The organism is Mycobacterium paraffinicum, assembly GCF_001907675.1.
In the GTDB taxonomy this organism is placed as follows: Bacteria; Actinomycetota; Actinomycetes; order Mycobacteriales; family Mycobacteriaceae; genus Mycobacterium; species Mycobacterium paraffinicum_A.
In genome coordinates this window covers 1-115,343 of record NZ_MPNT01000004.1, presented here as the reverse complement: position 1 = coordinate 115,343, position 115,343 = coordinate 1, and the positions used below count along the sequence as shown (strand labels likewise).

At 66.9% G+C, this 115,343-nt stretch carries 81 protein-coding genes, 4 pseudogenes and 1 riboswitch (1 of these 86 running past the window's edge); of the genes and pseudogenes, 53 read left to right on the top strand and 32 right to left on the bottom strand.

Features of this window, described 5'->3' with window-relative positions; translation table 11 throughout:
* On the bottom strand, positions 1–206 hold the 5' end (the start) of the coding sequence (locus tag BRW65_RS06525) for an aconitate hydratase (RefSeq protein ID WP_139272900.1). The gene continues 2,611 nt to the left of window position 1, outside the view; only the first 206 of its 2,817 coding nucleotides appear in the window; its start codon is at positions 204–206; its stop codon lies beyond the left edge, outside the window.
* Between the two features lie 377 nt (positions 207–583).
* Between BRW65_RS06525 and BRW65_RS06520 the strand changes: the two genes are divergently transcribed.
* The 9 genes from BRW65_RS06520 (at position 584) to BRW65_RS06480 (ending at position 9,670) form a co-directional block, all read left to right on the top strand.
* Entirely contained in the window at positions 584–1,132 is a 549-nt protein-coding gene (locus BRW65_RS06520; RefSeq protein ID WP_073872516.1) for a DUF6676 family protein, read from the top strand.
* 239 nt (positions 1,133–1,371) lie between these two features.
* Positions 1,372–2,808, top strand: a complete 1,437-nt coding sequence (gene ripA / locus BRW65_RS06515; RefSeq protein ID WP_073872514.1) for an NlpC/P60 family peptidoglycan endopeptidase RipA — start codon at positions 1,372–1,374, stop codon at positions 2,806–2,808.
* 25 nt (positions 2,809–2,833) lie between these two features.
* Positions 2,834–3,568 (top strand): NlpC/P60 family peptidoglycan endopeptidase RipB, encoded by a 735-nt coding sequence (ripB, locus tag BRW65_RS06510; RefSeq protein ID WP_073872512.1) that lies wholly within the window; start codon positions 2,834–2,836, stop codon positions 3,566–3,568.
* A 163-nt stretch (positions 3,569–3,731) separates the two neighbouring features.
* Positions 3,732–4,865 (top strand): AAA family ATPase, encoded by a 1,134-nt coding sequence (locus tag BRW65_RS06505; RefSeq protein ID WP_073872510.1) that lies wholly within the window; start codon positions 3,732–3,734, stop codon positions 4,863–4,865.
* Complete coding sequence (locus tag BRW65_RS06500; protein ID WP_073872508.1) at positions 4,862–5,815, top strand: DUF58 domain-containing protein; 954 nt, start codon at positions 4,862–4,864, stop codon at positions 5,813–5,815. The genes BRW65_RS06505 and BRW65_RS06500 overlap by 4 nt, the downstream gene beginning before the upstream one ends.
* A 46-nt stretch (positions 5,816–5,861) precedes the next feature.
* On the top strand, positions 5,862–6,869 hold the full coding sequence (locus tag BRW65_RS06495) for a VWA domain-containing protein (RefSeq protein ID WP_073872506.1): 1,008 nt from the start codon (positions 5,862–5,864) through the stop codon (positions 6,867–6,869).
* 133 nt (positions 6,870–7,002) lie between these two features.
* Positions 7,003–7,770, top strand: coding sequence for a 3-oxoacyl-ACP reductase FabG1 (gene fabG1 / locus BRW65_RS06490; RefSeq protein ID WP_067754029.1), 768 nt, complete (start codon positions 7,003–7,005; stop codon positions 7,768–7,770).
* Positions 7,771–7,799: 29 nt separating this feature from the next.
* Positions 7,800–8,609, top strand: coding sequence for an NADH-dependent enoyl-ACP reductase InhA (gene inhA, locus BRW65_RS06485; RefSeq protein ID WP_073872504.1), 810 nt, complete (start codon positions 7,800–7,802; stop codon positions 8,607–8,609).
* A 23-nt stretch (positions 8,610–8,632) separates the two neighbouring features.
* Entirely contained in the window at positions 8,633–9,670 is a 1,038-nt protein-coding gene (locus BRW65_RS06480) for a ferrochelatase (protein WP_073872502.1), read from the top strand.
* Here the strand turns inward: BRW65_RS06480 and BRW65_RS06475 are convergent.
* The gene (locus tag BRW65_RS06475; RefSeq protein WP_073872500.1) at positions 9,667–10,593 is read right to left on the bottom strand and encodes a hypothetical protein; all 927 of its coding nucleotides are present in this window, start codon (positions 10,591–10,593) and stop codon (positions 9,667–9,669) included. The genes BRW65_RS06480 and BRW65_RS06475 overlap by 4 nt on opposite strands.
* A 57-nt stretch (positions 10,594–10,650) precedes the next feature.
* Here BRW65_RS06475 and BRW65_RS06470 point away from each other — a divergent pair, with 57 nt between their 5' ends.
* Genes BRW65_RS06470 through BRW65_RS06460 form a run of 3 tightly spaced genes read left to right on the top strand, consistent with a single transcriptional unit; the run spans position 10,651 to position 12,636 of the window.
* Positions 10,651–11,088 carry an NfeD family protein gene (locus BRW65_RS06470; protein ID WP_073872498.1) on the top strand — a complete coding sequence of 146 codons (438 nt, stop codon included), beginning with the start codon at positions 10,651–10,653 and terminating at the stop codon, positions 11,086–11,088.
* Positions 11,089–11,124: 36 nt separating this feature from the next.
* Complete coding sequence (locus BRW65_RS06465) at positions 11,125–12,270, top strand: SPFH domain-containing protein (protein ID WP_073872496.1); 1,146 nt, start codon at positions 11,125–11,127, stop codon at positions 12,268–12,270.
* A gap of 9 nt (positions 12,271–12,279) precedes the next feature.
* Entirely contained in the window at positions 12,280–12,636 is a 357-nt protein-coding gene (locus BRW65_RS06460; RefSeq protein WP_073872494.1) for a DoxX family protein, read from the top strand.
* On the opposite strand, the gene BRW65_RS06455 is transcribed toward BRW65_RS06460, so the two are convergent.
* The 3 genes from BRW65_RS06455 to BRW65_RS31990 form a co-directional block, all read right to left on the bottom strand.
* Positions 12,633–13,049 carry a nitroreductase family deazaflavin-dependent oxidoreductase gene (locus tag BRW65_RS06455; protein ID WP_084187738.1) on the bottom strand — a complete coding sequence of 139 codons (417 nt, stop codon included), beginning with the start codon at positions 13,047–13,049 and terminating at the stop codon, positions 12,633–12,635. The genes BRW65_RS06460 and BRW65_RS06455 overlap by 4 nt on opposite strands.
* Before the next feature lie 53 nt (positions 13,050–13,102).
* Complete coding sequence (locus tag BRW65_RS06450; RefSeq protein WP_073872490.1) at positions 13,103–13,375, bottom strand: hypothetical protein; 273 nt, start codon at positions 13,373–13,375, stop codon at positions 13,103–13,105.
* Between the two features lie 99 nt (positions 13,376–13,474).
* Positions 13,475–13,843, bottom strand: coding sequence for a hypothetical protein (locus tag BRW65_RS31990; protein WP_073872488.1), 369 nt, complete (start codon positions 13,841–13,843; stop codon positions 13,475–13,477).
* 86 nt (positions 13,844–13,929) lie between these two features.
* On the opposite strand from BRW65_RS31990, the gene BRW65_RS06440 reads away from it, so the two are divergent.
* Positions 13,930–14,643 (top strand): response regulator transcription factor, encoded by a 714-nt coding sequence (locus BRW65_RS06440; RefSeq protein WP_073872967.1) that lies wholly within the window; start codon positions 13,930–13,932, stop codon positions 14,641–14,643.
* Positions 14,640–16,172 (top strand): sensor histidine kinase, encoded by a 1,533-nt coding sequence (locus BRW65_RS06435; protein WP_073872486.1) that lies wholly within the window; start codon positions 14,640–14,642, stop codon positions 16,170–16,172. The genes BRW65_RS06440 and BRW65_RS06435 overlap by 4 nt, the downstream gene beginning before the upstream one ends.
* Before the next feature lie 428 nt (positions 16,173–16,600).
* Here the strand turns inward: BRW65_RS06435 and BRW65_RS06425 are convergent, their stop codons facing one another.
* Both BRW65_RS06425 and BRW65_RS06420 read right to left on the bottom strand, forming a co-directional pair.
* Entirely contained in the window at positions 16,601–17,389 is a 789-nt protein-coding gene (locus tag BRW65_RS06425) for an endopeptidase (RefSeq protein ID WP_073872963.1), read from the bottom strand.
* A 135-nt stretch (positions 17,390–17,524) separates the two neighbouring features.
* Positions 17,525–18,292: a TVP38/TMEM64 family protein gene (locus tag BRW65_RS06420; protein ID WP_073872480.1), complete on the bottom strand. Its 768-nt coding sequence runs from the start codon at positions 18,290–18,292 to the stop codon at positions 17,525–17,527.
* 167 nt (positions 18,293–18,459) lie between these two features.
* On the opposite strand from BRW65_RS06420, the gene mutA reads away from it, so the two are divergent.
* From mutA to BRW65_RS06395, 5 genes and pseudogenes are all read left to right on the top strand, one after another.
* On the top strand, positions 18,460–20,337 hold the full coding sequence (gene mutA, locus BRW65_RS06415; RefSeq protein ID WP_073872478.1) for a methylmalonyl-CoA mutase small subunit: 1,878 nt from the start codon (positions 18,460–18,462) through the stop codon (positions 20,335–20,337).
* A 5-nt stretch (positions 20,338–20,342) separates the two neighbouring features.
* Positions 20,343–22,595 carry a methylmalonyl-CoA mutase gene (gene scpA / locus BRW65_RS06410; protein WP_073872476.1) on the top strand — a complete coding sequence of 751 codons (2,253 nt, stop codon included), beginning with the start codon at positions 20,343–20,345 and terminating at the stop codon, positions 22,593–22,595.
* Positions 22,596–23,596: pseudogene (gene meaB / locus BRW65_RS06405) on the top strand (methylmalonyl Co-A mutase-associated GTPase MeaB).
* A 52-nt stretch (positions 23,597–23,648) separates the two neighbouring features.
* Positions 23,649–24,935 (top strand): serine hydrolase domain-containing protein, encoded by a 1,287-nt coding sequence (locus BRW65_RS06400; RefSeq protein ID WP_073872472.1) that lies wholly within the window; start codon positions 23,649–23,651, stop codon positions 24,933–24,935.
* 1,013 nt (positions 24,936–25,948) lie between these two features.
* Positions 25,949–27,223 carry a glycosyltransferase gene (locus BRW65_RS06395; RefSeq protein ID WP_073872470.1) on the top strand — a complete coding sequence of 425 codons (1,275 nt, stop codon included), beginning with the start codon at positions 25,949–25,951 and terminating at the stop codon, positions 27,221–27,223.
* Between the two features lie 52 nt (positions 27,224–27,275).
* On the opposite strand, the pseudogene BRW65_RS06390 reads toward BRW65_RS06395, so the two are convergent.
* A pseudogene (locus tag BRW65_RS06390) lies at positions 27,276–28,385 on the bottom strand (acyltransferase family protein).
* Between the two features lie 232 nt (positions 28,386–28,617).
* On the opposite strand from BRW65_RS06390, the gene BRW65_RS06385 reads away from it, so the two are divergent.
* Positions 28,618–29,616, top strand: a complete 999-nt coding sequence (locus tag BRW65_RS06385; protein WP_073872468.1) for a Gfo/Idh/MocA family protein — start codon at positions 28,618–28,620, stop codon at positions 29,614–29,616.
* Between the two features lie 46 nt (positions 29,617–29,662).
* On the opposite strand, the gene BRW65_RS06380 is transcribed toward BRW65_RS06385, so the two are convergent.
* The 7 genes from BRW65_RS06380 to BRW65_RS06350 form a co-directional block, all read right to left on the bottom strand.
* Complete coding sequence (locus tag BRW65_RS06380) at positions 29,663–31,303, bottom strand: GMC oxidoreductase (protein WP_073872466.1); 1,641 nt, start codon at positions 31,301–31,303, stop codon at positions 29,663–29,665.
* 225 nt (positions 31,304–31,528) lie between these two features.
* Complete coding sequence (locus BRW65_RS06375) at positions 31,529–32,431, bottom strand: class I SAM-dependent methyltransferase (protein ID WP_073872464.1); 903 nt, start codon at positions 32,429–32,431, stop codon at positions 31,529–31,531.
* A 222-nt stretch (positions 32,432–32,653) separates the two neighbouring features.
* Complete coding sequence (locus BRW65_RS06370; protein ID WP_073872462.1) at positions 32,654–33,922, bottom strand: glycosyltransferase; 1,269 nt, start codon at positions 33,920–33,922, stop codon at positions 32,654–32,656.
* A gap of 144 nt (positions 33,923–34,066) precedes the next feature.
* The gene (locus tag BRW65_RS06365; protein WP_067778740.1) at positions 34,067–34,900 is read right to left on the bottom strand and encodes a TylF/MycF/NovP-related O-methyltransferase; all 834 of its coding nucleotides are present in this window, start codon (positions 34,898–34,900) and stop codon (positions 34,067–34,069) included.
* A gap of 244 nt (positions 34,901–35,144) precedes the next feature.
* On the bottom strand, positions 35,145–36,263 hold the full coding sequence (locus tag BRW65_RS06360) for an NAD-dependent epimerase/dehydratase family protein (RefSeq protein ID WP_073872460.1): 1,119 nt from the start codon (positions 36,261–36,263) through the stop codon (positions 35,145–35,147).
* Between the two features lie 152 nt (positions 36,264–36,415).
* The gene (locus BRW65_RS06355; RefSeq protein WP_084187737.1) at positions 36,416–37,618 is read right to left on the bottom strand and encodes a class I SAM-dependent methyltransferase; all 1,203 of its coding nucleotides are present in this window, start codon (positions 37,616–37,618) and stop codon (positions 36,416–36,418) included.
* 503 nt (positions 37,619–38,121) lie between these two features.
* Positions 38,122–39,405: a glycosyltransferase gene (locus BRW65_RS06350; RefSeq protein ID WP_073872456.1), complete on the bottom strand. Its 1,284-nt coding sequence runs from the start codon at positions 39,403–39,405 to the stop codon at positions 38,122–38,124.
* 290 nt (positions 39,406–39,695) lie between these two features.
* On the opposite strand from BRW65_RS06350, the gene BRW65_RS06345 reads away from it, so the two are divergent.
* Positions 39,696–40,349: a hypothetical protein gene (locus tag BRW65_RS06345; protein WP_073872454.1), complete on the top strand. Its 654-nt coding sequence runs from the start codon at positions 39,696–39,698 to the stop codon at positions 40,347–40,349.
* Between the two features lie 16 nt (positions 40,350–40,365).
* Here BRW65_RS06345 and BRW65_RS06340 read toward each other — a convergent pair whose 3' ends face one another.
* The gene (locus BRW65_RS06340; RefSeq protein ID WP_244168003.1) at positions 40,366–41,322 is read right to left on the bottom strand and encodes a methyltransferase type 11; all 957 of its coding nucleotides are present in this window, start codon (positions 41,320–41,322) and stop codon (positions 40,366–40,368) included.
* 133 nt (positions 41,323–41,455) lie between these two features.
* A complete protein-coding gene (locus tag BRW65_RS06335) occupies positions 41,456–42,808 on the bottom strand; it encodes a UDP-glucose dehydrogenase family protein (RefSeq protein WP_139272898.1) in 1,353 nt (450 codons plus the stop codon).
* 258 nt (positions 42,809–43,066) lie between these two features.
* On the opposite strand from BRW65_RS06335, the gene BRW65_RS06330 reads away from it, so the two are divergent.
* The 6 genes from BRW65_RS06330 to BRW65_RS06305 all read left to right on the top strand — a co-directional run bounded on the left by BRW65_RS06330 (position 43,067) and on the right by BRW65_RS06305 (position 49,237).
* Positions 43,067–43,939 carry a glycosyltransferase family 2 protein gene (locus BRW65_RS06330; RefSeq protein ID WP_073872452.1) on the top strand — a complete coding sequence of 291 codons (873 nt, stop codon included), beginning with the start codon at positions 43,067–43,069 and terminating at the stop codon, positions 43,937–43,939.
* A gap of 285 nt (positions 43,940–44,224) precedes the next feature.
* Complete coding sequence (gene gmd, locus BRW65_RS06325; protein WP_073872450.1) at positions 44,225–45,247, top strand: GDP-mannose 4,6-dehydratase; 1,023 nt, start codon at positions 44,225–44,227, stop codon at positions 45,245–45,247.
* 5 nt (positions 45,248–45,252) lie between these two features.
* Positions 45,253–46,215 carry a GDP-L-fucose synthase family protein gene (locus tag BRW65_RS06320; protein WP_073872448.1) on the top strand — a complete coding sequence of 321 codons (963 nt, stop codon included), beginning with the start codon at positions 45,253–45,255 and terminating at the stop codon, positions 46,213–46,215.
* 131 nt (positions 46,216–46,346) lie between these two features.
* Complete coding sequence (locus tag BRW65_RS06315; RefSeq protein WP_073872446.1) at positions 46,347–47,069, top strand: FkbM family methyltransferase; 723 nt, start codon at positions 46,347–46,349, stop codon at positions 47,067–47,069.
* A 125-nt stretch (positions 47,070–47,194) separates the two neighbouring features.
* A complete protein-coding gene (locus BRW65_RS06310) occupies positions 47,195–48,007 on the top strand; it encodes a glycosyltransferase family 2 protein (protein WP_073872444.1) in 813 nt (270 codons plus the stop codon).
* Positions 48,008–48,049: 42 nt separating this feature from the next.
* Complete coding sequence (locus BRW65_RS06305; RefSeq protein ID WP_073872442.1) at positions 48,050–49,237, top strand: acyltransferase family protein; 1,188 nt, start codon at positions 48,050–48,052, stop codon at positions 49,235–49,237.
* A gap of 106 nt (positions 49,238–49,343) precedes the next feature.
* On the opposite strand, the gene BRW65_RS06300 is transcribed toward BRW65_RS06305, so the two are convergent.
* The 6 genes from BRW65_RS06300 to BRW65_RS06275 form a co-directional block, all read right to left on the bottom strand.
* Complete coding sequence (locus tag BRW65_RS06300; RefSeq protein ID WP_073872440.1) at positions 49,344–50,135, bottom strand: ABC transporter permease; 792 nt, start codon at positions 50,133–50,135, stop codon at positions 49,344–49,346.
* Complete coding sequence (locus tag BRW65_RS06295) at positions 50,132–50,875, bottom strand: ABC transporter permease (protein ID WP_073872439.1); 744 nt, start codon at positions 50,873–50,875, stop codon at positions 50,132–50,134. Before BRW65_RS06295 ends, BRW65_RS06300 begins: the two co-directional genes overlap by 4 nt.
* On the bottom strand, positions 50,872–51,819 hold the full coding sequence (locus BRW65_RS06290; protein WP_073872437.1) for an ATP-binding cassette domain-containing protein: 948 nt from the start codon (positions 51,817–51,819) through the stop codon (positions 50,872–50,874). Before BRW65_RS06290 ends, BRW65_RS06295 begins: the two co-directional genes overlap by 4 nt.
* A 128-nt stretch (positions 51,820–51,947) precedes the next feature.
* Positions 51,948–54,860 (bottom strand): RND family transporter, encoded by a 2,913-nt coding sequence (locus BRW65_RS06285; protein ID WP_073872435.1) that lies wholly within the window; start codon positions 54,858–54,860, stop codon positions 51,948–51,950.
* 37 nt (positions 54,861–54,897) lie between these two features.
* Positions 54,898–57,789 carry an RND family transporter gene (locus tag BRW65_RS06280; RefSeq protein WP_073872433.1) on the bottom strand — a complete coding sequence of 964 codons (2,892 nt, stop codon included), beginning with the start codon at positions 57,787–57,789 and terminating at the stop codon, positions 54,898–54,900.
* Positions 57,786–58,298, bottom strand: coding sequence for an MmpS family protein (locus tag BRW65_RS06275; protein WP_084187743.1), 513 nt, complete (start codon positions 58,296–58,298; stop codon positions 57,786–57,788). Before BRW65_RS06275 ends, BRW65_RS06280 begins: the two co-directional genes overlap by 4 nt.
* A gap of 917 nt (positions 58,299–59,215) precedes the next feature.
* On the opposite strand from BRW65_RS06275, the gene BRW65_RS06270 reads away from it, so the two are divergent.
* The 10 genes from BRW65_RS06270 (at position 59,216) to BRW65_RS06225 (ending at position 86,990) form a co-directional block, all read left to right on the top strand.
* The gene (locus BRW65_RS06270) at positions 59,216–59,446 is read left to right on the top strand and encodes an MbtH family protein (protein WP_067778800.1); all 231 of its coding nucleotides are present in this window, start codon (positions 59,216–59,218) and stop codon (positions 59,444–59,446) included.
* Positions 59,447–59,486: 40 nt separating this feature from the next.
* The gene (locus BRW65_RS06265; RefSeq protein WP_073872431.1) at positions 59,487–69,734 is read left to right on the top strand and encodes a non-ribosomal peptide synthetase; all 10,248 of its coding nucleotides are present in this window, start codon (positions 59,487–59,489) and stop codon (positions 69,732–69,734) included.
* Positions 69,731–77,371: an amino acid adenylation domain-containing protein gene (locus tag BRW65_RS06260; protein ID WP_073872429.1), complete on the top strand. Its 7,641-nt coding sequence runs from the start codon at positions 69,731–69,733 to the stop codon at positions 77,369–77,371. The genes BRW65_RS06265 and BRW65_RS06260 overlap by 4 nt, the downstream gene beginning before the upstream one ends.
* Before the next feature lie 139 nt (positions 77,372–77,510).
* Positions 77,511–78,092: a carboxymuconolactone decarboxylase family protein gene (locus tag BRW65_RS06255; RefSeq protein ID WP_073872952.1), complete on the top strand. Its 582-nt coding sequence runs from the start codon at positions 77,511–77,513 to the stop codon at positions 78,090–78,092.
* A 32-nt stretch (positions 78,093–78,124) separates the two neighbouring features.
* On the top strand, positions 78,125–79,246 hold the full coding sequence (locus tag BRW65_RS06250) for an NAD(P)H-dependent flavin oxidoreductase (protein ID WP_073872427.1): 1,122 nt from the start codon (positions 78,125–78,127) through the stop codon (positions 79,244–79,246).
* A gap of 299 nt (positions 79,247–79,545) precedes the next feature.
* A riboswitch (M-box (ykoK) riboswitch) is annotated at positions 79,546–79,715 on the top strand.
* A 287-nt stretch (positions 79,716–80,002) separates the two neighbouring features.
* Positions 80,003–80,242, top strand: coding sequence for an Rv1535 family protein (locus BRW65_RS06245; RefSeq protein WP_073872425.1), 240 nt, complete (start codon positions 80,003–80,005; stop codon positions 80,240–80,242).
* 305 nt (positions 80,243–80,547) lie between these two features.
* On the top strand, positions 80,548–83,673 hold the full coding sequence (gene ileS, locus BRW65_RS06240; RefSeq protein ID WP_073872423.1) for an isoleucine--tRNA ligase: 3,126 nt from the start codon (positions 80,548–80,550) through the stop codon (positions 83,671–83,673).
* Positions 83,674–83,767: 94 nt separating this feature from the next.
* Positions 83,768–84,631, top strand: a complete 864-nt coding sequence (locus BRW65_RS06235; RefSeq protein ID WP_073872421.1) for a DUF559 domain-containing protein — start codon at positions 83,768–83,770, stop codon at positions 84,629–84,631.
* 161 nt (positions 84,632–84,792) lie between these two features.
* Positions 84,793–85,527, top strand: coding sequence for a hypothetical protein (locus BRW65_RS31665; RefSeq protein WP_073872419.1), 735 nt, complete (start codon positions 84,793–84,795; stop codon positions 85,525–85,527).
* Positions 85,528–85,598: 71 nt separating this feature from the next.
* Positions 85,599–86,990 (top strand): DNA polymerase IV, encoded by a 1,392-nt coding sequence (locus BRW65_RS06225; protein ID WP_167374009.1) that lies wholly within the window; start codon positions 85,599–85,601, stop codon positions 86,988–86,990.
* On the opposite strand, the gene BRW65_RS06220 is transcribed toward BRW65_RS06225, so the two are convergent.
* The gene (locus BRW65_RS06220) at positions 86,955–87,881 is read right to left on the bottom strand and encodes an asparaginase (RefSeq protein WP_073872948.1); all 927 of its coding nucleotides are present in this window, start codon (positions 87,879–87,881) and stop codon (positions 86,955–86,957) included. The two genes, BRW65_RS06225 and BRW65_RS06220, sit on opposite strands and share 36 nt — an antisense overlap.
* A 71-nt stretch (positions 87,882–87,952) precedes the next feature.
* On the opposite strand from BRW65_RS06220, the gene lspA reads away from it, so the two are divergent.
* The gene (gene lspA, locus BRW65_RS06215) at positions 87,953–88,531 is read left to right on the top strand and encodes a signal peptidase II (protein WP_073872415.1); all 579 of its coding nucleotides are present in this window, start codon (positions 87,953–87,955) and stop codon (positions 88,529–88,531) included.
* The gene (locus tag BRW65_RS06210; protein ID WP_073872413.1) at positions 88,528–89,454 is read left to right on the top strand and encodes an RluA family pseudouridine synthase; all 927 of its coding nucleotides are present in this window, start codon (positions 88,528–88,530) and stop codon (positions 89,452–89,454) included. The genes lspA and BRW65_RS06210 overlap by 4 nt, the downstream gene beginning before the upstream one ends.
* A gap of 227 nt (positions 89,455–89,681) precedes the next feature.
* Here the strand turns inward: BRW65_RS06210 and BRW65_RS06205 are convergent, their stop codons facing one another.
* Together BRW65_RS06205 and BRW65_RS06200 are read right to left on the bottom strand one after the other, a co-directional pair.
* On the bottom strand, positions 89,682–90,305 hold the full coding sequence (locus BRW65_RS06205) for an MliC family protein (protein WP_073872411.1): 624 nt from the start codon (positions 90,303–90,305) through the stop codon (positions 89,682–89,684).
* A 115-nt stretch (positions 90,306–90,420) separates the two neighbouring features.
* Positions 90,421–90,831, bottom strand: a complete 411-nt coding sequence (locus tag BRW65_RS06200) for a group I truncated hemoglobin (RefSeq protein ID WP_073872408.1) — start codon at positions 90,829–90,831, stop codon at positions 90,421–90,423.
* Between the two features lie 285 nt (positions 90,832–91,116).
* On the opposite strand from BRW65_RS06200, the gene BRW65_RS06195 reads away from it, so the two are divergent.
* The 4 genes from BRW65_RS06195 to dnaE all read left to right on the top strand — a co-directional run bounded on the left by BRW65_RS06195 (position 91,117) and on the right by dnaE (position 97,036).
* Positions 91,117–92,160, top strand: a complete 1,044-nt coding sequence (locus BRW65_RS06195) for an SDR family NAD(P)-dependent oxidoreductase (RefSeq protein ID WP_073872406.1) — start codon at positions 91,117–91,119, stop codon at positions 92,158–92,160.
* A 4-nt stretch (positions 92,161–92,164) separates the two neighbouring features.
* Positions 92,165–92,968, top strand: a complete 804-nt coding sequence (locus BRW65_RS06190; RefSeq protein WP_073872404.1) for an SDR family NAD(P)-dependent oxidoreductase — start codon at positions 92,165–92,167, stop codon at positions 92,966–92,968.
* Between the two features lie 33 nt (positions 92,969–93,001).
* On the top strand, positions 93,002–93,433 hold the full coding sequence (locus tag BRW65_RS06185) for a type II toxin-antitoxin system Rv0910 family toxin (protein ID WP_073872403.1): 432 nt from the start codon (positions 93,002–93,004) through the stop codon (positions 93,431–93,433).
* Positions 93,434–93,499: 66 nt separating this feature from the next.
* Positions 93,500–97,036, top strand: a complete 3,537-nt coding sequence (gene dnaE, locus BRW65_RS06180) for a DNA polymerase III subunit alpha (protein WP_073872401.1) — start codon at positions 93,500–93,502, stop codon at positions 97,034–97,036.
* Between the two features lie 90 nt (positions 97,037–97,126).
* Here dnaE and BRW65_RS06175 read toward each other — a convergent pair whose 3' ends face one another.
* Positions 97,127–98,056 (bottom strand): MBL fold metallo-hydrolase, encoded by a 930-nt coding sequence (locus BRW65_RS06175; protein WP_073872399.1) that lies wholly within the window; start codon positions 98,054–98,056, stop codon positions 97,127–97,129.
* On the bottom strand, positions 98,053–98,499 hold the full coding sequence (locus BRW65_RS06170; RefSeq protein ID WP_073872397.1) for a PPOX class F420-dependent oxidoreductase: 447 nt from the start codon (positions 98,497–98,499) through the stop codon (positions 98,053–98,055). The genes BRW65_RS06175 and BRW65_RS06170 overlap by 4 nt, the downstream gene beginning before the upstream one ends.
* A gap of 54 nt (positions 98,500–98,553) precedes the next feature.
* On the opposite strand from BRW65_RS06170, the gene BRW65_RS06165 reads away from it, so the two are divergent.
* From BRW65_RS06165 to BRW65_RS06130, 8 genes and pseudogenes are all read left to right on the top strand, one after another.
* On the top strand, positions 98,554–98,943 hold the full coding sequence (locus BRW65_RS06165; RefSeq protein ID WP_073872395.1) for a MerR family transcriptional regulator: 390 nt from the start codon (positions 98,554–98,556) through the stop codon (positions 98,941–98,943).
* Positions 98,944–98,987: 44 nt separating this feature from the next.
* Positions 98,988–99,260, top strand: a complete 273-nt coding sequence (locus BRW65_RS06160; protein WP_244168002.1) for a VOC family protein — start codon at positions 98,988–98,990, stop codon at positions 99,258–99,260.
* 60 nt (positions 99,261–99,320) lie between these two features.
* Positions 99,321–101,147, top strand: a complete 1,827-nt coding sequence (fadD11, locus tag BRW65_RS06155) for a fatty acid--CoA ligase FadD11 (RefSeq protein WP_073872392.1) — start codon at positions 99,321–99,323, stop codon at positions 101,145–101,147.
* The gene (locus BRW65_RS06150) at positions 101,144–103,036 is read left to right on the top strand and encodes a lysophospholipid acyltransferase (protein WP_073872390.1); all 1,893 of its coding nucleotides are present in this window, start codon (positions 101,144–101,146) and stop codon (positions 103,034–103,036) included. The genes fadD11 and BRW65_RS06150 overlap by 4 nt, the downstream gene beginning before the upstream one ends.
* 113 nt (positions 103,037–103,149) lie before the next feature.
* Positions 103,150–104,154, top strand: a pseudogene (locus BRW65_RS06145) (HNH endonuclease signature motif containing protein); the annotation flags it as partial.
* 21 nt (positions 104,155–104,175) lie between these two features.
* The gene (locus BRW65_RS06140; protein WP_011725674.1) at positions 104,176–105,615 is read left to right on the top strand and encodes a recombinase family protein; all 1,440 of its coding nucleotides are present in this window, start codon (positions 104,176–104,178) and stop codon (positions 105,613–105,615) included.
* A 243-nt stretch (positions 105,616–105,858) separates the two neighbouring features.
* Positions 105,859–106,857, top strand: a complete 999-nt coding sequence (locus BRW65_RS06135; protein ID WP_011725675.1) for an AAA family ATPase — start codon at positions 105,859–105,861, stop codon at positions 106,855–106,857.
* A 5-nt stretch (positions 106,858–106,862) separates the two neighbouring features.
* Complete coding sequence (locus BRW65_RS06130) at positions 106,863–109,421, top strand: S8 family peptidase (protein ID WP_023882498.1); 2,559 nt, start codon at positions 106,863–106,865, stop codon at positions 109,419–109,421.
* A gap of 546 nt (positions 109,422–109,967) precedes the next feature.
* Here BRW65_RS06130 and BRW65_RS06125 read toward each other — a convergent pair.
* The 3 genes from BRW65_RS06125 to BRW65_RS31660 form a co-directional block, all read right to left on the bottom strand.
* Positions 109,968–111,467 (bottom strand): replication initiator, encoded by a 1,500-nt coding sequence (locus BRW65_RS06125; RefSeq protein WP_011725678.1) that lies wholly within the window; start codon positions 111,465–111,467, stop codon positions 109,968–109,970.
* The gene (locus tag BRW65_RS06120; RefSeq protein ID WP_019732903.1) at positions 111,460–112,902 is read right to left on the bottom strand and encodes an FtsK/SpoIIIE domain-containing protein; all 1,443 of its coding nucleotides are present in this window, start codon (positions 112,900–112,902) and stop codon (positions 111,460–111,462) included. The genes BRW65_RS06125 and BRW65_RS06120 overlap by 8 nt, the downstream gene beginning before the upstream one ends.
* 99 nt (positions 112,903–113,001) lie before the next feature.
* Positions 113,002–113,346: a hypothetical protein gene (locus tag BRW65_RS31660; protein ID WP_019732904.1), complete on the bottom strand. Its 345-nt coding sequence runs from the start codon at positions 113,344–113,346 to the stop codon at positions 113,002–113,004.
* Positions 113,347–113,599: 253 nt separating this feature from the next.
* Between BRW65_RS31660 and BRW65_RS06110 the strand changes: the two genes are divergently transcribed.
* Together BRW65_RS06110 and BRW65_RS06105 are read left to right on the top strand one after the other, a co-directional pair.
* Positions 113,600–114,397, top strand: coding sequence for a hypothetical protein (locus tag BRW65_RS06110; protein ID WP_011725681.1), 798 nt, complete (start codon positions 113,600–113,602; stop codon positions 114,395–114,397).
* A gap of 7 nt (positions 114,398–114,404) precedes the next feature.
* Positions 114,405–114,872: an NUDIX hydrolase gene (locus BRW65_RS06105; protein ID WP_011725682.1), complete on the top strand. Its 468-nt coding sequence runs from the start codon at positions 114,405–114,407 to the stop codon at positions 114,870–114,872.
* A 13-nt stretch (positions 114,873–114,885) separates the two neighbouring features.
* On the opposite strand, the pseudogene BRW65_RS06100 reads toward BRW65_RS06105, so the two are convergent.
* Positions 114,886–115,224, bottom strand: a pseudogene (locus tag BRW65_RS06100) (HD domain-containing protein); the annotation flags it as partial.
* Positions 115,225–115,343: the final 119 nt, after the last annotated feature.

The window sequence follows — 115,343 nt, the reverse complement described above, 5'->3', positions numbered from 1 at the left end:
TCCCAGTTCGCGATGGCCTCGATGTGGTCTTTGGTGATGTTGGCGCCGTCCTCGTTGCGCAGCAGATTCTCGGCGAGGACCTTGAGGCTGTAGGGGAGTTTCTCGGTGTTGGGTACGGCGTCGAGACGATAGATCTGGTAACTGTTGTCGCCGACCTTGAGGGTGTCGCGTGCTCCGAACGAGTTCACCGAATCCTTGCTAGTCACATCAGCTCCCTGAATTAAGTTCTCCCGCCGACGGGCCGTGTCGGCGGCGGTGCCACTTTAACAGTACGCTTGTCCTGCATTCTGGCGGGGCACTCGTACTGTCCAGTCTTGTCGCGTTCCGCGGTGGTTTAAACCCCCCGGAGTGCACTCTCTCGGGAGCGCATCGTCCGGGTGCTCGGGCGTGGCGCCGGGGGCACGCTCTCGAGCCATAAACCTCGCATACCCGCGTCGGCGTGTCGTGTGCGAGGTTTACGTGTCGTGAGGGCAAGGGCAAAGCCCATCGCGAGCCCGCCGGGCGGCTCGCGGCTCGCCCGCCGCGCGGCCCATCGCGAGCCCGCCTCGCGTACGGTGCCTGTAGCACTAGTCAGGGAGGCGAAATGACCGGGCACGACTCCTTCGTCCTGCCGCTCTACATACCCCAAGACGTGGACATGGCCGCGATCAAGGCGCAGGTCGCCGCCGACGGCGTCAGCGCGCCGCCCGCGGCCCTGCCCGAGCTGCTCGACGTGGTGAACCAGGCGCGCGCGCACGGCATCAACCTCAAGATCGTGCTCCTCGATCACAACCCCCCCAACGACACCCCGCTGCGCGACATCTCCACCGTGGTCGGCGCCGACTACCACGACTCGACCGTCCTGACGCTCAGCCCGAGCTACGTCGGCAGCTACAGCACGCAATTCCCGCGCGTCACGCTGGAGGCCGGCGAGGACATCGCCAAGACCGGCAACCCGGTGGTCTCGGCGCAGCATTTCGTGGGCGAGCTGGAGGGCCACGAATTCCCGTGGACGGGGCTCACCATTTTCCTGCTGATCGCGGTCCTCGCGGCCGCCGTCGGTACCCGCCTCCTGCAGCTGCGGGCCAGACGGTCAGCAACTCCGTCCGATTCGGCCGGGGCTCAGGAAGTGACGCCGACGAATACGGCCTAGCCACGCTTTCCGGCGCGGCGTATCCCGCCCGGCGTTCGCACATCGGCCGTCCCGGCAAACCCGGCAGGTCACCGTTCGGTCACATTAAACGCACGTAGAGAGTGCGATTTCTGTGGAGCGTTTGCGCGCCCAAGAGTGTGACGTACGGTGCAAATGATGCTGGTGTTGTCTTTGGCGCCTCTTGAGAGCCCCGTGGCCGGCGCCGCCCGTCGCGTTGAGCCGTAGGAGACCTGAGTCGAATGAGACGCACACGCCGGGGCTCCGCTGCGCAGCCGGTCGCGAGGCTGGTCCGGCCGCTCGTGCCATCAGTCGTGAGCATCGCGCTGCTGCTTTGTACGCCGGGGCTTGCGCAGGGTGACCCCTCCGCCGACAGCCTGGCCGGTCTGATCGCCAACGTCGCCAAGGCCAACCAGCGCCTGGAGAATCTGAGCGCCGAAATCCAGACGGAACAGGAGAGCGTCAACAAGGCCCTGGTCGACGTCGAGACCAGCCGCGACAACGCCGTCGCGGCCGAACACGACCTTGAGGCCAGCCAGCAGGCGGTCAAGGACGCCAACGCCGCGATCGCCGCGGCGCAACAACGGTTCGACACGTTCGCCGCGGCCACCTATATGAACGGCCCGTCGAGCAGTTACCTGACCGCCAGCAGCCCCGAGGACATCATCGCCACCGAGGCCGCCGCCAAGACCCTGTCCGCGAGCTCGCAAACGGTGATGGCCAAGCTGCAGCGGGCGCGGACCGAACAGGTGAACAAGGAGTCGGCGGCGCGGCTGGCCAAGCAGAAGGCCGACAAGGCCGCCGCCGACGCCAAGGGCAGCCAGGACGCCGCGGTGGCGGCGCTGACCGATTCCAAGCGCAAGTTCGACGAACAGCGCGAACAGGTCACCCGGCTGGCCGCCGAACGCGACGAGGCGCAGGCGAAGCTCGAAGCCGCCCAACGGCAGTGGTCGGCCGGCCCGGGCGGGCCCGCCGCCCCGGCATCGGGCGACCGGTGGGAGACCGGCTCGCCGGGCGCGCCGGCGCCGCAGGCCGGGGCCCGCCGCTGGGACGGCGCCTGGGACCCCACCCTGCCGATGATCCCGAGCGCCAACGTCCCCGGTGACCCGATCGCGGTCATCAACCAGGTGCTGGGCATCTCGGCGACCTCGACGCAGGTCACCGCCGGGCTGGGCCGCAACTTCCTGCAGCAGCTCGGCATCCTCAAGCCCGATGACACCGGCATCACCAACGCGAGCCCCGGCGGGACTTCCGGGCGGATCCCGCGGGTGTACGGCCGGCAGGCCACCGAATACGTGATCCGGCGCGGCATGTCGCAGATCGGGGTGCCGTACTCCTGGGGCGGAGGCAACGCCGCCGGGCCCAGCAAGGGCATCGACTCCGGCGCCGGCATCACCGGCTTCGACTGCTCGGGCCTGGTCCTGTACTCGTTCGCCGGGGTCGGCATCAAGCTGCCGCACTACTCGGGCTCGCAGTACAACCTGGGCCGCAAGATCCCGTCCTCGCAGATGCGCCGCGGCGACGTCATCTTCTACGGCCCCGGCGGCAGCCAGCACGTGACGATCTACCTCGGTGACGGGCAGATGCTCGAGGCCCCCGACATCGGGCTGAAGGTCCGGGTGGCGCCGGTGCGCACCAGCGGTATGACGCCCTACGTGGTCCGCTACATCGAGTGGTGAACGAATGAGAATCGAACGGGGAACCATGCGCCGCAAGCGGATTCGCCTGATCAACTTCGCCTGGATCACCACCGTGGTGGCCGGGCTGTTGTTGTCTGTGGCCGCCCCGACGCCCGTCGCCGTGGCCGACCCCGGCGGGTGGGACCCCACCCTGCCGGCGACGATCAGCGCCGGCGCCCCGGGTGATCCGCTTGCCGTCGCCAACGCATCGCTGCAGGCCACCGCGCAGGCCACCCAGACGACGATGGACCTGGGCAGGCAGTTCCTGGGCGGCCTCGGAATCAACATCCTGGGGGATCCCGCTCCCACCGCTGCCAGCCCAACGAACCCGGGCGGCAAGATCCCGCGGGTCTACGGCCGGCAGGCCATCGAGTACGTGATCAAGCGGATGGGGTCGCAGATGGGCGTGCCCTACTCGTGGGGCGGTGGCTCGCTGGACGGCCCCAGCAAGGGCGTCGGCGACGGCGCGAACATCACCGGCTTCGACTGCTCGGGCCTGATGCGGTACGGCTTCGCCGGCGTCGGCGTCCTGATTCCGCGGTTCTCCGGTGACCAGTACAACGCCGGCCGGCACATCCCGCCGGACCAGGCCCGGCGCGGCGACCTGATTTTCTACGGTCCGAACGGCGGCCAGCACGTGACGATGTATCTGGGCAACGGCCAGATGCTGGAGGCGTCCAGCCTCGCCGGTCACGTGACCGTCAGCCCGGTTCGCACGCCCGGCATGACGCCGTTCCTGACTAGGATCATCGAGTACTGATCCAGGTTCGTTGCTGGGCGGGTCGTTCGGCCGGATGCCGGGGGCGAACCACCAGCGTCGACGGAATCCGGCGGGCCTGGAATAGTTGGACGCGGGCACGTCGCGGCCCCACGACAGTGGTGGTGCAAGCAGTCGTGTCCGAATGAGCTGTGGAGGGTAATTGATGACAGCAGCAGGTGGGCCGCCCCAGGGCGCCAGCGGTTACTCCGGCCCGGGTGGTCCTTCCGGCTCGCCGGCCCACGAGGCGCCGTCCGGCGGCGGTAATGGCCTGGCCGCCGAGGTGCACACCCTGGAGCGGGCCATCTTCGAGGTTAAGCGGATCATCGTCGGCCAGGACCAGCTCGTGGAGCGGATGCTGGTCGGCCTGCTCTCCAAGGGCCACGTGTTGCTCGAAGGTGTCCCCGGCGTGGCCAAGACGCTGGCCGTCGAGACCTTCGCCAAGGTGGTGGGCGGAACGTTCGCCCGCATCCAGTTCACGCCCGACCTGGTACCCACCGACATCATCGGTACCCGCATCTACCGGCAGGGCAAGGAAGAGTTCGACACCGAGCTCGGTCCCGTGGTGGTGAACTTCCTGCTCGCCGACGAGATCAACCGTGCACCTGCCAAGGTGCAGTCGGCGTTGCTGGAAGTCATGCAGGAACGCCAAGTGTCGATCGGCGGCAAGCGGTTCCCGCTGCCCAACCCGTTCCTGGTGATGGCCACCCAGAACCCGATCGAGCACGAGGGTGTGTACCCGCTCCCCGAGGCCCAGCGGGACCGCTTCCTGTTCAAGATCAACGTCGGCTACCCGTCGCCCGAAGAAGAGCGGGAGATCATCTACCGGATGGGTGTGCGGCCGCCCGAGCCCAAGCAGATCCTCAACACCGGCGACCTGTTGCGGCTGCAGGACATCGCGGCCAACGGCTTCGTGCACCACGCGCTGGTCGACTACGTGGTGCGCGTCGTGACCGCCACCCGCCATCCCGAGCAGCTCGGCATGAACGACGTCAAGACGTGGATCTCGTTCGGCGCGTCCCCGCGCGCCTCGCTGGGCATCATCGCCGCGTCCCGCTCGCTGGCGCTGGTGCGGGGCCGCGACTACGTGATTCCGCAGGATGTCGTCGACGTCATTCCCGACGTGCTGCGGCACCGCCTGGTGCTCACCTACGACGCGCTCGCCGACGAGATCTCGTCGGAGATCGTCATCAACCGGATCCTGCAGACGGTCGCCCTGCCGCAGGTCAACGCCGTTCCGCAGCAGGGGCAGTCGGTGCCCCCGGTGATGCAGCCCGCCGGCGCGGCTAGCGGTCGGTGACCGACCCCAAGCAGCCGGCGGTGCCACACCCGCCCTCGATGCAGCGCGGGCAGATCGTCGACCCGAAGCTGGCGGCGGCGCTGCGGCAACTCGAGCTGACGGTCAAGCGCAAGCTCGACGGGGTCCTGCACGGCGACCATCTCGGGCTGATCCCGGGACCGGGCTCCGAGCCGGGCGAATCGCGCGAGTACCAGCCCGGTGACGACGTCCGGCGGATGGACTGGGCGGTTACCGCGCGCACCACACACCCCCACGTCCGGCAGATGATCGCCGACCGCGAGCTCGAGACGTGGCTGGTGGTCGACATGTCGGCCAGCCTGGATTTCGGCACCGTGGGGTGCGAGAAGCGGGACCTGGCGGTGGCGGCCGCGGCCGCGATCACGTTCCTCAACAGCGGCGGCGGTAACCGGCTCGGCGCCCTGATCTCCAACGGCCAGACGACGATCCGGGTTCCGGCGCGCTCCGGGCGGCAGCACGAGCAGACGCTGCTGCGCACCATCGCCACCACCCCGAGGGCGCCGCTCGGGGTCCGGGGGGATCTGGCGACGACCATCGACGCTCTGCGCCGGCCGGAACGCCGCCGCGGGATGGCGGTGATCATCAGCGACTTCCTGGGTCCGATCAACTGGATGCGTCCGCTGCGGGCCATCGCGGCCCGCCATGAGGTGCTGGCCGTCGAGGTGCTCGACCCCCGCGACGTCGAGCTGCCCGACATCGGCGACGTCGTGCTGCAGGACGCCGAATCCGGGGTGACCCGCGAGTTCACCATCGACGCCCAGCTGCGCGACGATTTCGCCAAGGCGGCCGCCGCGCACCGCGCCGAGGTGGCGCGCACCGTGCGCAGCTGCGGGGCGCCGATACTGACGCTGCGCACCGACCGCGATTGGATCGCCGACATCGTCCGTTTCGTCGAGTCCCGCCGGCGCGGGGCAATGGCGGGACGGCAGTGACGGCCATTTTGACCGAGGCGCACAGACACACCAAGACGGTTTCGTTATGACATTGCCATTGCTCGGCGCGATCTCGCTGTCCGGGTTCGAACACTCCTGGTTCTTCCTTTTCCTCCTGGTCGTGTTCGCGCTGGCCGCGATGTACATCCTCATGCAGCTGGCCCGGCAGCGGCGGATGCTGCGCTTCGCCAACATGGAGCTGCTGGAAAGCGTTGCGCCCCAACGGCCTTCGCGTTGGCGCCACGTGCCGGCGATCCTGCTGGTCGCGTCGCTGGTGCTGTTCACCATCGCGATGGCCGGGCCGACCAACGACGTCCGCATTCCCCGCAACCGGGCGGTGGTGATGCTGGTGATCGACGTGTCGCAGTCGATGCGCGCCACCGACGTGCAGCCGAACCGGATGGCGGCCGCGCAGGAGGCGGCCAAGCAGTTCGCCGACGAGCTGACCCCGGGCATCAACCTGGGGCTGATCGAGTATGCGGGCACGGCCACGGTGCTGGTGTCGCCGACGACGAACCGCGACGCGACCAAGAACGCGCTGGACAGGCTGCAGTTCGCCGACCGGACCGCCACCGGAGAGGGCATCTTCACCGCGCTGCAGGCGATCGCGACGGTCGGCGCGGTGATCGGCGGCGGGGACAAGCCGCCGCCGGCGCGCATCGTGCTGTTCTCCGACGGCAAGGAGACGATGCCGACCAATCCGGACAATCCGAAGGGCGCCTTCACCGCCGCGCGCACCGCCAAGGACCAGGGCGTGCCCATCTCGACCATCTCGTTCGGCACCCCGTACGGCTTCGTCGAGATCAACGACCAGCGCCAGCCGGTGCCCGTCGACGACACGACGATGAAGAAGGTCGCCGAGCTCTCCGGCGGGAGTTGGTACAACGCCGCGAGCCTCGCCGAGCTGAAGGCGGTCTACGCGACGCTGCAGCAGCAGATCGGCTACGAGACCATCAAGGGCGACGCCAGCGTGGGCTGGGTTCGGCTCGGGGCGTTGGTGTTGGCGCTCGCCGCGCTCGCGGCGCTGCTCATCAACCGCCGCCTGCCGACGTAGCTTGGGTCTTGGCCCGCTCCGTCGAGCGTGGGGGATACGGACGTTTTGCGGCCCGATCTCGTACTTAGGGCCCACACTCGGCGCGGCCCGGGGCGATTTCGGGGCGACCAAACCGAGGCGCTAGGTTGACGGGGTGACTGATACGGCCACTGAGAACACCACCGAAAGTGCTGCCACCGGCGGCAAACCCGCATTCGTATCCCGCTCGGTCCTGGTGACGGGCGGAAACCGGGGCATCGGACTGGCGATCGCGCAGCGGCTGGCCGCCGACGGCCACAAGGTGGCCGTCACCCACCGCGGATCCGGGGCGCCCGAGGGGCTGTTCGGCGTGGTGTGCGACGTCACCGACAACGAGGCCGTCGACCGCGCCTTCAAAGAGGTCGAGGAGCACCAGGGGCCGGTCGAGGTGCTGGTATCCAATGCCGGCATCTCCAAAGACGCCTTTCTGATCCGGATGACCGAGGAACGGTTCACCGAGGTCATCAACGCCAACCTCACCGGGGCGTTCCGGGTGGCCCAGCGGGCGTCACGCAGCATGCAGCGCAAGCGGTTCGGCCGCATCATCTTCATCGGGTCGGTCTCGGGCATGTGGGGCATCGGCAACCAGGCCAACTACGCGGCCGCCAAGGCCGGCCTGATCGGCATGGCACGCTCGATCTCCCGCGAGCTGTCCAAGGCCGGGGTGACCGCCAACGTGGTCGCCCCCGGCTACATCGACACCGAGATGACTCGCGCGTTGGATGAGCGGATCCAGGCGGGCGCACTGGAATTCATCCCGGCAAAGCGGGTCGGCACCGCCGAGGACGTCGCGGGGGCGGTCAGCTTCCTGGCCTCCGAGGACGCGGGTTACATCGCCGGCGCGGTGATCCCCGTCGACGGCGGCATGGGCATGGGCCACTGAATTCATTCACGAAGACATTAAGGACGGACATGGCAGGACTGCTCGAGGGCAAACGGGTTCTGGTCAGCGGCATCATCACCGACTCGTCGATCGCGTTTCATATCGCCAAGGTGGCCCAGGAGGCCGGGGCGCAGCTGGTGCTCACCGGGTTCGACCGGCTGCGGCTGATCCAGCGCATCGCCGACCGGCTGCCGGAGAAGGCCCCGCTGATCGAGCTCGACGTGCAGAACGAAAAGCACCTCGACACCCTGGCCGAGCGGGTGACGGCCGAGATCGGTGAGGGCAACAAGCTCGACGGTGTGGTGCACTCGATCGGCTTCATGCCGCAGACCGGGATGGGCATCAACCCGTTCTTCGATGCGCCCTACGAGGACGTGTCCAAGGGCATCCATATCTCCGCGTATTCGTATGCGTCGCTGGCCAAGGCGCTGCTGCCGATCATGAACCCGGGCGGGTCCATCGTCGGCATGGACTTCGACCCCAGCCGGGCCATGCCGGCCTACAACTGGATGACGGTGGCCAAGAGCGCGCTCGAATCGGTCAACCGGTTCGTCGCCCGCGAGGCCGGCAAGTTCGGTGTGCGCTCCAATTTGGTTGCGGCGGGGCCGATCCGGACGCTGGCGATGTCCGCCATCGTCGGCGGTGCGCTCGGCGAGGAGGCCGGCGCCCAGATGCAGCTACTGGAAGAGGGCTGGGACCAGCGGGCGCCGATCGGCTGGAACATGAAGGATCCCACACCCGTGGCAAAGACGGTGTGCGCCGTGCTCTCGGACTGGCTGCCGGCCACGACGGGGACCATCATCTTCGCCGACGGCGGCGCCAGCACCCAATTGCTCTAAAAGCGGAATTGCTCCAGCCCATAATGGAATTCGACGCCGTCCTGCTGCTGTCCTTCGGCGGCCCGGAGGGGCCCGAGCAGGTGCGGCCGTTCCTGGAGAACGTCACCCGGGGGCGCAACGTGCCGCCCGAACGCCTGGACGACGTCGCCGAGCACTACCTGCATTTCGGCGGGGTGTCACCGATCAACAGGATCAACCGCGCCCTGGTCGCGCAGCTGGAAGCCGAGTTGCATAATCGCGGACTGAACCTGCCGGTGTATTTCGGCAACCGCAACTGGGAACCTTACGTCGAAAACATCGTTTCGACCATGCGGGACAACGGGGTTCGCCGCGCCGCGGTATTCACTACGTCGGCATGGAGTGGCTACTCCAGCTGCACGCAATACGTCGAAGACATCGCCCGCGCCCGTCGGGCAGCCGGCCCCGAGGCGCCCCAATTGGTAAAGATCAGGCCTTATTTCGACCATCCGCGATTCGTGCAGATTTTCGCCGACACGATCGGAGCGGCCGCGGGTGCCTTGACCGCCGAGCAGCAGGCCGACGCCAGGCTGGTGTTCACCGCGCATTCGATTCCCGTCGCCGCCGACGAGCGGTTGGGCCCGCGGCTGTACAGCCGCCAAGTCGCCTACGCTGCAAGCCTGGTCGCGGCAGCAGCCGGATACGCCGAATACGACCTGGCGTGGCAGTCGCGGTCCGGGCCGCCCCAGGTTGCGTGGCTGGAGCCCGACATCGCCGACCGGCTGGCGGCCCTGGCGGCGGCCGGCACCAAGGCCGTGATCGTCTGCCCCATCGGATTCGTGGCCGACCACATCGAGGTGGTCTGGGATCTCGACGAAGAACTCCGATCACTGGCGGAGTCGGCAGGCGTGGCGCTGGTGCGCGCCGCCACGCCCAACGCTCACCCGCGTTTCGCGCAAATGGCGGCGGACCTGATCGACGAACTGCGGTACGGCTACCCGGCCCAGCGGGTGGCCGGCCCGGATCCGGTGCCCGGTTGTCTCGCGAGCGTCGACGGCGAGCCGTGCCGCCCGCCGCACTGTGTTGCGGCCGAAAAGCGTTAGTCAGCCCACGCCGAGTGCAGGATCGCGGTGACGGCGGCCATCCGCGCCGAACGCACGACGGCGGTCAGCGGCCGCAACGCGTCGCTGGCGATGCGTGCCTCCGAAGAAGATTGCGTGCCGAACGGTTCCGGAACGGCAACGACGGGCGCGGTGAAGCGATCCGGCGAGTCGGGGGAGCGGCTGAGTCCGGCGCTGACCGCGATGATCGCGTCGACGTGCGCGGCGTTCTCCAGCACGCGCAGCGCGCGGGACGGCGCATGATCCGGAATCCTGTGCTGCCGTGCGGATTCCAGTAACTGCTCGACGAGTCCGCGCGGATCCTCGACGTCGGCCGCGGCCGATCCCAGGCCCACGGCGCCGAGCGCGTCGGCGGCCGACCGGACCGCGGACCGCAGCGTGTATTCGGCGTCCCCGAGCTCGTAGTGGTCGAGCACCGGCGCGCCCGGCAGGGAGTACACCGTCCAGGACAGCGCGCACAATTCCGGGAAGTCCGCCGCCTCTTCGTCGTAGGAGAACTCGGGGACCAGGCCGACGGCGGCGCTTGGATCGTTCGGGTTGGCGATGATGATCGCCTCGCCCGCGGCCAGGGCGTCGTGCTCGAACTGCGTCCCCGGGGCCAGCCCGCGCACATCCCCGGGCACGGGCAAAAGCACATTGATGGTTCCGAGCAGCGGCCCCGGACCGTTCGCGGTGGGCGCCGACCGGCCGACCGCGGCGCGCAGCGTCTGCAGCAGCGTCACGGTCCCGGCGTCGTTCACATCCGGCCACGGCAGCCCGGTGTGGCCTGCGGCGACCGCATCATACGCGGTGACCGATTGCTTTGCAGCCCATACCGATAACGCGTCCAAGACGTCGTCGGGCGCGGCCTTGCCCGCGAGCCAGGCATTGGCCCACAGGGACAGCGAGACACTGGGACACCACACGATTCCGCAGTGTAGTTGTTTTGCCCGGCAAAGGCCGATCACGCGTATTCTGACCGCATGCACGCTGCGGTGCTTTGGCTAATATTCGCGCTGGTGCTTGCCGGTGCGGAGGCGCTCACCGGCCATCTGTTTTTGGTGATGCTCGGCGGCGGGGCGCTGGCGGCGGCAATCACCAGCTGGCTGACGGACTGGCCAGGCTGGGCGGACGGGACGGTGTTCCTCATCGTCTCCGTGCTGCTCTTGGTGCTGGTTCGCCCGGCGCTGCGGCGGCGACTGACGCCCGCGCACGCGCCGCGACTGGGTATCGAGGCGTTGGAAGGCAAGAAGGCGCTGGTGCTCGAGCGGATTGGCCGCGACGAGGGCCAGGTGAAGCTCGACGGCGAGGTGTGGACGGCGCGTCCGCTCAACGAGGGCGATGTCTACGAACCGGGGGAGTCGGTCACCGTCTTGCAGATCGACGGCGCCACGGCGGTGGTCTTCAAGAGCAGTCCATAACGGATGCGAGAGACGCTGTGAGAGAGAGGAACTCCCGTGCAAGGTGCGGTTGCTGGTTTGGTGTTGTTGGCCGTCCTGGTGATATTCGCCATAGTCGTGGTGGCCAAGTCGGTCGCCCTGATACCGCAGGCCGAGGCCGCGGTGATCGAGCGGCTGGGGCGGTATAGCCGGACGGTCAGTGGTCAGCTGACGTTGTTGGTGCCGTTCATCGACCGGGTGCGCGCCCGGGTGGACCTGCGTGAGCGGGTGGTGTCGTTCCCGCCGCAGCCGGTGATCACCGAGGACAACCTGACGCTGAACATCGACACCGTGGTCTACTTCCAGGTCACCGTCCCGCAGGCCGCCGTCTACGAGATCAGCAACTACATCGTCGGCGTCGAGCAGCTCACCACCACCACCCTGCGCAACGTGGTCGGCGGAATGACGCTCGAGCAAACCCTGACCTCCCGCGACATGATCAACGGGCAGCTGCGCGGCGTCCTCGACGAGGCGACCGGCCGCTGGGGCCTACGGGTCGCGCGGGTCGAGCTGCGCAGCATCGACCCGCCGCCGTCGATTCAGGCCTCGATGGAAAAGCAGATGAAGGCCGACCGTGAGAAGCGGGCGATGATCCTGACCGCCGAAGGGAACCGGCAGGCCGCGATCACACAGGCCGAGGGCGCCAAGCAGGCGCAGATCCTGGCCGCCGAGGGCGCCAAGCAGGCCGCCATCCTGGCCGCCGAGGCCGACCGGCAGTCCCGGATGCTGCGCGCCCAGGGTGAGCGCGCCGCCGCCTACCTGCGGGCGCAGGGGCAGGCCAAGGCCATCGAGAAGACCTTCGCCGCGATCAAGGCCGGCAGGCCCACCCCGGAGATGCTGGCCTACCAGTACCTGCAGACGCTGCCCGAAATGGCCCGCGGTGACGCCAACAAGGTCTGGGTGGTGCCCAGCGACTTCGGCGCGGCGTTGCAGGGATTCACCAAACTGCTGGGCACTCCCGGCGAGGACGGCGTGTTCAGGTTCCAACCGTCACCGGTCGAGGACGCACCCAAGCACAGCGCCGACGACGACGCGGAGATCGCCGACTGGTTCTCCACCGAGACCGATCCCGCGATCGCGCAGGCGGTGGCCAAGGCCGAGGCGAGCGCCCGCCAGCCGCTGGATGGCACGCCGCCCGGGGCGCCGCCGCAGTTGGCTCAATAGGATTGCTCCATGAGCGTTTTCACTTCGCCGAAGACCTACGTCGCGCTCGGCGCGTTCCATGCCGTGGACGCGGTGCTGTGCGGCGTGCAGGTGGCTCCCATCAAGAAGGTTCTGGATGACGTCGGCCTGCCGGAAAACGTCCGGCCCGTGCTGCCGGTGGTGAAGGCGGCCGCGGCGGTGGGCTTGCTGTCGGTGACCCGCTTCCCCGCCCTGGCGAGGCTGACGACGGCGATGCTGACGCTCTATTTCGTCTTGGCGCTCGGTGCGCACATCCGGGTGCGGGACAAGGTCGCCAACGCCCTCCCGGCGGCCATGTTCCTGGCGACCTTCGCCGTTATGACGGCCAAGGGTCCCGACCGCACCTAGTCGAGGCGCAGCTCGACCAACGGCAGCGGGGCGCCGGTGGCGGTGATCGAAGCGCCGAGCGTGCCCTCCAACACGGGCCGCATCCGCTCCCACGCCTTCGGGTGACGGCTGCGATAGGCGGCCAGGACGCGATCCGCCTCATCTTGTGTCATCACCCGCGCCGTGGCTCGTCGGGGCGCACGGCTGCCCGCGTCGACGCGCACCCGCGGGTCGGCCTCAATGTTGCGGAACCACTGGGCTTTGCGGCCGAAGCCGGAGGCCACGACGTAGGTGGCCGGGTCGGGGTGGTCGACCACCTCGAGGACGGCATGGCGCCGCGCGCCCGAGTTGCGACCGGTGTGCTCGAGCATCAGCATGCGCGATCCGAACAGCGCGCCCGCGCGGGCCTTGAAGAGCCAGATCGGCGCGCGCATGAGTCGGCGCGACCGGAGCAATCGTCCGGCGAGCTCGGGGAGAGACGACACCGTTACGCGTGCGGCGCCGGCGGCAACGGTGGCGCGGGCACGACGCCCGGCGCGGACGTCGGTGCGGGCGGCGCGGTGTAAATGCAGCCGCCCCCGCCCACCGGCTGCGAGGACAGCGGCGGCGGGTATGGCGGCGGGGGGAGTTGAACGCGGACCGTCCACACCAGCCCCGTGATCGCGAAGGTGGCCAACGCGCCGAGTATCAGGCCGGCCAGACCGGCGACGATGGCGACGCCGGTGGGGAAGCGGCGGGTTCCGATGTTGTCCGAGGTCATGCGGCTCTCCCGGTGGTCGGATGTCGTTGACTTCAGACGCTACTGGCGAGACGGCCCGCCGCCGTCACGATTCGGCGGATCGTGACGGCGGCGGGCCGGTCAGCTGTGCGGCGCGGGGGAGGGCGGCGGCTGCAATGCCTCGCCGGGCGGCGGCGGGACGTAGCCCCGCGGCGGCCCGGGCGGCGGCGCGAACCCGAAGCCTCCGGGCATGGGACCACCCATCGGCGGGGGCGGTGGGCCCGGATGCAGTGCCATCATCGGCGGCGGACCCGGCAGCGGCGGCAGACCGGGCGAGCCCGCGCTGATGATCCAGGCGAAGGCGATCGCCGCGATGGTGCCGACGGCGCCGATGAGCGCGCCCGCCACCCCGGCGCCGACCACGACGCCGGTGGAGTGGCGGCGGGGCTGAGGTGGTTGATGGCCCGCCGGTGGCGGGGAACTGGTGTCGATTTCGTCGTTTGTGGTCATGGCACCGGACGGTAGGAGCCGGAACTGAGGTGGACCTGAAGATGCGGGCTTCAGGTTCGTTTCAGGACCGGCGCGACAATGGAGTCATGACGAACTGCCCGCGTGTGGCGGCCGGCCGCTTCAGCGTCGGCACGCCGCGGGTTCTGGTGGTCGAAGACTCCGAGACGATTCGCGAAATGGTGGGCGAGGCGCTCACCGACGTCGGCTATCACACCGTCGGCCGTTGTGACGGCGACGGGTTGGAGGAAGTGCTCGACGGGCTGCGCCCAGACCTGGTGGTGCTCGACGTCATGCTGCCGGGACGCGACGGCTTCGACCTCATCGATGTCATCCGCGACTGGGGCGACGTCGGGATCGTCTTGATTACGGCGCGCGACGGCCTGCAGGATCGGCTGCGGGGCTTGGACGGTGGCGCGGACGACTACGTGATCAAGCCGTTCGAGCTGGCCGAATTGGTGTCGCGGGTCGGGGCGGTGTTGCGCCGACGCGGACGGCTGCCGCAGGTGGTCCAGGTCGGCGACCTGATGCTGGACGCCGACGCCGGCGTGGCCGCGCGCGGCGGTAGTCGCCTCGATCTGACGGCAACCGAGCTGCGGCTGCTGGCCTTTCTGGTGGAGCAGCGCGGCCGCATCGTCAGCGCCGGCCAGATCCTGAACGCGGTGTGGGGGTACGACGCCTACGACCCCAACCTGGTCCAGGTGCACATCAGCGGCTTGCGGCGCAAGCTCGAAGCCCACGGGCCGCGGATACTGCACACCGTCCGCGGCATCGGCTACCGGCTGCAGCCCCGGCGATCATGACGGCCGCGCCCACGACTCGAACCCCGTCCCTGCAGCGCCGGGTGACGCTGGTGGTGGTGGCGTTGCTCGCCCTGCTGTTGGTGGTGCTCGGCGTCACCGTCGACGTCAGCCTGGGCGTTCTGGCTCGCCGAAACCTGCACGACCGGCTGCTCGCGGCCGCGTCGCGGGCCGAGGCGCTGGACGCGGCACACACCTCGCCCGATCTGCTGGCCGCCGAACTCAACGGCGGCGGTGTGCGGGCACTGCTGGTCACCGCCGACGGCGCAACGTACGGCGACCGCGGCATCAGTCCCGACACCGTTGCCGGTCCCGTTGCCCCGCCGCCCTTTCCGCCCTTGCCGCCCCCGCCGCCCTTCGCGCCGCCGCCACCGTGGGCGCCCGACCCGAACTTTGCGCCGCCCGGCGTTCCGCCCTGGCCGCCGCCGCCCCCGCCGCCCGGCATTCCGCCCTGGCCGCCCCCGCCGCCGGACGCCACCGCGACGGCCGTGGTGCGTCCGCTGCCGGATGGCTCCCGGGTGATCCTGGTCGCCGACACGACGCAAACCACGCAGGTGACGCACCAGCTGCGCCTGCTGATGCTCGGGGCCGGCGCGGTGACCCTCCTCACCGCCGCCCTGTTGTTGGTGGCAGTCAGCCGGGTGGCGTTGCGCCCGTTGGACCGGCTGACGGCGCTGGCCAACGACATCCGGACGGGCGATCGCGGTCGACGGCTGCGCCCGGACCGGGCCAACACCGAGCTTGGCCGTGCCGCAAGCGCTTTCGACGGGATGTTGGACGCGTTGGAGGCGTCCGAGCGACGGGCCCAGCGGGCGGCGGATGCCGCCCAGCGCGCCGAGACCGCCACCCGGCGCTTCCTCGTCGACGCCGCCCACGAGCTGCGCACCCCGATCGCCGGGATTCAGGTCGCCGCCGAGCAGCTCGCCAACAACGCCACCCCGGATCGGGGCGATGACGTGGCGCAGGGCCAATATCGCCGGGCCAACCTGTTGTTGTCCGACGCCCGCCGCGCCGGGCGGCTCGTCTCGGACATGCTGGATCTGAGTCGCATCGATGCCGGGCTGCCGTTGGAGACCCGCGACGTCGACCTGGCCGCGGTCGCGGACGTCGAAGCCGACCGGGCCGCCATGCTCGCGCCGCAACTCACCGTCAGTCGCACGGGCGCGGCAGATCTCAAGGTCAACGCGGACCCCACACGGCTCGCGCAGGTCCTGTCCAATCTCCTCGACAACGCCCGCCGCTACACGCCGACCGGAGGCACCATCGGGATCGACGTCCGGCGGCACGATGGTGCCGCCGAGGTGACCGTCACCGACAGCGGCCCCGGGATTCCCGACGACGAGCGTGAGCGGATCTTCGAGCGCCTGGTGCGCCTCGACGCGGGGCGCGGCCGCGACCACGGCGGCGCCGGTTTGGGCCTGCCGATCGCCCGGGCGCTGGCGCGGGCCCACGGCGGGGAGCTGGTGTGTGTGCCGCACGACGGCGGTGCCGCGTTCCGGCTCACCCTGCCGGTCGCCGAGGGTGAGCGGTGACCGCCCCAGCTGAGGCGGCCACCGCTCGGTAGGGCTAGCGCACAGCCGGCGTCAGAACCCCGGCGGCGGCGGGCGGAACGGACCCCCCGGGGCCCCAGGCGGCGGCGGTCCACCCGGTCCCCCCGGCGGTGGCGGCGGTCCACCCGGTCCACCGGGCCCACCCGGACCCGGCCCCCAGGGTTGTCCCGGCGGTTGGGGCGGGGGCGGATCGGCACTGGCCGCCGCGGCACCGAAGCCGGCCACGGCCGCCCCAAGGGCACCCGCAAGCAACGAACCGGCGATGAGTTGTTTGATCTTCACTCGGCCCAGCTCTCCTCTCAGTCGGCAATCAATCACCCGTTGGGTGTGCCACGCGACGCACCGCAACGGCAGCGACAGTAGGAAGTGAGCCTGAAGCCGACCTGAAGAAGCTTGTGAGGCAAGAAGGTTCAGCCGACCGGGGACCCCGCGGTCACGGTGGTCAGCCGCCACTTGTCCAGCCAGGGTTGGATGAGCTCGGCCACCGAGAATCTCGCCGGGGCCGAGCATCCCGGCTTGGGGGTGTTGGGGATACCCCCGCGGATGAGGATGCCGACGGCGCGAACGGTGCCGTCGCCTTCATTGAGATACACCGGGCCGCCGGAGTCGCCGCACTGGCCGGGCGCCAAGAACACGACCTTGCTCTTGGTGATTTCCGTGATCGTGCCGCAGGTGGCCTCGCCGGAGCCCATGCCGAATTTGCAGAGTTCCTGGCCGATCTGCAGGTTGGTGGCGACGCCCGAGACCGGCAGGGAGGCCCCGACCGCCGCACTCCGCGGGATGTCGTCGCCGCCCAGCACGATTAGGCCGATGTCGTGCTGTTCGTTGTGGACACCCTCGCTGACCGTCTGGCTGAACGTGCCGACCGTCGCGTAGGGGAGGACGCCGCCCAGGTTCATCGTCACCTTGCCGGGCCCACCCGGGCGGTTGCAGTGGCCGGCGGTGAGGACTCCGGGCTCGCCCGTGGCGGTGTGCACCAAAAAGCCTGCGGTGCAACCCATTCCGCCCGAGCCGTCGGCGTACTCGACGAAGATGCCGGCGCCGGGGCCGATGGCGCTCGATGCGGGCAGGTCGATCGGCGCCAGAGCCGGCGGTGGGGTGAGTTCGCGGGCCGAATCGTTCCTCGACAGCTGGGAGACCGCGGCGACGAAGGCCATGGCGCACAACAACGCCGCGATCGCCAGCAACGCGGAATGCATCCTGGAGCGTTGTGGCAGCGGGTACTGCACGTGGGTTCCGGCCAACACCCCCCCTTGAGCGCGCGATGCCGGTAGATCTCTTAGCGCCAGCTTGCCAGCTTTCGCCCTGCCAGCCGTCGTGATTGGCGAGATTTTCTAGCGGATGGTGGCCGGCTCCGGGGAGGGCTCGTCGTCGACGGGGCTATGTGCGAGGCGGTGGTGCCGGCGGAAGTGGCGGATCTCGATGACCAAGCCCGTCAAACCCACCGCGGCCGTGCACAGCGACACCAGGTAGAGCAGCGAGTTAGGGTGACCGGCGAGGGCGTCGCCGAGGATCACCACGGCGGCGGTGCCGGGCAGCAGGCCGCCCAGCGTCGCCAGCGTGTACGGCAGCAGACGCACCGTCGACGCACCGGCGGCGTAGTTGATCGCCGAGAACGGCACGGCGGGAATCAGCCGCAGCGACAGGATGGCCAGCCAGCCCCGCTGGCGCAGGCGCTCGTCGACCGTGTCGATCGACCGGTGGCGCACCAGACGCTTCAGTCGCCACCCGGCCGCCCGCACCAGCAGCATCGCGATCACCGCGCTCGCGGTGCTGGCACCGACGGCGAGCGCCACGCCGAGCAGCGGGCCGAACAGCAGGCCGGCGGCCAGGGTGAACGCCGTGCGCGGGACCGGGACCACGGTCGCCACGATGTGCGCGGCCAGGAACGCCAGCGGGAACCAGGGGCCAACCGACTCGGCCCAGTCCCGCATCTGCACGGGCGTGGGCAGGGGAAGCCACGACGCGGCGGCGATCAGGAGTGTGATCCCGACCACTGTGGCGATCGCCCGGGGCCGCGACAGCAGACGCGCGGTCGCGCCCAGCGCGCCGCCGAGCTCGCGCAGCGCCCGGTCGATTCTGCAGGTGGCGGAAGCCGTCACGCCTGTAAAGGTTACGGGGCGCAGGTGAATAACTCGTATCCCCAGGCTGGCGTTTCATCGCCGTGCCGCCGCGCTCGCCGCGCCTCGCGGTTTTCTGCCGACAGGCCCGATCAATTAGCCTCATTAGTAAGTCGCAGGCCCCATTTGCTGGGAAAAGGGAGCAATCGGTGTCCATTGATGTACCCGAGCTCGCCGAACTGGAACAGGTTCGCGGGCGTTGGCGCAGTGCGGTCGCCGGCGTGCTGTCGAAAAGCACCCGGAAAGACCCCGAGGAACTCGGGGACCAGCCCGAGCGGCTGCTGGAGACCCCTACCTATGACGGCATCGCCATCCGGGCGCTGTACACCGCGCTGGACGAGCTGCCGGAACCGCCGCTGCCGGGCGACTGGCCGTACGTGCGGGGCGCCGACGCGCTGCGCGACGTCAAGTCCGGCTGGAAGGTGGCCGAAGCGTTCCCGGCCGACCGCGTCGCCGGGGTGACGGCCAAGGACGTGAACGCGGCGGTCCTCGAGGCGCTCGGCAACGGGGCGAACGCGCTGCTACTGCGGGTCGGCCAGTCCGGCGTGACCGCCGATCAGCTCGAGGAAAGCCTGGCCGGGGTGTACCTGAGCATGGCGCCGGTCATCATCGATGCGGGTGCCGACTACTCCACGGCCGCCGACGTGATGCTGGCGATGGCGGCGGGTGTGGAGGCGGATCAGCGCGAACTCCTGTCGATCGACCTGGGCGGTGACCCGCTCACCGCGGCGCTCAGTGGCCGTCCCGCGCCGGCGCTCGACGAGGTGGTCACGGTCGCCAAGCGCGCGGCCCGTGAACGCGGCGTGCGTGCGATCACCGTCGACGGGCCGGCGTTCCACAACCTGGGCGCCAACGCGACTTGGGAGCTGGCCGGCACGGTGGCCGCCGGAGTGGATTATCTGCGGCGTCTCACCGCATCGGATGTGCCGGTCGGGAAGGCGTTGCGGCAGATCAGTTTCCGGCTCGCCGCCGACGACGACCAATTCGTGACCCTCGCCAAGATGCGGGCCGTGCGCCGCCTGTGGGCGCGGGTCGCCGAGGTCGTCGGCGACCCGGACGGCGGCGCCGTCACCGTGCACGCCGAGACGTCGCTGCCGATGATGACCCAACGCGACCCATGGGTGAACATGCTGCGCTGCACCCTGGCCGCGTTCGGTGCGGGCGTCGGCGGCGCCGACACCGTGCTGGTGCTGCCGTTCGACGTGGCGATCCCGGGCGGCTTCCCGGGCACCGCCAGAAGCTTCGCGCGCCGGATCGCCCGCAACACCCAGTTGCTGCTCCTGGAGGAGTCGCACGTCGGCCGGGTGCTGGACCCGGCCGGCGGGTCATGGTTCGTCGAGGACCTCACCACGCGGCTCGCCGAGCAGGCCTGGGCACACTTCCAGGCCATCGAGGCCCGCGGCGGTTTCAGCGAGGCGCGCGACTACGTCGCCGGCCAGATCGCCGAAGTGGCCGCGCGACGCGCCGACGACATCGCGCATCGGCGCACCGCGATCACCGGTGTCAACGAGTTCCCGAACCTGACGGAACCGGCTCTGCCGCAGGATGATTCGTCAGGTTCGCCGCTGCCCGCGGGCCACCTGCAGCGCTATGCCGCGGCGTTCGAGGCGCTACGCGATCGCTCCGACGCTTTCCTGGTCAAAACCGGTGCGCGACCCCAAGCGCTGCTGCTACCGCTGGGACCGCTGGCCGAGCACAACATCCGGGCCACCTTCGCCGCCAACCTGCTGGCGTCTGGGGGCATCGAAGCCGTCAACCCCGGCACCGTCGACGCCGCGGGCGTCGCGAGGGCCGTCGCCGACGCCGGGTCGCCCGGCGCGGCGGTCATCTGCGGCACCGACAAGCGCTACGGGGAGGAGGCCGCGGCGATCGTCGAGGCGGCCCGGGCCGCCGGGGTGGCGCGGGTATACCTGGCCGGGCCGGAGAAGGCCCTGGGCGACGCCGAGCATCGGCCCGACGAGTTCCTGACCGCGAAAATCAATGCGGTCGAAGCCCTTTCGAACCTGCTCACTCGACTGGGAGCGTAGCCGCAATGACCACAACCGCACCTGTGATCGGTAACTTCGCCGAGGTCCCGCTGGACGGCGACCGGCCGCTGCCGCCGCCCACCGAGGCAGCCGTGCAAAAGCACGTCGCCGCCGCGGCGGCGGCGCACTGGTACACGCCCGATCAGCTCGAATGGCATACGCCCGAGGACATCGCCGTCAAACCGGTGTACATCGGCGCCGACCGGGCCGCCGCCGTCGCGGCCGGTTACCCGCTGAACAGCTTCCCGGGCGAACCGCCGTTCCTGCGCGGCCCGTACCCCACGATGTACGTCAACCAGCCGTGGACCATCCGCCAGTACGCGGGGTTCTCCACCGCGGCGGAGTCGAACGCGTTCTACCGTCGCAACCTGGCGGCCGGTCAGAAGGGCCTGTCGGTGGCGTTCGATCTGGCCACCCACCGCGGATACGACTCCGACCACCCCCGCGTCCAGGGCGACGTCGGAATGGCAGGCGTGGCAATCGATTCCATTCTCGACATGCGGCAGCTGTTCGACGGCATCGACCTGTCGACGGTCTCGGTGTCGATGACGATGAACGGTGCCGTGCTGCCGATTCTGGCGCTGTATGTGGTGGCCGCCGAGGAGCAGGGCGTGCCCCCGGAGAAGCTGGCCGGCACCATTCAGAACGATATTCTCAAAGAATTCATGGTGCGCAACACCTACATCTACCCGCCCAAGCCGTCGATGCGCATCATCTCCGACATCTTCGGTTACACCAGCGCCAAGATGCCGAAGTTCAACTCCATCTCGATCTCCGGCTATCACATCCAAGAGGCCGGCGCCACAGCCGATTTGGAACTCGCGTACACCCTGGCCGACGGCGTCGACTACATCAAGGCGGGCCTGGACGCCGACCTGGACATCGACAAGTTCGCACCGCGCCTGTCGTTCTTCTGGGGCATCGGCATGAACTTCTTCATGGAGATCGCCAAGCTGCGCGCGGGCCGGTTGCTGTGGAGCGAGCTGGTTGCACAGTTCAACCCGAAAAGCTCGAAATCGCTTTCGCTGCGTACCCATTCGCAGACCTCGGGTTGGTCGCTGACCGCGCAGGACGCGTTCAACAACGTGGCGCGCACCTGCATCGAGGCGATGGCCGCCACCCAGGGACACACCCAGTCCCTGCACACCAACGCCCTCGACGAGGCGCTGGCGCTGCCCACCGACTTCTCGGCGCGGATCGCGCGTAACACCCAGCTGCTGCTACAGCAGGAGTCGGGCACCACGCGGCCCATCGACCCCTGGGGCGGTTCGTATTACGTGGAGTGGCTGACCCATCAGCTCGCGCAGAAGGCCCGCGCCCACATCGCCGAGGTCGCCGAACACGGCGGCATGGCTCAGGCCATCAGCGACGGCATTCCCAAGCTGCGCATCGAGGAGGCGGCCGCGCGCACCCAGGCCCGCATCGACTCCGGGATGCAGCCGGTGATCGGCGTCAACAAGTATCAGGTCGAGGAGGATCAAGAGGTCGAGGTCCTCAAGGTCGAGAACAGCCGCGTGCGCGCCGAACAGCTGGCCAAACTCAAAGAGCTGCGGGCCAGCCGCGACCAGTCCGCCGTCGAGGCCGCCCTGGCTGACCTGTCCCGAGCGGCGGCGGCACACGGCCGCGCCGGCGAGGACGGGCTGGGTAATAATCTGCTGGCGCTGGCGATCAACGCCGCCCGGGCCAAGGCGACGGTCGGCGAGATCTCCGACGCGCTGGAAAAGGTATACGGCCGGCACCAGGCGGAGATCCGCACGATCGCCGGCGTGTACCGCGACGAAGCCGGAAAGGCCGCCAACATCGCAACCGCCACGGAACTGGTCGAGAAGTTCGCCGAGGCCGACGGCCGACGGCCGAGAATTCTGGTGGCGAAGATGGGTCAGGACGGTCACGACCGGGGCCAGAAGGTGATCGCAACCGCCTTCGCCGACCTGGGCTTCGACGTCGACGTCGGCTCGCTGTTCTCCACGCCCGACGAAGTGGCCCGGCAGGCCGCCGACAACGATGTGCACGTCGTCGGCGTCTCCTCGCTGGCCGCCGGCCACCTGACGCTGGTGCCGGCGTTGCGGGACGCGCTCGCCGAGGTGGGACGGCCCGACATCATGATCGTGGTCGGCGGGGTCATCCCGCCCGGCGACTTCGACGAGCTGTACGGGGCCGGGGCCGCCGCCATCTTCCCGCCCGGGACGGTGATCGCCGACGCCGCGATCGGCTTGCTGCACAAGCTGGCCGAGCGGCTGGGTTACACGCTCGACTAGATGGCCGGCCCGAAGAGCGATTCCGTCGAGGAGTTGGCCGACGCCGTTCGCCGCGGCGACCGGGCGGCGCTGCCGCGGGCGATCACGCTGCTGGAGTCGACCCGCGCCGACCATCACGAGAAGGCGCAGCGGCTGCTGCTCGAGCTGACGCCCGACGCGGGCAGCGCCCATCGCGTCGGCATCACCGGGACGCCCGGGGTGGGGAAGTCGACCACCATCGAGGCCCTCGGGATGCACCTGATCGAAGACGGCCACCGGGTGGCGGTGTTGGCCGTCGACCCGTCGTCGACTCGCAGCGGCGGATCGATCCTCGGCGACAAGACCCGGATGGCGCGCCTGGCGGTGCACCCGGATGCGTACATCCGCCCGTCGCCGACCTCGGGCACATTGGGCGGCGTAGCAAAGGCCACGCGCGAGACGGTGGTGCTGTTGGAGGCCGCCGGTTTCGACGTCATCATCATCGAGACCGTCGGCGTCGGTCAGTCCGAGGTGACGGTGGCCAACATGGTCGACACGTTCGTCCTGCTGACGCTGGCGCGCGGTGGCGATCAGTTGCAAGGCATCAAGAAGGGCGTCCTGGAGCTGGCCGACATCGTGGTGGTGAACAAGGCCGACGGCGAACACCTCGCCGAGGCACGGGTGGCCGCCCGAGAACTGTCCTCGGCCATCAGGCTGATACACCCGCGTGAAACGCTGTGGCGGCCGCCCGTTCTCACCATGAGCGCGATGGAGGGGACCGGTCTGAAGGAGTTGCGGGAGACCATCGAACGCCATCGGCAGGTGCTCACCGAGGCCGGCGAGTTCGAGGCGCGCCGGCGGGCCCAGCAAGTCGATTGGACGTGGCAGATGGTGCGCGACGCCGTCTTGGACCGGGTGCTGGCCAACCCCAAAGTGCGCAAGATGCGCGCCGACGTCGAGCGCCAGGTCAAGGCGGGGGAGCTGACCCCCGCGCTGGCCGCTCAGCAAATATTGACGGCTGCGTCAGACTAACGGATAGGTAAACAATCTAGATTTCGCTCCGGGAAGGTGTGAAATCCAAGTAAATTTGAGACTGTGACGGTGGAAACCCGAGTCGATCGCCGCGCGGTCCCTGTCCACGATGACCTTGACGCAGGTCACCGTGTGTCCGGCGCGGCGGACTCACACTTCGGATGCGTCGTTCGCAGCTTTTCCACGATGTTTCCCGCCCGCCGGTTCGGCGGCGGTGCGCTGGCCGTGTATCTCGACGGCCAACCGGTCGTCGACGTGTGGTCGGGCTGGTCCGACCGCGCCGGCCACCGGCCATGGTCGGCCGACAGCGCACCGATGGTGTTCTCGGCGACCAAAGGCATGGCCGCCACGGTCATTCACCGGCTCGCCGACCGCCGGCTGATCGACTACGAGGCGCCCGTTGCCGAGTACTGGCCCGAGTTCGGGGCCAACGGCAAGGCCGACCTCACCGTGCGCGACGTGATGAGGCACGCCGCCGGCCTGTCGGGTCTGCGCGGCGCCAGCAGCGAAGACTTGCTGGACCACGTCGTGATGGAAGAGCGGCTGGCCGCGGCGTCGCCGGGCCGGCTGCTGGGCAAGTCGGCGTACCACGCGCTGACCTTCGGCTGGCTGATGTCCGGCCTCGCCCGCGGTGTGACCGGAAAAGGCATGCGCGCGTTGATCCGCGAGGAGCTCGCCGAGCCGCTGGGCACCGACGGGCTGTACCTCGGTCGCCCGCCGGCCGGGGCGCCGACGCGAGTGGCCGAGATCATCGCGCCGCAGAACATGGTGAGGAACCCGGTCCTCAGCTTTGTGACGCGCAAGGTCGCCAACGAGCTGTCCGGCGGGTTCCGGTCCATGTACTTCCCGGGTATGGTCGCCGCGGTCCAGGGCGATACCCCCTTGCTGGACGCGGAGATCCCCGCGGCCAACGGCGTGGCGACGGCCCGCGGGCTGGCACGGATGTACGGCGCCATCGCCAACGGCGGCGAGGTCGACGGCATCCGGTTCCTGTCCCGCGAGATGGTCGCCGGCCTGACCGGTCGGCGGAGCCTGCGCCCGGACCGAAACCTGTTCGTGCCGCTGGCCTTCCACCTGGGCTACCACAGCCTGCCCATCGGGAACGTGATGCCCGGCTTCGGCCACGTCGGACTGGGCGGCTCGCTCGGCTGGACCGACCCGTCGAGCGGCGTGGCCTTCTCGCTGGTGCACAACCGGCTGCTGACCCCGTTCGTGGCGACCGACCACGCCGCGTTCGTCGGCATTTATGCGCTGATTCGCAAGGCCGCCGAGAAGGCCCGCAAACGCGGATTCACGCCGGTGACCGAATACGGCGCACCATTCTTCGAGCCCGGAGCCGTCGCGGGCTGAGGAAAAGACGCGCGAAACAATTGCCAGCAAGCTGACGACCGATATGTCGAAGCGATTTCCTGCGGGCGCTTTGCCGTAAAGCGCTCCTTCGTTTGGACGCCGGAATTCGCCGGTCGGCATCGCCTCGCGAAACGCGCCGTCATCTAATGGTGATCCCGTGTTGGTCAACGGACCGATGCGCAAAGTGCAGAGCCGTTAATCCGGTAATGAAACCCGCGCAAGCTGGGCCCGTTTTAATCGACATCAACGCAGCCATCCCTACGGCCGCGAAGACGCAATCTTCACGCCGGTGTCGATCGTCGACGCGCTCGGGGTGACAGCCGTTTCGAGCGGTCTGCGATGCGGACAAACGCCAACCGGATTCGCTCAGGCAGGCCATTTCACCGAACGGTACCCGCGCGAGACCCCGGACCGGGACCAAAATCCGGTTGCGCCGCGGGCGTAAGGGCTTCGGCGTGTAACGCCGGGCGTTGCCGCAGCGATACGTCAGCGAAAGCTACACGACTTCCCGGGAAGTGAGGCGCATCACAAAAACTTCACACTTCAGCGTTTGATTGGCCCGGCCGGCTGGGTAGTAGCGGCACTAGGGGGTCGCCCGGTTGGGTCGAAGAGCCAAACCACCTTCGTGTATGACCGGTGGTCGTAACGATCTGGCTCGAGAAACGCAAAAAGGGGGTGAGGGCAACGACAGCCGTCTAGACTCACTTCCGGCGGTACTGACACGCGGGAGAGGGGGAGTTGGCCTTGGCCCGCGGCAGACTACTCCCGATGATTTCATCGTCCTCATGAGGCTCGCCGGTGAGTTTCACAGATCCACAACTCAATTGCTTGGCGCGCGGTCCGTGCCATTGCGTCACGAGCAATCCATGCGGGCCCTTCGAATAGACAGTTAGGGGGATATTCCCGAATCGTCTGATTGCCGCAGAAGTTGCCGCCGAGTCGAGGAATCGGAGACAATAACCGATGCCCCAGACATCACCTAGCCCAACAGAACTGAAAGGCTATGATCCGTCGTGAAATTTGTGCTGGCGAGCTATGGAACTCGGGGCGATGTCGAGCCGACCGTGGCTATGGGTCGAGAACTGCAGCGCAGAGGACACGACGTGCTCATGGCCGTCCCATGCAACCTGACGGCCTTCGCCGAGGCGGCGGGGCTTCCGGCGGCCGCCTACGGGCCGGACATGCACGACTTCCTGAGCGATGACTTCCTCCGTGACTTCTGGACGAACTTCCGCCGCAGCTTCTGGACGATCAAAGAGCCGATCAGGTTGTTGCGTGAGCTGTGGCAGCCATGCCTCACGCACTGGGCGGAAATGAGCCGCACGCTGGCATCGCTGGCCGCCGGCGCCGACGTGCTGTTCAGCGGACTGGTTTACCAGGAACTCGCCGCAAGCATCGCCGAGGCGTACGACATCCCGTTCGGGACGCTGCATTATTTCCCGATACGCCCCAACGGCCAGCTTTATCCCGTTGCGCCGGCGCCTTTAGTCCGTACCGGGATGACCGTCTACGACTGGTTGTGCTGGCGCATGAGCAAGAACGCGGAGGACGCGCAACGCCGTGAACTGGGTCTGCCCCCCGCGACGTCTCCCTCGCCACGTCGAATCGAACGCACCGCGTTGGAGATTCAGGCGTACGACGAAGCGTGCTTCCCCGGCCTGGCCGACGAATGGCAAAAATGGGGTGACCGACGACCTTTCGTCGGGGCGCTCACAATGGGATTGACGACCGATGCCGACGAAGAGGTGGCCTCGTGGATTGCCGCGGGAACACCACCGATTTGCTTTGGTTTTGGCAGTATGCCGGTGGCCGCGTCCCCGGCCGACACCGTGAAAATGATCGGCGCCGCCTGCGCGGAATTGGGCGAGCGGGCATTGGTTTGCGCCGGGTGGGCCGATTTCAGTGACGTGCCCGATTTCGAGCACGTGAAGGTGGTCAGCGCGGTGAATTACGCAGCAACCTTCCCTAAGTGCCGCGCGGTGGTCCACCACGGCGGTTCGGGCACCACGGCTGCGGCTCTGCGCGCGGGCGTTCCGTCGATGATCCTTTGGACGGCCGGCGACCAACCGCATTGGGGGGCCCAGCTCAAACGGTTGAAAACCGGCACCACCCGGCGCTTTTCGACCACGACCACCGAAACGTTGGTCACCGACCTGCGTCAGATCCTGGAACCCGACTATGCGGTGCGAGCCCGCGACCTCGCGGCCCGGATGACAGACCCAGCGGAAAGCGTTGCCAAAGCCGTCGATGTGCTCGAAAAGTTCGCCAGCGCAAGGCGGTTGGTCTGACCTTTTGCGGCGTGCTCGGATGCTCGGCGCCGCAGCGTTCCGGATGGGAAGGCTATCGGCCGGACGCGTCTCTGCCGTCGTCCGAGCTGACCTCGACCTGGGTGGTCGAGTCCGTCGTGGCAGGGGTGTTCTGCCGCTTGAAGCGGGATTTGAGCGATAGCGCGCGCTTTTCCACCAGGAACCAACTCAGCGCGGCCACCGGCAGGGTGGCGGCCATCGCGACCACGAAAAAGACCATCGGATGCAGCCGCGCGAGGCCGCATACCGCCAGCAACTGCTGCATCGGGAACGCATAGATGTACATGCCATAGGACAGGTCCGTGCGTAGTTGGAGTCGCTTGTGCTGAAGCAGCGCCCCAGAGACGACGACGGCGTAGGCCAGCGGAAGGCCGGCCACCACCCGATAGTCGGGCAGCTGGCTGGACGCGAGGACGATGACCACGCAGACCGCGACGAGTGATCAGCGAGCGGGGATCACGTCTCGCCACTGGTAAAGGAGCGCTCCGGAGGCGAACATGATGGCCGAGCGGCAAAGCAGCTGCGGGATGGTCCACACGCCGGGGAAGGTCAAAGGTGGCAACAACACCGCCCCGACCACGGCAAGTGCCAGCAGAACCGGGGAAACCCACCTGCGATTGGCGAGGCCGATGACGCCGATGAACGCAACCGCCAGGTAGCACATCACTTCCCAGATGAGGGACCACAGCGAGGCGTTCCAATTTGCTCCGCCCGGCGTTCCGTGCGGCGTCGGGCCGACGTTCGGGTGCAGGTATGCCAACGCGGCGTTTTGCACGACGTAATCGATCGGATCGCGGGAGGCCAGCAGCCTCCCGGCCGAACCGCCCTGGATCGCCAGGCTCAGTGGTGCGAACAGGTATGCCGTGACGATCAGGCAGACGTAGAAACCGGGAAGGATACGCAGAGCCCGGGCCAAGAGGTAGTCACGAAGTTGAGGGTCGTTCAGCCAGCTTCGGGAGATGAGGAATCCTGAGATTGCGAAGAACCCGTCAACACCCACCGCGAAAAGCAGCTTATTGGCCGCCGCCGGCGGCATGTGGCCGGTGATAGGCCATGAGTGGAACAACATCACTTCGGTTGCCAGGGCTAGCCGGAACGCGTTCAGCGCGTTATTTCGCGGGCTGAACACTTCCCCCAGCTTCATGTGACTCCGTCCATCGTCCCCGTGCGCGTTGTCGGCGCCATCGTATATCGCGACGGTGTTGATCACCGCTGCTTTGAGCGCTCTTGGCGAGTCGGTCGGGCGAAGATGCGACACGGCAGCGGGCATGCTCGCTTGACTGGCGAACTAGGGCTTGACCGGGCCGCTCGCAACGGGGCGGGCGCGGCGGCGTTCGACGCTCCGGGTCGAGAACGGAGGTGCTAGCATCCCGGTCGTGTCTGAAGATGGTGCACGGCTGCGAATCGGTGTCCTCGGTGCAGCCCGCATCGCGCCACTGGCGCTTATCAATCCGGCACGGGAAAACGACGAGGTCGTGGTCGCGGCGGTGGCCGCTCGCGAGACATCTCGCGCCCAAGACTTTGCCGCCGAACACGGCATTTCCCGAGTGCACGACAGCTATGAAGCGCTGGTCGCCGACCCGGATCTGGACGCCGTCTACAACCCACTCCCAAATGGGTTGCACGGCAGGTGGACCCGAGCCGCGATTGCCGCGGGCAAGCATGTGCTGTGCGAGAAACCGTTCAGCGCCAACGCCGCTGAGGCACGCGAAGTCGCCGAACTGGCCGCTCAGTCAGACCGAGTCGTGATGGAGGCCTTTCACTATCGCTACCATCCTTTGACGCTGCGCGTTGAGGAGATAATCGCTTCCGGGGAACTGGGACAGCTGAGGCGGGTAGAGGCGGCCATATGCTTCCCGTTGCCGAAGTTTTCCGATATCCGCTACAACTACTCCCTTGCCGGTGGCGCGACGATGGACGCCGGATGCTATGCGGTCGACATCATCCGCACGTTCGGTGGTGCGACACCGGAAGTTGTTTCGGCACAGGCGAAACTGCGCGACCCCCGGGTGGACCGCGCCATGACCGCCCGGCTTCGCTTTCCAAACGGGATCGAGGGGCGAATCCGTTGCTCGATGTGGTCGTGGGATCTGTTTCAGTTGAGCGCCAAGGTCGTTGGCGATCGCGGGGAAGTGCGCGTGCTCAATCCCGTAATGCCGCAGGCTTTCCATCGGCTCTCGGTCAAATCGGCGGATGGCAAACGAGTGGAACGCTTCTCGCGCCGTCCCTCATATGCGTATCAACTCGACGCGTTTGCCGCGGCGGCGCTGCGCGGGGAGCCCATCAAGACGACACCGCAAGGCGCGGTCGAGAACATGAGCGTCATCGACGCGATCTATCGCGCCGCCGGCCTCCCGCTCCGCGAGCCCGCCTGAGCTCAACCGCCCATCCGGTGGAGCCGGGCAAGAAACACCTCTGCACTCAGCTGGCGAAGTGCGCCTGATTCAGGTGTTCGGCCACCCGCAGGGCGTTGGCGGCGATGGTCAAGCTGGGATTCAGACCGGCGCTGCTGGGGAAAAACGAGCTATCGACCACGTATAGGTTTTCGACTTCGTGCGCCCGGTTGTACGGATCCAGCACGCTCGTCTTGGGATCGGCACCGAAGCGGCACGTGCCGCAAACGTGGGCCACGGCTTTGTTGTCCTCGGCGCCTCGCAACGTGATCTTGCGGAAGGGTTCCAACACGCCTTTCAACTGTTCCAAAAAGATGGCGCGGCGCTCGAGTTCGTTCTCGTGAAGGCGGTACTGGAGTTTCAGTCGCTGACGCCCGTCGGCGGTGGGTCCGTCGTGGGGCACGACACGGTTGTCCAGATACGGGAGGTCCTCCATGATCGTTGCGAGGACCAGCCCGCCATTGAAAAACCGCTCGTAGACTTGACGCACTGCCGGTTTCATGAGCCGAAGTGCCGCCGGCCGCCATCCGGGAACATTGGTCAAAACCTCCATGGGCGCCATGGAACCGAAAGATTGCACGGTGCCGTACTTTTGCCCCTCCCAGAAGTAGAAGTCGTTCAGCCCGATTTCCTTGTTCGCGGCTGTGGTCCTGGAACCGCGCTGCGGCCAGATCTCGACCAAGTCAACGAGGTGACGCATCAGGTTGCGGCCCACCCAGTCCGAGCCGTTGGCCAGGCCGCGCGGCCAATCGGCAGAACGGGAATTGAGTAACAGCACCGGGGTAACCAGGGCGCCGGCGGCGAGCACCACCAGTTTGGCCTTCAGGGACACCGTGCCGGAGCGATGCTCGCAGATCACTCGCCGGACTTGCGTGCGGTCCGCGTCGAGACGCAACACCCGACATTCCGGTAGGAGCTTCGCTCCGTGCTCGGAGACGGCCGGCAAGACGCAATTGCGTGCGCTGTCGTTCTTGCATGACTGGTTACACAGATAGCTTTGGCACGTCGCGCAATCGGAGGTGTAGTCACAGGCCATCGGCAGGTGATACGGGTGCAGGCCACGGCTCGTGAGGTAGTCGACAAGCGGCTGGTTGTCCGCCGAAAATGGCGGCGCCGCAGGCAGATCAGGGTCGGCGGCACCCGGCCGCAGGGGATCGGGCTGGCCCCGAACACCGAACAACCGCTCGGCCGCCGAGTACCACGGACGCATCTCGTCGTATGTGATCGGCCAGGCTTCGGGCACGGTCGAATCGCCAGGGCTTCGGAAGTGCTGTCTAGGGGTGAAATCCTGAGCGAAAAACCGCTCACACACCATGCCGTAGAGGGCCGACGAGCCACCCGTGCCGGCGCCCAGAAAGGGGACGAATCGTTGTGGGGAGCGCCCGCTGATGTCCTCGATCTCGTCGGTTGAGCGTCCGGATCTGGTCAACACGTCAAAGTAGGTTTCCGCGGAGCGGCACTCCTGCGGATGGGACACTTCGGGCATCGATGAGCGGACCGTCCCGGATGCCCCCGGAAGGGTCGAGCGCCCCTTCTCGACGAATAGCACCTTCCGACCCGCACGGGCGAGCGAGTAGCCCAGGGTACCGCCGCCCATGCCGGTCCCAACGATGATCGCGTCCCACTCGACGCGTTCCGCCTCGCGCGCGTCTAGCTCGCCGTCGGCCAAAATTGAGTCCTCAGTGCGTAATTGCCCAAATTTTGCCCCCGTGTGGGCGAATCACGACAGTATCATCCCTGTGGCGGACAGAGGGCCGTTCGCCCCATCGGGCCGCGACGCACGCCCACCGTGCGAGCACGATGAGGGCGAGCCGCGCCGGCGACCCATCGATGGCCCAATGTCATTCGAACGCAAGCACACCCGATGGTTGTGGTTGCACGAGGCGCGCCTCACCTAGCCAACCGAGTGCTGATGCGTCTGCTCCGGCTCGTGGGAATTAGTTGCCGATTGCGTGACCGCCACAGCGGCGGCGGGGTGGTTGGTCCAGTCTGCGAGGCTATCGTCGAATGCCGCTTTCTTCTGCAGAATGATCTGATACTGGGCGTGCAGAACTTTGTATTCTCCGGCGTGGTATTTCAGGAATTGGTGGACCGCCCATGCGGTGTTTGCCCGTGGCCGCGGGTAGGCCGGCCACATAACATCGTCGAAAATCATCATTCCGCCCTGCTTCAACAGGCGCCACGAGTGGAGTGAATCAACTATCGCGTCATCGGCGAAGTGTGACCCGTCGACGTAAATCAGATCGAATTCCTGCTTTTCATCGATGAGCTGCGGCAAAACGGACAGTGATGAGCCCTTCCGCTTTATTACCCGACCGGCGGCCGAGGACACGTTGTGATCGAAGCGTGCCTCGAGGTCTCGCAAGTCCGACGTGGCGTGGTAGTGCCATTCGTCGCTGCCCGCCCAGGTATCCACGGCGGTCATGTGCCCTTGCGTGAAGTACGTCAGGAAAAAGAGCGTCGAGCGCCCCTCCCAGGATCCGATTTCAAGAATGCGTATCGGGTCGGCACGCTTGAAGACTTTCGGGAAGGTGACCGACCACGGCACGATGTTCATGTCGAACCATCGCTCTTGGAATTGGCCCTTCGCCGCCTGCTCTTCGAAAGCCGCGCGAACTTCGGCCAGGTGTTTTGCCGTGCCGGATAGAACGCCCAGGTTTACCAGGCGGTAGTGAATGGCGTCTGTCAGGTAGTGCCAGACCACACCCGGACGCATTCCCCCGATCCACCAGAAAAACAGAAATGTGAGGGTTCGGGCGGTCCAACGAAACTTCGGTTCGGTCGTCTGGCTGGTCATGTTTCCCTTGGTCTTGTTGCTGGAAAGGCCGATGCAGGCTTGTTTCAGGGCTCGAAACGAGCAGCTAACCCCCCGGAAGGTTCGGCGAGCTCGTAGAGCGCGGTCGTTGGATACTAACAGCAGCCGCTCAGGGGGCGGGGCGGTTTGGCCCGGCCCATTAGCCCTCACCGACGCAGGCGCCGTCCCGCGCACCTGGCAAAACACTGGTCACGCGCACCGCCGTCAAGCTGACTGCCTTGACCGGGCGAAGCTCTCCACCAAATCTGCGGCTTTCTTGACGCTTTCAGCAGGCGTTGTCATCCTGGTGGCCAGCTCGCGGGCTCTGGCGGCATATTCGGGGTCGAGGATTCGCCGCAGGTCCTTGACCAGAGATTGGCGGGTGGTCTTCGAGAAGCGGCGGGTGGTGCCCACCTTCAGTCGTTTCACCCGGGCCCCCCACAGCGTCTGATTCACATCCATCGAGAGGATCAGGGTGGGAACCCCGGCACGCATGCTTGCGGCTGTGGTGCCCGAACCGCCGTGGTGGACGACGGCCCGGCATGCGGGGAAGACGGCCGCATAATTCACACCACCCACCACCTTGACGTGGTCGGCGGGGGAGACCTCGCTGAAGTCGCTCCAACCGGCGCAAATCAACGCGCGCTCGCCCAACTCGGCGCAGGCGGCGCTGATCATCTCGATGGCGTCGACCGGCGATTCCACCGGCATACTGCCGAAGCCGAAACAAATCGGCGGAGTTCCGGCCGCGATCCACGACGCCACGTCGTCATCGGCCTCGGTGGTCAATGCCATCGTCAGTGCACCGACGAAGGGCCGCTGACCGTCCCACTTCCGCCATTCCGCCGCCAGGCCGGGGAAGCAGACCTCGTCGTAGGCCTGGATTTCCAGTGATCCACTTTCGGCGATGCGCCGCGCCGATGCGCCCCGGACCTTCGGCAGCCCCAATTCCCGACGCTGCGCGTCCTCCACCTTCTTGTTGAGGCGCCAGCCGAACCAATCGAACGCGGTCATCGACGCGCGCGCCAGGGGAGGCGGCAGCAGCGGAACGAGGTGGCCGTTGGCCCGCACCGGAACATGGTGCAACGTGGCCAATGGGACGTTCAGATATTCGGCGACGTTGACCACGGCCTCTTGGTAACTCTGGCCCGTGAGCAGCAGGTCTGCCCCCTCGGCCAGCGATGTCAAGGTCTTGCTCATCTGAGTCCAGCACTGGTCGCTGAGGTCCCACATCTCGCGCCAGAGCTCCCGCATCTCGCGCAGCTTCCAGAAGCCCCCGAAGAACGACGTCCAGAAGTTGCGGTACACGTCGAGCCAGGTCTGCGTGTTCAACCCGAAGGCGGCCGTCGGGAGGCCCGCAGCCTCGGTGAAGCCGACCAGGTCGGGCGGGACCGCCATGTGCACCTCGTGCCCCCGGTGCATCAGTTCACGGCCGACTACGAGCGAAGGCTCGATATCGCCTCGCGTTCCATAGCTTGCCAGCACAAACTTCATCTAGGGTTCTAGCCTTCGAGTGGGGCGTAATGGCGCGGTGATCGTGTGCAGAGGACTTGTGCCGACGTCACGTCCACCGTGTTGGAATACCGGCGCCGATGATAGCCAAGGCGCGGGCGATGACGAACGTCGTGCAGGCCGTCACTACTTTCGCCACAGGACACCGCATTGGTCGATCGTGACGATCTCCGCGGATATGTTGTGCTTGGCCCGGTAGTCGGCGACGGCTTTGCGGCATCCCTCGAGGTTGTAGTCGTCGATGATGCAGAAGCCGCCCGGTGACAATTTCGGGTACAGCCCGTCGAGCGCTTGGATCGTCGATTCGTAGAGGTCGCCATCGAGCCTCAATACCGAGATCTGATCGATGGGAGCCTTGTGCAGCGTGTCCTTGAACCAGCCTGGAAGGAAGCGAACCTGGTCGTCCAACAGCCCGTAGCGCTCGAAGTTCGCTTTGACCTCTTCTTGCGACACCGCCAGGACCGGCGCAGCATGATGCAAACCCAGCGTGAACCGGGGCAGCTTGTCCTCTTTGTAGTTCGCGGTGTCCGGGGGCGGGACGCCCTCGAACGAGTCGGCCAGCCACACGTTTCGAGTCTTGTCGCCGTATGCGGCCAGGACCGCGCGCATCAGGATGGAGGCCCCGCCGCGCCACACGCCGCATTCGACCAGATCACCCGGGATGTCCTCCTGCAGCACCGTCTCGACGCAGTGCTGCAGACTCGTAAGTCGCTGCATCCCGATCATCGTCTCCGCGTCGGCCGGCCAGTCCATGCCGAAGTCGCGGGCGTGCTTGTCGAACGGGCGTTTGCGGACCAGCATCAAGTTGCGGTTCTTGAGGAGGGGAAGCCACGTCAACCACCCGACGCTGGCCCGCATTTGCAGCGGCCAGCCCACAGGCACTAGCTGGTCCATGCCATACCTGGTGAGATCACGCCGGATCTGGTCCAGATAGAGTGATCGGACGTCGCTTTCGGTCACGGTCAAAACCGTCCCCCTGTGTCTCGGATGCCAGTACTGCCGGTGGTGAGCCTAGACGCCCAATCGGCGCCTCATTGCGCGTTTGGATTTTTCTAGAATCTGGTTGCCAGGGGTAGATTATCCACCCTCGCTATCCGATGGCGATGAGGAGGCGGATCGCACGCACTCCCTGAGTCTTCGGGGATTGCCCGGATTAGGCATGAATGAGTTTCGGCCGCTTGAGGTTCGAGTGCCCACGCGCCCGTTAGTTGCGCCCAGCGTGTTCCGCGTGATGCCCCGACGCGCCGGCGCGGTCGCTTTGCTGGCGGGGCTCCTCGGATTGCTCGTCAATCCATTGCAGTAGCGCATGCAGTCCCTCGTCGAGCGCCCATTTGGGTTGCCAGTCGAGGTCCTTTTTCGCGGGCTCAATATCGCAGCTGGCCGCGCGGATGTCACCGTCGCGAAATTTCGGTACGACGATCGGTTCGGGGGCGTCGAAGACGGCGGCGATCTTTTGGGCAAGCTCATGAATGCTGGTCGCGACGCCCGACCCGATGTCGAGGCAGCGTGATCCGTCGGCGGGTTGCTGCACCGTCGCGAACACCGCATCAATGACGTCATCGATGTAGACGAGATCGCGGAGGATCCGCCCATCCTCGTAGACCTCGGACGGTTGCTGTTCGCGCGACAGGCGTGCGAAGAAAGGAACCACTCCGGTGTATGGATTGGTCAGCGACTGACCTGGCCCATAGGCGTTCTGCAAACGCAGCACGCTGAGGTTGGTGTCGTGCGCGGCCGCCCAGGCGGCCAACAAATGTTCCTGGGCGAGCTTCGTCGCGCCGTAGATGTTGGTGGGGCGGGGCTCTGTGAGCCCCGCGCGGCTGGGAAGCGGCACGGCGCGTTCGCCGTTGGGCCCTTGCGGATCCCAGTTACCCGCGGCCAGCTGCGCGTGGCTGCGGGGCCCCGGGTAGAAGATTTGTGTGCCAGCGCGCCAAGGGCCCTCGCCGTAGACGGCCCTGGACGACGCCACCACCAGCTGCTCGGGAACGATGCCCGCGCGCGTCAGGGCGTCGAGAAGCTGGGTGGTGCCCACCACGTTCACGGCGCCATGTCGCGTCGCCTCGGACAGCGACTGCGCTGTTCCCGTCTCGGCCGCCAGATGAACGACCTGAGTAGGGCGAAACAGCCGGAGCACAGCGTCCCAGTCGGGGGAGTGGGTGACGTCACCGGTGAAGAACCGCACGGCTGGCGGCAGGTCAACCGTTGCGCGTTGACCGTGGACCTGAGGCAGCAGTACATCCATGACAGCCACGTCGTGCCCGGCTTCGATGAGTCGGCGTGACAGCCGGCACCCAATGAATCCTGCTCCACCGGTGATGAGCACGGATGTTGACAAGAGCCGATCCCTCCCGTTCGAGCGCAGAAAATCTAACCGAGACGCCTTTGCGGGTGCGGCCCGCGGTTGATCATATCGGTGAACGACCTACCGTCGGCCCAGTTGAAGGAGATAGCTCGACGACCCGTCGCCGGGACCCGTCAAACGAGGTGGACGTCCGGCGCGTAGAGGATCCACCGCCCACCGTGCTCTTGGAAGGCACGTTCTTTGGCCATGATCTCGTCGGCGTGGTTCCACGCGAACAGCAGCGCGTAGTCGGGATAGGGGTGGGAGAAGACCTCCGGCGGGTACACCGGAATCTGGGAGCCCGGCGTGAGACGCCCCTGCTTCTCGGGGGTCGAATCACACACCATAGGAAGCAGATCCGGGCCGATATCGCAATAGTTCATCACCGTCGCGCTCCGCGAGGTGGCCCCGTACCCGACGACACGTCGGCCGTCGGAACGCAAGTCGCGCAGGAGTTTGACCAGGTCCGCCCGGATGCGATCGATGTTGGCGGCGAACCGAACGAAAGTCTCTTCCTCGGCGACCCCTTCGGCTTCCTCACGCGCCAGGAACTCCGCGACGGTCGCGGTCGGCGCCGAAGTGCCCGGCCGAGCGACGGTGTAACGGATCGAACCACCGTGCAGCGGGAGGTGTTCGACGTCGACCAGTTCAAAGCCGAACCGGGCGGCCGTCGCCTGCACCGAGCGGACCGAGAAAAGATAGATGTGCTCGTCGTAGATCTGGTCGAAGTAGACCTGCTTCAGTATGTCGCCGAGATACCGGTCCTCGAATACGAATAGGCCGTCCGGCGAAAGCAGGGTGTCGGCACCTTGGAAGATCGAGTCCAGATAGGAGATGTGGCTGATCGTGTTCGCCGAATAGATCAGGTGGGCGGGTCCGTGCTCTTCGCGAATCTCGCCGGCCGTCGGCGCGTTGAAGAAATCGGTGCGCACGTTGATGCCTTGTTGCCGGGCCACCTCGCCGGCCCCGGCGGCCGGATCCACCCCCAAGTGCCGTATTCCCGCCTGGCTCAGGGTCTTCAGCATCACCCCGTCGTTACTGCCGATCTCGACGACAAACCTGTCCCCATGACCGGGACAGGCTCGCATGATGTGCCGGGCCACTTCCTCGCCGTGTCTGCGGATGAGCGCGGATCCGGACGCGCGGTAGGGGTAGTCGGCGCGATACATTTCGTTCGGTGGCACCTCGTCGAGCTGTTGCACCATTGTGCAAGACGTGCAGAGTCCGACCGCGAGTTGGAAAAAGGGCACTTTGCCGCTCTCTTCGGGCTTGACGAAGGCATTTGAGACGGGCTGACGCCCGAGGTCAAGGACCTGCCGAAGATCACCGCCGCACACACGGCAACTGCGCTCGGACAATACCGCCCCCTATCTCACATCTATCTCACATCGCGACCACCGTGTGATGAGCATAGACCGGAACGGACGCCGTCAATAGGCTCCTGAGTTTCTCGAACATTAATTCGGCGGAGTCCCGTCGTAGGCGGCTTTCAGCAGCAGGCAAGCCCATCCGATGCGTCTGCGCAGGTCCGGCCGCTCCGGGCTGGTCATTGCGGCGCCGCGGGTCGGCGACGTCTTGGCCAGCGGCATCCCTGCGGCGTCGCGCCACCACTACAAGAAATGGTCACGATGGAATGGCTGCAATTGATAGCACCGGCGTGGCCTTCATTAGAACGACCCGATGACCGCGGGATATGGATTCAAATTGAGGTCAGCAGGCGGAATGTGCAATCAGTTATGGCCGCCAATGAATGCATCAGGACGCCGATGCGCTGGCGGCGAGAGCCTGGGTTGGGCCCGCAACTCGCATAAAACCGCCCGTGTCGCCATTCGAGGCGCAATTAAGCGCCGGATCGATTGACTTCCCGGCGAGCGGCACCTTCCAGCAGGTCGGCGGCTTTGGCGACGCTGGCGGCGGGTTCGGTCATCCGCGCGGCGAGCTCGCGGGCCCGAACCGCGTATTCGGGGGCAAGGATCTGGCGTAAGTCCGCTACCAGCGACTCCGGGGTGGTGAGTGAAAATTGGCGAGCGGTACCGACTTTGAGTTGTTTCACTTGGTTCCCCCAGTACGGCTGGTCGGCCGAGCTCCACAAGATCAACGTCGGGACGCCGGCGCGCATGCTTGCCGCTGTGGTTCCCGAGCCACCGTGGTGGACGACGGCGCGACAGGCAGGGAAGACCGAAGCGTAGTTGACGACGCCCACCACCTTGACGTGGTCGAACTGGGGGACATCGCTGAAATCGGTTCCGCCGAAACAGATTAATGCCCGCTCGCCCAGTTGTGCGCATGCCTTCGCGATCATTTCGACCGTCTCGGTCGGCGACTCGACCGGTATGCTGCCCGAGCCGAAGCAGATCGGCGGTGGACCCGCCGCGATCCACGAGGCGACATCCTCATCGGCGTCGGTCGTCAGCTCCATCGTCAACGCACCGACAAAGGGCCGCCTATCACCCCATTTCGCCCACTCGGCCGCCAGGCCGGGAAAGCACGCCTCGTCGTACGCCTGGATTTCCAGCGAACCGCGCTGGCCGATCCGCCGCGGCGATCGACGCTTGGCCTTGGGCAGCTGCAGTTCCCGGCGCTGCGCGTTCTCCGTCTTCTTCGTCGAGCGCCAGAACAGCCACTCGACGGCCGTCATCGTCGTGCGGACGACCGGGGCGGGGGCGCTCGGGACGAGCTGGCCGTTGGCCCGCATCGGAAAATGATGCAGCGTGGCCAGCGGAATGTCGTAATACTCCGCCACGTTGGCGGCGGCTTGCTCGAAATTCAAGCCGGTGGACAGCAGGTCCGCTCCATCGGCCACCGACCTGAGCGTCTTGCTCACGTCGTTCCAGTAGCGGATGATCGGCTCCCACACCCTGCGGACCACCTTGACCGGGCCGCGGATCGTCCAGGCGCTGCGAAAGAAATCTCGCCACATGTTGCGAAGAAATTCCTCGTTCAGGAAGTCCTGCACCTGCGGCCCATAGGGCACCGCCGCCAGCCCGGCCGACTCGGCGAAGCTCACGAGCTCGGGTGGCACGGCCATCTGGATCTCGTGGCCCCGGCGCAGCAGTTCCCGCCCGACAGCGACGGAGGGCTCGACGTCGCCGCGAGTTCCGTAGCTGGCCAGGGCAAATCTCATCGCGAATCCTCGCCGTGTTGCGGTGCTTCACCGACTTGCGGGGTCTCGGTCATTGTCCCTGGTTCTTCGACTGCGGGCTGCCGTTTCGCGTTGGCGCCGTGGGGTGTTGGTTCTGATTCAACCTATCTTCTCCGACGTCTACGGTACGCAGCACTCGGTCGGAGGCGCTCGCGTCGCGCCGCCCTCCTGTCGCGATGGCTGGTGATCCGGCCAGATGCATCGGGCGGCCCGGAATGAAACTGTGCCGTTCTGCTGGAATCACAACGAGCGACCCGTTAGGGTTCTGCGGTATGTCGAGGATCACGCGCGGCCTGGTCGGCATTGCGCTGAACTCAGTTCGTAACAGGAAGTCCCTAGAGCCTTCGCGCCTAGCCGCCGCATACGGCTGGTTCAACGGCGAACATCTCGTCTCGCCGCCCGCGATCTCAAAACAGCGGCACCTGCTTCACACGTTGCAGTCGCGTAAGCACCGCATCTTTGTCGAGGCCGGCACGTACAAGGGGGAAACGACCGCTTTCTTCGTGCCCTATGTGGACCAAGTGATCTCGGTCGAGCTGCACGATGGTCTTTTCGCTGCGGCCGAGCGACGGTTCGCGCGCGAGCCCAAAGTCACTCTCGTTCACGGCGACTCGCTCATCGAGATACCTAAGATCGTCGCGAATTGTTCGTCTCCGCCCCTGGTGTTTCTCGACGGACACTTCTCCGGCGAGGGCACTGCCGAAGGTCAGGAGATGGAGCCCGCGGAATCCACGCTTTCCCGGCTCGCGGACGTGACACCTGCGGGCACGACGATCGTGATCGACGATCTGCGACTCTTCGGTTCTGGGCTTTCGGGTTTTCCGCAGCTTGACGCAATCACCTCAGCCGCGCGAACGGCTTTCCCCGACGCGATCATTCGGGCTGGCCTCGACTCGATCGTCGTCGAAACCCCCGAAAGTGGTTAACCGCCGCCCGTGATTGCTAGCGGTTCTTGACGGACCTGATCGTCCGCGCGCCCAGCACCCTCAACTCCAGCAATTTGTTGGTCACCCACAGTAGGCCTTTCGAATGATAGGTGGCCCTGAGTCTTGCCTCGAGCTCGTCCAGGTCCGAGCTCGCGATGACGGCCGCAGGGTGAATTAGCGGCAGGTCCAGTTCTTCTGCCGCCAGTGCCGCATAAATCCTGTCCCATTTCGCGTGCGTATGCGTCGCGTCAGCGTCGAAGCCGACATTTCGCACCAAGTTGCGAGCCGGGGTGGCGCAAAGGCCCGCGTTGGCCCATATGCTGTAGAACCACCGCCATGCCCAGGTATCGACCCTGCCCCGGTACACGATGTATTCGAAGATGCCCTCCCAGTGGTAGCGCTCGGTCACCTTCGGGAAGTACTGGTCGAACAATCTCCTGTCTCTGATTTCCGGCCAGCGCGTCATTTCGACGTCGTAATGCGCCCAGGCTCGCCTCCACGTGGCCCATCCCCAAATATGGGGATACCTGGAGAAGTAATAGCTGTCAGTCGTCTCGGCGTGGCCGAACAAGTGGTTCCCGCCGGAAATCATCATGACGCGCTCGTCGTTCTCATAGCGGTCAAGAAGTTCTTCGCAATATTGGTAAAACGAAGGAGAGGCGACGCAGTCGTCCTCTAATATTATCGCTTTCTCGACCAGTTCGAACGCCCAGCTAATGCCCGAGGAGACACGCGGGCAGGTGCCCATGTTGGTTTCCGAGAAATTCTTCTGGACGTCACAGTCCCAGTCGACTTCGTCGATGATCGCGCGCGCCGCCGCGCACTTCTCAGCTTCGCCAGGCTTGTTCGGGCGGGGGCCGTCAGCGATCACCAGCAGCTTCCCCGGCTTCGCGGCGCGGATGGTCTCGAAAACCTGTCGGGTGGTGTCCGGCCGGTTGAAAATCATGAGAATCACCGGTGGTGTCGTTGTCACAGTTCCATCCTTGCGACCACTCGGAGGTGAGGCGGATCGTATGGTCTGTCCGAGAAGACTTCGCCCACGAAATGCGTTCTGACCCTATAGAAATCGTTGCGGAGCCGTCAAGCCGCGTTCCGCCCCCTTTCCGCTAATGCCGGCCCATGCCGTAATACTCGAACCCCTCGGCTCGCATGCTTTCAGGTTCGTAGATGTTGCGGCCATCGAAAACGACATTGCCCCGCATAGCCGACTTGACGCGTTGCCACGACGGCCGCTGAAACTGTTTCCATTCGGTGAGCAAGAGCAACGCGTCGGCCCCCTCGACAGCCTCGTACATATTTCCGGCGTACTCGACCGAATCTCCCAGTGTCTCTTTCGCCTGCGCTGTGGCCTCGGGGTCGAAGACCCGTACTGCCGCTCCGGACTCCACCAGCTTTTTCGCGATGACCAGCGAAGGGGCGGCGCGTACATCGTCCGTCTGCGGCTTGAAACTGAGCCCCCAGAGCCCGATGCGCAAGCCTTGCAAGTTCCTCTGCGGTGACTCGCCGCCGAAGCGGGCGAAGATTTTTGCCACGAGGGCGGCCTTCTGCTCATCGTTGACATGCTCGACGGCGCGCAACAGGTGCATATCAGAGCCGACGCAGTCGGCCGTGTGCAGCAGTGCCCGAACGTCTTTCGGCAAGCACGAACCACCGTATCCTATTCCAGGAAACAGGAATTCATAGCCGATGCGCTTGTCCGCTCCGATAGCCTCCCGGACCGCCGAAATGTCGGCGCCGGCCTTTTCGCATAAGTTGGACATTTCGTTGATGAACGAAATCTTGGTGGCCAGGAAGCAGTTCGCCGCATACTTAGCCATCTCCGCGCTCCTGACGTCGATGGCAAGCAGGGGGTGGAAGGTGCGCAGGAACGGCTCGTAAAGCTCGCGCATGATGTTGAGGGCGCGCTCCGAATCGGTGCCGATCACCACGCGGTCGGGCTGCATGAAATCCGCAATTGCCTTGCCCTGCTTCAGGAATTCGGGATTCGAGACAACGTCGAAATCATGATCGGTCTTCTTGCGGATGATCTCTCGAACCTCGTCAGCGGTGCCGATGGGAACGGTGGACTTGTCGACGATGACTTTGTACCCGTTGATGTGCGAGCCGATGGCTTCGGCGGCGGAGTAGACATGAGTGAGATCGGCCGCCCCGCTCTCGCCCATCGGTGTCGGCACGGCGATGAAGATGACGTCCCCGTGCTCGATCCCACGTCGGGCGTCGGTCGTGAAGTCGATCAGTCCGCTCTCCCGGCTCCTCGCGAGCAGCTCCGCCAGGCCCGGCTCGAAGATGGGAACCTCCCCGGCCAGCAGCCGGTCTATCTTCGCTCGGTCGATGTCCACGCAGACGACGTCGTTGCCGCTGTCCGCCAGGCAGGCGCCGGTGACCAGGCCGACGTAGCCGGATCCGATAACCGAAATTTTCAAGGCAACCCCTTTACCGCCTGACTGATCGCCGCCCATATTGCCTCACGCGCGGCCGGTTCATGCACCGATTCGTATGTCGCGTCTGCCGACCGCGAGCGTGGAGCTCGTTCTGAGGTGGTGCCGGCTGGGCCCGTTATCGCGCGATGGGCGGGAATGGGGAGCGGGGGAGCCGGCCAGCCTTAATCGATCGCCCTCCGCCCGAGCCAGGGGCGTTGTAGCGTTGGTCGACCACAGGTTCCGTGCGACGATGACCACACATCAGCGAGAGCGGTCACTAGCGGAAGGACGACAACGGTGGCATCTGCTCCGACCGTTTCGGTGATAACTATTTCGTTCAACGACCTCGACGGGCTGAAACGCACTGTGGAAAGTGTGCGGTCACAGCGCTACCGGGGACAGATCGAGCACATCATTATCGACGGTGGGTCCGGCGACGCGGTGGTCGAATATCTGTCCGGGTGTGAGCCTGGGTTTGCATACTGGCAGTCTCAGCCCGACAAGGGCAGATATGACGCTATGAACCAGGGCATCGCCCACGCCTCTGGCGACTTGTTGTGGTTCATGCATTCCACCGACTGCTTTTCCGATCCGGACGCGGTGGCCTCGGTCATCGAGGCGATCTCGGGCCAAGGATCGGTGCGCGACGTGTGGGGCTACGGCAAAAACAACCTGGTTGGCCCCGACGGCAGCGTTCTCTTCCCGCGCCCATATGGCTATATGCCCTTCAAAATTCGGAAATTCCTGCTGGGAGCGACCGTTGCGCACCAGGCGACGTTTTTCGGGGCGGCGCTGGTGGAAAAGTTGGGTGGCTACGACCTCGACTTTGGACTCGAGGCCGACCAATTGTTCATCTACCGAGCCGCGATGCTGCGAGCCCCGGTTACGATCGACCGGGTGGTCTGCGATTTCGACATGACAGGACCGGGTTCGACGCAACCCATCCGCGAGCACTACCGAACTCTTCGCCGCATGTGGGACATGTACGGCTACTACCCTCTGGGGGGACGGCGCAGATCGTGGGCTTACCTACGCGTGAAGGAATATGCGATTAGGGCGGATCTTGCCGCGTTCAACGCCGTGAAGGCGCTGCGCGGGAAGTTGGCCAACCGGAGGCGGGCGGGGGCGACCTCCACGCAGAGTGAGACGAGTGTCGTCCAAGCCGGGTGAATGGCATGTCGGTGCTCTGGCCAGGGCTGGTTCACTGGCCAGGAAGTAGCCGCCTTTTGCGCCCGCTCGTCACGACGTGCAATCGCGACGGGAAGTCGGCGAGATGACCTCGTCGGGCGAGCGTGTCCTGTACCTTGATACGCGGCAGCGAGGCGGTTTTTGCGCCACGCGCAGCGTGGCTCTTGCGACTACACCCCGCCCTGCAGTACCACGAGGAGTGAACCGCCAGATGATGCGATGCCGGACCTGCGGTGATCAGCACGCACCGACGAGAGCCGGGATCCGGTGAAGAGAGCAGTCATAACCGGAATCACCGGACAGGACGGGTCATATCTCACCGAACTTTTGCTGAGCAAAGGGTACGAGGTCCATGGGCTGATCCGTCGAGCCTCGACGTTCAACACTTCGCGGATCGATCATCTCTACGTAGATCCACACCAACCGGGCGCACGGCTGTTCCTGCACTACGGCGACCTGACGGACGGCACCCGCCTGGTCACCTTGCTCAGCACCATTGACCCCGATGAGGTCTATAACCTTGCGGCGCAGTCACATGTGCGCGTCAGCTTCGACGAGCCGGTGCACACCGGCGACACCACGGGCATGGGGTCGATCCGACTGCTTGAAGCCGTCCGCCTTTCGCGCGTGAATTGTCGTTTTTACCAAGCGTCTTCGTCGGAGATGTTTGGCGCTTCGCCACCACCGCAGAACGAGGAGACGCCATTCTATCCGCGGTCTCCGTACGGCGCGGCGAAGGTTTACTCCTATTGGGCGACGCGGAACTATCGAGAGGCCTACGGCCTATTCGCGGTGAACGGCATCTTGTTCAATCACGAATCACCAAGGCGTGGTGAGACTTTCGTTACTCGAAAGATCACGAGAGCCGTGGCGCCGATAAAGGCCGGTGTCCAGTCGGACCTCTACCTCGGCAATCTCGACGCGGTGCGCGATTGGGGATACGCGCCAGAATACGTCGAAGGGATGTGGCGCATGCTGCAGTCGCCTGAGGCAGACGACTTCGTTCTGGCGACGGGACGCGGCTACACCGTGCGCGAGTTCGTGCAGACCGCATTCGATCATGCCGGACTCGACTGGCAGAAGTACGTGAAGTTCGACGACCGCTATCTGCGGCCCACCGAAGTGGATTCGCTGATCGGCGACTCGACCAAGGCCGCTCAGTCACTCGGGTGGAAGGCGTCGGTGCACACCGGCGAACTGGCACGGATCATGGTCGATGCCGATATCGCCGCGCTGGAGTGCGACGGCAGGCCGTGGATCGACAAGCCAACCCTGCCCGGCTGGATCTGACGGCGATGAACACACCGATCGGGCTGCCCGACCGCGCATCGCCTGTATATATCGCCGGGCACCGTGGACTGGTCGGGTCCGCACTAATACGAAGGTTTCGAGCCGAGGGATTCACGAATCTTCTCACCCGGTCACACTCCGAACTTGACCTCACAGATCGCTCCGCAACCTTTGAGTTCGTTCTGGAATCGAGGCCGCAGCTCATCGTCGATGCCGCGGCCCGGGTCGGCGGCATTATGGCCAATAACACCTACCCGGCCGATTTTCTTTCCGAGAACCTGCAGATTCAGGTCAATCTGCTCGATGCCGCCGTCGCCGCTCGGGTACCCCGGCTGCTATTTCTGGGGTCATCGTGCATCTATCCGAAGTACGCTCCGCAGCCTATTCCCGAAAATGCGTTGTTGACCGGCCCTCTGGAACCCACCAACGACGCGTACGCGATCGCCAAGATTGCCGGCATTCTTCAGGTCCAGGCGGTCAGACGCCAATACGGCCTGGCGTGGATTTCGGCGATGCCGACAAACCTTTACGGGCCGGGCGACAACTTCTCTCCCGCCGGCTCTCATCTACTCCCGGCGCTCATCCGCAGGTATGAAGAGGCTAAAGCCAGTGGCGCGCCCGAGGTGACGAACTGGGGGACTGGTACGCCGCGGCGTGAACTGCTGCACGTTGACGATCTGGCCAGCGCGTGCCTATACCTCTTGGAACACTTTGATGGTCCCAGCCACGTCAACGTGGGCACCGGCATCGACCATTCCATCAACGAGATAGCCGAGATGGTCGCCGCGGCGGTGGGGTATACCGGCGAAACCCGCTGGGATACAACGAAACCGGATGGCACCCCGCGCAAGCTGCTTGATGTCTCACTCTTGCGGGGGATGGGATGGCTGCCTAGCATCAGGCTGCAGAGCGGAATCGAGGCAACGGTGTCCTGGTACCGCGCGAACGCGGATGCGGTGAGGCAGTGAACGCGCAACGTCCTGCGCCTTGACGCATCGCTCCGACTGCGAGCGGCTGGCACATCCACATCCCGCATCGCACGCAGATTCACCACGGCCAAGCGTCTCCTCGGCGCATATTCGCGTGCTAATGTGGCGCGGTGGAATTCTTTCGCAATGTTCGCTTGATCGCTCGCAACGTCAGTATGGAGACGCTGCGTCACTTCGATCGCAAACGCCTGCTAATCAATCAACTCGAGGCGCTCAAGGTAAATGTTGTTATTGACGTCGGCGCCAACTCGGGGCAATTCGGTACGTCATTGCGGCGGGCGGGATACAAGGGTCGCATTGTCTCGTTCGAGCCTCTGCCGGAGCCCTTTTCTCAATTGCAACGCAAGGCCGCTAACGATCCATTATGGGAGTGCAGGCAATGCGCGCTGGGTGACGCCGAACAGACAATTACGATCAACGTCGCGGGGAACGCAGGCGCAAGCAGTTCCGTCTTGCCCATGCTCAAGAGTCACCAGGATGCTTTTCCACCTGCGAATTACATCGGCACGGAAGAAGTGCCGATACATAGGCTGGACTCCCTGGCGCCAGAATTTTTGAAACCCGACGACGTGATGTTTCTCAAGATCGACGTCCAGGGGTTCGAGAAGCAGGTGCTCGCGGGCGCGAAACAAACGGTGAACGACCGCTGCGTCGGCATGCAACTCGAGCTGTCCTTCCTGCCGTTGTACCAGGGAGACATGCTCATTCACGAATCGCTCGAACGTGTGTATTCGTTGGGCTTCATACTCACGGGCTTGCTGCCGGGATTCACCGATCCGCGCAACGGGCGGATGCTGCAGGCCGACGGCATTTTCTTCCGTGGCGACGATTGACCGCGCCGCGCGACCGTCACTCCGTGACGCAATGGCACGCGTGACCAGGCGGGCGGATCCCCGGGGCGGAGATTGTTCGGAAGAAGGCGAACACCAGGCGGTCCGCTGCTAACGTGACAGGGGCCATGACCGCGCCACTGTTCTCGATCATCGTGCCCACCTTCAACGCAGCGGCGACAGTTCGAGCCTGTCTGGACAGTGTCGTCCACCAGAGCTGCGACGAATTCGAACTGGTTCTCGTCGACGGCGGATCGACGGACCAAACTCTTGACGTCGCGCGCGGCTTCGGCCCGGAACTCGGCGCCCGTCTGGTCATTCACAGTGGCCCCGACGACGGCCCTTATGACGCCATGAACCGAGGTGTCGAGATCGCCAGGGGAGAGTGGCTACTTTTCCTGGGGGCCGACGACACTCTTTACGAGTCGGACACCCTGGCCCGCGTGGCAGCCTTCATTCGCGGCCACGAACCCAGTGATCTCGTGTATGGCGACGTCATCATGCGCTCGACCGAGACGCGCCACGCCGGCGCCTTCGACCTCGACCGCCTGCTGTTCGAAACCAATCTGTGCCATCAATCGATCTTTTACCGCCGCAAGCTTTTCGACGGGATCGGCCCGTACAACCTGCGCTACCCGGTGTGGGCCGACTGGGACTTCAACATCCGATGCTTCTCCAATCCCGCGCTGGTCACCCGGTACATGGATATCGTCGTCGCACGCTACAACGATTTGACGGGCCTCAGCATGCGGGAGGGGGTCGACAGGGAGTTCAGAAAACGGCTCCCCATGTACTTCTGGGTGGCGGCGTGGGAGACCTGCAGCAGAATGCTGGCTTTCTTGAAGGACAAGGAAAATCGCAAACTGGCGGTCCGCTCGCGCCTGATCAGGTACCGGGCGGCATCCAATGCTCGACAAGCATCTGGAGTCACCGGTGAGTGAGTCGGGACAAACCTTGCTCGTCGGGAGGGGGAGATGGCGCGTATGACGCTCGGGGAAGTCTTCGACCCACGCAAGAATGCCCTCAATGCGTGGCGCTTGGCGTTGGCGACCGGTGTGATCCTGTGGCATTCCTTCCCGCTCACGGGACGCATGCCGTTCGCGCCTTTCGTCCAGCTTCTCGGCCTTGGATGTGTTGACGGCTTTTTCGCGATCTCCGGTTACCTCATCGTCTCGAGCTGGCTCCGGAATCCGCAGCTTGGCCAGTACTTCATCGCTCGATCGCTGCGCATCCTGCCTGGGTTATGGGTGTGCCTTGCCGTCACCGCCTTCGTCATCGCTCCGGTCGGCGTGGCACTTCAGGGTGGTTCGGCGGCAAAGCTATTGCTGTCCCGAGCGCCGGTCGAATATGTGTTGAAGAACAGCGCGGTGTGGATGTTCCAGTTCGATATCGGCGGCACGCCTAGCGGTATTCCGGTTTCGGGAATGTGGAACGGTTCCCTCTGGACTTTGGGCTGGGAGGTGCTGTGCTACATCGGTGTTGCGGTATTCGGCGTCACCGGGTTACTTGGCCGAAAATGGGCCATCCCTTTGGCGTTGACGGTGGCTCTGGCCTGGTCGGTGGTGCTGCCGGGGTGGGGTGGGGTGCACGCGATCGCCTCCAACGCAGCGCGATTCGCCCTCATGTTCTTGGCCGGGGCTCTTTTGCATCAGCTAAGAAACGCAATTCCCGCTAAGTGGTCGCTCGTCGCGGTGTGCTCCGTCGTCGTCCTCGCGTCATCGGCTGTATTGCCCAACTATCGACTGATCGCCGCGCTTCCCATGGCCTACGCCATCATCGTCTCGGGTTCCCTCATCAAAAACAGGCGGATGAGGTTTCCCACCGACCTGTCCTACGGCGTGTACATTTACGCGTTTGCGATCCAACAGTCGCTGGTGCTCGGAGGACTTCTTCGCCTCAATTCAATCTTGTTCTGCTTCATATCCATTGCAGTGACTGTGCCAACCGCAGCGATGAGCTGGTTCCTGATCGAGAAACCCGCGTTGTCCCTGAAGCGCCGGCTGAGGGGGCGCGCCGCTCGCCAAGGGCCGGCATCCGATCAGCTTGTCGAACTGGAGTCAGACCCGAGCCGCTATTCGGCTCGCGGCGAGACCGGAACGCGCACAAGCAATCTCCCAACCGACGAGGACGCCCCGGAACCGCCCTCGGCGAGTCCGGAACCAGCGGTGTAGTTGCACTTCGATGCCTCCGCCCCAAAGGCGGAGGCGGGACGTCCGCGATCCCATGAGTACAGCCGGGCCACTCGCCCTGCCCAGCATCTCGGAGAGCGGCAGCGTCTTACGCGTTGGACTCCGCAGCGATCCGGTACCCGCGGACGGCCAGAGGAAAGAAGACGGCGAGGAATGCGACCGCCCACATCAGAGTCATGGCAACGGGCCACAGGATCGGGCCGCCGTGGGCTAGTGATCTCATCGCCTCGATGGGAGGGGAGATGGGTTGTAGACGGACGAACGCTTGAAGCCAACTCGGATACTGACCGACCGGGGTGGTGCCAGGGTTCAGAAAGGCGAGCGCGACGGTGCCGCCCGCCAACCAAGTGGTCATGGCGCGGCCGTTGGTGCGAATGACGAGCGCCATTGCGAGCGTTGCGAATTCGACAACCACGACCGACGGGATCAGTACGTACAACAACGCCGAGACCCACCCATGTGAGAAGCGCAGCCCCATGGCGATTCCGAGCGCGGTGATGAGGATCGTGCCGATGAGCACCCGCGTGGCCTCCGCCGTGAGCCGCCCGGTGAGCGCACTGGCGCGGTGTACCGGCAGCATCCACATTCTGCTGATCAACCCCGTCTGGCGGTCATCTGTAATCCCAACGGAATTGGCCAAGCCGCCGAACAGCGCAGACAGCACCGCACATGTCGGAACCAGCCCGTAGATACTCTCGACGCCGGTAATCCGACGCACCTGGTCGCCCAACACCGCTTGATAGAGCAGCAGAAGCCCGATAGGCAAGAGCAGCGACCCCATCAGCACGGCTCGGTCCCGCCGCCACCTGGTAAGCAGCCGACCGGCTTGTACCCAGCTCTGGGCCACCAGCGAGCCCTGCACCCCTGTTCCCGCTGTCATCCGGCTCGCCGTTGCATTCGTAGTGCGATGCCTCCGAAGATAACGATCATGCCGATACACCAGGCAAGGCTGGCCGCCAAGTTGCTGGCTGACAGGTGCCCGGCGCCCAGCCCGCGCAGCGTCTCGGCGACCTGTGACACCGGTTGATTGCGGACGTAGGGCCGCAAGTAGCCGGGAAATGCCTTCTCGGGGGCAATTCCGGTGGACAGCATGAACAACAGCAGCTGGGGGACGAAGAGCAGATAGCTTGCGCCCTGCAGGCTCTTAGAGCGCGAACCCAGTGCGTCGGCGCCCAACGCGACTGCCAGGCAAAGCAGCAATGCGATGAGCATGAAGGCGACGGCGGAGCTGATCCCGCCCGTCATCCGGAATCCGAACGCGTAGCCGGCCGCCATCGACACCGAGAGGGCCAGGATGCCGCGCATCATGGTGGCTGCCACGCGGGCGCTCACGGGCGTTGCCGCGGCGATCGGCAGCGTCCGCAACCGCTCGCCGAATGACGACAAGTGGTCACGTGCGGCGCGGTCGGCGGTCATCAGCGCGACGAAGATCATCGACTGGACGACCACGGCGGGCAGCAGGTATTGCGCGTAGCTGACGTGGCCGGTGTCGACCAGGCCGTGCAGCGCCACAGTGAAGCCGGCCAAGTACACGACCGGTGACACCAGTTCGAAGATCAGGCCGCCGTCGCGTGCTGAGGACATCAGCGAACGCTCGGTGAGGGCAGCGAGGCCGCTCATGGCCGAGCCACGGTCCGTTCGGTGAGATGCAGGAAAGCCTCATCCAGTGAGGGCTTGCGCAGCGAGATGTCGGCGAGTTCGATACCCAGCGCATCGACCCGCCGGAACACATCGGCCAGTGTCGCCACCCCGTCGGGGGCGAACACCGAAACCGAGTTGGTGTCGCTGTCGACGTCCAACCCTTCGAACCCGGCCAACGTCGTCGCGACGCGCGGCAGGTCGGCGGGATCGGCCGGGCTCACCTGGCAATAGCTGGAACCTACCCGGCGCTTGAGGTCCTCGGCGGTGCCGCTCGCGATCACCTGTCCGTGGTCGATGACGACGATCGAGTCGCTCAGCTGGTCGGCTTCTTCCAGGTACTGAGTGGTCAGCAGTACGGTCACTCCTTGGCCGGCCAACGAGCTCACGAGGGACCACACGTCACGCCGGCTGCGTGGGTCGAGCCCGGTGGTCGGTTCGTCGAGAAAGAGCACTTTCGGCCGTACCATCAGCGCGCACGCGACGTCAGTGCGCCGCCACATGCCTCCGGAATAGGTGGAGATCAGCCGATCGGCGACCGCGCCCAGGTCGAACTGCTCGATCAGCTCGTCGGCGCGAGCCTTGGCCTGTCGGCGACGTAGGCCTCGCAGCCTGCCGAACAAGATGAGATTCTCCCTGCCAGTGAGCAAGGTATCCATCGCACTCTTCTGCCCGGTCGTTGAGATGCTGGCCCGCACTTGCGCCGGCTGGCGGGTGATGTCGTAGCCGGCGACGGTGGCACGACCCGAGGTAGGGCGAATCAGTGTCGACAGGATGTTGATGGTGGTGGTCTTGCCGGCACCGTTATGGCCGAGCAGACCACAGACCGTTCCGGCCGGAACGGAGAAGTTCACGCCGCGCAGGGCATGTGTGTCGCGCCCGAAAGTCTTTGCTAGGTCGACAACCTCGATTGCCAGTTGGCTCACGGTAGAAAGTATTTCATGGTGCTGTCATCACGTTGGCCATATTGGTCGTCCATGCTCCTCCGTGAAATCTTCGGCAAGCAACAAATAGCGCATGGCCGCCGCGGCGGAATGGGTGAATGAAGCGCCATCTAGACGGTAGTCCTCGGGATTTCCGCCGTTGGCGCATCCTCGCCGAACTCTCGATGCAGCAGGAGGGAACGCACCAGCGGACGCGGCCCCTCGGAGCGAAGCATCAGGCTGGCCGGCCGAGGCCGAACCACCTGCGGCCACCAGAACCACCGTCCGAGGATCGTGGCGATTGTGGGCGTCATGAAGGAACGCACGATCAAGGTGTCGAACAAGAGACCGAGGCCGATCGTGGTACCGACCTGCCCGATGATCCGCAGATCGCTGACCACCATGGAGGCCATGGTGAAGGCGAACACCAGCCCGGCGTTGGTGACGACTTTGCCGGTACCGCCCATGGCGCGGATGATGCCCGTCTTTATGCCGCCCGCCAGTTCCTCTTTCATCCGGGACACCAGCAACAGGTTGTAGTCGGACCCGACCGCCAAGAGCACGATCACGGACATCGGCAGCACCATCCAGTGCAATTTGATCCCAAGGATGTACTGCCAGATCAGCACCGAAAGCCCGAACGAGGCGCCCAATGAAAGGGCGACGGTGCCCACAATCACCAGTGCCGCCACAAAGCTTCGCGTCAGGATGAGCATGATGATGAAAATCAAGCAGAGCGCTCCGACGCCTGCGATGAAGAGGTCATAAGTGGATCCGTCTCGGAAGTCTTTGTACGTCGACGCGGTCCCGGCGATGAATATCTTGGAATTCTCCAGCGGCGTGTTCTTGAGCGCTTCCTCCGCGGCCGTCCTGATCTTGTCGATACGCGCCACCCCCTCGGGCGTCGCGGGGTCGCCCAGGTGGGAGATGATGAACCGAGCCGCTTTTCCGTCCGGAGACAGGAACTGGCTCATCGCCTTCTTGAAATCCGCGTTCTCGAAAATGTCCTGGGGCAGGTAGAAGGAGTCGTCATTCTTGGAGGCGTCGAACGCCTCGCCCATCGCGACGGTGTCCTTATCCTCGCTGTCCATCTGGCCGATGATTCCGGACATGGTGCTGTGATTCGTCAGCATCATCTGCCGCATGTCCTCGGACATCGCGATCATCGGCGGAAACTGCTCGAGCAGCTGCGGCATGATCGCGTCCATGTGGTCGAGATGGACGAGCAGCTCTTTCATCTTGTCGCTCAGCGTGTCGACACCGTCGAGCGTGTCGAAGATGCTGCGGAGCGAGAAGCAGATGGGAATGTCGTAGCAATGCCGTTCCCAGTAGAAGTAGCTCCTGATCGGGCGGAAGAAATCCTCGAAATTCGACAGGTCGTCCCGAAGGTCACTAATTACCTCAAACATCTCGTGCGTCTTGGCAATCGAGTCATGAGTCAGGGCGGTCATCTGCTTTTGCAGCTCGTACATCCGCTTCATGTGCTTGATCTGCTCGGCCAACATGTCGGCCTGGACCACCAGGTCGTCCATCCGGGCCTGCATGTATTTCACGTCTTGGTGAATGATCGCCTGTTGCATGCTGAGCAGGAAGGGGATCGAGGTGTGTTGAATCGGCGTGCCCTCGGGCCGGGTTACGCCCTGCACGCGTGAGATGCCGCGAACCTGGAAGATTCCCTTGGCCAGCCGGTGCAACACGAGGAAATCCGCGGGGTTGCGCATGTCGTGATCGGCTTCGATCATCAAGATTTCCGGCATCATTCGCGCTTGCGAGAAGTGACGGTCGGCTGCGGCATAACCGACATTCGCCGGGATGTCCTTGGGGATGTAGGCCCGGTCGTTGTAGCTCGTCTTATAACCGGGGAGGGTCACCAGGCCCACCAGGGCGACCGCGATGGTCGCGACCAGGATCGGCACCGGCCAGCGGACGATCGCTGTCCCGACCCGGCGCCACCGGCCGAAGCCGATGTAATGCCTGGGGTCGAATAGACCGACTCCGCCGCCGACGGTGATGACCGCGGGAACCAAGGTCAGAGCGATCAGGACCGAAACAAGCATGCCTACGGCACACGGCACGCCGATGGTCTGGAAGATGGGCATCCTGGTGAAGCTCAGGCAGAGCATCGCCCCGGAGATTGTCAGACCGGAACCCAGGACGACGGGCGCTACGCCGCGATAGGTGGTGTAATAGGCCGTTTCTCGGTCCTCGCCCGCCTGGCGCGCCTCCTGATACCGGCCGAAGAAGAAGATGCCGTAGTCGGTGCCGGCCGCCATGGCGAGGGCTACCAGCAGGTTGATGGCGAACGTGGAGAGCGCGACGACGCCGTTGTCGCCGAGGAATGCGATAACCCCCCGTGCCGCAAATACTTCAATGCCCACCGTGAGCAGTAGCAAAATCACGGTGAAGACCGACCGGTAGACGAACATCAACACCGTGAAGATGATCACCGCGCCGATCAGGGTCATCTTCAGGATGGAACTATCACCGGCGTGTTGCATGTCCGAAACAAGCGCCGCGGGCCCGGTGACATAGGCGTGCAGCCCCGGGGGCGGAGGCGTCCGCGCGATGATATGGCGGACGGATGCAATCGAGTCCTGGCCCAAGGTGGTGCCCTGGTTACCGGCCAGATTCATCTGGACGTAGACGGCTTTACTGTCCGGGCTTTGCGCGCCCGCCGCGGTGAGCCGATCGCCCCACAGGTCCTGCACGTGCTCGACGTGCTTGGTGTCCGCCCGCAACTCGCGGACCAGTCGGTCGTAGTACGCGTGCGCATCGTCGCCGAGTGGCTGCTGGCCCTCCAGCACGAGCATCGCGAAACTGTCCGAGTCGGACTCCTTGAAGTCCCTGCCCATGCGCTGCATCGCCTGCACCGCCGGCGCATCCTGCGGAGCCATCGGGACGGAGTGCTCGCGTCCGACCGTCTCCAGCCACGGAACACCGAAGGAAACCAGCAGTGTGAACGCCACCCAGCCCAGGATGATGAGCAGCGCGAGCCGGCGAATCATTCGCGGTGCGGAGAAGGCGTGCGCGCGCGGGCTACTCATGCGGACCCGTCCCCGACCACACGTGGAAGCCCGCCACTTATCGCGAATCTTTCAGCAGCAAGGAACGCACCAACGGGCGCGGTCCCGTGGGCCGGAGCAGGGCGCTCGCCGGGCGTGGCCGCACACGCTGCGGCCACCAGAACCAGCGTCCCAGCAAAGCGGCAACCGACGGCGTCATGAATGCCCGGACGACCAACGTGTCGAACAGCAGGCCCATGCCGATGGTCGTGCCCACTTGCCCGATGCTGCGCAGGTCGCTGACCACCATCGAACCCATGGTGAACGCAAACACCAGGCCCGCGTTGGTGACGACCTTGCCGGTGCCGCCCATGGCGCGGATGATGCCGGTGTTGATGCCGGCGGCCAGTTCCTCTTTCATGCGGGACACCAACAACAGGTTGTAGTCAGACCCCACCGCCAAGAGGACGATCACCGAAGTCGATAGCACGGTCCAGTGCAGCGGTGCGTGCAGCAAGTTCTGCCAGACCAATATGGACAAGCCGAATGACGCCCCCAAGGAGAGCAAGACCGTTCCCACGATCACCATGGCGGCAATGAAACTGCGCGTCATGATCAGCATGATGATGAAAATGAGGCAGAGCGCGGAGACACCGGCGATCAACAGGTCGAACTTGGAGCCGTCCACCAGGTCTTTGGTGATCGCTGCGGTGCCGGTGAGATAGATTTTGGCGTTTTCCAACGGCGTGCCCTTCAGCGACTCTTCGGCTGCCGTCTTGATGGCCTCCACCCGCGAAAGACCCTCGGGCGTCGCCGGGTCGCCCCGCTGCGAAATCAGCAGCCGGAAGTCCTTGCCGTCCGGCGACATGAACACCTTCTCGACCCGCTTGAAGGCGTCCGAGCCGTCGATGATTCCGGGCGGCAGATAGAAGGAGTCGTCGTTTCGGGAAGCGTCGAAAGCCTGCCCCATTGCGCTCGGATCTTTGACGCTCGAATCCATCTGACCCATGACGCCGGACATGGTGCTGTGCATCGTCAGCATCATGCTGCGCATGCCCTTCATGATCTCGATCATCGGAGGGATTTCCATGACCATTTGCGGCAGCACAAGATCCAGCTGATCGAGGTTGCCGACCAAGGCTTTCAACTTGTCGTTGACCTCGTCGACACCGTCAAGCGCGTCGAAAATGGACCTCAGCGAAAAGCAGATGGGGATGTCGTAGCAGTGCCGTTCCCAGTAGAAGTAGCTGCGAATCGGCCGCCAGAAATCCTCGAAATCCGAGATGTGGTCGCGCAATTCGGAAGTGATGTCCTGCATTTCATGCGTCGTGCCGACCATCTGATGAGTCGTGTTCACCAGCTCGCGCATGAGACCCACCATGTGCTCCATGATGGCGATCATTTTGCCCATCTCTTCGGCCTGCTTGAGCATGTCATCCATCCGGTCTTTCTGGAATGCCATGTTCTGCAGTTGGCTCGCCTGGGACATGCTCATGATCCACGGAATGGTCGTGTGCTGAAGCGGGACCCCTTCTGGCCGGGTTACGGTCTGCACTGTCGAAATCCCCGGGACCGCAAGAACTCCCTTCGCCAGTTTGTTGATGACCAACATGTCCGTTGGGTTGCGCAAATCATGATCCGTCTCGACCAGCAGAATTTCCGGCATCATCATTCGCGAGCCCGGGAAGTGTCGTTCGGCAGCCGCGTATCCCACATTGGCCGGAATGTTCGGCGGTATGAATTTCTGATCGTCGTAGCTAGGTTTGTAATTCGGCAGGGTCAACAGCCCGATCAGCGCGATGGCCAACGATGCGATCAGGATCGGCGCCGGCCACCGCACAATCGCCGTGCCGAACCGTCGCCATCGGTGCGTCGAGATAGGCCGCTTCGCCTCGAACAGACCGAAGCGACCGCCGGCGGCAAGCAGCGCGGGCCCCAGCGTCAGCGCGACGAGCACCGCTATCGCGATGCCGACGGCGCAGGGGATGCCGAGTGGCTGGAAGTACGGGAGCCGGGTGAAGCTGAGGCACAGAACGGCCCCGGCAATGGTCAGACCCGACGCCAACACGACCTTGGCGACGCTGCCGAAGGTCGTATAGAAAGCCATCTCCCGGCTCTCGCCAACCGACCGCGCTTCTTGGTACCGGCCGACGAAAAATATCCCGTAGTCGGTTCCCGTCGCAATTACCGCTGCGACCAATAGATTGACGGCAAAAGTGGTGAGGCCAACGATCCCTAAATGACCGAGCAACGCGACCATTCCCCGGGCGATCTGCAATTCGAGCCCGACGATCAATAGCAGCAGAATTACCGTCACGACTGACCGATAGACGAGGAGCAGGGTAATAAAGATGACCGCGAGGCTCGCCACGGTGACCAACATGACCGTCTTCTGGCCGGCAATGTTCATATCGGCGACGATCGGCGCAGGGCCCGTGACGTAGACCTTGAGACCCTGCGGGGGGTCGGCGCGCTGCACGATCTTGCGGACGGCCGCGACGGATTCGTCACCCTGGCTGCCACCCTGGGTGCCATTGAGATTGACCTGCACATAGGCGGCCTTGCCGTCTTGGCTTTGCGCCGCACCCCGGGTTATCGGGTCGCCCCAGAAGTTTTGGACGTGCTGCACATGCTTGTGGTCGTCTTCGAGAAGGCGAACGAGACGGTCGTAGTAATGGTGTGCATCGTCGCCCAGTGGCTGCTGACTTTCCAGCAGGATCATTGCCAACGCGCCGGAGTTGGTTTCCTTGAAGTCCTGACCGAGGCGCTCCATCGCTTTGAATGAGGGCGCGCCTATCGGGCTCAGCGACACCGCATGCTCTGCCTCAACTTGTTCCAGCGATGGAACGCCGATGCTGATCAGCACCGCGAGACCCAACCAAGCCAAGATGATCGGCACCGAGAATCGGTGGATCATCCGCGCGAAGAATGGCTGCGAGGCGCGGTCCGTCGCCAACTCTTGATTGCTCATGTGGCCGTCAACACACAGTAGGTGAACGCGTTCAACTCGTGTGAGATCCTCTCGGCTTTGACCACACCATCCACCACGATGCGGCACCCGAGGGTGTCGCTATCACCTTGCGCGACAACATTTCCCACGATCGAAGGCAGGGTAGTCGCGATGTCGAACGACCAAGGAAGATGGATGCCGTTGATGTGATTCGGCTCGCCGTTCGCGTCGAAGTAACTGATGTCGGCCGTCGCCCCGGGCGGTCCGAAGACCTCGTATTTGACGTGCTTGGGGTTGAAGGGCTTAGTGTCCTGCTGCCGAGTGTCGGCGTAAGAAGGGCGTTTTTCGGATCCGAATATCCCGTGCAAGCGGGAAACGGTCAGGCCTCCAGCGGCGACGACGGCAATTATGACCAGCGGGATCCATAAGTGCTTGAGAGCTCTGAACAATCCGGCTCGCCGAGTCCGCCGGTTTTCCCGAGGCGCGCGGACCGCGCCGACCTCTTCGGACGATCGACGCGAAAAGGGCATAAAACGGCGTCGGCGGTCAGACTGTTGGCTGATGTCGCGGCCTTTCGTGATGGCGATATCGGGCCGGGCCCGCACGTCGGGTTCGACCACCGCACCCCCTTTTACCCGTTTCTGACGTCTCTTGCCATATCCGCCGGAACGAACAATCTGTTACATGCGGATTGCGAGCCCAGACTGCAGCACATCGATCGCGGTGTACGTCGCAGACTAGTCGTGCTCCGGCACCTCTTACGAGCCCCGCCCCCCGGGGAGCGCGACCAGGTCTTCATGAGTAAACCACGCCAGCGGTCTCCGTATCAGCCCTTCGACAAGGAGATACGGGATCGTAATGCATACCGCATGCGTAACGGCACTTTTCGGTTGTCGCCCCGGCCGGTTCAGCGGGCCGGCGCCCGCTTGCCCAGTTGGGCTCGGAACGGCGCGCCCCCACCCTCGGTCCGCCCGGCGGCCAAGGCCTGCTCTGGATCGGCAGACCCAGCCAGCTAACGACGATCGGCGCCGGTAGTCAATCGGTTTCGCCGCCGCGCTTCGGTGGCGGGCCGTGGCGGCCGGGCGCTTGCGCGGGGGTGGCTTTTGCGCCCGTTTTCGTGGCCCAGTTGCCCACCGAAAGGGGCTCGCCTCGTGGTGATTTTCCCGGGGGCTCCAGCCCCGGTATCCTGACTAACGACAAGCACCCAAAAATCCATCGTCCTTGAAGGCCGACCTTGCCCAATTGCGAGCCGCACCGGTGAGCCATTACCGCAGGTCACAGCAGCCAACGGCGGCCGCTGCGCAGCCCTGTACCAGCCGAATCTTTAGGGCACGTTAAGAGCCTGGCGGGTCACCCCGGGAACTTTGTCCAAACCTCGGACGCGCGCTAGTGGCTCCAGTATGGTTTGGAACCGTTCCACTCATGTCAACTAGCAGCTTGGAGAACTGTGAGCATCAATCCGTTCGACGACGACAACGGCAGTTTTTTCGTCTTGGTGAACGACGAGGAACAACACAGCCTCTGGCCTGCCTTCGCCGACGTTCCAGCCGGCTGGAAAGTGGTCTACGGCGAGGCGGATCGCGCCGCATGTTTGGAGTACATCGAACAAAATTGGCCCGACATTAGGCCAAAGAGCCTGCGAGACAGACTCGCAACGGGCCGGGGTTTTGACCAGTAACGAGTCGGGGTATGGGGCGGGTGAAGCTTTGGGGGAGTCGATGGAAGTTGGTGATCACACACTTCCGCTGACGCGGGGCCAGCTTGACATCTGGCTGTCGCAAGAAACGGGCTATGTCGGCACGGAGTGGCAGCTCGGCCTGCTGATCAAGATCGAGGGTTCGCTCGATCGTGACGCCCTCCAGCGAGCGATCACCCAAGCGGTCGCGGAGGCCGAACCGGGCCGGGTTTCGTTCTTCGAGGTCGACGGTCACGTCGTCCAGAAGCCGATCGATTACCCCAACGTAGAGCTGACGTTCCACGACTTGACGTCGCTGCCCGACCCTGTCGCAGAAGCGCGGGCGATGGCGTCGTCGATCCAGCGCACCCCGATGGCGTTGAACGGTCAGCTGTTCCAGTTCGTGTTATTCAAAACGGGGGCCACCGAATTCTATTTGTTCGGTTGCTGCCACCACATCGCAATCGATGGATTGGGTATGGCGCTGGTATGCCGTCGAGTGTCGACGATATATTCGGCGATGATGGCCGGGAAACCCATTCCCGATGCCTATTTCGGCTCGGCGCAAGATTTGGTCGACATCGAATCCGAATATGAAGCGTCGGCCGATTATCAAGAAGACCAGGCGTATTGGAGCAACAACCTTCCGCCCGAGAGCGCCTGGGTCGATCGCCCGGCCGAGGCCGCGGGCGGCAAAGACCACTACTCGCCGTCCGCGTCCGTCCAGCTGGACCCGTCCGTCACCACCCGGATCAAACAGCTGTCCAAGAAGCTGGGCATCCGACGGTTTTCCGTCACCACCGCGGCCTGCGCGCTCTTGGTGCGGGCGTGGTCGGGCAGCGGTTCGCAGGTGGCGCTTGACTTTCCGGTGAGCCGGCGGGTGAGCCAAGAGTCGAAGACGCTTCCCGGGATGTTCGCCGGGGTGGTGCCGCTGGTCTTGGACACGTCGCCCACCGCCACGGTTGCCGACTTCTGCAAACACGTCGACACCCGAATTCGGGAGCTGTTGCACCACCAGCGATTCCCCGTGCACACCCTCGAGACTGACGGCCTGCGGCAGGCGGCGAATCGGGTCGGCATCAACTTCCTGCCCATGCGGCTCACCCTCGACCTCGCCGGTTCGCCGGCGACGGCGAGTTACACCAACCACGGGCCCGTCGGGCATTTCAGCCTGTTTTTCCTCGGCGCCGGTGACCAGCTTTTCCTCAGCACCGCGGGGCCGGGCCAACCGTTCGCGGACTTCGGCGTGGCCGACCTGGCGGCGCGGATGCAGCAGGTGCTGGAGGAGATGACGGCCGACCCGGAGCGGTGGCTGTGCTCGATCGACCTGCTGGCCGCCGACGAACCGGCCCAGCTCGACGAGTGGAGCAATCGGGCGGCCCTGACCCAGCCGGTACCCGAGCCGGTGTCGATCCCGGCGGCATTCACCGAACACGTGCAGCAGGCGCCCGACGCCTTCGCGGTCACGTGTGCCGCCACGTCGTTGACGTACGCCGAGCTCGACGAGGCCTCCAACCGGCTGGCGCACCTGCTGGCCGGACACGGCGCGGGACCCGGCGAGTGTGTGGCGGTGATGTTCCCCCGCTGCGCCGACGCGATCGTGGCGATGCTTGCCGTCCTCAAGACGGGTGCGGCCTACGTACCGATCGATCCGGCGCACTCCGCGGCGCGCATGGAGTTCGTGCTGTCCGATGCGGCACCCAGCGCGGTGATCACCACCGCGGACCTGCGTTCGCGGCTGAACGGGCGCGACGACCTGTTGGTCGTCGACGTTCACGACCCCGCCGTCGAAACCCAGCCCAGCACGGCGCTGCCCGACCCGGCGCCGGAGAACATCGCCTACATGATCTACACGTCGGGCACCACCGGAACGCCCAAAGGCGTTGCCATTCCTCATCTCAACGTCACGTGGCTGATCGAGTCGCTCGACGAGGGCCTGCCCAAGGGGCAGGTGTGGACCCAATGCCATTCCGCGGCCTTCGACTTCTCCGTGTGGGAGATCTTCGGTGCGTTGCTGCGCGGTCGCCGGCTGCTGGTCGTCCCCGAGTCGGTGGCGAGCTCCCCGGAGGAGCTCCATGACCTGCTGGTCGCCGAGAAGGTCAGCGTGCTCACCCAGACCCCATCCTCGGTGGCGATGCTGCCGGCAGACGGGCTGGAGTCCACCGCCCTCGTCGTGGCCGGCGAGGCCTGCCCGGCCGACGTGGTCGACCGGTGGGCGGCGCCCGGCCGGGTGATGCTCGACGCCTACGGCCCGACGGAGACCACGGTCTGCGCGTCGATCAGCAAGCCGCTGACCCCCGGAACCGGTGTGGTGCCGATCGGTTCACCGATATCCGGCGCGGCGATGTTCGTCCTCGACAAGTGGCTGCAGCCGGTGCCGGCCGGTGTGGTCGGTGAGCTGTACCTGGCGGGCCGCGGCGTGGGAATCGGCTACATCCGCCGCGCCGGCCTGACGGCTTCCCGGTTCGTGGCCAACCCCTTTGGCGGTCCCGGCGCGCGGATGTACCGCACCGGCGACCTTGTCTGCTGGGGCGAGGACGGGCAGCTGCAGTACTTCGGCCGCTCGGACGAGCAGGTCAAGATCCGCGGCTACCGCATCGAGCTCGGCGAGATCCAGTCGGTGCTGACAGGCCTCGACGGGGTCGACCAGGCGGCCGTGATCGCCCGCGAGGACCGCCCCGGCGACAAGCGCCTGGTCGGATACATCACCGGCACCGCCGACCCGGCGGCGATCCGGGCGGCGCTGGCCGACCGACTCCCGCCGTACATGGTGCCGGCCGCGGTGGTGGTGTTGGAGACGCTGCCGCTGACCGGCAACGGCAAGCTGGACAAGCGCGCCCTGCCCGCACCCGAATACGCCACCGCCGAATACCGCGCCCCGGGTGACGCGGTCGAGGAGATCCTGGCCGACATCTACGCCCAGGTGCTCGGGCTCGAGCGGGTCGGCGTCGACGCCTCGTTCTTCGATCTGGGTGGCGACAGCATCCTGTCGATGCAGGTCGTGGCCCGGGCCCGGGCGGCCGGCATCCTGTTCCGGCCGCGTGACGTGTTCGTCGAGCAGTCGGTGGCCCGGTTGGCCCGGGTGGCCGAGGTGGCGCCCGACGGTGCGGCCGGGGCCGGCGACGACGGCGTCGGGCCGGTGGTGGCCACCCCGATCATGCGGTGGCTGCACAGCATCGACGGGCCGATCGAGCAGTTCAACCAGACGATGGTGGTGCGGGCCCCGGCGGGGGCGGGCGAGGACGACGTGGTGGCGGTGCTGCAGGCGCTGCTGGATCGCCACGCCGCCCTGCGGCTGCGCGCCGACGACGACGGCACCGGCGGGTGGTCGTTGCACGTGCCCGAGGTCGGCGCCGTGGACGCGCGCGGCTGCGTGCACGCCGTCGAGTCGCTGTCCGAAGAGGCGTTGGCGGAGGCCCGGTCGCGGCTGAACCCGGCCGCCGGGGTCATGGTCAGCGCGGCGTGGGCGCCGTCCACGGGCCAGCTGGCGCTGATCATCCACCACCTGGCCGTCGACGGGGTGTCGTGGCGAATCCTGTTGGAAGACTTCAACATCGCGTGGGCCCAGCATCACAACGGACAGCCCATCGCCCTGCTGGCACCCGGGACGTCGTTCGCCCGGTGGTCGTCGCTGCTGCAGGAGCACGCGTACCGGCCCGACGTGGTGGCCCGGGCCGACGAGTGGCGGCAGGTCGCGGCCACCCCGGCCGCCTTGCCGGCGGTGCAACCAGACACGGACACCTACGTGAATGCCGGTCAGCTGTCCGTCTCGCTGGACGTCGAGACGACCCGGCTCCTGCTCGGCGAGGTGCCGGCCGCCTTCCACGCCGGCGTCGGCGACATCCTGTTGATCGCCTTCGGGCTGGCCTTCGCGGAGTTCCTCGGCACCGGTGCGGCGCCGATCGGCGTCGACGTGGAGGGCCACGGCCGTCAGGAAGAACTGTTTCCCCGGGTGGACTTGTCGCGCACGGTCGGCTGGTTCACCACCAAATACCCGGTGGCGTTGAACGGCGGCAGGCTCAACTGGTCGCAGGTGGCCGCCGGCGAGCCCGCGCTGGGGCCGGTGATCAAGGCCGCCAAGGAACAGCTGCGCGCCCTGCCCGACGGCCTGACCTACGGCCTGCTGCGCTACCTGAACGACGACGTCGACCTGGACGGGGCGGACCCGGTGATCGGGTTCAACTATCTGGGACGGCTCGGCGCGGGCGCCGATCTCTCCGACGAGTTGTGGCGGGTCAGCCACGACAGCCTGGCGGTGGCGGCGGTGGCCACGGCGGTACCCATGCCGCTCGCGCACACGGTCGAGCTCAACGCCGGCACCATGGACACCGAGGCCGGTCCGCACCTGCAGGCCAACTGGACGTGGGCCCCGTCGGCGCTGGACGAGGAGCGGGTAAACCGGTTGAGCCGGTTGTGGTTTGAGGCCCTGGCCGGGATCTGCGCGCACGTTCGGGCCGGCGGCGGAGGACTGACCCCGTCGGACATCGCCCCCGCTCAGCTCAGCCAGCAGCAAATCGACAGCTTGTGCCGGCAAGGCGACGTCGCCGACGTGCTCCCGCTGACCCCGGTGCAACAGGGACTGCTGTTCCACACCGCGTTCGCGCCGGACATGGACGACCTGTACGCGGTGCAGCTCGGCATCACCGTCAGCGGTGCGCTCGACGCGGCGCGCCTGCGCGAGGCGGTCCACACCGCCGTCAAGCGGCACCCTAACCTGGTCGCCCGGTTCTCCGAAGACTTCGGCGAGCCCGTGCAGGTCATCCCGGCCGACCCTCAGATGGCGTGGCGGTACGTCGAGCTGGACGGCGACAACGTCGACGAACAGGTCGAGCAGCTGTGCGCCGACGAGCGCGCCGCGGTGTGCGACCTTGCGGACAAGCCGTCGTTCCGCGGCGCGCTGATCCGCACGGCGGCCGACCGGCACCGATTTGTGCTGACCATCCACCACATCGTTGTCGACGGCTGGTCGCTGCCGGTTCTGCTGCAGGAAGTGTTCGCCAGCTACTACGGCGAGCGGCTGCCCGCCGCGCCGTCGTACCGCAGCTTCGTCACCTGGCTGACCAACCAGGACCGCGCCGCCGCGCAAGCGGCGTGGGCCCAGGCGCTGGCCGGCTTCGAGACGCCCACCCTGGTCGGCCCCCTCGGGCAGATCGGGAAGCGCGGCGTCGCCGCCTTCCACGTGCCCGCCGAAACCACGCACGCGCTGGGCGAGCTGGCGCGCTCCTGCCGCACCACCATCAGCACCGTGCTGCAGGGCGCGTGGACGCAGCTGCTCACGTGGCTGACCGGCCAGCATGACATCGCCTTCGGTACGGCGGTCTCGGGACGGCCCACCGAGCTGCCCGGCGCGGACGCGATGGTCGGCCTGCTGATCAACACGGTGCCCGTGCGGGCGACCATCACCGCGACCACCACCGTCGCGGACCTGCTCGAGCAGCTGCAACGGCTACACAACGACACCGTCGACTACGAGCACCTGGCGCTGCCCGAGATCCACCGCGTCACCGGTCACGACCAGTTGTTCGACACCTTGTTCCTCTACGAGAACTACCCCATCGACGCGGGTGCCCTGTTGGGCGTCCACGAGCTGGCCATCACCGACTTCAGCAGCCGCGAATACAACCACTACCCGCTGTCCGTGGTGGCCTCGCCGGGGCACGAGCTGAGCCTGCGCGTCGAATTCGACACCGAGGTGTTCACCGCCGCGGCCATCAAGACGCTCATCGAGCGGTTGCAGCAGGTGATGGTCGCCATGACGGCCGATCCCGCCCGGCGCCTGTCCTCGATCGACCTGCTTGACGCCGCCGAGCACGACCGGCTCGACGACTGGGGCAACCGGCCGGTGCTGGCGGAGTCGGCGCCCAAACTGGCGTCGATTCCGGAGCTGTTCGCCGCGCAGGCGGCCCGCGCCCCGGAAGCGGTGGCGATCACGCACGGCGACCGGTCCTGGACCTACGGCGAGGTCGAGGAACACGCGAACCGCCTGGCTCACCTGCTGGTGAGCCGGGGCGCCGGCCCGGGGGAGCGCGTCGCCGTGCTGTTCCCGAGGACGGCCGAGGCCGTCGTGGCGATCCTGGCGGTGCTCAAGACCGGGGCGGCCTACCTGCCCGTCGACCCGACGGTGCCGCCGGCCCGCATCGAGTTCGTGCTCGGCGACGCCGCCCCGATCGCCGCCGTGACCACCGCGGAGGTGCGGTCGCGGCTCGACGGACAGCACCTGGACGTCATCGATTTCGACGATCCCGCCGTCGCCGCCCAGTCCGGCGCGGGGCTGCCCGCGCCGTCGGCGGACAACATCGCCTACATCATCTACACGTCCGGAACCACCGGCACGCCCAAGGGTGTCGCCGTGCCGCACCGCAACGTCACCCAGCTGCTGGAGTCCTTGGACGCGCAGCTGGCGCTGGGGCAGGTGTGGACGCAGTGCCACTCGCTGGCCTTCGACTTCTCGGTGTGGGAGATCTTCGGATCGCTGCTGTACGGCGGCCGGCTCGTGATCGTGCCGGACGCGGTGGTCCGCTCGCCCGAAGAGCTGCACGCCATGCTGGTCCGGGAACAGGTCAGCGTGCTCAGCCAGACGCCATCGGCGTTCTACGCGCTGCAGACCGCCGATTCGCTGGCGCCCGAGCTGGGACAGCAACTGAAGCTGCAGACGGTGGTGTTCGGCGGCGAGGCGCTCGAACCGCATCGGCTGGGCAAGTGGCTGCACAACCACCCCGGGTTGCCGCGCCTGATCAATATGTATGGCATCACCGAGACCACGGTGCACGCCTCATTCCGGGAGATCGTCGACGGGGACGTCGACAGCAACGCCAGCCCGATCGGCGTGCCGCTGGCGCACCTGGGTTTCTTCGTGCTGGACGGATGGCTGCGGCCGGTGCCCGAAGGCGTGGTCGGCGAGTTGTACGTGGCCGGCCGGGGCCTGGCGTACGGGTACGTGGGACGGTCCGGGCTGTCCGCCACGCGGTTTGTGGCGTGCCCGTTCGGCGGGTCCGGTGCGCGCATGTACCGCACCGGCGACCTGGTGCGCTGGGGGGCCGACGGGCAGCTGCAGTACATGGGCCGCGCCGACGAGCAGGTCAAGATCCGCGGCTATCGCATCGAGCTCGGCGAGGTGCACGCCGCCCTGGCCGCGCTGGACGGCGTCAACGAAGCGGCGGTGATCGCCCGCGAGGACCGGCCGGGCGACAAGCGGCTGGTGGGCTACGTGACCGGAACCGCCGACCCGGCCGAGATCCGCAACCGGCTGGGCGAGCGGCTGCCGACCTACATGGTGCCCACCGCGGTGGTGGTGCTCGAGGCGCTGCCGCTGACCGTCAACGGCAAGCTCGACACCCGCGCGCTGCCGGCGCCGGAATACTCCGACGCCGATCACTACCGCGCCCCGAGCACGGCCATCGAGGAGATCCTGGCCGGCATCTACGCCCAGGTCCTGGGTGTGGAACGCGTCGGCGTCGACGACTCGTTCTTCGACCTCGGTGGCGACAGCATCCTGTCGATGCAGGTCGTCGCCCGCGCCCGGGCGGCCGGCGTCGTCTGCCGGCCGCGCGACATCTTCGTCGAGCAGACCGTGGCCCGGCTGGCGCGGGTGGCCGCGCTGGCCACCGACGACGACGTGGTCGACGAGGGCGTCGGACCGGTGGTCGCGACCCCGATCATGCGCTGGCTGCACAGCGTCGACGGTCCGATCGAGCAGTTCAACCAGACGATGGTGGTGCAGGCCCCGGCCGGGGTGAGCGAAGCCGACGTCGTGCTGGCCCTGCAGGCTTTGCTGGACCGGCACGCGATGCTGCGGTTGCGGGTCGACGACGACGGCGCCGGAGGGTGGTCGCTACGGGTGCCCGAGGTCGGCGAGGTGGACGCCGCCGGCTGCGTGCACACCGCGGAGGCGTTGTCCGACGCGGCGTTGTCGACGGCCGTCTCGCAGCTCAACCCGGCCAGCGGCACAATGCTGCGCGCGGTGTGGGTGCCCGGCACCGGCCAGCTCGCCCTGATCATTCACCACCTGGCCGTCGACGGCGTCTCGTGGCGAATCCTGTTGGAAGACTTGAATATTGCCTGGGCCCAGCACCACAGTGGGCAGCCGGTGGCGCTGCCCGCGGGCGGCATGTCGTTCGCACGGTGGTCCTCGCTGCTGGCTGAGCACGCGCGCCGACCGGAGGTCGTCGACACCGCCGAGGCGTGGCGGCAGATCTCGTCGACGCCGGCCCCGCTGCCGTCGGTGCGGCCCGACATCGACACCTACGTCAGCGCGGGACAGCTGTCGGTGTCGCTCGATGCCGACACCACCCGGTTGTTGCTGGGCGAGGTGCCCGCGGCCTTCCACGCCGGCGTGCAAGACATCCTGTTGGTCGCGTTCGGGTTGGCCTGGGCGCAGTTCCTGGGGACCGGCGCCCCGATCGGGATCGACGTCGAGGGCCACGGGCGCCAAGAGGAGTTGGGTCCGCACGTGGACCTGTCCCGCACGGTGGGCTGGTTCACCACCAAGTACCCGGTCGCGTTGCAGGTCGGTGGGCTGTCCTGGGGGCAGGTCATCGCCGGCGAGTCCGGGCTGGGCGCGCTGGTCAAGGACGCCAAGGAACAGCTGCGCGGCCTGCCCGACGGCCTGACCTACGGGCTGCTGCGCTACCTGAACCCCGACGTCGAACTGGACGTGTCGGACCCGGTGATCGGGTTCAACTACCTCGGGCGGCTGGGCGGTGCCGGCGACCTGTCCAGCGAGCTGTGGCGGCTCGACCAGGACAGCCTGGCGTCGGCCGGCGCGGCGACCGCGGTGCCGATGCCGCTGCCACACACCGTCGAGCTCAACGCCGGCACCCTGGACACCGCCGGCGGTCCGCTCCTGCAGGCCAACTGGACCTGGGCGCGCTCGGCGCTCGACGAGGCCCAGGTGGCCCGGCTGAGCGAATTGTGGTTCGACGCCCTGAGCGGCATCTGCAGCCACGTCCGCAGCGGTGGCGGTGGCCTGACGCCGTCGGATCTGGCCCCCGCGCGGTTGACCCAGCGGGACATCGACGAGCTGTGCCAGCGCTATCCGGTCGCCGACGTGTTGCCGTTGACCCCGCTGCAGCAGGGCCTGCTCTTCCACACCGGCAGCGAGCACGGCAGCGACGACCTGTACGCGGTGCAGCTCGACATCAGCGTGAGTGGCGCCCTCGACCCGCACCGGCTGCGCGACGCCGTGCACACGATGATCAAGCGCCACCCCAACGTGGTGGCGCACTTCATCGAGGATTTCGGCGAGCCCGTGCAGGTCCTCTCGGCCGAGCCGGGTCTGTCGTGGCACTACGTCGAACTCGACACCGAAGACGTCGAACCGGAAGCGCAGATCCAACAGCTCTGCGCCGCCGAACGCGCCGCGGTCTGCGACCTGGCGGAGCGCCCGCCGTTCCGGGCCGCGCTGATCCGCACCGCGGACAACCGGCACCGGTTCGTGCTGACCAACCACCACATCGTGCTCGATGGCTGGTCGAAGCCGATCCTGCTGCAGGAGATCTTCGCCGCCTACTACGGGGTGCAGTTGCCCGGCCCGGTGCCCTACCGCAAGTTCGTCGCCTGGCTGGCGGCGCAGGACCGCGGCGCGGCCCAGGCGGCGTGGCGGCGGGTGCTGGCGGGCTTCGACACGCCGACCCTGGTGGGTCCGCCCGGCCGCGTCAGCCTGGGTCCGCGGGGTGTGTCCTCCTTCCAGGTGTCCGCGGAGACCACGCGTGCGCTGGGTGAACTGGCGCGGTCGTGCCACACCACCGTGAGCACCGTGCTGCAGGCCGCGTGGGCGCAGCTGCTGATGTGGCTGACCGGTCAGCACGATGTGACATTCGGCACAGCTGTGTCGGGCCGGCCGACCGATCTCGCCGGCGCCGAACAAATGGTCGGGCTGCTGATCAACACCGTGCCGGTGCGGGCGACGATCGGCGCCGAAACCACCATCGCCGACCTGCTCGACCAGCTACAAAGCGCCTACAACGACACGCTCGAGCACCAGCATCTGGCGCTCAACGAGATCCATCGTGTAACGGGACACGACCAATTGTTCGACACCATGTTCGTGTACGAGAACTATCCGATCGACACCGCAGCGTTGTCTGCCGTCGATGAGCTGGCTATTAGCGGTTTCACGAATCGGGAATACAACCATTACCCGCTGTCGGTCCAGGCTGTGCCGGGTCACGAATTAGGTCTTCGCGTCGAATTCGATACAGAAGTCTTCGACACGGGCAGAATCGAGAGGTTGGTCGAGCGGTTCAGGCGCGTGCTGGAAGCTATGACCGCAGATGTGGAGGAGCAGTCATGACCGTCGGCGCGGGGCGGCGATTGTTGTCGATCGACTTGCTTGATGGCGGCGAGCACGACCGCCTCGATGAGTGGGGCAACCGGGAGGTGCTGACCGCTCCGATCACGGGGGCGGTGTCGATTCCGGCGCTGTTCGCCAAGCAGGTCGCGCGCGTGCCCGAGGCCCCGGCGCTGACGTTCGAGGGCCGCTCGCTGACGTACCAGGAACTCGACGAGGCCGCGAACCGGCTCGCGCAGCTGCTGGCCGATCACGGTGCGCGCCCCGGCGCGTGCGTGGCGCTGCTGCTGCCGCGGTCGGCCGAGGCGATCGTGTCCATCCTGGCGGTGCTCAAGACCGGTGCGGCGTACCTGCCGATCGACCCGGCGGTCCCGGCGGCCCGCATGGAATTCATGCTCGGCGACGCGACACCGGTCGCCGCGGTCACCACGGGCGAACTGCGCTCACGGCTGGACGGCTTCGACCTGCCGGTCGTCGACGTCGCCGACCCGGCCGTCGAAGACCAGCCGAGCTCGGGACTGCCCGGGCCGGCTCCCGAGGACATCGCGTACATGATCTACACCTCGGGCACGACCGGTACCCCCAAGGGTGTGGCGGTCACGCACCAGAACGTCACCCAGTTGCTGAACAAGCTGCCGGCCGATCTGCCGAAGGCCGGTGTCTGGTCGCAGTGGCATTCGTTGGTCTTCGACGTGTCGGTCTGGGAGATCTGGGGCCCGCTGTTGCACGGCGGCCGGCTGGTCGTGGTGCCCGAGTCGGTGGCCGGATCGCCCGACGAGCTGCACGCGCTGCTGGTGGCGGAGAAGGTCACCGTGTTGTGCCAGACGCCGTCGGCGGTGGGCATGCTGTCGCCCGACGGGCTGGATTCGACCGCGCTGATCGTGGCCGGCGAGGCGTGCCCATCCGAGGTGGTGGATCGCTGGGCCCCGCGCCGGGTGATGATCAACGCCTACGGCCCGACCGAGGGCACGGTGTACGCGTCGATGAGCGCGCCGCTGAAGGCCGAGTCCGGGGCGCCGCCGATCGGTTCGCCCGTGCCCGGGGCGGCGCTGTTCGTGCTCGACAAGTGGTTGCGCCCCGCGCCCGAGGGTGTCGTCGGCGAGCTGTACATCGCCGGTCGCGGCGTGGCCTCCGGATACGTGCGCCGGCCGGGCCTGACGGCCTCGCGCTTCATCGCGTGCCCGTTCGGGGCGCCCGGCGCCCGGATGTATCGCACCGGCGACCTGGTGCGCTGGGGCGCCGACGGGCAGCTGCAGTACCTGGGCCGCGCCGACGAACAGGTCAAGATCCGCGGCTACCGCATCGAGCTCGGCGAAATCCAATCGGCGCTCGCGGCGCTGGACGGCGTGGAGCAGGCGGCGGTGATCGCCCGCGAGGACCGGCCCGGCGACAAGCGCCTCGTCGGCTACGTGACGGGGACCGCCGACCCGGCCGAGCTCCGCACCCAGCTGGGCGAGCGGCTGCCCAGCTACATGGTGCCCGCGGCCGTCGTCGTGCTGGATGCGCTGCCGCTGACCGTCAACGGCAAGCTCGACAAGCGCGCCCTGCCCGCCCCCGAATACCACAAGACCAGCGGCGAGTACCGCGCGCCGACCACGGCCGTCGAAGAGACGCTGACCGCCATCTACGCGCAGGTCCTCGGGCTCGAGCGGGTGGGTGTGGACGACTCGTTCTTCGACCTCGGCGGCGACAGCATCCTATCCATGCAGGTGGTGGCCCGCGCCCGGGCCGCCGGCGTGGTCTGCCGGCCGCGCGACGTTTTCGTCGAGCAGACGGTCGCCAAGCTGGCCCGGGTGGCCCGCGTGGCCACCGACGACGAGGAAGTCGACGAGGGCATCGGCCCGGTGGCCGCGACCCCGATCATGCGCTGGCTGCAGCAGGTCGATGGCCCGACCGACCAGTTCAACCAGACCATGGTGGTGCAAGCCCCCGCGGGTGTCACCCGCGACGACGTCCAGGTGGTGCTGCAGTCGCTGCTGGACCGGCACGCCACGCTGCGGCTGCGGGTCGACGACGACGGCGCCGGCGGCTGGTCGATGCACGTGCCCGACGTCGGCTCGGTCGATGCCGGCACCTGCATGGACACCGTCGACGCGCTCTCCGACGCCGCGCTGGTGGCGGCGCGCTCGCAGCTCAACCCCGCCGCGGGCATCATGTTCCGCGCGGTGTGGGCGGAATCCACGGCCCAGTTGGCGTTGATGATTCACCACCTGGCCGTTGACGGCGTGTCGTGGCGAATCCTGTTGGAAGACTTGAACATCGCCTGGGCCCAGCACCACAGCGGGCAGCCTGTGGCGTTGCCGACGGGCGGAACCTCGTTCGCCCGCTGGTCGGCGATGCTGGCTGAGCACGCCCAGCGGCCCGAGGTCGTCGAGACGGCCGAGGCGTGGCGGCAGGTCGCGGCGACCCCGGCGTTGCTGCCGGCGGTGCGTCCCGACGTCGACACCTACGAGACCGCCAAGCAGCTCTCGGTGTCGCTGGACGTGGAGACCACCCGGTCGCTGCTGGGTGAGGTGCCCGCGGCGTTCCACGCGGGCGTGCAGGACATCCTGCTGATCGCGTTCGGGCTGGCGTGGGCGCGGTTCGTCGGCACCGGCGCACCGATCGGCATCGACGTCGAGGGCCACGGCCGCCACGAGGAGCTCGGCCCGCACGTCGACCTGTCCCGGACCGTCGGATGGTTCACCACCAAGTACCCCGTCGCGCTGATCGTCGGCGAACTGGACTGGGCGCAGGTGATGGCCGGCGACCGGGCACTGGGAGCGCTGGTCAAGAAGGCCAAGGAACAACTGCGTGCCCTGCCCGACCCGCTGACTTACGGGCTGCTGCGCTACCTGAACACCGACGTCGACCTGGACGGCTCGGACCCGGTCATCGGGTTCAACTACCTGGGACGGCTGGGGGCGGCGGCGGATCTCCCCGGCGAGATGTGGCGGATCAGCCAAGACAGCCTGTCGTTCACCGGCGCCGCCAGCGCGGCGTTGCCCATGCCGTTGATGCACACCGTCGACCTCAACGCCGGGACCATGGACACCGAGGCGGGCCCGCACCTGCAGGCCAACTGGACGTGGGCGCCCTCGGCGCTGGACCACGAGCAGGTCAGCCGGTTGAGCCAGTTGTGGTTCGAGGCCCTGGCCGGCATCTGCGCGCACGTGCGCAGCGGCGGCGGCGGGCTCACCCCGTCGGACATCGCGCCCGCTCGGCTGACCCAGCAGCAGCTCGACGACCTCTGCCAGCAGTACGCGGTCGCCGACGTGTTGCCGTTGACCCCGCTGCAGCAGGGGCTGCTGTTCCACGCCAGCTTCGCGCACGACCTCGGCGACGACGTGTACGCGGTGCAGCTCGGCATCACCGTCACCGGCGCCCTCGACGCGCACCGGCTACGCGAGGCCGTGCACGCCGTCGTCGACCGGCATCCCAACCTGGCGGCCCGATTCTGCCCCCAGTTCGGTGAGCCGGTGCAGGTCCTCCCGGCCGACCCGGTGATGGCGTGGCGGTACATCCAGCTCGGCGCGGACGACCTGGATCCCGACGAGAAGATCGAACAGCTCTGCGCCGCCGAGCGCGCGGCGGTCAGCGACCTCGCCAACCGGCCGGCCTTCCGCGCCGCGCTGATCCGCACCGCCGACAACCGGCACCGGTTCGTGCTGACCAACCACCACATCGTGATGGACGGCTGGTCGCTGCCGATCATGCTGCGGGAGATCCTCACCAGCTACTACGGCGAGCGGTTGCCCGCGCCCGCGTCCTACCGCAGCTACCTGACGTGGCTGGCGGCCCAGGACCGCACGGCGGCCCGCGCGGCCTGGGCCGAGGTGATGGCCGGATTCGACGCCCCCACCTTGGTCGGCCCGCCGGCCCGGCTCGGCCTCGGCCGGCGGGGCGTCGAGTCGTACCGGCTGCCCGCCGAGACCACGCGCGCGCTGGGCGAGCTCGCCCGCTCCTGCCACACCACCATCAACACCGTGTTGCAGGGCGCCTGGGCGCAGCTGCTGATGTGGCTGACCGGCCAGCACGACGTCGCCTTCGGCACCGCGGTGTCCGGGCGGCCGGCCGACCTGGCCGGCGCCGAGTCGATGGTGGGTTTGTTGATCAACACCGTGCCGGTGCGCGCCAACATCACCGCGGCCACCACCGTCGTCGAACTGCTGCAGCAGCTGCAGACCGCCCACAACAACACAATCGAGCACGAGCACCTGGCGCTGAACGAGATTCACCGCGTCACCGGGCACGACGCTCTGTTCGACACGCTGTTCCTGTACGAGAACTACCCGATCGACACCAGCGTGCCGTTGGGCTTCCACGAGCTGGCGATCACCGACGTCACCAACCGCGAGTACAACCACTACCCGCTGTCGGTGATGGCGCTTCCTGGCCGTGAGCTGGGCCTGCGCGTCGAGTTCGACACGAGCGTGTTCGACGCCGCGGGGATCGAGTCGCTGATCGAGCGGTTCCAGCGGGTGTTGGCCGGCATGACCGCCGACTCCAGCCAGCGGCTGTCCTCGATGGACGTCCTGGACGGCGGCGAGCGCGCCCGCCTCGACGAGTGGGGCAACCGATCGGTGTTGACCGCGCCCGTGCGCGGCAAGGCGTCGATCCCGTCGCTGTTCGCCAGGCAGGTGGCCCGGACGCCGGACGCGCTGGCGCTGACATTCGCCGGCCACTCGATGACCTATCGGGAACTCGACGAGGCCTCGAACCGGATGGCCCACCTCCTGGCCGAGCACGGCGCACGGCCGGGCGAAAGCGTGGCGCTGCTGCTGCCCCGGTCGGCCGAGGCGATCGTGTCGATCATGGCTGTGCTCAAGACCGGCGCGGCGTATCTGCCGATCGACCCGGCGGTCCCGGCGGCGCGGATCGAGTTCGTGCTCGCCGACGCCACGCCGGTCGCCGTCGTCACGACCGCCGAGTTGCGGTCGCGGCTGGAGGGCTCCGACCTGCTGGTGATCGACGTCAACGACCCGTCGGTGGACGACCGGCCCGCCACGGCGTTGCCCGGCCCGGCGCCCGAGGACATCGCGTACCTGATCTACACGTCCGGCACCACGGGTGTCCCGAAGGGCGTGGCGGTCACGCACCTCAACGCCACCCAGTTGCTCGAGAAGCTGCACGCCGACCTGCCCGACCCGGGCGTCTGGGCGCAGTGGCATTCGCTGGTCTTCGACGTCTCGGTCCACGAGATCTTCGGTGCCCTGTTGCACGGCGGGCGGCTGGTCGTGGTGCCCGAGTCGGTGGCCGGTTCCCCGAAAGACCTGCACGCGCTGCTGGTCGCCGAGCAGGTGACCGTGCTCAGCCAGACCCCGTCGGCGGTGGGAATGCTCTCCCCGGAGGGGCTGGACTCGATGGCCCTGGTAGTCGCCGGCGAGGCTTGCCCGCCCGAGGTGGTGGAGCGCTGGGCGCCGGGCCGGGTGATGATCAACGCCTACGGCCCGACCGAGGGCACGGTGTACGCGGCGATGAGCGCGCCGCTGAGCGCGGACGGGGGAGCGCCGATCGGCGCACCGGTTCCCGGGGCGGCCCTGTTCGTCCTGGACAAGTGGCTGCGGCCGGCGCCAGCGGGCGTCGTCGGCGAGCTCTACATCGCCGGTCGGGGCGTCGCGTCGGGCTATGCGCGGCGCTCGGGCCTGACGGCCTCGCGGTTCGTGGCCTGCCCGTTCGGGGCACCGGGCGCACGGATGTATCGCACCGGGGACCTGGTGCGTTGGGGCGCCGATGGTCAGCTGCAGTACCTCGGCCGTGTCGACGAGCAGGTCAAGATCCGCGGCTACCGCATCGAGCTCGGCGAGATCCAGGCCGCCCTGGCCGGTCTGGACGGGGTCGAGCAGGCGGCGGTCATCGCCCGCGAGGACCGTCCCGGCGACAAGCGGCTGGTCGGCTACATCACCGGCACCGCCGACCCCGCCCGGTTGCGGGCCCAGCTGGGCGAGCGGCTGCCCGGCTACATGGTGCCGGTCGCGGTGGTCGTGCTCGACGCGCTGCCGCTGACGGTCAACGGCAAGCTCGACAAGCGCGCCCTGCCCGCCCCCGAGTACCAGAAGACCGGTGGCGAGTACCGGGCCCCGGCCACTCCGGTGGAGGAGACCCTGGCCGACATCTACGGCCGCGTGCTCGGGTTGCAGCGGGTGTCGGTCGAAGACTCGTTCTTCGACCTCGGCGGCGATTCGCTTTCCGCGATGCGGGTGATCGCCGAGATCAACACGGCCCTCGACGCCAACCTCTCGGTGCGCACCTTGTTCGAGGCGCCGTCGGTGCGGGGCCTGGCCGACCGGGCCGAACGCGATGCCGGCGATGCGGGCCAAGCCGAGGCCGGCGGCCCCAGCTTTGCGTCCGTCCACGGTCCCGAGGCCACCCAGGTCTACGCCGGCGATCTCACCCTGGATAAGTTCATCGACGATGCGACGCTGAGCGCCGCGCCCGCGTTGCCGGGCCCGAGCTCGGAGGTGCGGACGGTTCTACTGACCGGGGCGACCGGCTTCCTGGGCCGTTACCTGGCGCTGCAGTGGCTCGAGCAGCTCGAGCTGGTGGGCGGCACGTTGATCTGCTTGGTGCGGGGCGGCTCCGACGAGGAGGCGCGCCAGCGGCTGGAGAAGACGTTCGACAGCGGTGACCCGAAGCTGCTGCGTTACTTCCAGGAGCTCGCGGCCGACCACCTCGAGGTGATCGCCGGTGACAAGGGTCAGCCCGGATTGGGCCTCGACGAGCAGACGTGGCAGCGGCTGGCCGACACCGTCGACCTGATCGTCGACTCGGCCGCCCTGGTCAACGGCGTGCTGCCCTACAGCGAGCTGTTCGGCCCCAACGTCGCGGGCACCGCCGAGCTGATCCGGGTGGCGCTGACCACCAGGCTGAAGCCGTACGCGTACGTGTCGACCTCGGATGTGGGCCGCCAGATCGATCCGGCGGCGTTCACCGAAGACGCCGACATCCGGGTCATCAGCCCGATCCGCAAGATCGACGGCAGCTACGCCAACGGCTACGGGAACAGCAAGTGGGCCGGCGAGGTGTTGCTGCGCGAGGCCAACGACCTGTGCGGGCTGCCCGTCTCGGTGTTCCGCTCCGACATGATCCTGTCCGACACCAGCTACGCCGGCCAGTTCAACCTGTCGGACATGTTCACGCGGATGGTGCTGAGCTTGGTTGCGACCGGCATCGCTCCGCGGTCGTTCTACCAGTTGGACGCCGAGGGCAACCGGCAGCGTTCACACTTCGATGCGCTGCCGGTGGAGTTCGTCGCCGAGGCGGTCACCACGCTCGGCTCCCAGGTGGTCGAAGGGTTCGAGACGTATCACGTGATGAACCCGCACGACGACGGGATCGGGATCGACGAGTACGTCGACTGGCTGATCGAGGCCGGCTACCGTATCGAACGCATCGACGACTTCGGCGAGTGGCTGCGACGGTTCGAGGCCGCGCTGCGCGAGTTGCCGCAGCGGCAACGCCAATACTCGGTGCTGCCGCTGCTGCACATGCCGAGCGGCCAGCAGGTCGAACCCGGGGAGCCGGGCCGCGGTGCGCTCGCCCCGACCGACCGGTTCCGCGCCGCGGTGCGAGAGGCCAAGATCGGCCCGGACATCCCAAGCGTGTCCGCGCCCGTCATCGTCAAGTACGTGACCGACCTCCAACTGCTCGGGCTGCTCTAGCCCAATGTAAGCCGCAGCGCGCCAACGGATTTCGCGGCGTGTCCGCGCCATCGCGGTTTTCGGGCAACGGGGCGGCGGTTGGTGACTAACATGGCCGATGATCGTGACGGTGTCCCGCCAGTACACGAAAGTGTTGACCATGACAACAGCTCGCGTGCCCAAACTGCCGCTCGACGAAGCCACGGCCGCAGCCGACGAAGCGGCCGTGCCCAACTACATGGCCGAACTGAGCATCTTCCAGGTGCTGCTGAACCACCCGCCGCTGGCGCGCGCGATCAACGATCTGCTCGCCACCATGCTCTGGCACGGTGCGCTCGACCCGCGGTTGCGCGAATTGGCGATCATGCGGATCGGCTGGCTCACCGCGTGCGACTACGAATGGACACAGCACTGGCGGGTCGCGTCCAGGCTGGGCGTGGCCCCCGACGACCTGCTCGGCGTGCGCGACTGGCAGGCGCACGACGGGTTCGGGCCCGCCGAGCGCGCCGTGCTGGCCGCCACCGACGACGTGGTGCGCGACGGAGCGGTGAGCGCCGCGAGCTGGGCGGCCTGTGAGCGTGAATTAGCCGGCGACACAACGGTTCTCATCGAGCTCGTCACGGCGATCGGCGCATGGCGGATGGTCTCGTCGATCCTGCGGAGCCTTCAGGTTCCGCTCGAAGAGGGCGTGTCCAGCTGGCCGCCGGACGGCCGGGCGCCCGCGGGAGCGGTCGTCGATTGACATATCGATCGGTGGCTCCTTAGCGTCGGGCAATGCGTACCAGAGTCGCCGAAATGCTCGGCGTCGAGTTCCCCATTTGCGCGTTCAGCCACTGCCGCGATGTGGTGGCCGCGGTGACCAACGCCGGCGGGTTCGGCGTCCTCGGCGCGGTGGCGCACAGCCCCCAGCGGCTGGAGAGCGAACTGACCTGGATCTCCGAGCAGACCGGCGGCAAGCCCTTCGGGGTGGACCTGCTGTTGCCGCCGAAGTACGTCGGCGCGGACGAGGGTGGCATCGACGCCGCTCAGGTGCGGGCGCGGCTGCCCGAGGAGCACCGCGCGTTCGTCGACGACATCCTCGCCCGCTACGGGATCACCGCGCCGCCCCAGGAGGCGCGCGGTTCCGGCGGCGGCCTCAACATCTCGCCGAAAGGCTACGAGCCGCTGCTCGAGGTGGCGTTCGCCCACCGCATCCGGCTGATCGCCAGCGCGCTCGGGCCGCCGCCCGCGGACCTGGTCGAACGCGCCCACGATCGCGACGTGCTGGTGGCCGCGCTGGCCGGCACCACGCGCCACGCGCAACGGCACGCGGCCGCCGGGGTCGACCTGATCGTGGCGCAGGGCACCGAGGCCGGGGGACACACCGGCGAGGTCGCCACCATGGTCCTGGTGCCCGAGGTGGTGGACGCCGTGGCGCCGGTCCCCGTCCTCGCCGCGGGCGGGATCGCCCGCGGCCGCCAGATCGCGGCGGCCCTGGCCCTCGGCGCCGAGGGGGTCTGGTGCGGATCGGTGTGGCTGACCACCGAAGAGGCCGAGACGCCGCCGGTGGTCAAGGACAAGTTCCTGGCGGCCAGCTCATCGGACACGGTGCGGTCGCGATCGATGACGGGCAAGCCGGCGCGCATGCTGCGCACGGCCTGGACCGACGAATGGGAGCGGCCGGAGAAGCCCGACCCGCTCGGCATGCCGCTGCAGACCGCGCTGGTCACCGAGCCGCAGGTGCGCATCAACTCCGCGGCCGCGCACCCCGGCGCCAAGGCGCGCGAGCTGGCCACCTACTTCGTCGGCCAGGTGGTCGGTTCGCTCGACCGGGTTCGCCCCGCGCGAACGGTGGTGCTCGACATGGTCGAAGAGTTCATCGACACCATCGGGCGCCTCGACGGCCTGGTCGAGTAGCCGCGGGGGCGCCAATTCGCTTGTGCGCCCACGGCTTTCGCTGCGCCCGCGGCGGCGACGCGCCGACGACCCGCGCCCCGGACGCACGCGCGCCTGCACCCACGGGTTCAGCCGGCCGCCGCGACCGGACCGGCAAACTCGAGATGAACAGAAGGTGTCCAGCTACCGAGTCATACCCGCAGGTCAGGGGACTCGTCCTGGCAGAATCCTGCGGGACCGCCACACAGAACCGTAAAGATTGCGAAACCTCGCGCCGATAAGTTTGACCCCGTCGGACCCGTCGTGCATTATCGACCGGGTAAGCACCTCGTTAGGTGAGGCGTCTACACGAATACAGGCCACTGACCCCGAACGTCGAAAGACGCCCCGGGTCAGGACAGCTCCTCCCGGCTTAAGGGTTGAGCCCAGGTGGCTTCCGGACAACCGGACACGTCGTGTGGTGCCAAAGCTCTGACGAGAGGGGTGCGGATCACCGACGGTCGTCGGGTTTCTGCTCCTCATGCTGCGCGCAAATCGTGCGCGGAAAACCGCACGCGTCGTGACCGCGAGGAGGTGAGGGACACATGAGTTCCAGCGATAGTCCGGATCGAAGTCCGAGCTCCGTCTCGTCCCGATCCGGTCTCCGGCACGGCGTTTTCAGCTGAGGCGTCGTAAACGCTAACTGGCTTACCGCCAAGCGTTCTGGGATCGGAACCGCTACGGGACGGGGCACGTCCATCCAATCAGTCCCCCGTTCGAACCCGTCAGGAGACGACCATGACCGCAGCCCTGTCCGACGAAGTGGTAACCGCAGCGCCCGCCCGCAAGTTGAAGGTGGTGCGCGACGTTGAGACGGCTCAGGCCCCCGCGCCCAAGAAGGCCACCCGCCGGGCCAACCCGCAGCACGTTGTCGTGGGTGACCCGTTGGTGGAGGGCGCCACCCGCCTGTTGAGCATCCCGCTGCGCCACCTCTACGCGGCGCTGCTGCGGGCCGGTGTGCTCGAAATCCAGGCCTGATCCGATGGACGGCGACCAACGAAGGCTCCGAGGGGCTACCCGGCCGCAGGTGTTTCCTGAGGCCAGGTAGCCCCTTGGGGTGCTCCGCCTGAGTAGAATCGGGCCATCGGCGTCGATCCGGCATCACCGGGGAGCCTTCGGAAGAACAGCCGGCCGGCTCAGTAGAACCGAACGGGTGGGCCCGTCACAGCCTTGAACGAGCGGCCACGCGACGGCGTGGCAAGCGGGGTGGTACCGCGGCGCTCGCGCAGACAGCGCGTCGTCGTCCCCGGCCTGACCATAGGCACGCAGGAGACGACGCCACCGTGACAGAAAACGCTGAAGCCAGGGCCTATCCCAAGCTGGCGAGCGGCGCACCCGATTTCCCGGCGCTGGAACTGGAAGTCCTCGACTACTGGGCCCGAGACGACACCTTCCGCGCCAGCATCGCCCGCCGCGACGGCGCCGACGAGTACGTCTTCTACGACGGCCCGCCGTTCGCCAACGGGCTGCCGCACTACGGGCACCTGCTCACCGGCTACGTCAAGGACATCGTCCCGCGGTACCGCACCATGCGCGGCTACAAGGTGGAGCGGCGGTTCGGCTGGGACACGCACGGATTGCCCGCGGAACTCGAGGTCGAGCGCCAACTCGGCATCAACGACAAGTCGCAGATCGACGACATGGGGATCGCCGCGTTCAACGACGCGTGCCGCGCGTCGGTGTTGCGGTACACCGACGAGTGGCGGGCGTATGTCACCCGCCAGGCCCGCTGGGTCGACTTCGACAACGACTACAAGACGCTCGACCTGCCCTACATGGAATCGGTCATCTGGGCGTTCAAGCAGCTCTGGGACAAGGGCCTGGCCTACGAGGGTTACCGCGTCCTGCCGTACTGCTGGCGCGACGAGACCCCGTTGTCCAACCACGAATTGCGCATGGACGACGACGTCTACCAAAGCCGGCAAGACCCCGCGCTGACGGTCGGATTCAAGGTGGTCGGCGGTGCGCTGGACGGCGCGCACCTGCTGGTGTGGACGACGACACCGTGGACGCTGCCGTCGAACCTGGCGGTCGCCGTCAACCCCGAAGTGACGTATGTGCAAGTGCGGGTAGAAGATCGGCGCTACGTGCTGGCCCAGCCGCGGCTGGCGGCCTATGCCCGCGAGCTGGGTGAAGAACCCGTAGTGCTGGGCACCTACAGCGGCACCGACCTGCTGGGCACCCGCTACCTGCCGCCCTTCCCGTATTTCCTGGACAGCCCCAAGGCTTTTCAGGTGCTGCCCGGGGAGTTCGTCACCACCGAAGACGGCACCGGCATCGTGCACATGGCGCCGGCCTACGGCGAGGACGACATGGCCACCACCGACAAGGTGGGCATCGTGCCGGTGACGCCCGTCGACTCCAAGGGCCGGTTCGACGCCACGGTGCCGGACTACCAGGGGCAGCACGTCTTTGACGCCAACCCGCACATCATCCGCGACCTCAAGAACGGCAGCGGCCCGGCCGCGGCGAACGGCGCGGTGCTGCTGCGCCACGAGACCTACGAGCACCCCTACCCGCACTGCTGGCGCTGCCGCAACCCGCTGATCTACCGGGCGGTGTCGTCGTGGTTCGTCGCGGTCACCGCGTTCCGTGACCGCATGGTGGAGCTCAACCAGCAGATCACCTGGTATCCCGAACACGTCAAGGACGGCCAGTTCGGCAAATGGCTGCAGGGCGCCCGCGACTGGTCGATCTCGCGAAACCGCTACTGGGGCAGCCCGATTCCGGTGTGGAAGTCCGACGACCCGGCCTACCCGCGCATCGATGTATACGGCAGCCTCGACGAGCTGGAGCGCGACTTCGGGGTGCGGCCCACCAACCTGCACCGGCCCTACATCGACGAGCTGACCCGGCCCAATCCCGACGACCCGACCGGCCGCAGCACCATGCGGCGCATCCCCGACGTGCTCGACGTGTGGTTCGACTCCGGGTCCATGCCGTACGCCCAGGTGCACTACCCGTTCGAGAATCGCGACTGGTTCGACAGCCACTATCCCGGCGACTTCATCGTCGAGTACATCGGGCAGACCCGCGGCTGGTTCTACACGCTGCACGTGCTGGCCACCGCGCTGTTCGACCGGCCGTCGTTCAAAACCTGTGTGGCGCACGGGATCGTGCTGGGCTCTGACGGCCAGAAGATGAGCAAGTCGCTGCGCAACTACCCCGACGTGTCCGAGGTGTTCGACCGCGACGGCTCCGACGCCATGCGGTGGTTCCTGATGGCGTCGCCGATCCTGCGGGGCGGCAACCTGATCGTCACCGAGCAGGGCATCCGCGAGGGCGTGCGCCAGGTCCTGCTGCCGCTGTGGAACGCCTACAGTTTCCTGGCCCTCTACGCGCCCAAAGTCGGTACCTGGCGCACCGATTCGCGGCAGGTGCTGGACCGCTACATCCTGGCCAAACTCGCCGAACTGCGCGACAACCTCACCCGCGAAATGGACACCTGCGACATCTCCCGGGCCTGCGAGCACCTGCGCCAGTTCACCGAGGCGCTCACGAACTGGTATGTGCGACGGTCGCGTTCGCGGTTCTGGGAGGAGGACACCGACGCGATCGACACCCTGCACACCGTGCTCGAGGTGACGGCCAGGCTGGCCGCGCCGCTGCTCCCGTCGGTCACCGAGATCATCTGGCGCGGCCTCACCGAGGGGCGCTCGGTGCATCTCACCGACTGGCCGGATGAGGCGCTACCCGCCGACCCCGACCTGGTCGCCGCGATGGACCAGGTGCGCGAGGTGTGCTCGGCCGCGTCGTCCCTGCGCAAGGCCAAGAAGCTGCGGGTGCGGCTGCCGCTGCCGAAACTGACTGTGGCCGTGGAGAACCCGCGAAGCTTGGAGCCGTTCACCGACCTGATCGCCGACGAGCTGAACGTCAAGAGGGTCGAGCTGACCGACGCGATCGACACCTACGGCCGGTTCGAGCTCACCGTCAACGCCCGCGTGGCGGGACCGCGACTGGGCAAGGACGTGCAGGCCGCCATCAAGGCCGTCAAGGCGGGGGAGGGCGTCGTCAACCCCGACGGCACCCTGACCGCCGGGCCCGCGGTGCTCATGCCCGAGGAGTACAGCTCCCGGCTGGTCGCCGCCGACCCGGAATTCACCGCCGCGCTGCCCGACGGGGCCGGCCTGGTGGTGCTGGACGGCACCGTGACCCCGGAGCTGGAGGCCGAGGGCTGGGCCAAGGACCGCATCCGCGAACTGCAGGAGCTGCGCAAGTCGACCGGGCTGGACGTGTCCGACCGGATCTCGGTCGTCATGTCGGTGCCGGCCGAGCGGGCCGACTGGGCGCGCACCCACGCCGAACTCATTGCGAGGGAGATACTCGCGACTAGTTTCCAGTTCGCCGAGCCAACACCGGACGCCGTCGACATCGGCGACGGCGTTCGCGTGGCGATCACTAAAGCCTGACCGCGAAAGTGCAACCAGCGACACGTTTTCCGAGTGGATACGTCGGTAATTGCACTTTCGGGCCAGTGTCAGACCGTCCTGGCATTCTTCGGCCATGGCGCAGGGGACACCGTTCGTCGGTACGCACGCGATTGAGGCGGGCATGTTCACGGAGCGCGAGCTGCGGGGGTCGTGTACGCGGATCTATCGCAATGTCTACCAACGGCGCGGGAGCGCGCTGACCGCGAGAGATCGGGCCGTCGCCGCCTGGCTCTGGTCTGGCAAGAAGGCTGTCGTCGCGGGGAATTCGGTGGCCGCACTGCTCGGCGTCCAGTGGGTCGATCCGCAAGCGCCGGCCGAGCTCATCAGCGATCGCAAACGCCCGCCGCGCCTGATCATCACCCGGAACGAGTCGCTGTTGGCCGGGGAATTCACGGCGGTCAGCGGTGTGGCGATCACGTCGCCTGCGCGGACTGCGTTCGACCTGGGGCGCCGTCCCGGGCTGGTTCCCGCCGTCGTAGCTGTCGATTCGTTGGCGAGGGCTACCGGACTTGCGGTCGACGAGGTGCATCCGCTGGTTGCGGCCCGCCGCGGCGCTCGCGGCGTGCGGCAGCTGCGCCAGGTATTGGATCTGGTCGATGCCGGAGCAGAATCGCCGCAGGAGACCCGGACCAGGCTCGCGATCGTCTTCGCCGGCTTACCCAGGCCGCTGACCCAAATCGCGGTGCGTAACCAGTGGGGCGCCGTGACCGCGCGCATAGACATGGGGTGGGAGCAGTGGCGTGTCGGTGTCGAGTACGACGGCGCTCAGCACTGGACCGACGCGCGCATTCGCGCGCAGGACATCGATCGCGCGGCCGAACTGGAGCGACGGGGCTGGCGCATCATTCGGGTGAGCGCCGACCTGTTGCGGAATCGACCTGACATCGTCCTAGCCCGGATCCGCGATGCTCTGCGTGCCGCCGGCTGCCCCTGCTGAGCGCCAAAGTGCGGTTGGCGACGCATCGCGCGAGTAAGGGCGTCGGTGTTTGCACTCTCGCGAAAAAAGTTCCCAAAAATGTGTCCGCGCCACCCGGGTTGGCCGCTCTTACCTGTGACGGCGGCTCAACGGGGGCCGCGACCACAGTCAAGGAACACGCCATGAGCATCATCGAAGACTCGCAGTCGACAACCTTCGCCGCCCTTCCGCACGACGACCTGACGGTTGCCGCCACCCCGCATGAGGACCTCACCGTCGCCGAGGCGTGGGCATCGAGCCCGCTGGGCGACCCCAGGGTCGAGGACGGATCCCTCTCCGAGCCCGCGAAATTCGAGGTGTGTCCGGCCGCGACCGTGACGGCGAGGCCGCGCTCGAGGGGAACGAATGCCCTGGCGGCGGGCGCCGTGGTAGCGGCGCTCGGGGCGGTCGCCGGGCTCGGGCTCCTCCTCATCGACGGGTCGGGCCCCAAGGAGCACAAGCCTGTGGTGGTTCCCAATTCCAGTGTCGGGTCGGTGACGCCGCAGGCCCCCAGCGCGGTGGCGCCGCCGCCCGTGGCGCCGGCTGCGCCGACCACCCCTCCCGACGCCGGGCACGTATCGCCCGGACCAGCCGGTGGTGCCGAGGCACCCGTCGTGATCGCGCCGGCGCCGGCGCCCGCGGCCGCCCCGGCCGACCCGGGCAGCCCGCCGCCCCCGCCCAACGTGACCGTCAACGTCCCGCCGGTGATCGTGCCCGTGCCCGTTCCGATACCGGTGCCGCCCCAGCACGACGGCAATCCGCCGGCGCCGAGCGGCCACGGGCCGATCCAGTGTTACGCCTGCCACCCCCCGCAGCCGCCGGTCCACCCACTGCCGGTCCACCCGCTGCCGGTGCAACAACAGCCCGGCAAGAACTGAGCCGGACCGCGCCACGGCGACCGCGCCGGGAGTTCAGACCAATAGCATTCCGAAGTGTGGAGTCCCGTTGGGTGCTGCACCTGGACATGGATGCGTTCTTCGCCTCGGTCGAACAGCTCACCCGGCCGACGCTGCGGGGGCGGCCGGTGTTGGTCGGCGGCCTGGGCGGGCGCGGCGTGGTGGCCGGGGCCAGCTACGAGGCCAGGGTGTTCGGCGCCCGCTCGGCGATGCCGATGCACCAGGCCCGCCGCCTGATCGGGGTGACCGCGGTGGTGTTGCCGCCGCGCGGCGTCGTGTACGGGGTGGCCAGCCGGCGCGTCTTCGACACTGTGCGCGCCGTGGTGCCGGTCGTCGAGCAGCTGTCCTTCGACGAGGGCTTCGGCGAACCGTCCGGCCTCGCGGGCGCCTCGGCCGAGGACGTCGAGGCGTTCTGCGAAGGCCTGCGGCACCGGGTGCGCGAGGAGACCGGCCTGATCGCGTCGGTGGGCGCCGGCTCGGGCAAGCAGATCGCCAAGATCGCCTCCGGGCTGGCCAAACCCGACGGCATCCGGGTGGTCCGGCGCGCCGAAGAGCGGTCGCTGCTCGGCGGTTTGCCGGTGCGGCGGCTGTGGGGCATCGGTCCGGTCGCCGAGGAGAAGCTCAACCGGCTCGGCATCGAGACGATCGGCCAGCTGGCCGCGCTGACGGACGCCGAGGCCGCCAACATCCTGGGCGCGACGGTCGGCCCGGCGCTGCACCGCCTGGCCCGCGGCATCGACGACCGGCCGGTCGCCGAGCGCGCCGAGGCCAAGCAGATCAGCTCCGAATCCACGTTCGCCGTCGACCTGACCAGCGTCGAGCAGCTGCGTGAGGCGATCGACCCGATCGCCGAGCACGCGCATCAGCGCCTGCTGCGCGACGGCCGCGGCGCCCGCACCGTCACCGTGAAGCTCAAGAAGTCCGACATGAGCACGCTGACCCGCTCGGCGACGCTGCCATACGCCACAACCGAGGCCGGCGCGCTGGTCGCCCTGGCCCGCCGGCTGCTGCTCGACCCCCGCGAGATCGGACCGATTCGCCTACTGGGCGTGGGGTTTTCGGGATTGAGCGACGTGCGGCAGGAGTCGCTGTTCCCGGACCTGGACCTGGCGGGGGAGGATCACCCGGCCGAAACCGTGGCGACCGCCGCCGAGGCGATGTTCGCCCCGGTGCCCGACGAGGGCTGGCGGGTCGGAGACGACGTCACGCACCCAGAGCTCGGGCACGGCTGGGTGCAGGGCGCGGGCCACGGCGTGGTCACCGCGCGGTTCGAGACCCGCAGTTCCGGTCCGGGCCCGGCCCGCACGTTCGCCGCGGACACCGCCGAGCTGACCAAGGCCAACCCGGTGGATTCCCTGGACTGGCCGGACTACGTGGGCGCGTTGCAGGCCCGGGAAGCCGACCACCCTTCAGCCCCAGCGGGTGATGACGTCGGCGACCGGTAGCTGCGCGGCCAGCGCGGCCATCAAAAGCACCCGCGCCTGCGGGGGGCGCAACCGGGGCACCATCACCGCTCCGGCCGCCGCCATCTGGTGGCCGGGCCCGTAGCTGGCACCCACGCGCCCGCCGGGGACGCGGGTGGACACCGCGACGGCCACGCCGGCGCGGCAGTGCCGGGCCACCGCGTCGACCACCGCGTCGCCGGCATTGCCCGAACCCAGCGCCTCGAGCACCACGCCCCTCGCCCCGGCGGCCACGCAGGCGTCCAGGGCCACCCCGTCACTGCCCAGGTAGGCGGCGACGATGTCCACGCGCGGCGCCTCCGCCGCGGTCAGGTCGCCGAGCTGGGGCCGCGTCTTGGTGCCGGCCAGCGTGACACCGCCGTTCACCGTGCCGATCAGCTCACCGGCGAAACCGGTCAGGTCGTTGGTCGCCACCTTGGTCAGCCCCAGCGGCTGCAACACCCGGCCGGCGAAGCACACCAGCACGCCGAGGCCGCGCGCGGCGGGGCTGCCCGCCACCCCGAGGGCCGCACGCAGGTTGGCCGGGCCGTCGGCGTCGGGGGCGTCGGCGCTGCGCATCGCGCCGGTCAACACCACCGGAACGTCGCCCGCGTGGGTGAGTTCGAGCCACAACGCGCTCTCCTCCATGGTGTCGGTGCCGTGGGTGACCACCACACCCTCGGCGCCGCCGTCGATCGCCGCCCGCACGGCGCCGCGGATCCGATCCCAATCGGCCGGCACCAGCTGCGAGCTGTCCAACGCCAGCACGTCGACGACGTCGACGTCGAGGCCGGCGGCCAGGTCCGCCGCGCCGTAAGCGGGCCGGTGCACGCCGTCCGGGCCGGTGCCCGTCGATATCGTGCCTCCGGTGGCGATGACGGTGAGCCGGCCCATGGGGAAATCATCGCGCACGCCAACCGCGAACACCGGGCCAGCCCGCGTCGGCATTGGGGGATGATGTGAGAGTGCCCGAGGAACCATCGACTGAGCCAGTGACCTCAACCGACCAAGCCGGCGACGCCGCGGCCGGCGAGCCGCAGCGGCCGCCGAGGCGGCTGCGCCTGCTGCTGTCGGTGGCGGCGATCGTCCTGGCCCTGGACATCGTCACCAAGGTGCTCGCCGTCAAGCTGCTGCCCCCCGGTCAGCCGGTGCCCATCATCGGCGACACGGTGACCTGGACGCTGGTGCGCAACTCCGGCGCCGCGTTCTCGATGGCGACCGGCTACACCTGGGTGCTGACGCTGATCGCGACCGGCGTGGTGGCCGGCATCTTCTGGATGGGGCGGCGGCTGGTGTCGCCCTGGTGGGCGGTCGGGCTGGGGATGATCCTCGGCGGCGCGATGGGCAACCTGGTCGACCGCTTCTTCCGCGCGCCCGGGCCGCTGCGCGGCCACGTCGTGGACTTCTTGTCGGTCGGCTGGTGGCCGGTGTTCAACGTCGCCGATCCCTCGGTGGTGGGCGGCGCGATCCTCTTGGTGGTGCTGTCGGTGTTCGGCTACGACTTCGACACCGTAGGCCGACGCAGCAAGGCCGACCCGAGTTGACCGACCGTTCGATGCCGGTCCCCGAGGGGCTGGCGGGCATGCGCGTGGACGCCGGACTGGCACGCCTGCTGGGCCTGTCCCGCAGCGCCGCCGCGGCCCTGGCCGAAGGCGGCGGCGTCGAACTGGACGGCGTGCAGGCGGGCAAGTCCGACCGGTTGACCGGCGGCGCGTGGCTTCAGGTCCGGTTGCCCGAGGCGCCGCCACCGGTGGTGAACACGCCCGTCGAGATCGAGGGCATGACGATCCTGTATTCCGACGACGACATCGTCGCGGTCGACAAGCCCGCCGCGGTGGCCGCGCACGCGTCGGTCGGCTGGACCGGGCCGACGGTGCTCGGCGGGCTGGCCGCGGCCGGTTACCGGATCACCACGTCCGGGGTGCCGGAGCGGCAGGGCATCGTGCATCGCCTCGACGTCGGCACCTCCGGGGTGATGGTGGTGGCGCTCTCCGAGCGCGCCTACACCGTGCTCAAGCGCGCGTTCAAACAGCGCACGGTCGACAAGCGCTATCACGCGCTGGTGCAGGGGCATCCGGACCCGTCGAGCGGCACGATCGACGCACCGATCGGGCGGCACCGCGGCGGCGAGTGGAAGTTCGCGGTCACGACGAACGGCCGGCACAGCCTGACCCACTACGACACCATCGAGGCCTTCGTCGCGGCCAGCCTGCTCGACGTGCACCTGGAAACCGGTCGCACGCACCAGATCCGGGTGCACTTCTCCGCGCTGCACCACCCCTGCTGCGGCGACCTCGTCTACGGTGCCGATCCGAAACTCGCGAAAAGGCTTGGGCTGGAACGGCAATGGCTGCATGCCCGGTCGCTGTCGTTCGCCCACCCGGCGGACGGCAGGCGGATGGAGATCGTCAGCCCCTACCCGGCCGATCTGCAGCACGCGCTGGACGTGCTGCGCGCCGAGGGCTGATCCACGGTCAACGCTTACGCAATTCGTCGACCCTGTAATTTTGCAGGCCGTCTCTCGCACATCTTCTGCAGATTTACCGGCTCGGCAATATCGGCGACGGATCACCGGGATCAGCCCGGCTTGCGGGCCTCGACGAGCAGCCGCGTGGAGTGCGCGACGAACGGCCCGTCGGCCTCGGCCACCAGGTCGTCGAAGGTGCGGCCCATGTCGAGCATGCTAGGCACGAATCACGGCGCGTGGCAGACGAATTTCGTGCCGTTGAGGTCGAGCGTGACCTCGCCCTGGTGCTCCCAGTATTCCGAGCCCTGCCGGCCGTATCGGGCGCCGCTGCCGGACGGCTCCTGGAACAGGATCTGCTGGTTGCCCTTCCAGTCGAGCACCGCCGCGGGCGGATCGAACTCGTTGTAGAACTGCGCGGTCAACGGCCCGGCGTCCGCGGGGCACTGGTAGGTGACCACGGGCGGGCTCAGGGTTCCGGGGTCGGCGATGGCCAGCTGGACCAGCCGCGTCTGATACGCCTCGGTCAGGCAGGTGCGCAGCTCGGGGTTGTGGGCGCAGCCGTCGCGGTCGGTCGCCCAGCGCTGCTGTGCGGTGCTCAGCGCGGCTTGGTCCGCGCCGGGCCGGGCGAGCGCCTCCGAGTATGCGGCCTGCACCCGGTGGTCGAGGTCGGTCAGGTGGGGATCGGCGCACACCTGCCGCTGGGCCGCGTTGGCCGGGGCGGCGCAGTCGAGGGGTGCCGCGGTCGGCGGGGCGGTGGTGGTCGCCGGCGTGGTGGTGGCCGGCGGCGGCGTCGATTTCGCGCCGCAGGCGCTCAACAGCAGGGCCGCGACGATGACGGCGAGCAGTCGCATACGTGCTGACTACCGCCTGCCGGGCGCGCGGCCGGCGCGACACGCCGAGGTTGCCGCCACGGTCGTGGTGGCGCCCACGACCGCAACCGCCGCGGTCGTCCCGGCGGGGGGACCGTCAGACCGTGGCCGTGTTGGCCTCGCCCGTCGCGATCTCGGGAGCCAGCGGCGCGATCGCGCCGATGATGTCGGTGACGGTCTCGGGCGGCACCCCGGCCGCTGCCAGCGCGTCCGACAGGTGCCCGGCCACCAGGTTGAAGTGGTACATGGTGATCCCACGCCCCTGGTGCACCTGCTTCATCGGCGCGCCGGTGTAGGGCTCGGGGCCGCCGAGCGCGGCGGCGAAGAACTCGACCTGCTTGCCTTTGAGGCGGTTCATGTTGGTCCCGGTGAAAAAGCGCGCGAGTTGGTCATCGGCAAGCACACGAACGTAGAAGTCCTCGACCACGACTTCGAGCGCCTCGTGCCCGCCGATCCGGTCGTAGACGGTGACCGGCTGTGGCTTGCGGAAGCGTGCCAGAATTTTCATAACAACGATTGGAACATTTCGGCGTTGCCCACCAGTTAGTGCACAATCACGCTCGGATGTCATTGCGTAACAACCGCATTGCCCACAAATGACGTCCGGGGCGGCCGCGGCGTGAGATGTGCGGCACGCTTTACATGGTGGAAATCTGCATCGAGTGGGGGTGCTGATGTCCTAGGTTGGCTTTATGACTCACGTCACAACATTCACACAGCCCCGCAAGGCGGTCGTGGTCAACGGGCAGGCCAGTCGCGGTCGGGGGGCCGACATCATCAGGAGCGAAAGCCAATGAATCTCGGCGACATCACCAACTTGGTCGAAAAGCCGCTCGCGAGCTTGGTGGAGAAGCCGCTGGCGGCGGTGTCCCACATCGTCAACACCCCCAACTCCGCGGGCCGCTACCGGCCGTTCTATCTGAGGAATCTGCTCGACGCCGTGCAGGGCCGCACGCTCGACGAGGCGGTTGACGGCAAGACCGTTCTGATCACCGGGGGATCGTCGGGCATCGGCGAGGCCGCCGCGAAGCGGATCGCGGAAGCGGGCGGCGTGGTGGTGCTGGTCGCGCGCACCCGGGAGAACCTCGAGAAGGTGGCCTCTGATATCGAAGCGATCCGCGGCGGGACCGCCCACGTCTACCCGTGCGACCTGTCCGACATGGACGCGATCGCCGCGATGGCCGACCAGGTGCTCAGCGACCTGGGGGGCGTCGACATCCTGATCAACAACGCGGGGCGGTCCATCCGGCGCTCGCTCGAGCTGTCCTACGACCGGATCCACGACTATCAGCGCACCATGCAGCTGAACTATCTGGGCGCCGTCCAGCTCATTCTCAAGTTCATCCCGGGGATGCGGGAGCGCGGCTTCGGGCACATCGTCAACGTCTCCTCGGTCGGGGTGCAGACCCGCGCGCCGCGCTTCGGCGCCTACATCGCCAGCAAGTCCGCGCTGGACAGCCTGTGTGATTCGCTGCAGGCCGAAACCGTCAACGACGGCGTGAAGTTCACCACCGTGCACATGGCCCTGGTGCGTACCCCGATGATCAGCCCGACCACGCTCTACGACAAGTTCCCGGCGCTGACGCCGGATCAGGCGGCCGGGGTGATCGCGGACGCGATCGTGCACCGGCCCCGGCGGGCCAGCTCGCCGTTCGGCCAATTCGCCGCCGTCGCCGACGCGGTGAACCCGGCGGTGATGGACCGGGTGCGCAACCGCGCCTTCGCCATGTTCGGCGACTCCCATGCCGCGAAGGGTGACGAATCGTCAAGCGATTCACCGCAATTCGACAAACGCAGCGAGACGTTTGTGCGCGCGACCCGCGGGATACATTGGTGACATCATGAGCCTTCCGAAACCCGACATTCAGACCACCGTCGTCATCACCGGCGCCTCGTCCGGCATCGGCTCCGAACTGGCTCGCGGGCTGGCCCGGCGGGGCTTCCCGCTGTTGCTGGTCGCGAGGCGCCGGGAGCGCCTCGACGAGCTCGCCAACGAGGTGGGCCAGAAATACTCGGTGGGGGTCGAGGTGCTGCCGCTGGACCTCGGCGATGCCGAGGGCCGGGGGAAGCTGGCCGACCGGCTGCGCGCGGAGCCCATCGCCGGGCTGTGCAACAGCGCCGGGTTCGGCACCAGCGGCGTCTTCCACGAGCTGCCCGTCGACCGCGAAAGCGAGGAGGTGACCCTCAACGCGCTGGCGCTGATGGAACTGACCCACGCGGCCCTGCCCGGGATGGTCGAGCGTGGGGCCGGCGCGGTGATGAACATCGCGTCGATCGCCGGCTTCCAGCCAGTGCCCTACATGGCGGTCTATTCGGCGACGAAGGCGTTCGTGCAGACGTTCTCCGAGGCCGTGCACGAGGAGCTGCACGGAACGGGCGTGTCGGTCACGTGCCTGTGCCCCGGGCCCGTGCCGACCGAGTGGGCCGAGATCGCCAACGCCGAGCGGTTCAGCATCCCCATCGCGCAGGTCTCGCCCCGCGACGTCGCCGAGGCGGCGATCGGCGGCATGTTGACCGGCCGGCGGACGGTGGTGCCGGGCGTCGTGCCGAAGGTGGTCAGCACCGGCGGCCGGTTCGCGCCGCGCAGCCTGCTGCTGCCCGGGATCCGGATCGGTAACCGCTTCCGTGGGGGCCCCAACCGCTGAGCCGGCGTCGCGGTCGGGGCTAGGCTCCGGGTCATGGCCGCCGTTGACCTGACCGCCGATATGCCGATGAGCCCGCAGGAGATGTGGGATCACGTCTCCGACCTGTCGGACCTGGGCGACTGGCTGGTGATGCATGAGGGGTGGCGCAGTGATCTGCCCGAGGAACTCGGCGAGGGCGTCCAGGTGGTGGGCGTGGCCCGGGCGAAGGGCTTCCGCAACCGGGTGACGTGGACGGTGACTACGTGGGATCCGCCGCATGAGGTGGCGCTCTCCGGGTCGGGCAAGGGCGGCGCCAAGTACGCCGTCACGCTCACCGTGCGGGCCGCCGACCAGGGGTCGACGCTGGGTCTGCGCCTGGAGCTGGGCGGGCGCGCGTTGTTCGGGCCGGTCGGTTCGGCGGCGGCGCGCGCCGTCAAGGGGGACGTGCAGAAGTCGTTGAAGAACTTCGTGGAGTTGTACGGATAACCGTTCAAGACACGCTTTGCGACACGCCCAACTCGTGTCGGCAACCGGTCATAGACTGGCCTCCCTATGAGTCAGTCGTCGTTCGTGCACCTGCATAACCACACCGAGTACTCGATGCTGGACGGCGCCGCGAAGATCACGCCGATGCTGGCCGAGGTGGAGCGGCTGGGAATGCCCGCGGTCGGGATGACCGACCACGGAAACATGTTCGGCGCCAGCGAGTTCTACAACGTGGCGACCAAGGCCGGGATCAAGCCGATCATCGGGGTCGAGGCCTACATCGCGCCGGGCTCGCGCTTCGACACCCGCCGGATCACGTGGGGCGACCCCGGCCAGAAGTCCGACGACGTCTCCGGCAGCGGTTCCTACACGCACATGACGATGGTGGCCGAGAACGCCACCGGCCTGCGCAACCTGTTCAAGCTGTCCTCGTTGGCGTCCTTCGAGGGCCAGCTCGGCAAGTGGTCGCGGATGGACGCCGAGCTCATCGCCGAGCACGCCGAGGGCATCATCGCCACCACCGGGTGCCCGTCGGGGGAGGTGCAGACCCGGTTGCGGCTGGGGCACGACCGTGAGGCGCTGGAGTCGGCCGCCAAGTGGCGGGAGATCTTCGGCGCCGACAACTACTTCCTGGAACTGATGGACCACGGGCTGTCCATCGAGCAGCGGGTCCGCGAGGGCCTGCTGGAGATCGGCCGTAAACTCGGCATCCCGCCGTTGGCCACCAACGACTGCCACTACGTCACCCGCGACGCCGCCCACAACCACGAGGCGCTGCTGTGCGTGCAGACCGGCAAGACGCTGTCGGATCCGAACCGGTTCAAGTTCGACGGCGACGGCTACTACCTGAAGTCGGCCGCCGACATGCGCGCGATCTGGGACGACGCGGTGCCCGGCGCGTGCGACTCGACGCTGCTGATCGCCGAGCGCGTCCAGTCCTATGCCGACGTATGGGAAGCACGCGACCGGATGCCGATCTTCCCCGTGCCCGAGGGGCACGACCAGGCGTCCTGGCTGCGTCACGAGGTGATGGCCGGGCTGCGGCGACGTTTCGGATCCGGTGTCGGCCAGGACTACATCGACCGCGCCGAGTACGAGATCAAGGTCATCTGCGACAAGGGCTTCCCGTCGTACTTCCTGATCGTCGCCGACCTGATCAACTACGCGCGCTCGGTCGACATCCGGGTGGGGCCGGGCCGCGGTTCGGCGGCCGGCTCGCTGGTGGCCTACGCGCTGGGGATCACCAACATCGACCCGATCCCGCACGGCCTGCTGTTCGAGCGGTTCCTCAACCCCGAACGCCCGTCGGCGCCCGACATCGACATCGACTTCGACGACCGCCGGCGCGGCGAGATGGTGCGCTACGCCGCCGACAAGTGGGGCCACGACCGGGTCGCCCAGGTCATCACCTTCGGCACCATTAAAACCAAGGCGGCACTGAAGGATTCGGCGCGAATCCACTACGGCCAGCCGGGCTTCGCCATCGCCGACCGGATCACCAAGGCGCTGCCGCCGCCGATCATGGCCAAGGACATCCCGCTGTCGGGCATCACCGACCCGAACCACGAGCGGTACAAGGAGGCCGCCGAGGTCCGCGGCCTGATCGAGACCGACCCCGACGTCCGCACGATCTACCAGACCGCGCGCGGCCTGGAAGGCCTGATCCGCAACGCGGGCGTGCACGCCTGCGCGGTGATCATGAGCAGCGAGCCGCTCACCGAGGCCATCCCGCTGTGGAAGCGGCCGCAGGACGGCGCCATCATCACCGGCTGGGACTACCCGTCGTGTGAGGCCATCGGCCTGCTGAAGATGGACTTCCTGGGCCTGCGCAACCTGACGATCATCGGCGACGCACTGGACAACATCAAGGCCAACCGGGGCATCGACCTCGATTTGGAATCGGTGCCGCTGGACGACAAGCCCACCTACGAACTGCTGGGCCGCGGCGACACGCTCGGGGTGTTCCAGCTCGACGGCGGCCCGATGCGCGACCTGCTGCGGCGCATGCAGCCCACCGAGTTCAACGACATCGTCGCGGTGCTGGCGCTGTACCGGCCCGGTCCGATGGGCATGAACGCCCACAACGACTACGCCGACCGCAAGAACAACCGGCAGGCGATCAAACCGATTCACCCGGAGCTCGAGGAGCCGCTGCGCGAGATCCTCTCGGAGACTTACGGTCTGATCGTCTACCAAGAGCAGATCATGTTCATCGCCCAGAAGGTCGCGTCCTACACGATGGGCAAGGCCGACGCGCTGCGCAAGGCGATGGGCAAGAAGAAGCTCGAGGTGCTCGAGGCCGAGTACAAGGGCTTCTACGAGGGCATGACCGCCAACGGGTTCTCCGAAAAAGCGGTGAAGGCGCTGTGGGACACCATCCTTCCGTTCGCCGGGTATGCGTTCAACAAGTCGCACGCCGCCGGCTACGGCCTGGTCTCGTACTGGACCGCCTACCTGAAGGCCAACTACCCGGCCGAGTACATGGCCGGCCTGCTGACCTCGGTGGGCGACGACAAGGACAAGGCCGCGGTCTATCTGGCCGACTGCCGCAAACTCGGCATCACCGTGCTGCCGCCGGACGTCAACGAGTCTCTGGTCAACTTCGCGTCGGTCGGCCAGGACATCCGCTTCGGCCTGGGCGCGGTCCGCAACGTCGGTGCCAACGTCGTCGGCTCGCTGATCAAGACCCGCAACGAGAAGGGGAAGTTCACCGACTTCTCGGACTACCTCAACAAGATCGACATCTCGGCGTGCAACAAGAAGGTCACCGAGTCGCTGATCAAGGCCGGCGCCTTCGACTCGCTCAGCCATGCCCGCAAGGGCCTGTTCCTGGTGCACACCGACGCCGTCGATTCGGTGCTGGGCACCAAAAAGGCCGAGGCCATCGGGCAGTTCGACCTGTTCGGCGGCGGTGACGGCAGCCTCACCGACTCGGTGTTCACCATCAAGGTGCCCGAAGACGAGTGGGAAGACAAACACAAGCTGGCCCTGGAACGGGAAATGCTCGGCCTGTACGTGTCGGGGCATCCGCTCAACGGCGTGGCGCACCTGCTCGCCGGCCAGGTCGACACCCAGATCCCGGCCATCCTCGACGGGGACGTCCCCAACGAGACCCAGGTGCGGGTGGGTGGCATCCTGGCGTCGGTCAACCGGCGGGTCAACAAGAACGGAATGCCCTGGGCGTCGGCACAATTGGAGGACCTCACCGGCGGCATCGAGGTGATGTTCTTCCCGCACGCGTACTCCACCTACGGCGCCGACATCGCCGACGACGCGGTGGTGCTGATCAACGCGAAGGTCGCGATCCGCGACGATCGCATCAGTTTGATCGCCAACGAGCTTGTGGTGCCGGACTTTTCCAACGCCCAGCCCAACCGGCCCATCGCGGTCAGCCTGCCGACCCGGCAGTGCACGATCGACAAGGTCAGCGCCCTCAAGCAGGTGCTGGCGCGTCACCCCGGAACCGCCCAGGTGCATCTGCGGCTCATCAGCGGGGACCGGATCACCACGCTCGAGCTGGACCCGTCGCTACGGGTGACGCCCTCGCCCGCGCTGATGGGTGACCTCAAGGAGCTGCTCGGCCCGGGATGCCTGGGCGGGTAGGGGCCGGGCGGCCGCCGAGACAGGCGCCCAACGTGCGGCTAGCCGCACACTCGCGGCCGAGCGTCAAGCTAGCCGCACACTCGCGGCGCGCTAGGCGGCCAGTCCCAGCGCCGCCTGATGGTCGTGGGTGGGGATGATCGTCGCGGTGTGCCGCGCCAGGTGCAGCCGCTGCAGCGTGCGGAAGGCCTCCTCGCGATCCTCGTCCACCAAAACACCGGGATAGCTTGACTTTTGGCGGACCTTCTCGATCTGCAACCAATGCCACGCCGCGTCGCCGGCGATCAAGACCCAGCCGCGCGGCGTGTGGGCGAGCACCCCGACGCTGCCCGGGGTGTGACCGGCGAGGTCGACCAAGACGACGGAGCCGTCCCGGAATAGGTCGTGGCTGCGGGTGAAGGTCAGCACCGGCGGCCCGTCCAGCTCGTAGTCGACGACGGGCCGGCCGCGCAGCGAATCGCGAACGCCGCCGACCGGCGCCACGGGACCGGACTCGACCCAGTCCCGTTCGGTGCGGTGCAGGCGAACCGGGAGATCCGGCAGGTCCAGCAGACCCGACACGTGGTCCCAGTGCGCGTGAGTCGGCAGGGCGAAGTCCAACGCCGGCGTCCCGGGCAGGCGGTGCAGCGCGGTGATCGTGGGAACCGTGTCGGCCGGGGGACGGACCGCGACCCGCAGCACCGCGGGTAGTTGGGCGATCGCGCGGCGCTCGACGTCGCGGCACACGGCCGGGTCGACGATGAAGGTGGCGTCCGGGTGGGTGATGACGAACGACGTCATCGAGTTGTCGACGCGGGCGGGTGCGAACGTGCCCTCGACGATCGCCGCGGTGGGCACCGAGCGCGGCACCTGGGGCAGCGCGGTCACCGTGACGGTGCGCCGAGGGTCGGGCAGGCCCGCGTCGGTGAGGCCGCGGAGAAACCGGTCGTCGGGCCGCTTCGGACGCAGCGCGCCCCACACCAATCCCGTTGCTGCGGCGCAGCATTGGCGCAGGGTGGGCGAGCGGACGGGGTCGTGCGTCATGGCACCTCCACCCGGACGATCGCGCTGTCGGCCCACACGCCGCGGTCGCGCGCGCGGCGCAGCTTCTCGCGCACGCACAGGTCTTGGTGGACGTTCGTGACGCCGGGGATTTTGATCAGCGGCACGATGTTCCACTGCCAGCCGTAGCGGCGGTGCAACAGGCGGTTCGCCCGCTCGGCGTCGTCCCCCGAGAGGATGGTGGCGCGGCCCGCGACCGTCGTCGCGCCCGGCCGAACCCGGCCGCGGTAGTCGCACGCGGTCAGTTCGACGTCGCGGCGCGCGGCCAACCGCTTGGTCTTCGGCCCTCGCTTGGTGCGGAACAACAGCGCGTCGCCGTCCAGCCCGAACCAGATCGGGGTGTCGACGGGCGTGCCGTCGCGGCGGAACGAGCGGAGCAGCGCGTAGCGTTCCGCGCTCAGCCCGTCGAGTGAATGTGTGTGCATGGCCCCAGTCAACGACTTAGAGTTGGCTCTAAGTCAAGCGTCGAGGGAGGCCCGATGAGTGCTCGGCTGACGATCGGCGAGGTGGCGCGCCAGGCCGGGGTCGCGGCGACCACGCTGCGCTACTACGAACAGATCGGGCTCGTGCCCCCGCCGCGGCGGGTGGGCGGGCAGCGTCGGTACGACGATTCGGTGCTGGCCCGGCTCGAGGTGATCCGGCTCTGCAAATCGGCCGGCTTCGCGCTGGAGGAGATCCAGCTGCTGTTCGCCGACGACGCACCGGGGCGGCCGGCCAGCCGCGCGCTGGCCGAGTCCAAACTCGCCGAAATCGACGCCCAGATGGAGGCGCTGGCCCGGGCGCGCGCCGTGATCGAATGGGGGATGCGCTGCACGTGTCCGTCAATCGACGCCTGCACGTGCGGGATTCACACCGCGTTGCCCGCCTGAGCAAAGGAGCTCCATGACCCAACCCATCGCTGATCGGTTCGGCGATGGTCGAACTGCTCTCGCTGGGCGCCGTCCCCGAGTGCCCGAGCGGGCCGCACCTGGGCTACACCAACGTCTCGTTCCGCGTCGACGACCTGGACGCCACCTACGCGGCGGTGCGGCGCGAGCATCCCGGCGTCCGGGCCGAGCCGCCCGTCGACATGGGCGGGGTGCGGATGTTCTTCATCTACGACCCCGATGACGCACCCATCGAACTGCTGGAGCTGCCGGCCGGCATATCGAGCACGCTGCAGCTCTGGCGTCCGGATCCGGCGTGATCCGTTCCGCGTCCGCGATCACGGACGTACGCTCACGAAGGCAGAGCTGAGAGGACACCCATGACCACCGCCGAGCGTCCCGTCACCCTGTGCGAAGCGTTTCAGCGCAACGCGTCGATCGATCCGGACGCCGTCGCGCTGCGCACCCCGGGCAACACCCAGACCCTTACCTGGCGCGAGCTCGCGGAGCGGGTGCGCAAGGTGGCCGCCGGCCTGGCCGGCCTGGGCGTCGGACGGGGCGACACGGTGTCGCTGATGATGGCCAACCGCATCGAGTTCTACCCGTTCGAGATCGGCGCCCAACACCTGGGCGCCACTTCGTTTTCCGTCTACAACACGCTGCCCGCCGAACAGCTGACCTACCTGTTCGAGAACGCGGGAACCCGGGTCGCGATCTGCGAGGAGCAGTACGTGGACCGCATCCGGGCCAGCGGCGCGCCCATCGACCACATCGTCTGCATCGACGGCTCGCCGCCCGGCACCATGTCGGTCGAAGACCTGTACGCCGCCGCCCAGGGGGGCTTCGACTTCGAGGCGACCTGGCGGGCCGTGCGGCCCGACGACGTCGTCACGCTGATCTACACTTCCGGAACCACCGGAAACCCCAAGGGCGTCGAGATGACCCACGCCAACCTGCTTTTCGAGGGGTATGCGCTCAACGCCGTCCTCCCATCCCGGTTCGGTGACCGCGTCACGTCGTACCTGCCGACCGCACACATCGCCGACCGGATGATGGGCCTGTACGGCCTGGAGGTCTTCGGCGCCCAGGTCACGGTCGTCTCGGATGTCCGTGCCATCGCCGCCGCGCTGCCCGACGTGCGGCCCACGGTGTGGGCTGGGGTGCCGCGGGTGTGGGAAAAGCTCAAGGCCGGAATCGAATTCGCCGTCGCCAGCGAGGCCGACGAGGTCAAGCGTCAGGCGTTGCAGTGGGCGATGTCGGTGGCCGGCAAACGGGCCGCCGCCCTGGTGGCCGGCGAGCCGATGTCGGACGAGCTGGCGGCCGAGTGGGCGCAGGCCGACGAGCTGGTGCTGTCCAAGCTGCGCGAGCGGCTCGGCTTCGGTGAACTGCGTTGGGCGGTATCCGGTGCGGCCCCGATTCCCCGGGAGACCCTGGCGTTCTTCCTCGGCATCGGCATTCCGATCGCGGAGGTCTGGGGAATGTCGGAGCTCAGTTGCGTCGCCAGCGTCAGCCATCCCGGCGAAGCGCGGTTGGGCACCGTGGGCAGGCTGCTGCCCGGGCTTGAGGGCAAGGTCGCCGACGACGGCGAGTTCCTGGTGCGTGGCCCGCTGGTGATGAAGGGGTACCGCAAGGAACCCGCCAAGACCGCCGAGGCCATCGACGCCGACGGCTGGCTGCACACCGGTGACATCATCGAGGTCGACGAGGAGGGCTACCTGAGGATCGTCGACCGCAAGAAGGAACTGATCATCAACGCCGCCGGAAAGAACATGTCGCCGGCCAACATTGAGAACACCGTGCTGGCCGCGTGCCCGATGGTCGGCGTGATGATCACGATCGGCGACGGGCGGCCCTACAACGCCGCGCTCATGGTCTTCGACGCCGAATCCGTCGGTCCCTACGCGGCGCAGCACGGCCTGGGCGACGCCTCGCCCGCGGCCCTGGCGGCCCATCCGGAGGTCATCGCCCGCATCGCCGCAGGCGTGGCCGACGGCAACGCCAAGCTGTCACGGGTGGAACAGATCAAGCGCTTCCGGATACTGCCGACACTGTGGGAGCCCGGGGGAGACGAGATCACGCTGACGATGAAGCTCAAGCGCAAGCCGATCATGGCGAAGTACGCGAGCCAGATCGAGGAACTCTACGCGCCCGACCTTCACCCGGACGTGCACGAGCCCTCGGCGGCGGCCACGGTGCAGCCGGCATGAGCGGCGGCCCGGGGGCGAGTGCCCGCGAGTTCGGTCGGGTCGGGATGCGAAAGCTACTGCAGCGCACCGGGATCGTCGAGGAATCGGCGACGCCGCTGACAACCGACCCGGCGGAGGTCGTCCAGCTGCTCGCCGCCCCGTGGTACAACGAGCGGCTGGCCGGGCTGGCCGACGAGCTGGGGCGCGACCTGCCCGGCGTGCGCGCCGAGGCCGCCGGCTATCTGCGGGAGATGGCGCCCTCGCTGGACGAGCGGGCGGTTCGAGCGTGGCGCAGCTTCAGCTGCTGGCTGATGCGCGCCTACGACGTCCTGGTCGACGAGGACCAGATCGCGCAGCTGCGCAAGCTGGATCGCAAAGCGACTCTCGCGTTTGCCTTTTCGCATCGCTCCTATCTGGATGGGTTGCTGCTGCCGGAGGAGATTCAGGCCAACCGGCTTTCGCCGGCGCTCACCTTCGGCGGGGCGAACCTGAACTTTTTCCCGATGGGGGCGTGGGCCAAGCGGACGGGCACGATCTTCATCCGGCGCCAGACCAAAGATATTCCGGTGTACCGCTTCGTGTTACGCGCCTACGCCGCGCAGCTGGTGCAGAACCACGCCAACCTCACCTGGTCCATCGAAGGCGGCCGCACCCGGACCGGCAAGCTGCGGCCCCCGGTGTACGGCATCCTGCGCTACATCAGCGACGCGGTCGACGAAATCGACGGCCCGGAAGTCTATTTGGTGCCCACCTCGATCGTCTACGACCAGCTCCACGAGGTGGAGGCGATGACCACCGAGGCCTACGGCGCGACGAAGCGGCCCGAGGACTTTCGTTTCCTGGTCCGGCTGGCGCGCCAGCAGGGTGAGCGGCTCGGCCGTGCCTACCTCGACTTCGGCGAGCCGCTGCCGCTGCGCAAGCGCCTCGAGGAGCTGCGCGCCGAGGAGTCCGGGACGGGCACCGAGATCGAACGCATCGCGCTGGACGTCGAGCACCGGATCAATCGCGCCACCCCGGTCACCCCGACCGCGGTCGTGAGCCTCGCCCTGCTGGGCGCCGACCGCTCGCTGTCCATCAGCGAGGTGCTGGCCACGGTGCGACCGCTGGCGAGCTACATCGCGGCGCGGAACTGGTGCGTGGCGGGCGCCGCCGACCTGACGAACCGCTCGACCATCCGCTGGACCCTGCATCAGATGGTCGCCTCCGGCGTCGTCAACGTGTATGACGCCGGCACCGAACCGGTCTGGGGCATCGGTGCCGAGCAGCACCTGGTGGCCGCGTTCTACCGCAACACCGCGATCCACATCGTCGTCGACCGCGCCATCGCCGAAACCGCGCTGCTGGCCGCCATCGAGGACGCCGAGGGTTCGGTGGACGGTTTGGTGGAACCGGCGACGGTGCGCGACGAGGCGCTGCGCCTGCGCGAGCTGCTGAAATTCGAGTTTTTGTTCTCGGCGCGCGCGCAATTCGAGAAGGAACTCGCCGACGAGGTGCGCCTGATCGGGCGGGTGGAGGACACCAGCAAGGCGGCCAACGCGGCCGACGTGCGCGGCCTGTTGGAGAAGGCCGACCTGCTGCTGGCGCACCTGGTGCTGCGGCCGTTTCTGGACGCCTACCACATCGTCGCCGACCGGCTGGCCGCCTTCGACGACGAATCATTCGACGAGAAGGCATTTCTCGCCGAGTGCCTCGAGGTGGGCAAGCAGTGGGAGCTGCAACGCAGGATCGCCAGCGCCGAATCGAGGTCGATGGAGTTGTTCAAGACGGCGCTGCGGCTGGCCCGGCATCGGGAGCTGGTGGACGGCTTCGAGGACGTCGACGTCGCCCAGCGGCGCCGCGAGTTCGCCGACGAGATCGCCACGGCCGTCCGGCGGGTCAACACCATTGCGGGGCTCGCCGGGGCGCGATAGGCGGCGGTGCCCTGGCGGGCGATTATGCAGTTGCGCTCGACCAATGACGACGGTGTCGCCCTCCCCGGAGTCGGTGGCCGAGACTTGTCGTACCCGGCTGCGAGGATGGGGTGATGTCGTTGACTGCATCTGTTGGCGCTTGGGTGGTGAATGAGCCCACGCGTCTTGATGTGTTGTTTGAGGAGTTGGCGGAGTTGGCGGGTCAGCGCAATGCGATTGATGGGCGCATTGTGGACCTGGTCGCCGAGATCGAGCGTGATGGGCTGTGTGGCATGACCGGCGCGCGGTCGGTGGCGGCGTTGGTGGGTTGGAAGTTGGGTTTGTCGTCGACGACTGCGCACACGATCGCCACGGTGGCGGGCCGGGTCGAGGAGTTCCCGCGCTGTGCCCAGGGCATGCGGGAGGGGCGGTTGTCGCTGGATCAGGTCGGGGTGATCGCCGCGCGGGCGGGTGAGGGGTCTGATGCGCATTACGCGGGGTTGGCCGCGGTGGCCACGGTGAATCAGTTGCGCACGGCGGTCAAGCTGGAACCGCGGCCCCAGCCCGATGCCCGCCGCGAGGCGGAACGCTCGATCACCAAGACCGCCACCGAGGAGGGCAGCTGTTGGCGGATCAAACTGCCCCGCGACGAGGCGGCGAGGTTCGACGCGGCGTTGGCGTCTCATCGGGACGCGCTGATCGCCGAGTGGAAGCACGACCGCGCCGATGGGGTGTCCGATGCCGCGCCGCCGTTGCCGGGCACTGTGGAGGCGTTTCTGCGGCTGGTCGAGGCGGGCTGGGATGCTGAGGCGGCGCGCCGCCCGCACGGGCAGCACACCACCGTGGTGGTGCACGTCGACGTCGAGCGGCGCGCGGCGGCGTTGCATCTGGGTCCGTTGCTGTCCGACGCCGAGCGCCGATACCTGACCTGTGATGCCACCTGTGAGGTGTGGTTCGAGCGTGAGGGCCAGCCCATCGGGGCGGGCCGGGCGACCCGCACCGTCAACCGGCGGCTACGCCGCGCGCTCGAGCATCGCCACCGCAGCTGCGCGGTGCCCGGCTGTGGCGTGACCCGGGGTCTGCATGCCCACCACCTCCGGCATTGGGAGGACGGCGGGCCCACCGAGTTGGCCAAGCTGAAATATCGCTAAACTACCCTCATGGGGAAAGCGAAAACTCCAGCTCAGCGTGTCGGGGCGCGGTCCGCGGCGATCTACGCCCGCATCTCAGCCGATGTGGAGGGCACCGGCCTGGGGGTCGCCCGTCAACTCGAAGACTGCCGCAAGCTCGCCGCGGAGCGAGGCTGGCCGATCGGTGACGAGTACGTCGACAATGATGTCTCAGCGTATTCGGGAAAGCCGCGCCGCGAGTACGCCCGCATGCTGGATGACCTGAAATCCGGTGCGCGGGATGCGGTGATCGTCTACAACCTCGACCGGCTACATCGCCGTCCGGTCGAGTTGGAAGACTTCGTGACGCTGTGTGAGTCGGTCGGGGTGCGTGATGTCGCTACCGTGACCGCCGACATCGATTTGGGTAACGATGACGGGTTGTTCATGGCCCGGATTTTCGCCGCGTTCGCCGCCAAAGAATCTGGCCGCAAATCCGCGCGTATCCGCCGCAAGATGTTGCAGAACGCCGAAAAAGGCCTGCCGCACGGCCCGGCGCGCCCTTTCGGATACGAGCCCGACAAAATTACCCTGCGCCCTGAGGAAGCCAAGATCGTGCGGGAGATGGTCGACCGGTATCTCGCGGGTGCGTCGATCCGGTCGTTGACCATCTGGCTCAGCGACACCGGTGTGGCCCCGCCCGCGTCGAAGTCGTGGCAGACCACCACGGTGCGCAACATTTTGGCCTCCGGACGGATCGCCGGGCTCCGGGAGCATCATGGTGAGGTGATCGGCGCCGCGGCGTGGCCGGCGATCATCACCGCGGGCGAGCGCGACCGCATCCTTGCCCGGATGACTGCTCGCAGCGTCACGAAAACTCGCGCCCCGCGCACCTACCTGCTGTCGGGGATGTTGCGGTGCGGGCGGTGTGGGAATCGGTTGTTTTCCCAAGCCCGCCATAACAATCCGACTAACCGGGTGCGGCGCTACGTGTGTTTGAAAGGTCCCGATCACGGTGGCTGCGGGCGACTGACCGTGGTGGCGCTGCCGGTCGAGGAATTGCTCACCGATGCGGTGCTGACCCGACTGGACTCACCCCAGCTGGCAGGAGCATTAGCAGGTAGGTCCAGTGTGGACGCCGACGTCGCCGCGTTGGCCGCCCAGTTGGAGGCCGACCAGGCCCGCTTGGATGAATTGGCCGGGCTGTATGCAGAGGGGGCGGTGTCGGCGCGGGAATGGATCGCTGCCCGCGACCCCATCACCGACCGCATCGCCCGCGCCCGCCGCGACATCGCCAAGGCCACCGACACCAGTGCGGTGATGGATCTGGTGGGCTGCGGCGAGGTGCTGCGCGGTCAGTGGGATGACCTTGACATCGACCGCCAACAAGCCATCATCAAATCAGTGCTCGATCACGCCGTCATCGCACCCGGCACGCCCGGGTCGCGCAAGTTGGATATCAACCGGGTACAGCCGCATTGGCGGATTTAGAACGTCTCGTCCGTTGGGTAAACGTCTCGTCCGTCGGTACATGCCGAAACTTTGCCTTTAGAACACGTACGACTTTGCGTGTGGCGCCCGGCATTCGCTGCATTCGGGCATTCCTCGTCGGGCCAGGTTGGTGTACTTGCGTCAGGCGTGGTGTCGGGAAGCAGTCATCACGCCCGTTAGACTCAGCTCACGGGGCCTGCCGTGCTGGTCAGGACGGTTGTTTGACCCGAAGGGAGGTCAGCGGTGGCGACAAATGACCAGTTGAAGGCTCTCGTCATGAGCCACGCCGAGGGCGACGACCCCCAGTTCTACGCCGTGGCGATGCAGGTGGCTGCAAAAGCTGCACGAGCTGGGCACGCAAAGTTCGCCCAAGAACTGCGCGACCTGGTTGACGAGTTGCGTAAGCGTGGTGCAGTGAAGTCGCGGGTGGCCTCGGTGGTGCCGGTGGCGCAGCCCCGGGGTGAACTGGGCTCTCTGCTCGCTGTCAGCTATCCGGAGTCTCGACTGGCAGACCTCGTGTTATCCCCGGGTCTTGCCGAGCACCTGCGGCATGTATTGCTTGAGCAGCGTCAACGAGACATGCTTGCCCGCCACGGTCTTCGGGCCGCGGGCCGGTTGCTGCTCACCGGCCCGCCAGGGACCGGCAAGACTTCAACCGCGCGAGTTATTGCCGGCGAGTTGGGGCTTCCACTGTTTTCGGTGCGGCTGGACACAATCATCACCAAATACATGGGTGAGACGGCAGCGAAACTGCGCTTGATTTTCGATGCGCTCATCGACACGCGGGGGGTCTACTTGTTCGACGAGGTCGATGCGCTTGCCGGAGATCGGGCCGCACCCAACGACGTCGGCGAGATCCGCCGAGTCCTCAACTCCTTTCTTCAATTCCTCGAAGAGGATTCCTCGGACAGCATCATCATCGCGGCCACCAATCACCCCAAGTTGCTCGACAACGCCCTCTATCGCCGATTTGACACAGTGATGGACTTCGCACTGCCCGACGACGCGGCCACCGAGGCCGTCATCCGCAACCGACTCGCTCGGTTCCAAATCGGCAACCTGAGTTGGCCGAGGGTCGTCGCTGCCGCGCGCGGGCTCAGTCACGGAGAGATCGCGACTGCAGCAGAGAATGCGGCGAAGCGAACAGTTCTGGCTGGCCGGGCCCGGGTGCGCACCGACGACCTGGTGGCCGCCCTGCACGAACGGCCGCGTGCCAATCACCACGGCGAGTCGGCGATCTAGACGTCATGGCAGAGCGAGATCGTCCTCACCTTGTCGTGTCGGTAGCGCCAGTATCGGAGTCCTTTACGCTCGCCAGCGCTGGTGGCGGTGGCGACAAGCACGAGTTCACCGGCGATCGCAAGGGGCATGGCCGACGCCTCACTGACGAATTCAACGCCGCAGTCGCGCCTACAGCCGACGATGAGATCGAGCCTGCAGGAACCTACGTCACGTTTGTGTCGTTTCCAGATTTGGAACTGGCGTTGCAAAGTCTGGACCCGCAGCGCTCTGGTGAGCAGCCCGAGTTGGTCGCCGTCCGGGAGACGCAGACCACCGACGGGATCGTTCAGATGGCGACCGTGTACATCCCGCGGGGCAAGAAAGAGTACTTCCTCAAACGGTTGGACGCCTACGTGTCGTCTGCAGACCGGACCAAGGCTGACAATGCCGCACTAATTGAGAGTATCCAGTCGATCCGTCGAGCGACGATCCGCGAACTATGGACCGATCCCGATGAATTGTTTCCCGACGACCCCACCGAAGTCCGTTGGTGGGAGGTGTGGCTGCTTAACCGTGACCGCCGCGAACAAGCAAGATTCAGCGACTTTGTTGTCCAACACGAACTGCGCACCAGTGAGCACTATCTGGGTTTCGGTGACCGCACCGTAGTGTTGCTATACGCTTCGGCAGACCAACTGGCGCAGACGTTTCAATCAGTTGACGACATCGCCGAGTTGCGCCGACCGCACGACGTTGCCACTTTGTTGACAGAACTGCCCGCCGCCGAGCAGACCGAGTGGGTGGACGATCTGCGCGCGCGTCTACGGATGGCCGACAAGGATGCTGCGGTGGTGTGCATCCTCGACACTGGCGTGCAGGACACGCACCCTCTGCTCACCGACTCGATTGGAGCCGCGGACCTGCACGTCGCAGACCCGCGCTGGCAGACCACGCCCGTCCAATCGCACGGAACTGAGATGGCAGGCCTGGCCCTCTACGGAGACCTGCACGCCGCACTCGTCGACACCCAGCCGGTCCAATTGACTCACCGCCTGGAGTCGGTGAAGTTCTTGCCCGATAACGCCCACAACGATCGTGATCTCTACGGTGCTATCACTGCTCGCGCGGTCGACCGCCCAGAGATCCAAGCCGCCGCCCGGCGCCGCGTGTTCATGCTCGCGGTCACTGCGCGCCGCCCCTCCGTCGACGGAACTGACACCGAACCGACCACACGAATCGACACCGGCAGACCCACGTCGTGGTCGGCGGCGATCGACGCTCTGGCCTTCGGCCGGGCCATCGATGACAGCGATCCCAAGCTCACCTACCTCGACCGTGACGAGCCGCGGCGCCCGCGCCTGTTCCTCGTCTCGGCCGGCAACATCCGCGACCTTCGTGGCACCGATGATCACCTCGCTCGAAGTGATGTCGAGCCGGTCGAAGACCCCGCCCAGTCGTGGAACGCGCTCACGGTTGGCGCTTACTCCAATCGTGACGACATGTCCGGCGCACCAGCTGATTTCGCCGGCTACGTGCCGGTAGCCAAGAGGGGTGAACTATCCCCGGTCAGCCGCACGTCGGTAGTCTTTGACCGCACGAAATGGCCGTTCAAACCCGATGTGGTCGCTGATGGCGGCAACGTCGCAGTATCACCGGACCGCACAGACGTTGATACGCCGCCCAATCTCGCTCTGCTCACAACCCGCCTCCAACGCCCGGGACACGGTTTCTTCACCGCGACGCGAGACACCTCGGCCGCCACCGCTCAGGTCGCAGCCATCGCCGGCAATCTCTCCCAGGCCTACCCGCAGCTGCGCCCCGAGACCATCCGCGGGTTGATCGTGCACTCGGCTCAGTGGACCGACGCCATGCGCAACCGCTTCAACACCGAATCGAACAAGACTCGCCTCGCCAGCCTGCTGCGCCGCTACGGGATGGGTGTACCCGACGCGGCCCGCGCACTGCGTAGCGCCACCGATGCGCTCACCCTCATCGCAGAGGCCCGAATCCATCCCTACGAGCGCGACCGCGACAGCAACTCAGGCAAAGTGCGGGAGATGAATCTCCACCAACTGCCATGGCCGACCGAAATACTCGAAGGGCTAGGCGAAACCGAAGTACGCATGCGCGTGACCCTGTCCTACTTCGTTGAACCCAACCCTTCCAGCCGCGGCTGGACGGGCCGCTATATCTATCCCTCCCATGGCCTACGGTTCGCCACCCGACGCCCGGAGGACAACATCGAATCGTTCCGCCAGCGCATCAACACCCGCGCACGTATCGACGGGCAACGCCCACCTGCACTCGACACCGAGAAAGGCTGGTTCTTCGGCAGCAACCTGCAGCAGGCCCCCGGCTCACTACACACCGACATCTGGACAGGTCCAGCCGCCAACCTCGCCAGCAAGGGAGCCATCGCCGTGTACCCGGTCGCGGGATGGTGGAAAAACCAACGCAAATACGACCAAAGCAACCACGGCGTTGACTACTCACTCATCGTCAGCATCGAATCCCCACACGTCGACGTTGACCTATGGGCTCCCGTCGCCCAACAGATCAGCACAACCGTCGAAATCCAAACCTAGCCAAGCTTTTATGCCGCTGTATTCCGCGCATTACCAAATCTAGCAATGTTCACTTGCGAACCCTGATAGGAACGGTCGACGATCCCTTTGGGTATCGACGAAGGGCTCAACGGACTGACCGAGCAATCTCCTGGTGCAGGAGTATTCGCGGGATCCGCATCCTACTTCCAGAGAACGCCGTCTGCGTGCACGGTTGTGCAATTTTCACTGGTCACCTTCGACTATTCGTTGACTGGCAGTTGATGTCAAGGCTCGAACCGGGGGTTCGCCCGCCTGCGGCGCCGGCCCTGACATCAATTGCCAGCCAACAGCATTGGACCGCTGTGACCAGGCGAGGAAACAGCGTCAGAATGTGACGGCCTGGTCGCACTGAGCTGACGCTGTGCCGCGCCTTACCGCAGCAGGGTGGCGATGTCAGCGAGGACAGCCGGGTTGGTGATGGTGACCGCGACGTGCTGGCGTTCACAGGATTCGACAAGCCAGGCGGTGAATTCTTGACGACTGTAAGACTTTCCAGTCTGCCTATCCGCGGATCGCACCTCCCGGCTAGCCATCGGGTACCTCGACAGGAAGATCACCACGCTGGTGCAATAGTGCTTCGCGGGCAGTGCGGCGCCGGTCGATCCGACGTAGCGCCGCGCTGACGATGAGGGTGCGCTCACCGAGGCTGGCGTGACCGGCGCGGTCGAACTCCCACGCCACCAGATCATTGCCATCATCGCCGTGTCGACGATCCGGATTATGCTTGTGTTCAGTAGATTTCGCGTAGCGTTCGCGGGTCCAAGTGGCACGGCGTTGCCGTAGTGCGGTCATGGTGGTCGAGTAGCGGCGGGACTTGCTGGTGATGTGCCCGCGGAACCCGAGGGTGTGCAGCCACCGCCGAATACCCGACACTCCGTTGTCAGCGAGGTCGCTGATGGTGGTCAGGATGGCCCGCACATGCTCGGATACATCCAGGTCGGGTATCGATTCGGTGGACAGCCGGCGGACGCTGATCCCGAGATCGGCCAAAGATTTAGTCACGTATTTGGCCAGATAGCGAGCAACCCGCCGGCCCGACAGTGCCCGGCTATCCGGTGAACAATGTTCTGCTGTCAGCGCATTCGTCGAGTTAGTGGGTGCGGTGATGGGTTGGGTATCGATTTGGGGACCGAAGGCGATCACCCGCACGCCGCCCTCGGTGGTGGGGTCGTGGACGGTGAGGGTGACGGTACGGGCGGCGTGCTGGATGATCATCGCGAGTTCGGTTGCACTGATTGGTGATTCCCAACCGGTCTGATCGGGATCCTCGTAGGGGTCGAGGCGGATCAGGGCGTGGATGTGCGGGATGGCGCGGGCTTGCATTTCGACGACTTTGAGAAAGCTGACCCGCACGTCATCCGGATCGGCCCCGGCGGCTTTCAGATGCCTGCGGAGTGCTCGCCGCAGGGTGATGGTGAATCGTCGCCACAGCTCAGGCAGATGCCAGGTGAACAGCACATGCCCGAAATAGTCGTAGCATTCCCGGCAGAGCGGCTGGCCAACCTGTGGATCGGTGTGGTCGTGGATAGTGCTGCACCACAATGGATTTCTATGTGAACAGCGCCGGTAGCCACCGATGCGGTCATGATCGCGGCACACACCGTGTCGGGATCCGCTGGGGTCTGTGGGTGTGGTGGTGTGGACGGCCCCGAAGCTGGGGGCGGTCAGCGTGAGAAACACTTGCGGACGATCAGCGACGGCGGCGGGCATGTCGTGGTGGCCGCCCGCGGCGCCGGCGTGCACGAGTTGCCACGTGTCGCGGGCGTAGAGGTCTGAGCAGGAGGGGCAGATGTGGGCGCGGCGGTTGTTGCACCGGGTCCACACCACCTGCTGGCGTCCGTAGTCTTCGGTGCCCGTGAGTTGGATGGGATGGGCACAGAACCCGACGGATTCCGCGCGTCGCCACCAGGATTCGTATCCCATCGAGGAGGCGCGGCGCACCATCTCATCGACCACCCGGGTGGTGTCGACCGTGTCCGGAATGCCTGGCAGGGCGAGCTGGGCCGGTGGTGTGGAGCTATTCACCGCTGGCACCTCTGTTGGTGTCACTGTCGCCCGTCGTTGAGGCCTGGTCGCCACTGGGCCGGCGCGCGGGGCGGCGGAATCGGGCCGCGAGGGTGGTGATGTCGTGGTCGGTGACGTGGAAGGCGCGTACCCGCACGGATTGGGTGCTGCCGTCGATGAGCATGTAGCCCACACCGGGGGTGGCATCGGGGATGCGGTCGCATTCCGCCCCGGCATCACGTGCTCCTTGTCCCAGCACCATGGTGGTTTGGGTGGCTTCGGTCAGCCGCAACCCGATCCGCACGGTGAACAGTTGCCGGACCGGCAGGGTGTCTTTGGCGGGGTCTTGCACTGCGGCCACCACCGAGATCCCCACCGCGCGGCCTTGGGAGAGCAGTAGCCCGAGCAGTTGTTCGATTTCGGTGCGGATCTTGCGGTCGGTCACATACGCGGTGAGCGCGGCGATCTCATCGATCAGGACCACAAACAGCGGGTCGGCCGGTGTCGGGGTGTGCAGGCGGGTGTGGCCGCGCAGACGATTTGCGCGGGCGTGCATCACGTTCACGAGCTGGCGCAGGAGTTGGAGGGTGGTGTCGGTGGCGTCGTGGCTGAACACGGTGAACATGGGTGCGCCGGCGCCCAGTTCCATGCCGCCTTTGGGGTCGATGACACACAGCCGGACCAGCCCGGTCTTGATCGCGGGGGCGATCCCGGCGATCAGGGACCACAGCACGCTGCCTTTGCCCGCGCCGGTGGCCCCGGCGACCAGGAGGTGATGCCCGAGCAGCGGCATCTGCCAGTGGTGGCGGGTTTCGGTGATCCCGACCCGCACCGATCCCAGATCCACCGGAGTCGACGATGTAGGCATGGGCAGCGCGATCGGTTCGGCCAGCACGTCCCCGCGCATCAGCGCGATGCGTAGTTCCCCGGGTGTGGTGGCGGTGATGGTGATCCGGTCGGCGCGCCAGGCCGCGGCCAGCGCCTCGGATTGTTGGTGCCAGTTAGTTAGGGATTGGCCGGTGACGATCCGCACCGCCAACACATCGGTGGTTCTACCGATCGTGACGGTGCGCAGGGTCGGAGTCAGGGTGCGCTCACCAAGTTTGGCGGTCAGGCCGTGCAGGGTGCACGTCGATTCCCAGGTGCGGGTGTAGCGCGACCAGGTCAACCAGCGGCGCCGTACAGGTTCGGTCACCCACGAGCAAAACGAGCCTGGGTCTAGCCAAGCCCACCCCATATATCCGGCGCCGAACGCGATGGCACCGACGATCCCGGCGCGGGGTCCGTGGGTGATGCCGAGAGTGAGGCTGGCGATGATCGGGACACTGATCGCTGGGAACAGCACGGCCCACCACAGCAGATATCCCGCGGCGGTCAACAGTGATATGACCAGATCGCCGAACCAGTCGTCATTGTCCGATTGAGTGTTGTTGGTGTTCTTATTGTTTGATGCCATGACGGTGTGTTCTCCGTGTGTGCGTGGACGAGCCAGTGGTCGACGGCGGACCCGGGCCGAGGCGCGGCACGTGCTGGTGTCGCGCCTCGGCAGCGGGTGCTATTTCTGGGTGCGCGACCCCGGCTCACCCGCCGGGGCGCCGGCTGTGGCGCCGGTGATGGCATCAGCGCGGAAGGCCACACCACTGCGATCGCCTTGCGCCCACGGGATGGCCACCAGGCTGGTCACCGAGACCGGTTGGGTGACCCCGACGTTCGGGTCACCGGCCACCGTCACATTGAGCACTTCGCCGCCAGTGTCATCCAACGCCAGCAACTGCACCGAATGCTGCGGCAGCCCGGTGGCAGTGTCGATTTTGGGGCTGCCGGTCTCAAAGTTCAGCCGCGGCTCAGCCGCACGGGTGACGATGAACCGTGTCCCTGACGTATCGATTCTCAAACGCATTGTCCTGTAGTTCCTTTCGTGAACCGTATGCGCCCTTGCGGCGCTGAACTCAGTTCACGTGGACACCACCGACGTAGCCAGGGACATCTAGCGGCATTGCCGACATCGCCGGCGACATTCCGGACACCACCGGGACATACCCGTGGACATCACGTGGGCATCACCGCCGCGGGGTGGCACCACGCGCATGGCAAACTAGACGCCACGCGCTGGCGATACACGGAGACGACACGGAAAGATGTGCGCTGAGACGATGGACGATCACGACGGCAAGGCGGCCGCGATCCCCAACAATCGCCTCATGCAGCGGCTGCAGGCCAAGGGACTGTCCCCGCAGCGCTTTGCCACCGCGATGAGCGTGGATGTCAAGACGGTGCGCCGCTGGCTGTCCAACACCAACTACAACATCCGCGAGGACAACGCGCGGCGCGCAGCCACGCTGCTGGGCTGCACGCCGCACGATCTGTGGCCCAATCAGTACTCGCCTACTATGGCGAGCGCATTGGCGACCATGTCACCAAGTGGCCCGTTCACCGCGACCCTGTATGCCAGCCGCACCCAGCTACCGATCAGCGCGTGGCAGCAGCATTTCGCCGACGCCACCACCAGCATCGACATCCTCGTGCTGGCCGCCACGTTCCTGTTCGACACCCTCGACGGATTCCTCGACACCCTGCTCGACGCCGCCGCCCGCGGCGTGGCGGTGCGATTCCTCGTCGGCGACCCCGACACCGCCACCATGATCCTGCGCGGCGTGGAGGAAGGGATCGGTGAAGCCGTCATCGCCCGCTGCCGCACCTCAGTCGAGCTGCTCGCCCCACACGCCGGCACCCCGGGACTGGACATCCGCACCCACGACACCACGCTCTACACATCCATCTTTCGGGTCGATGACGCCATGATCGTCAACTTCCACATCTACGGCTCACCCGGACGCAACAACCCCGTACTCGTACTGTCCCGTCACCACGAACCCCGGCTCTGGGCCACCCTCGAAGAGGCCTTCACCCAGGTGTGGGACCACGCCACACCCCTAACGACGAAAGGCTGACCCGCCGATGCGCACCGACTACTACAACGACCCCAACGCCCCACGGCCTAACAGTGTCGTCCCCTCGGCTTCGGCGATCGTCGCTGACGAACGCGGTCGAATTTTGCTGATCAAACGCCGCGACAACACCCTGTGGGCGCTACCCGGCGGCGGACACGACATCGGCGAGACCATCGAACAAACCGCTGTGCGCGAAGTCAAAGAGGAAACCGGGCTCGACGTCGAAATCACCGGCCTGGTCGGTGTCTACACCAACCCGCGGCACGTCGTGGCATTCACCGATGGCGAAGTCCGCCAACAATTCTCCTTGTTGTTCACCACCAGGGTGCTCGGTGGTGAGCTGGCCATCGACCACGAAAGCACCGACATCGCCTGGACTGATCCCGACGACATCGCCGACCTGGACATGCATCCCTCGATGCGTCTGCGGATCGAGCACTACCTGCAACACCGCGACAGCCCCTACCTCTGCTAACCCCATGCAGGGGTTACAGCCAGCCGCGCACCCGACCCACCGCCGCCAGCAACTCCTCGCGGCCAGCATCGACCGCCCGGTGCACCGGATCCTGCGGTCCATAACGCGCCAACACCTCACGCAGGCGGTCCTCAGCTGATACCGGCGTGCCGTCAGGTCCGGTCGTCAAATCGCAAAACGTCAACGCATCCATCACATCGCGCGGCGGTTGGACGAAAGCCCCTAAACCGGAGACGCCACGCTCGGATGCCTCCAGGTGCGCGCCGGTATGAAACGCCACCAACGACGCGACCAGCTCCCCGAAACCGGCCGACCGGACGAACACCGCGCCATCGAGCGGATGAAGTTGCGTCCAGCAGAGTGGTGTACGAGCCGGTGATGACCGGCGTGTCGTAGCCGGATGAATGAAGGTCATCGCGTGATTCTTCGAGGGACCGACCAAAGTCACTCGAGCAAAGGAATCAACGCGAT

Excerpts from the sequence above, each read along its gene's own strand:
- BRW65_RS06520 (WP_073872516.1), top strand. The coding sequence starts at position 584 with ATGACCGGGCACGACTCCTTCGTCCTGCCGCTCTACATACCCCAAGAC.
- ripA (WP_073872514.1), top strand. The coding sequence starts at position 1,372 with ATGAGACGCACACGCCGGGGCTCCGCTGCGCAGCCGGTCGCGAGGCTG.
- ripB (WP_073872512.1), top strand. The coding sequence starts at position 2,834 with ATGCGCCGCAAGCGGATTCGCCTGATCAACTTCGCCTGGATCACCACC.
- BRW65_RS06505 (WP_073872510.1), top strand. The coding sequence starts at position 3,732 with ATGACAGCAGCAGGTGGGCCGCCCCAGGGCGCCAGCGGTTACTCCGGC.
- BRW65_RS06495 (WP_073872506.1), top strand. The coding sequence starts at position 5,862 with ATGACATTGCCATTGCTCGGCGCGATCTCGCTGTCCGGGTTCGAACAC.
- inhA (WP_073872504.1), top strand. The coding sequence starts at position 7,800 with ATGGCAGGACTGCTCGAGGGCAAACGGGTTCTGGTCAGCGGCATCATC.
- BRW65_RS06480 (WP_073872502.1), top strand. The coding sequence starts at position 8,633 with ATGGAATTCGACGCCGTCCTGCTGCTGTCCTTCGGCGGCCCGGAGGGG.
- BRW65_RS06470 (WP_073872498.1), top strand. The coding sequence starts at position 10,651 with ATGCACGCTGCGGTGCTTTGGCTAATATTCGCGCTGGTGCTTGCCGGT.
- BRW65_RS06460 (WP_073872494.1), top strand. The coding sequence starts at position 12,280 with ATGAGCGTTTTCACTTCGCCGAAGACCTACGTCGCGCTCGGCGCGTTC.
- BRW65_RS06455 (WP_084187738.1), bottom strand. The coding sequence starts at position 13,049 with ATGCGCGCGCCGATCTGGCTCTTCAAGGCCCGCGCGGGCGCGCTGTTC.
- BRW65_RS06450 (WP_073872490.1), bottom strand. The coding sequence starts at position 13,375 with ATGACCTCGGACAACATCGGAACCCGCCGCTTCCCCACCGGCGTCGCC.
- BRW65_RS31990 (WP_073872488.1), bottom strand. The coding sequence starts at position 13,843 with ATGACCACAAACGACGAAATCGACACCAGTTCCCCGCCACCGGCGGGC.
- BRW65_RS06440 (WP_073872967.1), top strand. The coding sequence starts at position 13,930 with ATGACGAACTGCCCGCGTGTGGCGGCCGGCCGCTTCAGCGTCGGCACG.
- BRW65_RS06435 (WP_073872486.1), top strand. The coding sequence starts at position 14,640 with ATGACGGCCGCGCCCACGACTCGAACCCCGTCCCTGCAGCGCCGGGTG.
- BRW65_RS06425 (WP_073872963.1), bottom strand. The coding sequence starts at position 17,389 with ATGCATTCCGCGTTGCTGGCGATCGCGGCGTTGTTGTGCGCCATGGCC.
- scpA (WP_073872476.1), top strand. The coding sequence starts at position 20,343 with ATGACCACAACCGCACCTGTGATCGGTAACTTCGCCGAGGTCCCGCTG.
- BRW65_RS06375 (WP_073872464.1), bottom strand. The coding sequence starts at position 32,431 with ATGACCAGCCAGACGACCGAACCGAAGTTTCGTTGGACCGCCCGAACC.
- BRW65_RS06370 (WP_073872462.1), bottom strand. The coding sequence starts at position 33,922 with ATGAAGTTTGTGCTGGCAAGCTATGGAACGCGAGGCGATATCGAGCCT.
- BRW65_RS06350 (WP_073872456.1), bottom strand. The coding sequence starts at position 39,405 with ATGAGATTTGCCCTGGCCAGCTACGGAACTCGCGGCGACGTCGAGCCC.
- BRW65_RS06345 (WP_073872454.1), top strand. The coding sequence starts at position 39,696 with ATGTCGAGGATCACGCGCGGCCTGGTCGGCATTGCGCTGAACTCAGTT.
- BRW65_RS06335 (WP_139272898.1), bottom strand. The coding sequence starts at position 42,808 with ATGGGCGGCGATCAGTCAGGCGGTAAAGGGGTTGCCTTGAAAATTTCG.
- BRW65_RS06320 (WP_073872448.1), top strand. The coding sequence starts at position 45,253 with ATGAACACACCGATCGGGCTGCCCGACCGCGCATCGCCTGTATATATC.
- BRW65_RS06310 (WP_073872444.1), top strand. The coding sequence starts at position 47,195 with ATGACCGCGCCACTGTTCTCGATCATCGTGCCCACCTTCAACGCAGCG.
- BRW65_RS06305 (WP_073872442.1), top strand. The coding sequence starts at position 48,050 with ATGACGCTCGGGGAAGTCTTCGACCCACGCAAGAATGCCCTCAATGCG.
- BRW65_RS06300 (WP_073872440.1), bottom strand. The coding sequence starts at position 50,135 with ATGACAGCGGGAACAGGGGTGCAGGGCTCGCTGGTGGCCCAGAGCTGG.
- BRW65_RS06295 (WP_073872439.1), bottom strand. The coding sequence starts at position 50,875 with ATGAGCGGCCTCGCTGCCCTCACCGAGCGTTCGCTGATGTCCTCAGCA.
- BRW65_RS06285 (WP_073872435.1), bottom strand. The coding sequence starts at position 54,860 with ATGAGTAGCCCGCGCGCGCACGCCTTCTCCGCACCGCGAATGATTCGC.
- BRW65_RS06280 (WP_073872433.1), bottom strand. The coding sequence starts at position 57,789 with ATGAGCAATCAAGAGTTGGCGACGGACCGCGCCTCGCAGCCATTCTTC.
- BRW65_RS06275 (WP_084187743.1), bottom strand. The coding sequence starts at position 58,298 with ATGCCCTTTTCGCGTCGATCGTCCGAAGAGGTCGGCGCGGTCCGCGCG.
- BRW65_RS06265 (WP_073872431.1), top strand. The coding sequence starts at position 59,487 with ATGGAAGTTGGTGATCACACACTTCCGCTGACGCGGGGCCAGCTTGAC.
- BRW65_RS06260 (WP_073872429.1), top strand. The coding sequence starts at position 69,731 with ATGACCGTCGGCGCGGGGCGGCGATTGTTGTCGATCGACTTGCTTGAT.
- BRW65_RS06255 (WP_073872952.1), top strand. The coding sequence starts at position 77,511 with ATGACAACAGCTCGCGTGCCCAAACTGCCGCTCGACGAAGCCACGGCC.
- BRW65_RS06250 (WP_073872427.1), top strand. The coding sequence starts at position 78,125 with ATGCGTACCAGAGTCGCCGAAATGCTCGGCGTCGAGTTCCCCATTTGC.
- BRW65_RS06245 (WP_073872425.1), top strand. The coding sequence starts at position 80,003 with ATGACCGCAGCCCTGTCCGACGAAGTGGTAACCGCAGCGCCCGCCCGC.
- BRW65_RS06235 (WP_073872421.1), top strand. The coding sequence starts at position 83,768 with ATGGCGCAGGGGACACCGTTCGTCGGTACGCACGCGATTGAGGCGGGC.
- BRW65_RS31665 (WP_073872419.1), top strand. The coding sequence starts at position 84,793 with ATGAGCATCATCGAAGACTCGCAGTCGACAACCTTCGCCGCCCTTCCG.
- BRW65_RS06220 (WP_073872948.1), bottom strand. The coding sequence starts at position 87,881 with ATGGGCCGGCTCACCGTCATCGCCACCGGAGGCACGATATCGACGGGC.
- BRW65_RS06205 (WP_073872411.1), bottom strand. The coding sequence starts at position 90,305 with ATGCGACTGCTCGCCGTCATCGTCGCGGCCCTGCTGTTGAGCGCCTGC.
- BRW65_RS06200 (WP_073872408.1), bottom strand. The coding sequence starts at position 90,831 with ATGAAAATTCTGGCACGCTTCCGCAAGCCACAGCCGGTCACCGTCTAC.
- BRW65_RS06195 (WP_073872406.1), top strand. The coding sequence starts at position 91,117 with ATGAATCTCGGCGACATCACCAACTTGGTCGAAAAGCCGCTCGCGAGC.
- BRW65_RS06190 (WP_073872404.1), top strand. The coding sequence starts at position 92,165 with ATGAGCCTTCCGAAACCCGACATTCAGACCACCGTCGTCATCACCGGC.
- BRW65_RS06185 (WP_073872403.1), top strand. The coding sequence starts at position 93,002 with ATGGCCGCCGTTGACCTGACCGCCGATATGCCGATGAGCCCGCAGGAG.
- dnaE (WP_073872401.1), top strand. The coding sequence starts at position 93,500 with ATGAGTCAGTCGTCGTTCGTGCACCTGCATAACCACACCGAGTACTCG.
- BRW65_RS06175 (WP_073872399.1), bottom strand. The coding sequence starts at position 98,056 with ATGACGCACGACCCCGTCCGCTCGCCCACCCTGCGCCAATGCTGCGCC.
- BRW65_RS06170 (WP_073872397.1), bottom strand. The coding sequence starts at position 98,499 with ATGCACACACATTCACTCGACGGGCTGAGCGCGGAACGCTACGCGCTG.
- BRW65_RS06165 (WP_073872395.1), top strand. The coding sequence starts at position 98,554 with ATGAGTGCTCGGCTGACGATCGGCGAGGTGGCGCGCCAGGCCGGGGTC.
- BRW65_RS06160 (WP_244168002.1), top strand. The coding sequence starts at position 98,988 with ATGGTCGAACTGCTCTCGCTGGGCGCCGTCCCCGAGTGCCCGAGCGGG.
- fadD11 (WP_073872392.1), top strand. The coding sequence starts at position 99,321 with ATGACCACCGCCGAGCGTCCCGTCACCCTGTGCGAAGCGTTTCAGCGC.
- BRW65_RS06150 (WP_073872390.1), top strand. The coding sequence starts at position 101,144 with ATGAGCGGCGGCCCGGGGGCGAGTGCCCGCGAGTTCGGTCGGGTCGGG.
- BRW65_RS06140 (WP_011725674.1), top strand. The coding sequence starts at position 104,176 with ATGGGGAAAGCGAAAACTCCAGCTCAGCGTGTCGGGGCGCGGTCCGCG.
- BRW65_RS06130 (WP_023882498.1), top strand. The coding sequence starts at position 106,863 with ATGGCAGAGCGAGATCGTCCTCACCTTGTCGTGTCGGTAGCGCCAGTA.
- BRW65_RS06120 (WP_019732903.1), bottom strand. The coding sequence starts at position 112,902 with ATGGCATCAAACAATAAGAACACCAACAACACTCAATCGGACAATGAC.
- BRW65_RS31660 (WP_019732904.1), bottom strand. The coding sequence starts at position 113,346 with ATGCGTTTGAGAATCGATACGTCAGGGACACGGTTCATCGTCACCCGT.
- BRW65_RS06110 (WP_011725681.1), top strand. The coding sequence starts at position 113,600 with ATGGACGATCACGACGGCAAGGCGGCCGCGATCCCCAACAATCGCCTC.
- BRW65_RS06105 (WP_011725682.1), top strand. The coding sequence starts at position 114,405 with ATGCGCACCGACTACTACAACGACCCCAACGCCCCACGGCCTAACAGT.